The organism is Pseudoxanthomonas sp. SORGH_AS_0997, assembly GCF_031453535.1.
Lineage (GTDB): Bacteria > Pseudomonadota > Gammaproteobacteria > Xanthomonadales > Xanthomonadaceae > Pseudoxanthomonas_A > Pseudoxanthomonas_A winnipegensis.
In genome coordinates this window covers 1,425,410-1,540,752 of sequence record NZ_JAVIZI010000001.1, presented here as the reverse complement: position 1 = coordinate 1,540,752, position 115,343 = coordinate 1,425,410, and the positions used below count along the sequence as shown (strand labels likewise).

Below are 115,343 nucleotides of genomic sequence, written 5' to 3'. Positions count from 1 at the left end.
TCGGCCGCCGCCAGGCGCACCAGGTCCACCTGCAGCTCGTCCTCGAAGTAGGTGAGCTCGCGCTCGACCGCCGCCTTGAACGCGTCCGAGCCGACCATGCCCTCGCGCAGCATCACGTGCAGCAGCTTGTCGTCGGCCCGTAACTGCTCCATGAAAGTCTCCACCGACAGGCGGATCACGCTGCGGTCGGTCGAGGCCGCGCGCTGGCGGGCCTGGCCGATGATCTGGCGCAGCGAGCGGCCGGCCAGGTCGATCAGGGCCACGGCCAGCTCGTCCATGTCGCGGAACTGGCGATAGAAGCTGTTCGGCGCGATCCCGGCCTCGCGCGCGACCTCGCGCAGGCTCAGCGAGGACAGGCTGCGGTGCGGGCCGACCAGGCGCAGGGCGGCGGCCAGCAGGTCCTGGCGCGAGATGGCGGCGCGGCGGCCGCCGCTGGCGTCGTCTGAGCTGGGGTCGATGGCGGCGGACTCGGTAGCGGGCACTGCGGATCCTGGTCCGTGCGGGGCGCCGCCATCATAGCCCCTCACATGAATATACAAGTGTATAGACATCCGTTCTCACGCCTGTATAGTGCATGGTCATGAATGCGATCCGTCGTCCTCGTTCCAGCTCCCCGGTCCAGCGCGTCGCCCGTCGCCTGGTCGAGCCGGCGGTCTTCGACTTCTGGGCCAGCCGGGTCCACCCGCTGTGGAGCTGGGAGCGCCCGCTGGCGCGCCTGCGCGAGCGCCGCCAGGCCGCCGAAGGCGCGGTCACGCTGGTGCTGCAGACCAACCGCCATTTCGCCGGGTTGCGCGCCGGCCAGCACATCAACCTGGGCGTGGAGCTGGACGGCGCCCGGATCACCCGCAGCTACAGCCCCAGCAAGGTCGCCGGCAACCGGATCGAGATCACCGTGCGTGAGGTCGAAGGCGGGCGGGTCAGCCAGCACCTGTGCCGGCACGCGCGCATCGGCGAGGTGTTCACGCTGGGCGCGGCCTTCGGCACCATGACCCTGCCGGCCGCCGTGCACGGGCCCTGGCTGTTCCTGGCCGCCGGCAGCGGCATCACGCCGCTGATGGCGATGCTGCGCGAGCTGGACGCGGCCGGCATGCCGGTCGAGCTGGACCTGGTGTACTGGGCACGCACCCGCGCCGAGGTCTGCTTCGCCGACGAGCTTGCCGCGCTGGCCGCGCGCCATCGCGGTCTGCGCGTCCATCTGCGGCTGACCCGCCAGGCCGATGGCCCGGCGGCGCCGCGCATCGACGACACCGACCTGGCCGCGCTGGTGCCCGAGCTGGGCCATCGCCAGGTGTTCGCCTGCGGCCCGCACGGCTTCGTCCAGAGCGCGCGTGCGCAGCTGGAAGGGCGCGTGGTGCGGTTCGAGGCCGAGGCCTTCACCCCGCCGCGCGCGCTGCCGGGCGAGGGCGGCAGCGTTGCCCTCACCCTGTCACGCAGCGGGCGCACGCTGACCGTGCCGCGCGATGCGTCGCTGCTGGAGGCGCTGGAGGCGCAGGGCCTGCGCCCGGCCTCGGGCTGCCGCATGGGCATCTGCAACACCTGCGCCTGCACCCGGCGCGAGGGCATCACCCGCGACACCCAGACCAATGCGCGTTCGGGCGAGCCCGACGCCACCGTGCGCCTGTGCATCAGCGCCGCGGCCACCGACCTGACGCTGGACCTTTAGATGAGCAAGCACAACCGCCCCCTGTCCCAGGACGAGCTGCAGCGCTTCGGCGCCGAGCTGGACGCCCTGCGCGCCCGCACCGTGGCCACGCTCGGCGCACGCGATGCGCGCTACATCCGCCGCGCAGTCGCGGCGGTGCGCTGGAGCGGCGCGCTGGGCCGCATCGCGCTGTTCGCCGGCGCGGTGGGCGGGGCCTTCGTGCCGGCGCTGCTGTGGCCGCTGTGCGTGCTCGGCACCGCGCTGCTGGCGCTGTCCAAGATCCTGGAGAACATGACCGTCGGCCACAACGTGATCCACGGCCAGTACGACTGGATGGGCGATCCGCAGCTGCACAGCCGCAGCTACGAGTGGGACATCGTGGCCACCAGCGAGAACTGGAAGAAGACGCACAACTTCCGCCACCACACCTACACCAACGTGCGCGGGCTGGATGACGACATCGGCTACGGTCTGCTGCGCATCTTCCCCGAGCAGCGCTGGAAGCCGTTCTACCTGCTGCAGCCGCCGATCGCGGTGGTGTTCTGCCTGCTGTTCGAGTGGGGCGTGGCGATCCAGGACCTGCGTCTGGGCCGCTGGCTGGCCGGCAAGATGAGCTTCAGGCAGCTGCGCGCGCAGTTCGCGCCGGTCGGCCGCAAGATGGGCCGGCAGGTGCTGAAGGACTATGTGCTGTTCCCGGCGCTGGCCGGGCCGTGGTTCCTGCCGGTGCTACTGGGCAACCTGGCGGCGAACATGCTGCGCAGCATCTGGACCTATGTGGTGATCTTCTGCGGTCACTTCACCGCCGATGCGGAGACCTTCCCCAAGGATTGCGTGCGCAACGAGAGCCGTGGCCACTGGTATCTGCGCCAGCTGCGGGGGTCGTCCAACATCTCCGGCGGTGCGCTGGTGGACGTGCTCACCGGCGATCTGAGCCACCAGATCGAGCATCACTTCTTCCCCGACATCCCGGCCAACCGCTACAGCGAGATGGCGGCGGAGGTGCGCGAGATCTGTGCGCGCTACGGGCAGCACTACAACACCGGCTCGCTGTTCAAGCAGTTCAGCCAGGTGGCCTGGCGCATCGTGCGCCATGCGTTCCCGAGCCGGCCGCGCCGGGTGCGCGCGCTGGTCGAGGCGCCCGCGGCCGGCTGAACCGCGCCGCGGGTGCGGAGCGGGCTTCACCGCGCAGCCAGCGGCATCGCGCTAGCGTGGCCGCACACTCACACAAAGGAGTTCGGTCATGCTCAACCGGACCGTCATCCTGTCGATCGCGGCGCTGCCGATCCTGGCCGCCGCGCCGCTGGCGCAGGCGCAGCAGCTCAACCAGCCGCAGCCGGTGCAGATTCCCAATGCGCGCGATGCCTCCGGCACGTCTCCCCAGCGCAGCACCGGGGTGCGCTCGGACGCGGGCCAGCGTGCGACCACGCCGCCGGTCAGTCCCAAGGGGCCTGCTACGGATGCGCAGCGGCCCACGCAGCCCAGCAGCGTCACGCCCACCGCGCCGGCGACGCCCGCACGCGTGATCGATGCGCAGGGCCGGCTGGTGCCGGGCGCGGTGCAGGTTGGTAACAACCAGGTGCTGGACCCGAAGACCGGGCGGATCTATCCAGTGACGCCAGCGGGTGACGGGCTGCGTATTGCGACGCCACCCAAGCCTTGAGTGCTTTAGGGCTTTTAAGAGAAGCTACGTCAGAAAAGCCCGGTGCAAGCCGGGCTTTTTTTGCGCGTTGTGGCTCTTCGCCTGATCAGTGGCGAGAGGGGGAGGGCGCTGACTTCGGAGGGGCAGCGGTCCGGCGGGCGGCGCCCGCTTATCCCTCGATCAGGGCATCCTGCCCTGACTCGGGCGCTCGGCGTCCTGCCTCGCTGGGCGCGGACACCGCCCGCCGGCCCGCTGCCGTGGGCGTCATGGATGGGGCTTCGGTTCGAAAGAAATCCTGATCTATTCGCCGCAAAGCCTCGATTCTGCCGCGCGTGGTACAGAGCGGACAGAATGAATCGCGGCGGCGCGCTTGGTGCTCGCGGAGCGCCAACCGAATCCCACCTGTAGAGCGGAGCTTGCTCCGCTGCGTTTCGTTCGGTTTGTGGGGAAGGCCCAAGCGGAGTCCCCAAGAGGGGATTGCCACAAGCTCCGCTCTACAGGCAGGCCGCTGCGCGATTCGAGGAGGCAGTTGTTCCCACCTGGCCGTGAGGCGCGGTCAATCTTTTCCCATTCAAGCGTTGGCCATCGAGGGGGGAGCCGAGCCGAGGGGCCGCGCTCGGCGTGGTCGAGGCGGGTGGGCGAAATACGCTCACCGCCGCCCACTCATCCCGTCGACAGAGTCGCGTCACCGCCCTGCGGCGACGCGACTTACCTGCTGCGCCGGAAGCCCTCAATCCGCCTTCGCATCCAAACCGCGCTTCTCCAGCAACGGTTCGATCCGCGGCGCGTGTCCGGTGAAGTCGACGAACAGCTTCATCGCGTCCTGGCTGCCGCCCTGGGAGAGCAGGGTCTTGCGGAAGCGGTCGCCGTTGGCGCGGCTCAGGCCGCCGTGCTGCTTGAACCACTGCTGGGTGTTCGCATCCAGCACCTCGGACCAGATGTAGGCGTAGTAGCCGGCCGAATAGCCGCCCATGATGTGGCTGAAGTAGGGCGTGCGGTAGCGCGGCGGCACAGGCGCGTAGGCGATGCCATCGGCCGCCAGCGCCTTGGCTTCGAAGTCCACCACGCCGGACGCGGCCGGGACCTGGTCCTCGGTGATCTGGTGCCAGCGCTGGTCCAGCATCGCCGCGCCCAGGTATTCGGTGGTGGCGAAGCCCTGGTTGAACTTGGCCGCGGCCACGACCTTGTCGAGCAGGGCCTGCGGCATCGGCGCGCCGGTCTGGTGATGCTTGGCGTAATGGCGCAGGATCGCCGGATCGTCGGCCCACATCTCGTTGACCTGCGAGGGGAACTCGACGAAGTCGCGCGGCACGCTGGTGCCGGAGAAGTAGGGGTACTTCACGTCGGAGAACATGCCGTGCAGGGCATGGCCGAACTCGTGGAAGGCGGTGGTGACCTCGTCCCAGGTCAGCAGCGTCGGCTGGCCGGCCGGCGGCTTGGGGATGTTGAGGTGGTTGGCCACCACCGGCTTGTCGCCGGTCAGCGCGGACTGCGACACGTAGGAATTCATCCACGCGCCGCCGCGCTTGGACGCGCGCGCATAGGGGTCGAAGATGAAGATCGCCAGCTGCGAGCCGTCGGCATCGAACACGTCGTAGACGAAGGTGTCGGCGTGGTACTTGGGCAGGTCGTGGCGCTCCTTGAAGCTCAGGCCGAACTCCTGGTTGGCGGCGTAGAACACGCCGTTTTCCAGCACGTTGCGCATCTCCAGGTAGGGCTTGAGCTGGGACTCGTCGAAGTTGTACTTGGCCTGGCGCACCTTCTCGCTGTAGAAGGCCCAGTCCCAGGCGGCCAGTTCGAAGCCCGGCTTGCCGGCGGCCTTCTGCTCGGCGTCGATCATCGCCTGCAGGTCGGCGGCCTCGCGCTTGGCGTTGGCCACGGCAGCCGGGGCCAGCTTGCCCAGCATCGCGTTGACGGCCTCGGGCGTCTTGGCGGTCTGGTTCTCCAGCGAGTAGGCGGCGTAGTTGGGATAGCCGAGCATCTTCGCCTTCTGTGCGCGCAGGGTCATGATGCGCGAGACGATGGCGGTGTTGTCGTAGGCGTTGCCGCGGCTGCCGCGGTTCACCGAGGCCTTGAACAGCTGCTCGCGCGTGGCCCGGTCGGTCAGATGGGTCAGCGGCGGCTGGCCGGTGGTGTTGAGCAGGGTCAGCACGTACTTGCCGGGCAGCTTGCGCGTCTTGGCTTCGTCGGCCGCGGCGGCGATCTCCGCCGCGCTCAGGCCGTCGAGCTGCCTGGCATCGTCCAGCACCAGGGCCGAATCGTTGACCTCGGCCAGCACGTTCTGGCTGAACTTGGTCGACAGCGTGGCCAGCTCGGCGTTCATCGCCTTCAGGCGGGTCTTGTCCGCGTCGGAGAGCTTGGCGCCGGAGCGCACGAAGTCGCCGTAGACCTTCTCGACCAGGCGCAGGCTCTGCGGATCCAGGCCCAGGCCGGCGCGGCCGTCGTAGAGGGTCTGGATGCGCGCGAACAGCTTGCCGTTGAGATTGATCGCATCGCGGTGCGCGGCGAACTTGCCGGCGTAGTCGGCCTGCAGCTGCTTGCGCGTGTCGTTGGTGTCGGTGCCGACCAGGTTGAAGAACACCGAGGTCGCCCGATCCAGCAGCTGGCCGCTCTGCTCCAGCGCCACGAAGGTGTTGTCGAAGCTCGGCTTGGCCGGGTTGTCGGCGATCGCCGCGATCTCCTTGAGCTGCTGCGCCATGCCGGCATCGAAGGCCGGGGCGAAGTCGGCGTCGGTGATCTTGTCGAACTGCGGGTAGTGCAGCGGCAGCGGGCTTTGGACGAAGAACGGATTGCTGGCCTGGCTGGCGGCGGGCGTCGCGGAGGTCTGGGCGTAGGCGGGCATGGCGGTTCCAAGGGCGAGGGCGAGCGCCAGGGTCAGGCGGTGGGTCATGTGGCTCCGGATCGGGGTGGTGGACATCGACCCCCGAGGCTAACCGGGACCCGGCGCCGCAGCCCATGACCGAAGGCATGGACTGACGCAATCGTCACGCGTGACCGGCCACCCTCGATAGCCTAAAATTTGTGACGTAACTCACATAACATTAGGTGGGGCGCCGTCATGGCGCCTATGATCGGTCGGCCAGGGACAACGGAAGGTAGGCATGCGGGGTGTTTTCGAATTCGCGGCGCTGGACATCAATGGCCACGAGCAGCCGCTGGCCGACTGGGCCGGCTCGGTCCTGCTGATCGTCAATGTCGCCTCCCAGTGCGGGTTCACGCCGCAGTACGGCGGCCTTGAGCTGCTGTGGCAGCAGTATCGCGATCGCGGGCTGGTGGTGCTGGGCTTTCCCTGCGACCAGTTCGGTCACCAGGAGCCGGGCGACGAGGCGCAGATCCGCGCCTTCTGCAGCCTCAACTACGCGGTGACCTTCCCGATGTTCGCCAAGGTCGATGTCAACGGGCCGAACGCGCATCCGCTATGGCAGCGGCTCAAGCACGACCGGCCGGGGGTATTCGGCACCGAGCGCATCAAGTGGAACTTCACCAAGTTCCTGGTCGGCCGCAACGGCCAGGTCCTGCGCCGCTATGGATCGCGCAACGCGCCCGCGTCGTTGGCGCGGGACATCGAGGATGCGCTGGGCTGAGCGCGCGCAGCGACTCCTGCCTGCTAACCGTCTCTCAGATCAAGCCGCGGCCTACTTGTAGAGCGGAGCTTGCTCCGCTGCTCTTCGTTCGGTTCGTGGGGGAAGCCCCAGCGGAGCAAGCTCCGCTCTACAGGGAGCCGCCATCGGCCAGAGGGCCACAAAGGCGGCGTTCACGGCGAGGCTTGCCGACTACTTCTCGACGAAGGCGCGCTCGAACACGTAGTGGCCGGGGCTGCCGATGCGCGGGGAGGCCTCGAAGCCGCGGCTGTCCAGCAGCGTGCGCAGGTCGGCCAGCATCTGCGGGCTGCCGCAGATCATGAAGCGATCCCGCGCCGGGTCGATCGGCGGCAGGCCCAGCGTCTGGGCCATCTGCCCGCTGCCCAGCAGCTCGGTCAGCCGGCCCTGGTTGCGGAACGGCTCGCGCGTCACCGCCGGGTAGTACAGCAGCCGCTCGCGCAGCAGCTCGCCCAGCAACTCGTGCTGCGGCAGCTCGCGCTCGAAGTAGTCGCGGTAGGCCAGATCCTGCTCGTAGCGCACACCGTGGGTGAGGATCACCTTGTCGAAGCGCTCATAGGTCTCCGGGTCCTTGACGATGCTCAGCCACGGCGCCATGCCGGTGCCGGTGCCCAGCAGGTACAGGTGCCGGCCCGGGTGCAGGTCGGAGATCAGCAGGGTGCCGGTGGGCTTGCGCCCGATCAGGACGCTGTCGCCAGGCCGGATGTGCTGCAGGCGCGAGGTCAGCGGGCCGTTGGGCACCTTGATGCTGAAGAACTCCAGCTGCTCTTCCCAGTTGGCGCTGGCGATGGAGTAGGCGCGCAGGAGCGGGCGGGTTTCGCCCTCCAGGCCGATCATCACGAACTGGCCGTTCTCGAAACGGAAGGCCTCGCTGCGCGTGGTGGTGAAGCTGAAATAGTCGTCGGTCCAGTGACGGACCTCAAGCACCGTTTCGGCGCCATAAGCGGAAGACATGGGCGGATCGTGTTGGGCAGGGGAGAGGAACGCGTTCCAGTATAGCCGCGAAGATGAGATTGGTTCTCATATCCGCGCGCGTTGGCCGACGGGGCGCCAGGCGCGGACGCGCGAGCCCGCGCGTCCGCCGGCCGGATCAGCCCTGGCCGCCGCCCCGCGGACCGCGACCGCGCGGCGCGCCGCCGGAACGATTGCCGCCCGGGCCGCGGTTGCCACCCGGACGCGGGCCGTTGCCGCCGGGGCGGTTGCCGCCGGCCGGACGACCGCCGGGGCGGGCCTGGCCCTGGCGCTGGCCGTACGGGCTATAGCTGCCGGGCGTGGCGTGGTCGGACGGGAAGCTGGGCGCATTGCCCGGATGCCCGTACGGCTTGGCCTTGCGCTGCTGGCCCTGGCCGGCGCCCTGGCCGCGCGGACCGCGCTCGTCGCCGAAGCCGCCGCCATAGGGGCTGTTGCCGCCGCCACCACCCGGACCGCGGCGCTGGCCGCCGGCCGGCTTGCCGCCGAAGGGCTTCTTCGGGCCGGCGTTGCGGTGGCCGCTCGGGCCGGTGTCCACGCCGTCGGGCACGTACCAGCTGCGGAACGCGGCCGGGTTGCCTTCCGGCAGCGGCTTGGGACCTTTTTCCTTGCGCTGCTTGAACGGCTTCTGCGACTGCTTGGCCGCCGCTTCGCCGCTGACGGTCAGGCCGCCCTTGAAGCCGCCGCCCTTGCCGCGGCCACGGCCGCGATCCTCGCGCACGTTGTCGAAGCGGCGCAGCTCGCGACCTTCGTCGGCGGTGCTGTGGCCGTTGACGTAGGCGTTGCCGGCACCGCGCGCATTGATCTGCAGCGTGGCCTTGGCCGCCTTGCGCTGGCCGATCACCGGCTGCAGCGTCAGCGCGGCCGGGGCGCCGTCCTCCAGGCCCAGCTGCTTGCGCAGCGCCTGGACCTGGGCGTCGGGCAGCTCCTGCGACTGGCCGCGCAGCAGCGGCTGCGGCAGTTCGATGGCGCCGTAGCGGATGCGCTTGAGGCGGCTGACCTGGCAGCCCTGCGATTCCCACAGGCGGCGCACCTCGCGGTTGCGGCCCTCGCTCAGGGTCACGCGGTACCAGTCGTGCGAGTCGGTGCCGCCGATGCGTTCGATCTCGTCGAACTTGGCCGGGCCGTCCTCCAGCGCCACGCCGCGGCGCAGGCGATCGACCAGGTTGTCCGGCACGGTGTCCTGGCCTTCCGGGGCGCGCACGCGCACCACGTACTCGCGGCTGACCTCGAAGGAGGGGTGCATCATCGCGTTGGCCAGCTCGCCGTCGGTGGTCAGCAGCAGCAGGCCGGTGGTGTTGATGTCCAGGCGGCCGATGGCGATCCAGCGCGCGCCCTTGAGCGCGGGCAGGGCCTCGAACACGGTCGGCCGGCCTTCGGGATCCTCGCGCGTGGTCACCTCGCCCTCGGGCTTGTTATAGATCAGCACGCGGGTGGGCTCGGTCAGCGCGCTGGCCACGAAGCTGCGGCCGTCCAGCTCGACGCGGTCGCCGCTGCCGATGGACATGCCGATCTGCGCGGTCTGGCCGTTGACCTTGACCAGGCCATCGGCGATGCGCTGCTCCAGCGCGCGGCGCGAGCCCAGGCCGGCCTGGGCCAGCACCTTGTGCAGGCGCTCCTCCAGGCGGACTTCGGGGGCTGCGGCGGCGTCGCGCTTCAGCGAGAGCTTGCTGCGGGGGGTGTCACTCATGTTTGTGCTCCGACGAGACCGCATCGGCGTCGTCTTCTTGGTGGGTGGTGGAAGCCGGCGCGTCGGTCTGCGGCGCGTCGGTGGGTTCGGCCGCGTCCGCGATGGGCGCGTCGAGGTCGGGGGCGTCCTGCGTGGCCGGCGGCGGCAGGTCGCCGTCGGCGTCCGGCGCGTCCTGCGCCGGCGGGGAATCGGGGGAGGCCGGCTGTTCGCCGTCTTCGTCGGCGCTGGCGGCGTCATCGGCCGGCACGGGCTCCGCATCCGTATCCGCATCCGCGTCGGGCTGGCCCTCGGCGGCGGCGCGGGCCGGCAGCGGGGCGCCGGGCAGCGGCAGCTGCGGGTCGAGCTCGGCGATGTCCTTCAGCTCGGACAGCGGCGGCAGTTCGTCCAGGCGCTTGAGCCCGAAGTAGTCCAGGAAGCCCTTGGTGGTGCCGAACAGCGCCGGCCTGCCGGGCACGTCGCGGTGGCCGACCACGCGGATCCACTCGCGCTCTTCCAGCGCTTGGATGATGTTGCTGCTGACCGCCACGCCGCGCACCTGCTCGATCTCGCCGCGGGTGATCGGCTGGCGGTAGGCGATCAGCGCCAGGGTCTCCAGGGTGGCGCGGGTGTAGCGGGTCTTGCGCTCGGTCCACATGCGGCTGACCCAGGCGTGCACGTCCGGCTTGACCTGGTAGCGCCAGCCGCTGGCCACTTCGACCAGCTCCACGCCGCGCTCGGCGCAGGCCTGGGCGAGCTGTTCCAGCGCCAGGTCCAGGCTGCCTTCCGGCGCCGGGCGGTCCTCCGGGAACAGCTCGGCCAGCTGCGCCAGGCTCATCGGCTGGGCCGAGGCCAGCAGCGCGGCCTCCACGATGCGGTTGATCAGGCCCTGGTCCGCCTGGGCGACCGGGGCGGTCGCGGTGTCCGTATCGAAAGCGTCGTCGTCGTGCATGCGAGGGTCTTGGCCGCGCCGTCAGCGCGTGCGGGTCGTGGTGGCCGGCGCGCTCATGCGTCGTTGGCCGCGTCGGTGTCGTCGAACTCGCTGGAGAACTGCAGCGGCTCGTTGGTGTTGTTCAGCGCCAGGGACTTGATGTAGATCGGCGCCAGCGGGGCCTCCTGGACGATGTCCAGCAGCTGCTCCTTGGCCAGCTCCAGCATCGCCAGGAAGGTCACCAGCACGCCGAGCCGGCCCTCGGCCACGGTGAACATGGTCTCGAAGCGGTGGAACTTGCCGTCCTCCAGCCGCGAGAGCACCTCGCCCATGCGCTGGCGCACGCTCAGCGCCTCGCGCTTGATCGCATGGCCGGAGAACAGCTCGGCGCGCTTGAGCACATCGTGCAGCGCCAGCAGCATCTCCTTCAGGTCCACCTCCGGCGGCACCTTGATGGCGGTGCGGTCCGGCACATGGGCGTGGGCCACGGCTGTGTCGCGGTCCTGGCGGGGCAGGGCGTCGATGTCCTCGGCGGCCTGCTTGAAGCGCTCGTACTCCTGCAGGCGGCGCACCAGGTCGGCGCGCGGGTCGCCTTCCTCGCCGTCCTCGGCCTGGGGCCGCGGCAGCAGCATGCGCGACTTGATCTCGGCCAGGATCGCGGCCATCACCAGGTATTCGGCCGCCAGCTCGAAGCGCAGCTCCTGCATGACGTTGATGTAATCCACGTACTGGCGGGTGATCTCCAGCACCGGGATGTCCAGGATGTCCAGGTTCTGCCGGCGGATCAGGTACAGCAGCAGGTCCAGCGGGCCCTCGAAGGCATCGAGGATGACCTCCAGCGCGTCCGGCGGGATGTACAGATCCTGCGGGATCTGCAGCACCGGCTGGCCATGCACCATCGCCAGCGGCATCTCGTGCTGCTGCGGGCTTTGCGGCTTGTCGGTGGAAGCGGTCGCGTCGGGCGCGGATTGCGATGTCATCGAGGGTCGAAAGCGGGTCGCGTCAACACTGCGGTCCGGACCGGTTGGCGTGGGGGAACGCCGGGGCCGGCCCTGCGATTGCCAGGGGGCATGCGCTTCCCGCAAGGGGCGGCGCCGGGGTACTGCAGGTGGTCAAGCCTTGCGTGGGCGGTCGCGGTGCGCACGTCAGCCAATGCGGCGCTCGCCTGTGGGGAGGGCGGCGGGCAACGAAGGATCAGGTGGTCTGGCCTCAAGGACGCGCTTGGCAGCGTGTGGGTCGCGGGCAGGTCCGGGCGGGCCTGGGCGATGGCCGCTGCGGGTCGTGCCGTGCCAATCAGGTTCGCAGAGTACGGTTTGGCCGGCCGCCTGTCCAGCGCGGGCGCATCCGTACAATCGCAGGCCCATCCGAAGTCCAGCGGTCTTAATGCCATGTGGTACGCCATCGAAGGCCATGATGTCCCCGATTCCCTGCCGCTGCGCCAGCCGGCGCGCCCGGCGCACCTGGCGCGGCTGCAGGCGCTGCTCGATGCCGGCCGGCTGCTGGTGTGCGGGCCGTGCCCGGCGATCGATTCGCCCGATCCCGGGCCGGCCGGCTTCAGCGGCAGCATCGTGATCGCGCAGTTCGACTCGCTGGAGGACGCCCGCGCCTGGGCCGATGCCGACCCCTACGCGCTGGCCGGCGTCTATGCGCGGGTGGACGTGCGTCCGTTCCTGAAGGTGCTGCCGTGAGCGAGGCAACGCGGATCGAGCGCATCCGCCAGGCGCTGGACGCCGGCCTTGCGCCGACGGTGCTGGAGCTGGAGGACGAGAGCCACCGCCACGCCGGCCACGCCGGCGCGCGCGACGGCCGTGGGCACTTCAAGGTGCGCGTGGTCAGCGAGGCCTTCGCCGGCAAGCTGCCGCTGGCCCGGCACCGGCTGGTGTATGCCGCGCTGGGCCCGATGATGCAGACCGACATCCATGCCATGAGCATCGTCGCCCAGACCCCGGGCGAGGCCGCCAGCGCCTGAGCGGGCGCGGGTTGCCCAGGCGTGCGACGGCACCGATTTCGCGGGCTTTTGATCCGGCGCCGCCCTAGCATCGGCCCAAGGTAGGATGGACCGCGCGGAGTGGAAGCGCTTACATTCCGCGCCAGAACCAGTCAGCCAGACCGCGGAGGGCGGATGTCGCGCAACGGAACCATCACCATCCGGGATGTGGCGCGCGAGGCGCAGGTCTCGGTGGCGACCGTCTCGCGGGCGCTCAACGGCCACGACAACGTCGCCGAGGAGGTCCGCAAGCTGGTCCTGGAGACCGCCCGGCGCCTGCGCTACCAGCCGCATGCCGCCGCGCGCAGCCTGAGCAGCCGCAGCACCCAGACCATCGGCGTGGTCCTGCCGGACCTGTACGGCGAGTTCTTCTCGGAGCTGATCCGCGGCATCGACGGCGTGGCGCGCGAGCACCGCCGCCATCTGCTGGTGTCCAGCTACCACGGCGCCCAGGACGCCCAGGGCGCGGCGCTGCGCGCGATGCGCGGGCGCGTGGATGGGCTGCTGGTGCTCTCGCCCTATGCCGACCAGCCGGGCTTTCTCACCGACAACCTGCCCGATGGTCTGCCGGTGGTGCTGATCAACACGCACCTGCCGCACGGCGACTACCCGGTCCTGAACATCGACAACCACGGCGGCGCGGTGGCGATGATGCGCCACCTGGTGGCCATCGGCCGCAGGCGCATCGCCTTCATCGCCGGGCCGGCCTGCAACTTCGACGCGGCCGAGCGGCTGCGCGGCTATCGCGACGCGCTGGCCGAGCTGCTGCCCGGGGTGGCCGAGCAGGTGCTGCCGGGGCGGTTCGACGAGGCCTCGGGCATGGAGGCCGGCACCGCGCTGCTGGCGGCCGGGAGCCGGCCCGATGCGGTCTTCGCCGCCAACGACACCATGGCCCTGGGCTGCCTGTTCGCCTTCAACCAGGCCGGGGTGCGCGTGCCGCAGGACATCGCCCTGGCCGGGTTCGACGATGTGCCGGTGGCACGCTTCGTCCACCCGCCGCTGACCACCATGCGCATCAGCATCGCCGAGCTGGGCGCCAACGCGCTGCGGCGGCTGCTGCAGGACATCCAGGCCAAGGCGCCGCTGGCGCTGCCCGATCCCGCGCCGCTGGTGCCTGAACTGGTGGTGCGCGACTCGGCCCCGGCGGCCGCGGCGCTCTGACTCGGCAGGCCACGGCTGTTAACCTTGCACCACCCCCGCACCGCTTTCGTTTTGCGCCGGACTTCGTTTGCAGGTGTAAACGTTTACATGGATCTTGAGCCTTGAAGACGCGTCGACGCCTCACCTCGCTGCTGCCGCTGACGGCATCGGCCTTGGCCGTGCTGCTGGCGGCCTGCCAGCAGCAACCCGAACCCACGCCCGTCAAGCCGGTCAAGGTGACCGGGCGTCCGCCCGTCGAGCTTCCCGTGGAAGACAAGAAACCCGAATTGCCCGCGCTGTTCCGCGACATCGAGCGCCGGACCTTCCAGTTCTTCTGGGACACCACCAACGAAAGCAACGGCATGACGCCGGACCGCTATCCGTCGCGGCCGTTCGCCTCGGTGGCCTCGGTCGGGTTCGCGCTGACCGCCTATCCGATCGGCATCGAGAACGGCTGGGTCAGCCGCAGCCAGGCGGTGGACCGCACGCTGACCACGCTGAAGTTCCTCTACGAGCTCAAGCAGGGCAAGCAGCCCACCGGCACGGCCGGCTACAAGGGCTTCTACTACCACTTCCTGGACATGCAGACCGGCCAGCGCTTCTCCAGCTGGGTGGAGCTGTCCACAGTGGACACCTCGCTGCTGCTGATGGGCGTGCTGTTCGCCCAGTCCTATTACGACGGCGATGACCCGCGCGAGAAGCAGATCCGCGACCTGGCCGAGCAGATCTACCGGCGCGTGGACTGGACCTGGATCCAGCCGCGCTCGCCGCTGATCTCGATGGGCTGGTTCCCCGAGAGCGGCTTCATCAACCACGACTGGACCGGCTACAGCGAGGGGATGATGGTCTACATCCTGGCGCTGGGCTCGCCCACCCATGCGGTGGAGCCCGACGCCTGGCAGGTGTGGACGCGCACCTACAACGAGATCTGGGGCGTCTATCAGGGCCAGGAGTATCTGTCCTACGGCCCGCTGTTCACCCATCAGTACACGCATATCTGGGTCGACTTCCGCGGCATCCAGGACGACTACATGCGCGAGCACGGCATGGACTACTTCGAGAACAGCCGCCGCGCCGCCTATGCCCATCGCCAGTACGCGATCTCCAACCCGATGAAGTGGAAGGACTACGGCGAGAACGTGTGGGGCCTGACCGCCTCTGACGGTCCCCAGCAGACCCAGCAGGAGTACCGCGGCGAGATGCGCGAGTTCCGCCACTATTCCTCGCGCGGCGCCGGCCTGCGCGACAACTTCGACGACGGCACCATCGCCCCGACCGCGGCCATCGCCTCGCTGCCGTTCGCGCCGGAGATCGTGATCCCGGCCACCGAGGAGATGCACAAGCGCTTCGGCGACTACATCTATTCCAGCTACGGCTTCCTGGACGCGTTCAATCGCAGCTTCACCTACGACATCCCGATCAAGACCGGTCGCGTGGTGCCGGACAACGGCTGGGTCGGCAGCGACTACATCGGCATCGACCAGGGCCCCATCCTGACGATGATCGCCAACTATCGCGACGACTTCGTCTGGAACGTGATGAAGAAGAACCCGCACATCCGCAAGGGACTGGAGCGGGCGGGCTTCACCGGCGGCTGGCTGGCCGGCGAGGACAAAGGCAAGGACGACAAGGACAAGCGCGCGCAGGCCGAGGCGGCCAAGACCGCGCAGGCGCCGGGCCAGATGGACGCGGCCACCGCGCGCGCGCTGGGCACGGCCGAATCGCGCGTGCCCAATTCGCAGTCCGAGCCGCAGCAGCAACAGCAGCAGCGCCCGCAGCAGCCGGGTTGAGCCGCGCATGAGTCCATTCCGCTTTTCCCCGGTGCGCGGCGCGCTGGCGCTGGTGCTGCTGGCGGGCATCGCGGCCGTGCTGGCGGCCTGCGCGCCGCGCGATGCGCAGCAGCGCACGACGGTGCGCTTCTGGGCGATCGGCCGCGAGGGCGAGGTGCTCGGCACGCTGCTGCCCGAGTTCGAGGCCGCCCATCCCGACATCCGCGTGGATCTGCAGCAGATCCCCAGCACCGCCGCGCACGAGAAGCTGCTGACCGCCTTCGCCGCCGACACGCTGCCGGACGTGTGTCAGCTGGGCAACACCTGGATCGCCGAGTTCGCCACGCTCAAGGCGCTCACGCCGCTGGAGCCCTACGTGCGGCGCTCGACGGTGGTCAAGCAGGACGACTACTTCCCCGGCATCTGGCAGACCAACATCATCGACGGGCAGCTGGTGGGCATCCCGTGGTATGTGGACACGCGCCTGCTGTTCTATCGCAAGGACATCCTGCGCGAGGCGGGGGTGAAGCTGCCGATCACCACCTGGGCGCAGTGGGACAAGGCGATGGCGCAGATCAAGGCGTACGTCGGGCCGGACCGCTATGCCATCCTGATGCCGCTCAACGAGTTCGAGCAGCAGCTCTCGCTGGCCCTGCAGCAGAACGATCCGCTGCTGCGCGACCACGACAACCGCGGCAACTTCGAGAGCCCCGGCTTCCGCGCGGCGCTGGCCTTCTACGCCAACACCTTCGCCCAGGGCTGGGCGCCGAAGATGTCCGAGACCCAGGTCTCCAACGTCTGGGACGAGTTCTTCCGCGGCACCTATGCCTTCTACCTGTCCGGGCCCTGGAACATCCGCGAGTTCCGCATCCGTGCGCCCGAGGCGCTGAAGGACCAGTGGGGCACGATGGCGCTGCCGGGGCCGCACGGCCCGGGCGCGGGCATCGCCGGCGGTTCGAGCCTGGTGATCTTCCAGAGTTCGCGCCACAAGGAGGCGGCGTGGAAGCTGATCGAGTTCCTCTCGCGTCCGGACATCCAGCAACGCTTCCACGCGCTGATCGGCGACCTGCCGCCGCGCCGCTCCACCTGGCATACGCCGCAGCTGGAAGGCGATCCGCTGGCGCGCGCCTTCGCCGACCAGCTCGAGCGGGTCAAGCCCACGCCCAAGGTGCTGGAATGGGAGCGCATCGTGCAGGAGATGCGGCTGGTGACCGAGCGGGTGGTGCGCGGCGGCGAAAGCCAGGACGCGGCGGTGGCCGACCTGGACCAGCGCGTGGACAAGATCCTGGCCAAGCGCCGCTGGATCTATGAGCGCGACCATCCCGGCAGCGACGCCAAACAGACGGAGACCGCCCGATGAACCGTTCGCTCGCCGGATGGGTGTTCACCGCGCCGGCGCTGATCGTGCTGGGCGTGTTCTTCGGCCTGCCGGTGCTGGCCGCGCTGGCGCTGAGCGTCACCGACTTCGATCTCTACGCGCTGGCCGATCCGCACAACCTGCGCTTCATCGGGCTGGACAACTACATCGACCTGCTGCGCACGCCGATGTTCTGGAAGGCGCTGTGGAACACCAGTTACTTCGTGCTGGTGGGCGTGCCGCTGTCCATCGCCGCCTCGCTGGGCGCCGCGCTGCTGCTCAACGCGCCGGCCGCGCGCTTCCGCGCGCTGTTCCGCACCGCGCTGTTCGCGCCGGTGGTGACCACGCTGGTGGCGGTGGCAGTGATCTGGCGCTATCTGTTCAACACCCAGTACGGGCTGGTCAACTACGTGCTGGTGCACCTGGGCGTGCCGGCACCGGACTGGCTGGGCGACCCGCACTGGGCCATGCCGATGATCATGCTGTTCGCGGTGTGGAAGAACTTCGGCTACAACATGGTGATCTTCCTGGCCGGGCTGCAGGCGATCCCGCACGACCTCTACGAGGCCGCGCGCATCGACGGCGCCAACCGCTGGAAGCAGTTCTGGCACATCACCCTGCCGATGCTCGGCCCGGTGCTGCTGGTGGTCGGGGTGATCACCATCTCCGGCTACTTCCAGCTGTTCGCCGAGCCCTATGTGATGACCCGCGGCGATCCGCTGCAGAGCACGGTGAGCGTGCTGTACTTCATGTTCGAGGAAGGCTTCAAATGGTGGAACCTGGGCCGCGCCTCGGCGGTGGCCTTCCTGCTGTTCCTGATCATCCTGGCGGTGACCACCGTGATGCTGCGCCTGGGCCGCAGGAAGGGGTTGGTATGAGGGGCTCGCACATGCGCGCCCGGTGCGCGGGAGGCCCGGCATGAGCCGCGAAGTCGGCGGCTCGCGCTGGAACGCGATCCTGGTCAACGGCGGCCTGCTGGCGCTGGCCATCGTCAGCCTGGCGCCGCTGGCGTGGATGGTGTCGGTGTCGTTCATGCCGGCCGGCGAGGCCAGCCGCTTCCCGCCGCCGATGCTGCCCAGCGCCGCGACGCTGGCCAACTACCATCAGCTGTTCGAACGCACCGGCATGGCCGACAACTTCGTCAACAGCCTGATCGTGTCGCTGGCCATCACGCTTGGCTCGCTGCTGTTCAACACGCTGGCAGGTTATGCCTTCGCCAAGCTGCGCTTCGCCGGGCGCGAGCGGGTGTTCCAGGTGCTGCTGGCCGCGCTGGTGATCCCGGCGCAGGTGGCGATGCTGCCGCTGTTCCTGCTGATGAAGCAGCTGCATCTGGTCAACAGCTCCGGCGGTGTGATCGTGCCGGCGCTGGCTACCGTATTCGGCATCTTCCTGGTACGCCAGTACGCGCGCAGCATTCCCGACGAGCTGCTCGAGGCCGCGCGCATGGATGGTGCCGGCGAGCTGCGGATCTTCTTTCAGATCGTGCTGCCGATGCTCAAGCCGGTGCTGGTGACGCTGTCGATCTTCACCTTCATGGCGGCCTGGAACGACTTCATGTGGCCGTTGATCGTGCTGACCGACCAGGATCACTACACGCTGCCGGTGGCGCTGGCCTCGCTCTCGCGCGAGCACGTGATGGACGTGGAGCTGATGATGGCCGGTGCGGTGGTGACGGTGGTGCCGGTGCTGCTGCTGTTCCTGCTGTTGCAGCGGTACTACATTCAGGGGCTGCTGCTGGGGAGTGTTAAGGGCTGAACCTGGTCGCCCGCGGACCAGAGATTCGCGCTCAAGGGCTTATCCAGTGCAAGCAAAGGCTTTCGTGCGGCTGCGCCGCCCGACCTACTTTTCTTTGCTCGTGCAAAGAAAAGTAGGCAAAAGAAAGCACGCCCCCGGCGGCGCGCCTGCGCTTCGCGCAGGTCCGCTGCGGGCCGAGGGATTTTCCGAAGGGACATCCTGTCCCCTCGGAAAACGTCGCACATCCATGTGCGACGCCCTTGCGGGTCTTGTCCTCGGCCCTACGCCGCGCCTTAAGGGGTAAGTTGCAAGGCAGAGCAACAGCTAGAGCAGCTAGAGCAACAGCTAGAGCGACAGCTAGAGCGACAGCTAGAGCTAGAGCGACAGCCCAAGCCGCAGGTTATTTGGCAACCTTCTATGAACTTCTCGATGGCTACTGATATGTCCCGTTGCCGCCCGCTTGTCGCTTTCTTGATCGCGCTTGGCTTGCCTGCGTCTGCGCAAGCGCAGACGCGCGTGCTCGATGCGTTCGACGATCCTTCCACCTGGAAGGTGGTGACCTCCAACCAGGTCACCGCGAGCCTGCGCACGGTGGCGGGTGCCGATGGCGGCAAGGCGCTGTGCCTGGACTACGACTACCACGGCGTGTCCGGCTATGCAGGGCTGCAGCGCCAGGTGGTGCTGGACTATCCGGACAACTACCGCTTCGACTTCCAGCTGCGCGGGGCCTCGCCGGCCAACGATCTGCAGTTCAAGCTCACCGATGCCTCGGGCGACAACGTGTGGTGGGTCAATCGGCCGGCCTATGACTTCCCTGGCGAATGGACGCCGGTGACCTATCGCAAGCGCCAGATCGACAAGGCCTGGGGGCCGGACCCGGACAAGACGCTGCGCCATAGCGCCAAGCTGGAGTACACGATCTACAACAATGCCGGCGGCAAGGGCTCGGTGTGCTTCGATGCGCTCACCTTCACCGCGCTGCCGCCGCAGGACACCAGCCCGCTCACCGGCTCGGCCAGCGCCTCCACCGCCAACGGCGGCAGCAGCGCTGCGCTGGCGGTGGACGGCAATCCGGACACAGCCTGGTATGCGGACTTCGATGCGGCCACGCCGCCGCAGCTGACCCTGGACCTGCACAGCGTGCGCGAGTTCGGCGGGCTCAAGCTGGTATGGAAGCCGGGCGAGCAGGCCAGCGACTACCTGGTGCAGCTGTCCGACGACGGCGTGCAGTGGCGCGACGCGCGCGCAGTGGTCGATGGCGACGGAGGCACCGACTGGATCGCGCTGCCGGAAACCGAAGCGCGCTACGTGCGCGTGCTGCCCGCCGAAGGGCCGCACAACTCCTTCGGCCTGGCCGAACTGCAGGTGCTGCCGCTGGCGTTCTCGGCCACGCCCAACGAGGTGATCAAGACCATCGCGGCGGCCTCGTCCAAGGGCTGGTATCCGCGCGGCTTCAGCGGCCAGCAGCCGTACTGGACGATCATCGGCCTGGATGGCGGCACCGAGCAGGGCCTGATCGGCGAGGACGGCGCGGTGGAGGTCGCGCGCGGCGGCTTCAGCGTCGAGCCGTTCGTGGTGACCGACGGGCGGCTGGTCAGCTGGGCCGACGTCAAGGCCCAGCAAAGCCTGCAGGACGGCTATCTGCCGATCCCCAGCGTGGAGTGGCGCCATCCCGCGCTGGCGCTGACCACCACGGCCTTCGCCGACGGCATGCCGGCCGATTCGCAGCTGGTCGTGCGCTATACGCTGCGCAATCCGGACAGCCGCGCGCATGCGTATCGCTTGGCGCTGGCGCTGAGGCCGTTCCAGGTCAACCCGCCGACGCAGTTCCTGAGCGTGCAGGGCGGGGTGAGCCGGATCGAGTCGATCGCCTTCGACGGCCGCACCGCGCGCGTCAACGGGGCGCCGCGGGTGTACGCCTCGCAGGCGCCCGACGCCGCCTTCGCCACAAGCTTCGACGGCGGCATGGCGGTCTCGCATCTGCTGGATGACGCGGTGCCGGCGCAAGCCGAGGTGGTCGACGAGACCGGCCTGGCCTCCGGCGCCTACGTGTACGAGCTGACGCTGGAACCTGGCCAGTCGCGCCAGTTCGACCTGCGCGTTCCGATGACCGGCAAGCCGCGCTGCTCGAGCAGCGTAACCGCCGCCGACTGCGGCGCGCAGGCGCGTCAGGATGCGGTGGCGGCGCTGTGGCGCGACAAGCTGGACCGCGTGCGCTTCACCGTGCCGGCCGCCGGCCAGCCGCTGGTCGATACGCTGCGCACCGCCACCGCGCACATGCTGATCTCGCGCGTGGGGCCGCGCCTGCAGCCGGGCACGCGCTCGTACAACCGCAGCTGGATCCGCGATGGGGCGATGATCTCCGAAGGCCTGCTGCGCATGGGCCGCCCGCAGGTGGTGCGCGACTACATCGCCTGGTATGCGCCGTTCCAGTTCAAGGACGGCATGGTGCCGTGCTGCGTGGACCGCCGCGGCAGCGACCCGGTGCCGGAGAACGACAGCCATGGCGAGCTGATCTTCGCCATCGCCGACTACTGGCGCTATACCGGCGACACGGCCTTCGTGCAGCGCATGTGGCCGCACGTGGAGGGCGCCTATCGCTACATGGAACAGCTGCGCTTGTCCGAGCGCACCGAGCAGAACCGCGCCAGGGATCCGGCCTTCTACGGGATGATGCCGGTGTCGATCAGCCACGAGGGCTATTCGGCCAAGCCGGTGCATTCGTACTGGGACAACTTCTGGGCGCTGCGCGGCTACAAGGACGCGGTCGAACTGGCCCAGGTCCTGGGCAAGACCGAGGACGCCAGGCGCATGGCCGCCTCGCGCGATGAGTTCCGCGCCGATCTGATGGCCTCGCTGCAGGCGGCGGCGCGCGAGCGCGGCATCGATTTCCTGCCCGGCTCGGCCGAGCTGGGCGATTTCGATTCCACCTCGACCACCATCGCCCTGGCGCCGGGCGGCGAGCAGGGCCAGCTGCCGCAGCCGCTGCTGGACAACACCTTCCAGCGCTACTGGACCGAATTCGAGCAGCGGGCCGACGGGCAGCGTGCGTGGAAGGACTACACGCCCTACGAATGGCGCAACGTGGCCGCCTTCGTGCGGCTGGGCTGGCGCACGCGCGCCAACCGCGCGGTGGACTTCTTCTTCGCCCATCGCACCCCTCAGCCCTGGAACCAGTGGGCCGAGGTGGTCTCGCACACGCCGCGCGTGCCGTTCTTCCTCGGCGACCTGCCGCATGCCTGGGTGGCGTCGGACTTCGTGCGCACCGCGCTGGACATGTTCGCCTACACGCGCGAGCTGGACGACAGCCTGGTGCTGGCCGCGGGCATTCCGCCGGCGTGGCTGGACGGGCAGGGCATCGCCATCGCCGGCCTGCGCACGCCCGAGGGCCCGTTGAGCTACACGCTCAGGCGCGCCGATGGCCAGTTGCAGCTGGACGTGCCGGCCGGCCTGAAGCTGCCCAAGGGCGGCCTGGTCCTGCCCTGGCCGTACGCCGGCACGCCGGGCCAGGCGACCATCGACGGCAAACCGGCGCAGTGGCAGGACGGTGCGCTGCGCGTCACCAGACTGCCGGCGACGGTGCGGATCGCGGCGCCGTGAGCGAGGTCGTGAGTCGCCATCTGTAGAGCGGAGCTTGCTCCGCTGGGGCCTTTCCCACGAACCGAACGAAGAGCAGCGGAGCTTGCTCCGCTGAGGCCTTTCCCACGAACCGAACGAAGAGCAGCGGAGCAAGCTCCGCTCTACAAGAGGGAGCTGCCGTGACGGCTCACACCCGCCGGCAGAAAAGCGAGGCACGTTCACGGGCAGGCACGCCGGGATGCGGGACCATTCAGTGCTAGATGGACCAGTGGAGGTCGTGCCATGCGCGCATTCGGATTCCTGAGCTTCGGTCACTACGGGCATAGCCCGGGTTCGGTGGCCCGCACCTCGGCCGAGATGATCCGCCAGGCTGTGGAGATCGGCGTCGGCGCCGATGCCCTGGGCGTAAACGGCGCCTACTTCCGCGTGCATCACTTCGCGCGCCAGCAGGCCGCGCCGATGCCGCTGCTAGCGGCCATCGCCGCGCGCACACGGCGCATCGAGGTGGGCACCGGCGTGATCGACATGCGCTACGAGAATCCGCTGTACCTGGCCGAGGAGGCCGCCGCGCTGGATGCCATCGCGCAGGGCCGCATCGCGCTGGGCATCAGCCGCGGCTCGCCCGAGCCGGCGCTGCGCGGCTACGAGGCCTTCGGCTACACCGGCGCGGCCGATCCGCGCGGCGGCGACCTGGCCCGCGAGAAGTTCGCGCTGTTCCTGCGCGCCATCAAGGGCGAACCGATCGCGCCAGGCGACCCGCAGCTGGTCGGGCCCGGCCAGCGCCTGGCGATCGAGCCGCGCGCGCCCGACCTGGTCAAGCGCATCTGGTGGGGTTCGGGCACGCGCGAGACGGCCGAATGGGTCGGGCGCCAGGGCCTAAACCTGATGTCCTCCACGCTGCTCACCGAGGACGATGGCAAGCCCTTCCACGCCCTGCAGGCCGAGCAGATCGCGCGCTTCCGCCAGGCCTATCGCGAGGCCGGGCACAGCGGCGCGCCGCGCGTGTCGGTCAGCCGCAGCGTGTTCCCCATCGTCAACGAGCTGGACGCGCGCTACTTCGGCCAGCGCGGCGACGGGGCGAGCGATACGGTGGGCATCATCGACGGGTTCCGCTCGACCTTCGGCAAGACCTATGCGGATACGCCGGACAGGCTGATCGACCAGCTCAAGGCCGACAGCGCGGTGATGGCGGCCGACACGCTGATGCTGACCATCCCCAGCCAGCTGGGGCCGGACTACAACCTGCACGTGCTGGAGTCCTTCGCCAAGTATGTCGCGCCGGCCCTGGGCTGGAAGCCGAACACCGAAGGCCCGGTGGTCGGCGACGCGATCGAACCCGCCGCGGCGTAAGGCGCGCCTGGCGCGATGCCGCGGGCGCCGGGTTAGTCGGCCTGGCGTGTCGGCAGCTGCGGCAACAGCGCGCTCTCGCCGACGTACTGCTGCAGGATGCCGCGCATCTCCTCATCGCCGATGCGCTCCAGCGGGATCGCCTCGGGCGCGAAGAACACGCCATGGGTGGCGACGCCGGTGCCGAGTTCGCAGCGGTAGACGATGCGGCGCTCGCGGCCGTGGCCGCACACCGCATAGACGAAGCCGACCACCACCGGCAGCTCGGTCGCCTCGCGCAGGCGGCTGGCCAGCGTCGCGTCCTCACCCTGCGGAATGTCGAAGGCGGGCAGGCGCAGCTGGCCCTCGCTGTCCTCGAACAGCAGCACCTGGTCCTCCCGCGTGGCGATCGCCACCGCGCGCGCCTCGGGTGCCGCGCTGGCCGTGCGCGTGGCCTCCTCGGCCAGGCGCGGGGTGAAGTAGCTGCCGCGCACGTAGCCCAGCCCGTTGGCGGCGCTGTGCTCGAAGGCCTGCACGCGGCCGAGCAGGATCACGTGGTCGCCGGCCTCGACGACGCGTTCCAACGCGCAGTCGAACCACGCCGCCACCGTTTCGATCAGCGGCGCGCCATGCGGGCCGGCACGCCAGTCCAGGCCGGCGAAGCGGTCCTGCACGGGCTGGGCGAAGCGGTTGGAGATGTCCTTCTGGTGTTCGGCCAGCACGTTGACCGCGAAGCCCGGGCCCTGGGTGAAGGCCGCCAGATTGCGCGAACTGCGCGCCAGGCAGACCAGCAGCAGCGGCGGGTCCAGCGAGACGCTGGCGAAGGAATTGGCGGTGAAGCCGATCGGCCGCCCCTGCGCGTCCAGCGCCGTCACCACCGTCACACCGGTCATGAAGGCGCCGAAGGCGTCGCGCAGGGCGCGGGGATCGTGGGTCTGAAGCATGTCCGGGACTTGCGGCGACGGCGGGGGAGCGCAGCCTACCAACTCGCGCGGCGCGACGGGTCCGGTCGCATCGCACACCGCGTTGCGGCGTCGGCGTCTGCATGGTGGGAGCCGCCATGGCGGCGATGGGGCTGTACCAGGAAACCCCCACACGTCATTCCCGCGAACGCGGGAATCCAGTGGCCTTCGCGCGGAAGGCGAAGACACCGGGTTCCCGCGTTCGAAGAAACGGCGGTAGGCGAGCGGCCGGTGACGATCGCTAGTAGAGCCTCATCGCCGCCATGGCGGCTCCCACCGGAAGCGCCACTACCGCCCACGCTCAGCGCGAACTCACACGCCACACCGTATCGCCCACGTCGTCGGCGATCAGCAGGGCGCCGCTGGCGTCCTGCGCCAGGCCCACCGGCGCGCCGAACAGCTGCTTCTCGTCGTCTGAGTGGAAGCCGCTGACCACCGTCTGCGGCGGCCCCGCTGGCATGCCTTGCTGGAACGGCACGTACACCACCTCGTAGCCGCTCAGCGGCGAGCGGTCCCAGCTGCCGTGCTCGGCCACGAAGGCGCCGCCGTGGTACTTGGCCGGCAGCGCGTTGTCCTGCGAGAACCACAGGCCCAGCGCCGCCACATGCGAGCCCAGCGCGTAGTCCGGCTTGATCGCCTTGGCCACCAGGTCTTCGCGCTGCTGCTTGACGCGCGTGTCCACGTGCTGGCCGTAATAGCTGTAGGGCCAGCCGTAGAAGCCGCCTTCCTGCACCGAGGTCAGGTAGTCGGGCACCAGGTCGGCGCCGATCTCGTCGCGCTCGTTGGCGATGGCCCACAGCTTGCCGGTGGTCGGCTCCCACTGCAGCCCGGTGGGGTTGCGGATGCCCGAGGCGTAGATGCGGCTGCCGGCCGAGGCCACGTCCACTTCCAGCACCACCGCGCGGCGGTATTCCTGCTCCAGCCCGTTCTCGCCGATGTTGCTGTTGGAGCCCACGCCGACGTACAGCTTGCGGCCGTCGGGGCTGGCCAGCAGCGCCTTGGTCCAGTGGTGATTGATGGTGCCCGGCAGGTCGGTGAACTCCACGCCAGGCGCGGTGATGCGGGTCTGGCCGGCGACGTAGGGGAACTTCATGATCGCATCGGCATTGGCCACGTACAGGTCGCTGCCGATCAGCTGCACGCCGAAGGGCGAGTGCAGGTGTTCCAGGAACACGTGCTTCTCCCAGCGGCCGTCGGCGCCGGCGCGTAGGAGGGTGATGCGGTTGCCGCCCTTGCCGCTCTTGCCGGACTGGCCCTTGATCTTGTTGGCGATCAGCTGCTTGGGCGTGGTCACCGGCTCGGCGCCGGGGCCGTTGGCCTCGACCACCAGCACGTCGTGGTTGGGCAGCACGTAGAGCTGGCGCGGATGCATCAGGCCGTCGGCGATCTTCTCGATCTTCAGGCCGTCGGCGACCTTGGGCGTCTGGCCGTCCTTCCAGCCCACGCCGTCTGGCACCTGCATCGGTGGCACCAGGAAGTTGCGCGCGGCCGGCAGCGGCGGTGCGTCGCCGGACTGCTGGGCCGGATGCAGTTCGGCCTTGCCGCCGCAGGCGGCCAGCAGGACCGCGCAGGCCAGGCCCAGGGTGGTGCGGGTGAGGGAATCAATCATGGACATAGCCTCCAAGGCGGGCGTCGCGCACGGCGATCAGCACATTGCCGATGGCCAGCAGCAGCACGGTCAGGGCCGACAGCCACACGCCGGCGGGAATCACGGCATAGGCATCGCGGCTGTGCACGAAGGCGTTGAAGATCGCCGTGACGATGGCCAGCAGGTTGAGCCAGAAGGCCAGCCGGTCCGCGCCCAGCGCGGTGCGGCGCCCGGTGATCCACACCTGCGCCAGGTTGACCAGGCGCGGGATGATGGCGGCGACCAGGCCCAGCACGATCAGCCACGCCGCGCTCTTCATCCACAGGATCACCCCGGTGTTGGCGTAGGTGATGTCGAAGATCAGCGCGGCGACGAAGCAACCGAACGGGATCGGATTGAGCAGCCCGTAGAGCGCGGCGGCGACGGCCGAGCGTCGCGGTGCGATGTGCGATGTCATGGAGAAGTCTCGAAGCGAGGAAAGGCGTCCGGCGCAGCGATCGGCGCAGGACGCGGTTCACTGTCCTCGCCCGGATGTGGATGTGGTGTCGTGGTCGCTATCGAGCGAGGTTGCGTCGAGCGGCGCGTGGGTGCTGCTTACGCCACCGCTGCTTCGTCATTCCCGCGAAGGCGGGACTCCAGCGGCTTTCATGCGCAAGCGCCAACGTCCATGGGTTCCCGCTTTCGCGGGAACGACGGTTTGAGGGTGTTTGTTCGCGCCTGAGAACTTCGTATTGCCGGCATCAAGCGGCGAGGGGCGAAGCACTCGCATCCCCGTCATTCCCGCGAACGCGGGAATCCAGCGCCTTTCGACCGCAAGCGCAGGCGCCAGCAGCGCCTGCGCAGGCGACACTCAGCCGCCGCGCGCCTGTTTGACGATCTGCGCGGCGCGCGCGGCGGTCTCGCGCACGGAAGTCCAGTCGCCCGCGGTGATCCACTGCTTGGGCACCATCCACGAACCGCCGATGCACACCACATTGGGCTGGGCCAGGTATTCGGCGGCGGTGGCCTCGGTGATGCCGCCGGTGGGGCAGAGCTTGAGCTGCGGGATCGGTCCGTGCAGGCCCTTGATCATCGCCAGCCCGCCCACCGCAGTGGCGGGGAACAGCTTGCACACGTGAAAGCCGAGCTGCAGCAGGGTCAGCAGTTCGGTCGGCGTGGCCGCGCCGGGGATCACCGGGATGGGCGCGGCGGCCAGTGCCTCGGCCATGTGCGCCGGGGTGCCGGGGGTGACGATGAAGTCCGCGCCGGCGCCCACGCACTGACCGATCTGGTCGATGGTCAGCACCGTGCCCGCGCCGATGGCGAACTGCGGCAGCTCGCGCTTGAGCGTGGCCAGCGCTTCCATCGCCACCGGCGTGCGCAGGGTCAGCTCGATCACCGGCAGGCCGCCTTCCAGCAGCGCATGGGCCACGCCGCGGGCCTGGTCCAGCGTGTCCACCGCGACCACCGGCAGGATGCCGGCGCGGCGAAGCAGGTCTTCGGTCTGTTGCTGGCGCTTGGAGATGATCATGGTCGTGCCTTGCGTGCGTGGAAGGGATGGGGCAGGGCGCCGGTCAGGCGTCCTTGGCCTCGTGCGGGGCCGCGGCGGCCTGCGGGGTGTCGCCCAGTTCGTACTCGGCGTCGACCTCCCAGCCGTGCTCGGGCGTGGGCGGGCCGCAGGAAATGGACACCGCGCCCTGGTCGGCCGGCGTCACCTGGGCGCGGTTGAGCGCGAACAGGTTGCGGCCCAGGTCGTGCGAGGGCCTGGCGGTGTCGGGCGCCAGCGTGCGCAGCTGCCATTCCTCCGCGTCGACCTGCGCCTCCAGCACGCCGGCCTCGGCGTCGAGCAGGATCATGTCGCCCTCGCGCAGGCGCGCCAGCGGGCCGCCGGCGGCGGCCTCAGGGGTGATGTGGATCGCGGCCGGGATCTTGCCCGAGGCGCCGGACAGGCGGCCGTCGGTGACCAGCGCCACGCGCCGGCCCTGGTTCTGCAGCAGGCCCAGCAGCGGCGCCAGCGAATGCAGCTCGGGCATGCCGTTGGCGCGCGGGCCCTGGTAGCGCACCACCGCCACGAAGTCCTGCGGCAGGGCGCCGGCGGCGTGCAGCTTGTTGAGGCTGCGCGGGTCGTCCACGACCACGGCCGGGGCATGGATGCGGCGATACTCGGGCTTGACCGCCGAGGTCTTGATCAGCGAGCGCCCCAGGTTGCCGCGCAGCAGGCGCAGGCCGCCCTGGGCCTCGAACGGCGCCGACACCGGGCGCACCACCTTCTCGTCGGCGCTGGTGGCGATGCCGGGGCTGTAGGCCAGCTGGCCATCGGCCAGGCGCGGCTCATCGCAGTAGGCGCGCATGCCGCCGGCCACGATGGTCGGGATGTCGTGCATCAGGCCGGCGTCGAGCAGCTCGCGGAACACGAACTGGGTGCCGCCGGCGGCGGCGAAGCGGTTCACGTCGGCCTCGCCGTTGGGGTAGACGTGGGCCAGCAGCGGCACCACCTGCGAGATCTCGTCGATATCGTCCCAAGTCAGCACGATGCCGGCCGCGCGCGCCACCGCCACCCAGTGGATGGTGTGGTTGGTCGAGCCGCCGGTGGCCATCAGCGCGGCGATCGCGTTGACGATCGCGCGCTCGTCCACCAGATGGCCGATCGGGCGGTAGTCCTCGCCCAGGGCGGTGATGCGCAGCGCGCGCTCGGCCGCCGCGCGGGTCAGCACGTCGCGCAGCGGCAGGTCCGGGTTGACGAAGCTGGTGCCCGGCAGCTGCAGGCCCATGGCCTCCAGCAGGGTCTGGTTGGAGTTGGCCGTGCCGTAGAAGGTGCAGGTGCCGGCGCCGTGGTAGCTGGCCGATTCGGCCTCCAGCAGCTCCTCGCGGGTGGCCTCGCCGGCGGCGTAGCGCTCGCGCACGGCGGCCTTTTCCTTGTTGGGGATGCCCGGCGTCATCGGCCCGGCGGGCACGAACACCGCCGGCAGATGGCCGAAGGCCAGCGCGCCTATCAGCAGGCCCGGCACGATCTTGTCGCACACGCCCAGGTACAGCGCCGCGTCGAACATGTCGTGGCTCAGCGAGATCGCCGTGGCCTGGGCGATGACATCGCGCGAGAACAGCGACAGCTCCATGCCCGGCCGGCCCTGGGTGACGCCGTCGCACATCGCCGGCACGCCACCGGCGACCTGCGCGGTGGCGCCCAGCTCGCGCGCCAGCTGGCGGATCATCTCGGGGTAGTGCTCGAAGGGCTGATGCGCCGAGAGCATGTCGTTGTAGGCGGTGACGATGCCTAGGTTGGGCGTCACGTCCGCGCGCAGCCGGCCCTTGTCGGTCGGTCCGCACGCGGCGAAGGCGTGGGCCAGGTTGCCGCAGCTCAGGCGGGTGCGCTGCGGGCCGTCCTTGAGCACCGCGTCGATGCCTTCCAGGTAGGCCCGGCGCGGCTGCGCGCTGCGGCGGCGGATGCGGTCGGTAACGGCTTCGATGCGCGGATGCAGGGTCATGGCAGGCGGCTGTGACAGGCGGGAAAGAGGGCGCGTCGCGAACCGGGCTGAAGCAGACCACTGGCAATACCAGTGGGATCTGCAATTCCGCTGCGGTCGTCAGCAGGCCCCAAGTCTAGCGCGATCGCGTTTCGACCGGGCGCGCGGCGAAGATACCAATACGATTCCAGTCAGGCGACCGGCGGTTCCGGCGCGTGCTTGTAGGCGGGCCCGAACACCTCCACGGCCATGGCCGCCGCGCCCAGCAGGCCTGGTTGCTTGTGCAGGTTGGCCAGCACCGGGATCTTGCCCATCGCCGGCGAGAAGCGGCCCTTGTGCTCGAAGCGCTGGCGGAAGCCCGAGCGCTGCAGCTGCGGCAGCAGGCGCGGGACCAGGCCGCCGCACAGGAACACGCCGTCCCAGGCGCCCAGGGTCAGCACCAGGTCGCCGGCGATCGCGCCGAACACGGCGAAGAACACGTCCAGCGCATGCAGGCAGCGCGCATCGCCTTCGGCCGCGCGCGCGGTCACGTCCGAGGGCTGCATCGGACCGGGGTCCTCGCCGGCCATCTCGCTGAGCGCGCGATGGATGTTGACCAAGCCCGGGCCGCAGATCAGCCGCTCGTTGGACACCCGGCCGAACTGGCGCGAGAGCCGCTCCAGGATCTCGATCTCCTCCGGATTGCCCGGCGGGAAGCTGACATGGCCGCCCTCGGTCTCCAGCGCATAGCGCTTGCCGTCGCGCACCAGCAGGCCGCCGGCGCCCAGGCCCGTGCCCGGGCCGATCACCGCATAGGTCAGGTTGCGCGACAGCGGCACCGGCTTCCACGGCGTGCCGCCGACCTGGGCCACGTCGTCCGGGCCGAGCAGGGAGGAGGCCATGGCCTGGGCGGCGAAGTCGTTCATCAGCTTCACGCCCTCGAAGCCGAGCATCTTCTTCAGCCGCGGTACGCGGATCACCCAGGGGTGGTTGGTAACGCGGACCTCGTCGCCGTCGACCCGGCCGGCCGCGGCGAACACGCCGTTGCGCGCCGTGGTCCCGGTCTGGTCCATGTAGTGCTTGGCCGCATCGGCCAGCGAGGGGAAGTCGGCCACGACGTACTCGCGCGTGCTGTCCACCAGCAGCGGGTTGTCGGCACCGGTGTCGGCCAGCGCAAAGCGCACGTTGGTGCCGCCGATGTCGGCCAGCAGGACGCACTGCGCGGGGTCGGAAGAGCTCATGCGGGATTCCTGGAACGAGGAAGAAGGATCGGGCGCCGGCCGCGTCGACGGGCCGGGGCGCGAGGCGCGACGGATGGTAGCGCGTGGCCCCGTCCGGCCATGCGGCGCATACGAATGCGTGGGAGATTTCGACATCGCCCCCTCGGCAAGTCGATTGTGGGATTGGCGTGGTGAAAACGCTTACATGGCAGAATACCGCGTCGCGCCTGCGCTCGTCACCGGGTCGGGCGTAGCCTTCGCCGCAGCGCGCGCCCAGCGCGATGCCGTGTGCGGTGCAGCAACGAAACTGAAGGAGACACGATGGCGAGTGTGCAGTTGGATCAGGTCCGCAAGGTGTACGACAACGGCCAGGTGGCCGTGCACGGCGCCAGTTTCGAGGTCGCCGACGGCGAGCTGATGGTGCTGGTGGGGCCCTCGGGCTGCGGCAAGTCCACCCTGCTGCGCATGATCGCCGGGCTGGAGGAGATCAGCGGCGGCACGCTGAAGATCGGCCCGCGCGTGGTCAACGACGTGGCGCCCAAGGATCGCGACATCGCCATGGTGTTCCAGTCCTACGCGCTGTATCCGCACATGACGGTCGCGCAGAACCTGGCCTTCGGCCTGAAGCTGCGCAAGCACGACAAGGCCACCATCGCCGCGCGCATCCAGGCCGCGGCCGAAACGCTGGGGCTGACCTCGATGCTGGACAAGCTGCCCAAGGCCATGTCCGGCGGCCAGCGCCAGCGCGTGGCGCTGGGCCGTGCGCTGGTGCGCGAGCCGGCGGTGTTCCTGCTGGACGAGCCGCTGTCCAACCTGGACGCCAAGCTGCGCAACTCGGTGCGCAGCGAGATCGCCCGCCTGCACCGGCAGCTGGGCACGACCATGATCTACGTCACCCACGACCAGGTCGAGGCCATGACCCTGGGCCAGCGCATCGTGGTGCTTAAGGATGGGCAGATCCAGCAGATCGACACGCCGATGGCGCTGTACGACCGGCCGGCCAACCTGTTCGTGGCCGGTTTCCTGGGCAGCCCGGCGATGAACGTGCTGCGCGGCACCGCGCAGGCCGAGGGCCTGCGGCTGGACGACGGCACCGTGGTGCCCTGGAACGGCGCCGCCCCGGCACCGGCCACGCCCGGCCGGGCGCTGATCGTGGGCGTGCGCCCGGAGGACCTGCATCTGGTCCAGGCCGGCGCCCCGGGCAGCTTCGCGGCCACCGTGGAGAACATCGAGCCGGTCGGCAACGAGATCTTCGTCCACCTGCTGGCCGGCAAGCTGGCGCTGGTGGCCCGCGTGGCCCCGCGCGCGCTGCCCGCGCCGGGCGAGCCGATCGGCCTGCAGCTGGACCCCGCGCGCCTGCACTGCTTCGACCCGGCCGACGAGCGTCGCCTGGAAGCCTGAACCCGTCCGGCCGGCCCGGTAGGGCGCCGGTATACTCCGGTGTCCGCCGACGGTCCTGCCGCGCCGGGCCCCGCAGGCCCGCGCCAAGCGCCGCCGGACTCCATCACCCCGGCTGCGCGGCCTTCTCCCCCCTTGAGAGGGCCCGCGCGCCGCCAACGCGACGCGACGCATGCGCCTGTCCACGATCAAGCTGTCCGGCTTCAAATCCTTCGTCGATCCCACCACGCTGCACCTGCCGACCAACATGACCGGCGTGGTCGGCCCCAACGGGTGCGGCAAGTCCAACATCATCGACGCGGTGCGCTGGGTGATGGGCGAGAGCTCGGCCAGCCGCCTGCGCGGCGACTCGCTGACCGACGTGATCTTCTCCGGCTCGGCGGCGCGCAAGCCGGTGGCGCAGGCCACGGTCGAGCTGATCTTCGACAACGCCGACCACACCATCTCCGGCGAATTCGCCGCGTTCAACGAGATCTCGGTCAAGCGCACCGTCAGCCGCGACGGGCAGAGCAACTACTACCTCAATGGCACAAAGTGCCGCCGGCGCGACATCACCGACCTGTTCCTAGGCACAGGCTTGGGGCCGCGCAGCTACTCGATCATCGAGCAGGGCATGATCAGCCAGATCATCGAGGCCCGGCCCGAGGACCTGCGCGTCTACCTGGAGGAGGCCGCCGGCATCTCCAAGTACAAGGAGCGCCGCAAGGAGACCGAGACCCGCATCCGCCACACCCGCGAGAACCTCGAGCGCCTGTCCGACCTGCGCGAGGAAGTGGACAAGCAGCTCGAGCACCTCAAGCGCCAGGCGCGCCAGGCCGAGCAGTACCAGGCCTACCAGGAAGAGCGCCGGATCAAGGACGCGCAGTGGAAGGCGCTGGAGTACCGCGGCCTGGACGGCCAGCTGCGCGGCCTGCGCGAGGGCCTCTCGGTCGAGGAGACCCGCCTGCAGCAGCTGATCGCCGAGCAGCGCGAGGCCGAGGCCCAGATCGAGGGCGACCGCGTGCGCCGCGACGAGGCGGTCGAGGCGCTGGGTCGCGCCCAGGCCGACGTCTACCAGGTCGGCAGCACGCTGGCCCGCATCGAACAGCAGATCCAGCATCAGCGCGACCTGTCCACGCGCTTGGTCAAGGCCCAGGCCGAGGCCCAGGCGCAGCTGGCCGAGCTGGGCACGCACATCGAGAGCGACAGCGCGCGCCTGGACGTGCTGCGCGAGGCGGTGGAAGAGGCCGAGCCGCAGCTGGAGCAGCTGCGCGAGGACGACGTCATGCGCCAGGACGCCCTGCGCGAGGCCGAGGCGAAGCTGGCCGACTGGCAGCAGCGCTGGGAGGCCCACAACCGCGCCACCGCCGAGTCCTCGCGGGCCGGCGAGGTCGAGCGCACCCGCGTGGACTACCTGGATCGGCAGTCGCTGGAATCCGAGCGCCGGCGCGAGGCGCTGACCGCCGAGCGCGCCGGGCTGGACCTGGAGGCGCTGTCGGCCGCCTATGAGAGCCTGTTCGAGCAGTACGAGGTCAAGAAGGCCTCGCTGGACGAGCTCAACGAGACCGTCGAGCAGCACAAGCAGGCCGTCTCCGGCGTGGCCGAGCGCCAGCAGGCGCTGCAGGCGCAGCTGGCCCAGGTGCGCAAGGACGCCCAGGCCGCGCGCGGCCGGCTGTCCTCGCTGGAGACCCTGCAGCAGGCCGCGCTGGGCCAGGAGCAGGGCGCCGCGCTGGCCTGGCTGCGGGCGCGCGGACTGGATTCGGCCACCCGCGTGGGCGAGTCGCTCACCGTCGAGGCCGGCTGGGAGAACGCGGTCGAAGGCGCGCTGGGGCGGCTGATCGAAGGCGTGCTGGTGCAATCGCCCGAGTCGCTGGTCGAGGCGCTGGCCGATCTGGACGAGGGCCGCATCGCGCTGGTCTCGCCGCAGGAAGGCGAGGAGACCTTCGCGCCGACCTCGCTGGCGGCCAAGGTGCGCGGGCCCCTGGCCGTGCGCCGCCTGCTGGCCCGCCTGCACGCGGCCGAGGACCTCGCCCAGGCGCGTAGCCTGCTGCCGACCCTGCCGGCCGGCGATGCCATCGTCACCCGCGGCGGCGAACGCCTGGGCCAGGGCTGGGTGCACGTGCAGCGCTCCAGCGCGTCCAAGCAGGGCGCCCTGCTGCGCGAGCGCGAGATCCAGACCCTGCGCGAGCAGATCGACCAGCTGCAGGCGCAGGAGGCGCAGGCCGAGCAGGACCTGGCCGAGCTGCGCGAGGTCGCCCTGGCCGGCGAACAGGCGCGGGAGGAAGCCCAGCGCAGCCTCTACCAGGCTCACCGCGCCGTGTCCGAACTGGCCGGCCAGCTGCAGGGCCAGCAGGGCCGGCTGGACGCCGCGCGCACCCGCATCGAGCGCATCGATGGCGAGCTGGCGCAGCTGTCCGACGCGCTGGAGCAGGCCCGCGACCAGGCCGCCGAGGCCCGCGCCCGCCTGGAGGACGCGGTCACCCGCATGGCCGACCAGGAGGACGCGCGCCAGCAGCTGGACGCCGAGCGCCGCGCCCTGACCGCCGCGCGCGATGCCGCCCGCGAAGCGGCCCGCACCACGCGCGAGGCGACCCACGCGCTGGCCCTGACCCTGGAATCCCAGCGCACCCAGATCGCCTCGCTGACCCAGGCGCTGGAGCGCATGGGCGGCCAGCGCGGCCAGCTCGATTCGCGCCTGGGCGAGATCACCGCCCAGCTCAACGGCGGCGACGATCCAGTGTCCGAGCTGGAAGCCCAGCGCGAGAACGCCCTGCACGAGCGCGTGCGCGTCGAGCGCGTGCTGGCCGAGGCGCGCACCGCGCTGGATGGCATCGACAACGGCCTGCGCCAGTACGAGCAGACCCGGCAGAAGCGCGACGAGCAGGCCCTGGCCCAGCGCGAGGCCATCGCCCAGCGCCGCCTGGACCAGCAGGCGCTGGTGCTCAAGGCCGAGCAGCTGTCCACCGCGGTGGAGCAGGCCGGCTTCGTGCTGCAGGCGGTGATCGAGACGCTGCCCGAGATCGCCGACCCGGCCGAGTGGGAAGCGGCGGTGCAGCAACTGGACTACAAGATGCGCCGCCTGGAGCCGGTCAACCTGGCGGCCATCCACGAATACGGCGAGGCCAGCACCCGCAGCGAATACCTCGAATCGCAGAACGCCGACCTCACCGCCGCGCTGGAAACGCTGGAGGAGGCCATCCGCAAGATCGATCGCGAGACCCGCGGCCGCTTCAAGGAGACCTTCGATCGCGTCAACTCGGGCGTGCAGGCGCTGTACCCGCGCCTGTTCGGCGGCGGCCACGCCTATCTGGAGCTGACCGGCGACGACCTGCTCGACACCGGCGTGTCGATCATGGCGCGCCCGCCGGGCAAGCGCGTGTCCAGCATCTCGCTGCTGTCCGGCGGTGAGAAGGCGATGACCGCGGTGGCGCTGGTGTTCGCCATCTTCCAGCTCAATCCCGCGCCGTTCTGCCTGCTCGACGAGGTCGACGCGCCGCTGGACGAGGCCAACGTCGGCCGCCTGGCCAACATGGTCAAGGAGATGAGCGAGAAGGTGCAGTTCCTGTTCGTCAGCCACAACAAGGCGACGATGGAAGCGGCCGATCAGCTCTCCGGCGTGACCATGCGCGAGCCGGGCGTTTCGCGCTTGGTGTCGGTCGACCTGGCCGAAGCCTCGCGCCTGGCAGGCGCGGCCTGAAGGCAGGAGTGAGTGTGAAGGAGTGAGGAATGAGCAAGCAGGCGCGGTACTCGCGCTTTCACTCACTTCTCACTCCTCCGCGCTCGCTTCTGGCCCTGAAGCACCAGCCGTGGCACCATCCGGCCAGTTTTTGAGAAGGAGCCCCAGCCCATGTCGGACGTGATGATGCTGAGGATCGGCATTGCCGTGGTGGGCGTGATCCTCATCATCGCGATGGTGATCTTCGGCCGACCCAAGAAGGCGCCGCAGGGGCGCCGCGTGGAATCCGGCGAGCGTGGCGATGCGGCGCGGGTCGAGCCCAGCCTGGGCGGCGATCCGGCCGATCCGGACTACAGCGGCGAGGGCGTCAGTCAGCCCGACCTGGGCCTGGCCGATCCCGGCGCCGGCGACAGCGACCTGGGCAAGCGTCCGGGCTCGGACTTCGACAAGATCATCTCGCTGTACGTGGCGGCCAAGTCGGGCCAGATGCTGCGCGGCGAGGACATCGTGGTGGCCGCAGAGAAGACCGGCCTGACCTTCGGCCACATGAACGTGTTCCACCGCCTGATCGAGCATCACCCCGAGCGCGGTCCGGTGTTCAGCATGGCCAACATCATGCAGCCCGGCAGCTTCGACATGGCCGCCATCCGCGAGCTGGAAACCCCGGCCATCGCCTTCTTCCTGACCCTGCCGGCGCCGATGACTGCGCTGGACGCCTGGGAGATGATGCTGCCCAACGTGCAGCGCATGGCCGAACTGCTCGACGGCGTGGTCCTGGACGACAGTCGCAACGCGCTGGGCCGCCAGCGCATCCAGCACATCCGCGAGGAGCTGCGCGGCTATGACCGCCAGCACGAGGCCCCGCCGCTGAGCAAGGCGCCGCGCTGGTAATCCGCGGCTCGCGGCGTCGCCTCGGCGACGCCAGGCCGACGCGCTAGCGTCGCATCACTCCCGCCAGGAACCGCGTTGGCGCCTCACCGCGACGGCGCGGGCTGCGCGGTGCGCGGGCGCGACACGCGCCGGCGCCACGCCAGGTAGCGGGAGAAGCTCCACAGCACCGCGGCCAGGCAGAGCAGGGTGAGGAAGTAGCCGGCGGTGCCTAGGTCCAGTCTGCCCACCAGCAGCGCGGCGGCGTAGGTGAGCAGGATGCCGGCGGTGAAGACCTCCAGCGAATGGCGGCCCATCGAGGCGAACACTTCGTGCAGCGCCAGCGCCGGGCGCGGCATCCGCCGATCGCGCAGTGCGGCGGACAGCCAGAAGTAGGCGGCCAGCACCAGCGCCGCGTGCGGAATGCGCAGCAGGCCGAGCTGATGCTTGTCCCACCACCAGGCATCGCTCAGGCCCAGCTTGCGGTCGGCGACGAAGACCACCGTCGCCAGCGCCAGCGCGCCCAGGACCGCGACGGCCGCCGCGGGCCGCCGCATCCAGCGCTCCAGCCGGTCCAGGACGCCCAGCCGTCCGCACAGCAGGCCTCCCATGAAGCACAGCTGCCAGGCGAAGGGATTGAGCCCATAGCCCTCGCCGTGCAGGCCCAGCGCCGCGCGCGCGGCCGGCAGCTGGCACAGCAGGTACAGGCCCAGGGTCAGGCCGAAGGCCAGCGGCGCGGCGCGCTGGGCCAGCGGCACGAACACGATCGACACCAGCAGGTAGGCCACGTACAGCGACAGGATGTCCAGCAGCGGCGGGCTGTTGGCCAGCAGCAGGAAGGACAGGGCCGAGTCGTCCGGGCGCTGCACATGGTCGGCCAGGCCCAGCGCCTCCAGGCTGGAGGGCAGCATGATCGAGCAGATCGCCAGCAGCGCGACGAAGGCCAGCGCGTTGTACAGGTACAGGTGCCCTGCCCGGTGCGAGAGGCGCACGAAGCGCTGGGCGAAGGTCACGCCCGGGCGCGTGTGCAGGATCCCGATCAGCGCGCCGGAGACGAACAGGAACAGCTCGGCCGCCGAGGAATACCCCAGCATCGTCGGCGTGAACCATTCGCGGCCGTCGTAGCCCAGCTTGCGCGCGAAGCTGGAGGTGTGGTCGAAGGCGATCACCAGCAGGCAGAGGCCGCGGACGAAATCCAGCGCCTCGATCCGGTTGCCCGCGCGCGGCGGGGCGACCGGCGCGTTCAAGCCCAAGGCTCCGAACGGTGGGGCACGATGCATGTGCAGGGATCATGGCTCCCGCGGCCGAACGGCTGGGCGCAGGTGAGGAGCGAGGGGAACACAAACAGGGCCGACGGGCGGCCGTGTGCGGACGTGGGGGTTCGCATGGGCAAGGGCAGCGGCGGGGGAGATCCGACCCTAACGCCTGCCATGTTCAGTGTTTGTAAGTCGCCATGCCTGGCGTGCATCGACATCGCAGGCTGTGACATGCCGCTCGCGTAAGATTTGCCGATGAGCCCGGCCAAGACCCCCCAGGCGCGCGTGACCGAACTGCGCCAGCAGCTGGATGACGCCAGCTACCGCTACCACGTCCTCGATGAGCCCAACATCCCCGATGCGGAGTACGACCGCCTGCTGCGCGAGCTGGACGAGCTGGAGGCCGCCCACCCCGAGCTGGTGACGCCCGATTCGCCGACCCAGCGCGTCGGCGCGGTGGCCTCCGGACGCTTCGCCGAGGTGCGCCACGCGCTGCCGATGCTGTCGCTGGGCAACGCCTTCGACGACGCCGAGGTGGAGGATTTCGTGCGACGCATCGCCGAGCGGCTGGGCCGGCGCACGCTGAAGTTCTCGGCCGAGCCCAAGCTCGATGGCCTGGCGATCAGCCTGCGCTACGAGCAGGGCGTGTTCGTGCAGGGCGCCACGCGCGGCGACGGCACCACCGGTGAGGACGTCACGGCCAATCTGCGGACGGTGCGGGCCATTCCGCTGCGGTTGCGTGTGGCGGGAATGGGGAATGGGGAATCGGGAATCGGGAAAAGCAAGAGCGGAGCTGCTTCTGCCATTCCCCATTCTCCATTCCCCATTCCCCGCGTCCTTGAAGTCCGTGGCGAGGTATATATGCCGCGGGCGGCGTTCGAGGCCTATAACGAACAGGCGCGCCTGCATGGTGGCAAGGTGCTGGCCAATCCGCGCAATGGCGCGGCCGGTTCGCTGCGCCAGCTGGATGCGCGCATCACCGCGCAGCGGCCGCTGGCGTTCTATGCCTACGGCGTCGGCGAGGTCGAGGAGGGCGCGCTGCCGGACACGCACTCGGGCACGCTGCAGCGCCTGCGCGAATGGGGCTTCCCGGTCAGCGACCTGTCGCAGGTGGTCGAAGGCGCCGAGGGGCTGTTGCGCTACTACCGCGAGATCGGGCAAAAGCGCGATTCGCTGCCGTTCGACATCGACGGGGTGGTCTACAAGCTGGACGACGTGGCCGGCCAGCGCGAGATGGGCTTCGTCTCGCGCGCGCCGCGCTGGGCGCTTGCGCACAAGTATCCGGCGCAGGAACAGGCCACCACGGTGGAGGACATCGAGATCCAGATCGGTCGCACCGGGGCGGCCACGCCGGTCGCACGCCTGGCGCCGGTGCAGGTGGCCGGGGTCACCGTCACCAACGCCACCCTGCACAACGCCGACCAGATCGCGCGCCTGGACGTGCGCGTGGGCGATGCGGTGATCGTGCGCCGCGCCGGCGACGTGATCCCCGAGGTGGTCAGCGTGATCCTCGAGCGCCGTCCCGCCGGCACCGCGCCCTGGCGGATGCCGGCGCAGTGCCCGGTGTGCGGCTCGGACATCGTGCGCGAGGAGGGCGCGGCGGTGTGGCGCTGCTCGGGCGAGCTGAGCTGCCCGGCCCAGCGCAAGGAGGCCATCCGCCACTTCGTCTCGCGCCGGGCGATGGATGTGGACGGGCTGGGCGAGAAGTTCATCGAGGTGCTGGTCGATGCCGGCGTGGTCCAGGGCGTGGCCGACCTCTACACGCTTGACCTGGATCAGCTGCTGCAGCTGCGCCTGGTCACCGGTGCGGAGACGCCGGAGGGCTTCCTGCGCGAGGCGCGCGAGCATCTGGCGGCCGGCGCGTACGCGAAGCTGGAGGCCACGCTCGCCCGCGTGCGCGGTGACGGCGACGCAGTGCCGGAGACCTGGCAGGCCGACCTGCTGCGCGCCGGCCTGCCGGCCTTCGACTGGAACCGCAAGAAGATCGCGACCAAGTGGGCCGAGAATCTGGTCGCCGCGCTGGAGGCCAGCAAGCGCACGACCCTGGAGCGCTTCCTGTTCGCCCTGGGCATCGAGCATGTCGGCGAGAGCACGGCCAAGGCGCTGGCGGCGTGGTTCGGCGATCTGGAGCTGGTGCGTAGGCTGCCCTGGCCCGTGTTCAAGCGCGTGCCGGACATCGGCGGCGAGGTGGCGCGCGCGCTGGGGCGCTTCTTCGAACAGTCCGGCAACCAGCAGGCCATCGACGACCTGCTGGCGCGCGGGGTGGAGATCGTCGACATCCATCCGCCCAGCGCGCTGCTGCGCGAAGGCCTGGACTTGGCCACGCTGCTGGTCGACCTGGAGATCCCCAAGCTTACCCGGATCCGCGCCACCGCGCTGGCCGCCGCGATGCCGCAGGTCGCGCAGATCCTCGCGGCCGACCAGGACGCGCTGGTCGCCGCCGGCCTGCCCAAGGACACCGCCGCCGCCCTGGTCGAATGGCGCGACGCGGACGACCACGCCGACCTGCTGCAGGCCACCGGCAAGGCCCTGGCGCGCCTGGATGCGATCACGCCCCAGGCCAGCGCGATCCAGGCCGGGCCGCTGACCGGCCAGACCGTGGTGCTCACCGGCAGCCTGGAATCGATGACCCGCGACGAGGCCGGCGCCCGGCTGGAGGCGCTCGGCGCCAAGGTCGCCGGCAGCGTGTCGAAGAAGACCGCCTTCGTGGTCGCCGGCAGCGAGGCCGGTTCCAAGCTGACCAAGGCGCAGGACCTGGGCATCGAGGTCTGGGACGAGGCGCGGCTGATCGCCTTCCTGGACCAGCACGCGTGAGCTGGCAGCCCAGCGCCCGCCCGGAGGTGCTGCGCCTGCGCGCCCGGCTCAACGCCCAGGTGCGCGCGTTCTTTGTCCAGCGCGAGGTGCTGGAGGTCGAGACGCCGGTGCTGTCCCAGGCCGGCAACACCGAGCCCAACATCGACAGCTTCACGACCGCGTTCAGCGGCCATGTCAGCGCCGGCGCGCGCACGCGCTGGCTGCGCACCTCGCCCGAGTACCCGCTCAAGCGCCTGCTCGCCGCCGGCATCGGCGACTGCTACGAACTGGGCCGCGTGTTCCGCAACGGCGAGGCCGGCGGCCGTCACAATCCCGAGTTCACCATGCTCGAGTGGTATCGGGTGGGCTGGGACCACCGGCGCCTGGCGCAGGAGACGGTCGAGCTGGTGCGCCTGGCCCTGGCCCTGGTCGATCGCCAGGCGCGCGTGGACGAGCTGACCTACCGCGAGCTGTTCCTGCGCGGTCTGCGGCTGGACCCGTTCAGCGCCACGCTGGAACAGCTGCAGGCGCCGCTGGCGTCGGTGCGCATCGACGGCGAAGGGCTCACCCGCGACGACTGGCTGGACCTGCTGATCACCCACCACCTGCAGCCGGCGTTCGCGGCCGACTGCATCACCATCGTGCATGACTGGCCGGCCAGCCAGGCCGCCCTGGCCAGGCTGCGCCCGGGCGACCCGCCGGTGGCCGAGCGCTTCGAGCTGTACCTGGGCGCGGTCGAGCTGGCCAACGGCTACCACGAGCTGCGCGACGCGGCCGAGCAGGGCGCACGCTTTACCGGCGACCAGCGGCGCCGGGCCGAACGCGGTCTGGTGCAGCCGCCGCAGGATCGCCTCTTGCTAGAGGCCCTGCCCCTCATGCCACACTGCGCCGGCGTGGCGGTAGGCATCGACCGGTTGCTGATGGCGATGCTGGGGACGGCGAGCATCGCCGACGTGCTGGCCTTCGATTTCGCACGGGCCTGACACACCAAAGGCATACACGGATCGTAAACAGGTCACTATGCTGGCATGCAGTGCTCGCAGGGAGTTGAAGCTTGCGTATCGCTCAGGGGAATGTCGTGTCCATCCGTCGTGTGCTGCAGGCCGGGCTTCCGGGAACCGCCGCCTTGATGCTGTCCGCCTGCGGCAGCGTGGGCTGGATGTTCGGCGGCCACGACACGCCGCCGGGCGAGGTGCCGGTGGAGCACTTCAGCTGCGAGTCCAAGGACCAGAACCTGAAGTATTGCGACGTGGACACCTCGGCCGGCGTGCGCCTGACCCGGCAGGTGTCCAACATGCCGTGCATCAAGGGCCGTACCTGGGATTACGGCCGCTTCGGCGTCTGGGTCGACCATGGCTGCCGCGGCGAGTTCATCAGCGGCGCCGGCGATGACGACGGCGGCGAGTTCGACCTGCGCCACAAGGTGCTGCGCTGCGAATCGCAGGACCAGCAGCGCCGCCGCTGCGATGCGCAGGTGACCAGCCCGCCGGCCACGCTGCTGCGCCAGCTCTCCGACACCGCCTGCAAGGAAGGCAGCACCTGGGGCTGGGACGCGCAGGGCGTGTGGGTCGATGGCGGATGCCGGGGCCTGTTCCGGGTTCGATGAACCGCCACATCGGCGCGGGTAAAATGCGCCGATGAACGAGACCTTCGATTACGCCCGCTACGACCGCATCCGGCCCCTGCTGTGGACCGGCGATGCCCTGCAGCTGCTCGACCAGCGCAAGCTGCCCTTCGTCGTCGAACACCTGACCTGCAGCACCAGCGACGAGGTCGCCGCGGCGATCCACGCGCTGGCCGTGCGCGGCGCGCCGGCGATCGGCATCGCCGCAGCCTGGGGCACGGTGCTGGCCGGGCGCGCCATCGAGGCGTCCGACGGCGCCGAGGCCGCGCTGAAGCTCGAACCCGCCCTGCAGCGCCTCAACGCCGCCCGCCCCACCGCGGTCAATCTGGCCTGGGCGCTGGCGCGCATGCGCCGTGCGCTGCAGCCCGCCGGCGCCAACTGGCGCGAAGTGCTGGAGCGCGAGGCGCAGGCCATCGCCAGCGAGGACCTGGCCGCCAACCGCCACATGGGCGAGCTGGGCGCGGCACTGATCGGCGAAGGCAGCGGCGTGCTGACCCATTGCAACACCGGCTCGCTGGCCACCGCCGGCTTCGGCACCGCGCTGGGCGTGATCCGCGCCGGCGTGGCGCAGGGCCGCATCGGCAAAGTCTTCGCCGACGAGACCCGCCCCTGGCAGCAGGGCGCGCGCCTGACGGTGTGGGAGCTGCAGCAGGACGGCATCGACGCCACCCTGATCGCCGACTCGGCCGCCTCGCACCTGATGAAGACCGGCGCGGTGCAGTGGGTGGTGGTCGGCGCCGACCGCATCTGCGCCAACGGCGATACCGCCAACAAGATCGGCACCTATCAGCTGGCCATCGCCGCGCGCCACCATGGCCTGAAGTTCATGGTGGTCGCGCCGTCCTCCACCGTGGACATGGACACGCCCAGTGGCGAGCTGATCGAGATCGAGGAACGCGATCCGGGCGAGCTGCACGGCATCGGCGGCGTGCGCACCGTGGCCGAGGGCATCAAGGCCTGGAACCCCGTGTTCGACGTCACGCCGGGCAGCCTGATCGATGCCATCGTCACCGAGAAGGGCGTGGTCGAGCGGCCCACCACCGAGAAGATGCGCGCCGCCTTCGGCTGAAGAACGCGACGGGGGCTTGCGATGCGCCCCGCGCAAGGCCTTGGGCGCGGTCGCCGCAGGCCCGCGCGCAAGGCCAGCTTCCGCGCGCAAGTGATTGATTCTTGGCGCTTCCCGGTACGCATCGGGGGGCGTGCGCGTGTTACAATTTCAAGGTTGAAATCCCCTCCGAAACCAGCCTGCCGCGCCATTGGCGGCCTGGCCTGTTTCGGCCCGATGTACCGAACACAAGCACGGACCTCGAATGGCTGATCTCGCCAAGGAAATCATCCCCGTCAACCTCGAAGACGAGATGCGCAAGAGCTACCTCGATTACGCCATGAGCGTGATCGTGGGCCGCGCCCTCCCGGACGTCCGGGACGGCCTGAAGCCGGTGCATCGCCGCGTGTTGTACGCGATGAACGAACTGGGCGCGCACAGCAACAAGCCGTACTACAAGTCCGCGCGCATCGTCGGCGACGTGATCGGTAAGTACCACCCGCACGGCGACCAGTCGGTGTACGACACGCTGGTGCGCATGGCCCAGCCGTTCTCGCTGCGCTACCTGCTGGTGGACGGCCAGGGCAACTTCGGTTCGGTCGACGGCGACTCGGCCGCGGCGATGCGTTACACCGAGGCGCGCATGTCGCGCCTGACCCACGAGCTGATGGCTGACATCGACAAGGAAACCGTCGATTTCGTGCCCAACTACGACGAGAAGGAGCTGGAGCCGTCGGTGATGCCGACGCGCTTTCCGAATCTGCTGGTCAACGGCTCGGCCGGCATCGCGGTGGGCATGGCGACCAACATCCCGCCGCACAACCTGTCCGAGGTGGTCGACGGCCTGATCGCGCTGATCGACAACCCGCTGATCGACATCGATGCGCTGATGGACTACATCCCCGGGCCGGACTTCCCGACCGCGGGCATCATCAACGGCACCGCCGGCATCATCGCCGGCTACCGCACCGGCCGCGGCCGCGTGCGCATGCGCGCCAAGGCCGAGGTCGAGGTCGACGACCGCACCGGGCGCGAGGCGATCATCGTCACCGAGATCCCGTACCAGGTGAACAAGGCGCGGCTGATCGAGAAGATCGCCGAGCTGGTCAAGGAGAAGAAGCTCGAGGGCATCAGCGAGCTGCGCGACGAGTCCGACAAGGACGGCATGCGCATCTACATCGAGGTCAAGCGCGGCGAATCGGCCGAGGTGGTCCTCAACAACCTGTATTCGCAGACGCCGATGGAATCGGTGTTCGGCATCAACATGGTCGCCCTGGTCGACGGGCGCCCGCAGCTGCTGAACCTCAAGCAGATGCTGGAAGCCTTCGTGCGCCATCGCCGCGAGGTGGTGACCCGCCGCACGATCTTCGAGCTGCGCAAGGCCCGCGCCCGCGCCCACATCCTCGAAGGCCTGACCGTCGCGCTGGCCAACATCGATGAGATGATCGAGCTGATCAAGACCTCGGCCAACCCGAACGAGGCGCGCGAACGCATGCTCGCCAAGACCTGGGAGCCGGGCCTGGTGGGCTCGCTGCTGGCCGCCTCCGGCGCCGAGGCCTCGCGTCCGGAAGACCTGCCCAGGGGCGTGGGCTTCATCGACGGCCGCTACCAGCTGACCGAGGTCCAGGCCACGCAGATCCTGGAGATGCGCCTGCACCGCCTGACCGGGCTGGAGCAGGAAAAGCTCACCGAGGAATACCGCCAGCTGCTGGACACCATCGCCGGGCTGATCCGCATCCTGGAAAACCCGGACGTGCTCAAGGAAGTCATCCGCGAGGAGCTGCTGAACGTCAAGGCCGAGTTCGGCGATGCGCGCCGCAGCGAGATCCGCCAGAGCGAGGAAGACCTGGACATCCTGGATCTGATCGCTCCGGAAGACATGGTGGTCACCCTGAGCCACGCCGGCTATGCCAAGCGCCAGCCGGCCAGCAGCTACCGCGCGCAGAAGCGCGGCGGCCGCGGCCGCAACGCGGCCACGACCAAGGACGAGGATTTCATCGACCAGCTGTGGCTGGTCAACACCCACGACACGCTGTTGACCTTCACCAGCAAGGGCCGCGTGTTCTGGCTGGCCGTGCACCAGCTGCCCGAGGCCGGGCCGAACGCGCGCGGCCGCCCGATCATCAACTGGATCCCGCTGGAAGGCGACGAGAAGGTGCAGGCGGTGCTGCCGGTGCGCGAGTACGCGCAGGGCCGCTACGTGTTCTTCGCCACCCGCAACGGCACGGTCAAGAAGACGCCGCTGACCGAGTTCGCCTTCCGCCTGGCGCGCGGCAAGATCGCCATCAACCTGGACGAGGGCGATGCGCTGGTCGGCGTGGCGCTGACCGACGGCGAGCGCGACGTGCTGCTGTTCGCCTCCAACGGCAAGGCCGTGCGCTTCGGCGAGGAGGCGGTGCGCTCCATGGGCCGTACCGCTACCGGCGTGCGCGGCATCAGGCTGGCCAAGGGCGAGGACGTGGTCAGCCTGATCGTGGCCGAGCGCGCGGCCGGGGCCGGCGCCGAGTCGGAGGACGAGGCGGCCGACGAGGTGGCCGAGTCCAATGATGAGACCGTGCTGGAGACGATCCAGGACGAATCGGGCTGCTACATCCTCACCGCCACCGAGAACGGCTACGGCAAGCGCACCCCGCTGGCCGACTACCCGCGCAAGGGGCGCGGCACCCAGGGCGTGATCGGCATCCAGACCAACGAGCGCAACGGCAAGCTGGTCGGTGCGCTGCTGCTGGGCAATACCGACGAGGTGATGCTGATCTCCGACGGCGGCACGCTGGTGCGCACGCGCTCGACCGAGATCTCCTGCGTGGGCCGCAACACCCAGGGCGTGACCCTGATCCGCCTGTCCAAGGGCGAGAAGCTGCAGGCCATCGAGCGTCTGGACGCCTCGCTGGAGGAGGAAGAGGACGCGGTGGCGGCCGACGCCAGCGCAGAAGCGCCGCCGCCGTCGCCTGCGGGCTGAGCCGGCGCGGCTGGCCGGGCCGGTGACGAGGGTCGCCGGCTCGCTGGCCAGCCAGTGTGGACATCGTGAGCGGCCGCGCCTTGCACAGGCGCGGCCGTTTTCTTTTGCGCGGGCTGGCTTGATGTCTTTGGGAGCTGGCTCGTTCCGGGGCAATGACGATGATGCGGTTTCGGTAGAGCCTCATCGCCGCCGTGGCGGCTCCCACCTGCATCTTGGTCGCGGCATGTGTCCTCGGGCGGCGCGATGGGCATCCCGCAGCGCCATGGCCAAGCGCGCGCAGGACGCGCAGCACAAGCACCGCCGCCCTCGCTTCTGGCTCGGTGGGAGCAACTGTCTCTCAGATCAAGCCGCGCCCCCTTGTAGAGCGGAGCTTGCTCCGCTGGGGCTTGCCGATGATCCGGTCGAAACGCAGCGGAGCAAGCTCCGCTCTACAGGTGGGAGCCGCCATGGCGGCGATGAGGCTTTCCCGGTAGCCCCTTCCTTCCCATTGCCCAGAAAGCCCACGGCGGCCCCTCCAGCCTCCATCCGCGCCCTCTATACTCCCGCGCAAAACCGGCTGAAGGGACTGGTGTTGCATGGAGAGTATCCAGGGTCACGGCGCGCTGTCGCCGCAACGTGCCGCCGCGCAGGACGCGCCTTCCTCGATCCGGTCGCGACCGTCGCGCCGCCCCTGGCGAACGGTCCTGTTCGCGAGCGCTCTCGCGCTGCTCGCCCTGACCGGCTGCGATCGCAACAAGACCGGCGATCTGCCGGCGGTGTCCGGCGAAGCAGTGCAGGCGCAGAAGGCCAGGTCCGTCGCCGGCTTCGGGCTGGTCAACGCCTATCCCGACCAGCACGAGGGCCAGGTCGCCATCGCGCTGGAATTCAGCCAGCCACTGGTCGAGTCGCAGGACTTCGACAAGCTGATCCACGTCAGCGACGACAAGGGCGCGGTGGTCAGCGGCAGCTGGGTGCTGGATGAGCACGCCAGGATCCTGCGCTTCCCCTCGGTGGAGGCCGCGCGCGACTACACGGTCAAGATCGATGCGGGCCTGCTGGCCGCGGCCGGTGGCAGCCTGGGCAAGGCGGTCGAACAGGTCGTGCACACCGGGCAGATCGAGCCGGCGGTGGCCTTCGCCTCGCAGGGCAGCGTGCTGCCGGCCAAGGACACCCCGCGGCCTGCCGGTGGTGTCGATCAACGTGCCGGAAGTGGACGTGGAATTTCTGCGCGTGCGCGAATCGCAGTTGCCGCGCTTCTTCGCCCAGTACCAGCGCGGCGGCAGTCGCGGCGCCTGGTCGCTGGACGAGGACTACAGCCAGAACAAGCCGCTGGGCGAGCTGGCCGACTCGGTCTACCTCAACCGCTTCGTGCTGGGCGGCAAGCCCAACGAGCGCATGGTCAGCTATCTGCCGGTGCAGGACATCAAGCAGCTGCAGGAGCCGGGCCTGTACTTCGCGGTGATGAAGCGCGTGGGGCGCTACTCGGACCAGCTGCAGACCGCGTTCTTCAGCGTCAGCGACCTGGGGCTGCACGCGCGCGCCTACAAGGACACGCTGTTCGTCCACACCGCCTCGCTGGCCGACGGCAGCGCCACCGGCGGTGCGCAGCTGCGCGTGCTCGACGCCAAGGGCGAGACCGTGCTCAAGGGCGAGACCGACGGCAACGGCAACGCGCTGCTCAAGTACACGCTCAACGCCGGCCAGGTGCTGGTGGCCAGCCGCGGCAAGGACGTCACCCTGCTGCCGTTCAACCAGCCGGCGCTGGACCTGTCCGAATTCGCCGTGGCCGGGCGCGAGCAGGCCTGGTTCGACGTGTTCGCCTGGTCCGGCCGCGACCTGTATCGCCCCGGCGAGACGGTGCGCGTGTCGGCGCTGCTGCGCGACTTCGACGGCAAGCCGGTCAAGGCCGGGCAGCCGCTGTACCTGCGCCTGAAGCAGCCCGACGGCAAGATCTTCCGCGAGACCCGGCTGACCCCGGGCGAGCAGGGCTATTTCGCCTTCGAGCAGGCCATCCCGGTGGAGGCGCCGACCGGGCGCTGGCAGGTGGAGTTCCGCACCGATCCGGCCAGCGCGCAGGCGGTGCAGGGCATGACCCTGCGCATCGAGGAGTTCCTGCCCGAGCGCATGAAGCTGGACCTGTCCGCGCCGGAGATCCTCAAGCCCGGCCAGGGCCTGGCACTGAAGGCCGACGCGGCCTATCTGTACGGCGCGCCGGCCGACGGCAACCGCTTCACCGCCAAGCTGGCCGTGGCGGTGGAGCAGCATCCGCTGGACAAGCTGCCGGGCTGGTTCTTCGGCGATGCCACGGTGCAGCTGCCCAAGGAGGCCAAGGACGTGGTCGACGCCACGTTCGACGCCAAGGGCCACTACGAGGAGACCTTGTCGCTGCCCGACGAGGTCAAGCCGGTCACGCCGGTGGCGGCCATCGTCACCGGCAGCGTGTACGAAACCGGCGGACGCACGGTCAACCGCTCGCTCAAGCGCGTGCTGTGGCCGGCCGACGTGCTGGCCGGCGTGCGGCCGCTGTTCGACGACAAGGAAGGCTCGGCGGCCAACGGTACGGCGGGCTTCGAGATCGCCCGCTTCAACGCCGCCGGCGCGCGCCAGCCGGGCAAGGGCCTGAAGGTCACCCTGGTACGCGAGCGCCGCGACTACCACTGGACCCATGACGAGGACACCGGCTGGTCGTTCGACTACACCCAGCGTTTCGAGAACGTCGACACCAAGACCGTCGATGTCGGCGGCGACGCGGTGCGCGTGGACTTCCCGGTGGAGTGGGGCGGCTACCGGCTGGAAGTATTCGACCCGGCCACCGGGCTGACCACGCGCTATCCGTTCACCGCCGGCTGGAGCTGGAACGATGACAACCGCGGCCTGGACGCGCGCCCGGACAAGGTCAAGCTGTCGCTGGACAAGACCGGCTACCGCGCCGGCGACACGCTCAAGGTCACGCTCACCCCGCCGCACGACGGCAAGGGCGTGCTGATGGTCGAGTCCGACCACATGCTCTACGTCAAGAACATCGAGGCCAAGGCCGGCAGTGTGTTCGAGATCCCGGTCACCCAGGACTGGGAGCGCCACGACGTCTATGTGACCGCGCTGGTGTTCCGCGGCGGCAGCGCGCCGTCCAAGATCACCCCGGCGCGCGCGGTCGGCGTGGCGCACGTGCCGATGGACCGCAGCGCCCGGCGCGTGGCCGTGGGCCTGAAGGCGCCCGAGCAGATGAAGCCCGGCCAGGACCTGGCGGTGACGGTCAGCGTGCCGCAGCTGGCCGGCAAGGACGCGCATGTCACCGTCTCGGCGGTGGACGTGGGCATCCTCAACATCACCCGCTATCCGGTGCCCGACGCCACCGCGCACTTCTTCGCCCAGCGCCGCCTGGGCGTGGATAGCTACGACGTCTACGGCCGGGTCATCGAGAGCTACGAGGGCGACACGGCCAAGCTGCGCTTCGGCGGCGACATGGCGCTGGGCGCCTTGCCGCAGGCGCGGCGGCCGACCGCCAAGGTGCAGACCGTGGACCTGTTCGCCGGGCCGGTGAAGCTGGACGCCAAGGGCAATGCACGCGTGCTGCTCAAGGTGCCCGACTTCAACGGCACCCTGCGCGTGTCGGCGCTGGTCTACTCGGACGACCACTACGGCAGCCGCGACACCCAGACCCTGGTGCGCGCGCCGGTGGTGGCCGAGGCCAGCATGCCGCGCGTGCTGGCGCCGGGCGACCGCAGCATGGTCACCCTGGACGTGCAGAACTTCACCGGCAGGCCGGGCACCTTCCGCGTGCAGGTGGACGGCACCGGGCCGCTGGCCATCGGCGAGGGCAGCCGCAGCGTGTCGCTGGCCGACGGCGCCAAGACCACGCTGAGCTTCCCGCTGCAGGCGCGCGAGGGCTATACGACCGCGCAGGTGCGCGTGCGCGTGGACGGCGCGGCCGACGGCTTCAAGGTCGACCGCAGCTTCGACCTGCCGGTGCGCGCCGGCTGGCCCAGCGTGACCCGCACCGAGAGCCGGGTGATCGATCCGCTGGCGCCGGTGACGATGGGCGCCGGCTTCGCCGATGGGCTGATGCCCGATTCGGTGCGCGCGCGCATGGTGGTCAGCGCGCTGCCGCCGATTCCCTTCGCCGCGGCGCTGGAGGACCTGCTCAAGTATCCCTACGGCTGCATCGAGCAGACCACCAGCAAGGGCTACGCCGCCCTGGTGATGGACCAGGCCACCGCCGACCTGCTGGGCACCAAGGGGCTGGACCCGGCCAAGCGCCGCGAGCGCATGGAAGGCGCCTTCGCCCGCATCGCCTCGATGCAGGTGGCCAACGGCAACTTCTCGATGTGGGGCGACGATGGCGACGTGGTGCCGTACATCACCCCGTACGTGGCCGACTTCCTGCTCGACGCGCGCGAGGGCGGCTTCGCCGTGCCCGACACGGTGCTGCAGAAGGCCTTGAACCGTCTCAGCGAGGACCTGCTGTCCGGCGGCAACCAGTTCTACGGGTCCAACTTCCGCGAGCACCTGCGCTTCGCCAACCAGGCCTATGCCGGCTACGTGCTGGCGCGCGTGGGCCGTGCGCCGCTGGGCACGCTGCGGGCGCTGTACGACAACGACCGGGGCAAGTCGATGACCGGCCTGCCGCTGGTGCAGCTGGGGCTGGCGCTGTCGCTGCAGGGCGACACCAAGCGCGGCGCGCGCGCCATCGCGCTGGGCTTCGACAAGACCGGCGACCGGCCGGAGTGGCTGGGCGACTACGGCACCCGGCTGCGCGACGACGCGCTGATGCTGGCGCTGGTGCGCGAGCGCAAGCTGTCCAAACCCGAGTACGACGCGCGCGTGATCTCCCTGGGCCGCGAGCTGGACGAGCGCCGCAAGGCGCGCTGGTTCTACCTGAGCACGCAGGAGCAGGTCGCCATCGCGCGGCTGGGCAAGTCGCTGCTGGGCGATGCGCAGGCCAAGACGCTCGGCGGCACCTGGTCGGCCGACGGCGCCAGCGAGACGGTGCAGGGCCTGCGCCTGTTCGCGCGCAGCTTCGACATGGCCACCCTGGCCAAGGGCGTGAGCTTCAGCCCACAGGGCCAGCCGCCGCTGTACGCCAGCCTGGAGATCGCCGGCGTGCCGCGCACCGCGCCGGCCGAGGACCAGTCGAAGATCGGCGTCACCCGGCGCTACTACGCCACCGACGGCAGCGAGTGGAAGGGTGGCACGCTGAAGGAGGGCGAGGCGCTGATCGTGGGCCTGCGCATCACCGCCGACACCGAGGTGCCCGACGCGCTGCTCACCGACCTGCTGCCGGCGGGGCTGGAGATCGAGAACTTCAACCTGTCCGACGCCAAGCAGTGGGCCGACGTGGTGGTCGATGGCATCACCCTCACCGAGCGCGGCGAGGCGGCCGAGGTCAAGCACGAGGAGTTCCGCAACGACCGCTACGTGGCCGCCCTGCGCCTGGGTCGCGGCGGCAGCGGCGCCAAGGTGTTCTACCTCGTTCGTGCCGTCACGCCCGGCACTTACACCGTGCCGCCGCCGCTGGTGGAGGACATGTACCGCCCCGACATCCGCGGCGTCGGTATCTCCACTCCGAGCACGATCACGGTGGTGCAGCCGTGAGGCATGGCTGAGCACGTCCTGAGCCATCCCGAGCGCGCGGCCGCACCGATCCGAAGGGCGCGCGTCCCATGACCGCGCCGGGAGAGGGCGGTGGGAGCTTCATGGCGACGCTTGGTCGCGTGCTGCGTCGCGGACTTCCTTGGCTGCGCTGGACGGCCGTCGCTGTGCTGGTGGCGCTGCTGATCCTGGACTTCGCTTTCCCGCCGCCGCTGCCCAAGGCGCGCGATACCAGCACGCTGGTGGTGGCACGCGACGGCACGCCGCTGCGGGCGTTCGCCGATCGCGATGGGGTGTGGCGCTATCCGGCCTCGCCCGAGGGCGTCTCGCCGCTGTACCTGCAGGCGCTGCTGACCTATGAGGACCGCTGGTTCTGGCGGCATCCGGGCGTCAATCCGTGGGCACTGCTGCGCGCGGGCGGGCAGATGCTGCGGCGCGGGCAGATCGTCTCGGGCGGCTCGACGCTCACCATGCAGGTCGCGCGCATCCTCGACCCGCACACGCGCACACCCTGGGGCAAGGCCAAGCAGCTGCTGCGCGCCCTGCAGCTGGAGGCGCACCTGAGCAAGCGGCAGATCCTCGACCTGTACCTGGAGCGCGCCCCGTTCGGCGGCACCATCGAGGGCGTGGAGGCCGCCAGCTGGGCCTACCTGGGCAAGCCGGCCGCGCGGCTGTCGCATGCCGAGGCCGCGCTGCTGGCGGTGCTGCCGCAGTCGCCCAGCCGGCTGCGTCCGGACCGCCATCCGCAGGCCGCGCGGGCGGCGCGCGACAAGGTGCTGGCGCGCATGGTCGCCCTCGGCGTGTGGACCCAGGCGCAGGTGGACGATGCCCGCATCGAACCGGTGGTCGCACGCGCCCTGCAGCCGCCGCTGAGCGCGGCGCTGCTGGCCGAGCGCCTGCACCAGCAGCAGCCGCGCGCCGCGCGCATCGTCTCCACGCTGGACGCCGACCTGCAGCGCACGCTGGAACAGCGCGTCACCGCCTACTTCTCCAACCTGCCGGAGCGCACCTCGGCGGCGCTGCTGGTGGTGGACAACACGACGATGGAGGCGCGCGCCTATGTGGGCTCGGTCCAGTTCGGCGACGACAAGCGCCTGGGCCACGTGGACATGGTGCAGGCCTGGCGTTCGCCGGGCTCGACGCTCAAGCCCTTCCTGTACGGGCTGGCGCTGGACGATGGGCTGATCCACTCGGAGAGCCTGCTGATCGATGCGCCGCAGGGCTTCGGCGGCTACCGGCCAGGGAACTTCGATGCCGCCTTCAACGGGCCGGTCGGCGCGGCCGAGGCCCTGCGCCTGTCGCTCAACGTGCCGGCGGTGGACGTGCTGGATCACGTCGGCCCGACGCGCTTCGCCGCGCGGCTGGCCAACGGCGGCATCGCGCTGCGCTTCCCGCGCGGGGCGGTGCCCAACCTGGCGATGATCCTGGGCGGCACCGGCGCGCGCCTGGAGGACCTGGTCGGCGCGTTCGCCGCATTCAACCGCGACGGGCTGGCTGGGCGCGTGCGCTATCGCCCGGAAGACCCGGCGTCCGACCGTCGACTGCTCTCGCCGGGCGCGGCCTGGATCATCCGCCAGGTGCTGCAGGACAACCCACGGCCCGGCGAGAGCGTGGGCACCTTCGACACTGGTGGCCGCCCGCGCGTGGCCTGGAAGACCGGCACCAGCTACGGCTACCGCGACGCGTGGGCGATCGGCGGCACGCGCCGCTATACGGTCGGTGTGTGGGTCGGCCGGCCGGACGGCACGCCGCTGCCGGGCCAGTACGGGGCGGTGACCGCGCTGCCGCTGATGTTCGAGGTGATCGACAGCCTTCCGCGCAGCCGTGGCGATGCGGCGGCCGTGGCGCCGCCGGCCAATGTGGCCCAGGTCGAGGTGTGCTGGCCGCTTGGCCTGCCGCCCGACCCGCAGGCGCCGCAGCTGTGCCAGCGCCGGATGCAGGCCTGGACGCTGGACGGCAACGTGCCGCCGACCTTCGCCGAGCGCGACGCGCGGCTCTGGCGCGCCGGGCGGGAGAGTTTCCAGCGCGATGCCGCCAGCGGCCAGCGTCTGTCGGCCGAATGCACCCGGCCGCATGCGGCGCAGGAGGCGAGCATTGCGCGCTGGCCGGCGCTGGCCTCGCCCTGGCTGAGCGTGGCCGAACGCCGCGCCGCCCAGCTGCCGCCGCTGGCGCCGGACTGCGCGCCGGATGGACGCGAGGCCAGCGCCGCGCTGCGCATCGAGGGCCTCAACGACGGCGCCACGCTGGCGCGTGCGCCGGGCAGCGACAAGCCGGCCAGCGTGCGCCTGCGCGCCCTGGGCACCGAGACAGAGGTGCAGTGGCTGCTCGACGGGCGCTGGATCGGCCTGACCCGTGGCGCGCGCAGCTTCGAGCATGGCTTCGAGCAGCCGGGCGAGCACACGCTGACCGCGCTGGCCGACAGCGGCGCGTGGAGCACGCTGCGGTTCCGTGTGCTGCGGTAGGGAAGCAGGGGTCAGGGGGCAGGGGGCAGGGCCGGAGCTGGTCGTCCGGGCGCGCACTCCGGGATTTGCGGTATGTCCTAAAGCAAACGCCGGGCGATGCCCGGCGTCTGTGTGCGAAGTCAATTTGCTCGCAGGAGGTGCTTGCTGAAGCCAGAGCCGGCGATACGATTTGCCCCTGGCCCCTGGCCCCTGGCCCCTGGCCCCTGGCCCCTGGCCCCTGGCCCCTGGCCCCTGGCCCCTGGCCCCAGCCTTACTTCCCGATCCACCCTTCCAGCATGTCCGCGAACTCATCGGCATGCTCTTCTTCCTGCTCCAGGATGCGCTCGAGGATGCGCTTGGTGGTGGTGTCCTTGTCGCCGATGTAGTTGATCATCTGGCGGTAGCTGTCGATGGCGATGCGCTCGGCGATCAGGTTCTCCTTGACCATGTCGCGCAGGTCGCTGCCTTCCTTGTACTCGGCGTGCGAGCGCGCGGTCAGGGTGTCGGGGTTGAGGTCCGGCTCGCCGCCGAGCTGGACGATGCGCTCGGCCAGCATGCCGGCGTGGTCCTGCTCCTGCTTGGCGTGCTCCAGGAACTCGGCCTTGACCGCGTCGGCCAGCATGCCCTTGGCCATGAAGTAATGGCGGTAGTAGCGCAGCACGCACACGTATTCGGTGGCCAGCGCCTCGTTGAGCAGCTTGACGACCTCCTTGCGGTCGGCCGTATAGGAATCGGTGATCGCGCCGTCCTCGAGCTTCTTGCGCGCGTTGGCGCGCAGGGTCTCGCGATCGGCCAGGTCGGCGGCCGAGGTGTGGTTGAACTTGGTGGCTGATGTCTTGGACATTGGCTTGCCTCGCTTGATGGATGTGCGGTGGGAAGGATCAGTCGGGAAGGTGTTGCAGCACGTAGTCGGCGGAGGAGACCTCGAACGCGCCGGGCTCCTCGACCCAGAGTTGCTTGACCACGCCGTCCTCGGCGTAGAGCGCGTAGCGCCTGGAGCGCAGGCCCATGCCCTGCGCGCCCAGGTCCAGCTCCAGGCCCAGCGCGCGTGCGAAGTCGCCGCTGCCGTCGGCCAGCAGCTGCAGCCCTTCGGGCACGTGCAGCGATTCGCCCCAGGCCTTCATCACGAACGCGTCGTTGACCGACACGCAATACACCTCGATGCCGCGCTTGCGGAATGCGTCGAAGTGCTCGATGAAGCCAGGCAGATGGCGCGCCGAACAGGTCGGGGTGAAGGCGCCCGGGACCGCGAACAGCACGACCTTGTGCGCGCCGAACAGGGTCGGGGTGTCGACCTTCTCCACGCCCTGGCGGATGCGGGTCAGGATGACTTCGGGGATGGGATCGCCGATCTGGATCGTCATGGGAGCTTCGGAGGCGCGGGAGGGCGGCCGCGTGAACCGTACCCTAGGCAGGGCCGTGGGAAGGCGGCGTCAAAACCCTTGAAAAGCCGCGTGCGGCGCTTATCTGTTGGTCACGGAGGCCACGGGCCCCTGCCGCACGCACGTCGCGTCTGCGGCCATCCAATCGGAGACATTCATGATGAATTTCGTGCGCTATCAAGGCTGGCCCGTCCGCCCCGGCCAGCTCGAACTGGGACGCGTGTTGGACCGCTTCGCGCAGGCCGGCCAGGCCGCCACCGACAGCGTGGGCTGGACCCCGCGCGTGGACGTGAAGGAAGAGGCCAACCGCTTCGTGATCTTCGCCGACCTGCCGGGCGTGGACCTGGAGGCGATCGAGGTGCAGATGGACAAGAACGTCCTGAGCATCCGCGGCGAGCGTGCCGCGCCGCAGGCCGGCGAGGACGCCCGCTTCACCCGTCAGGAGCGTCGCCACGGCGCGTTCGCGCGCAGCTTCACCCTGCCGGAAACCGCCGACGCCGAAGGCATCGTCGCCACCGGTCGCAACGGCGTGCTGGAAGTGGTGATTCCCAAGCGGCCCGAGGCCGCGCCGCGTCGCATCCAGGTCGGGTCGATCCAGTAACCTGTACCCCGGCCCGCGTTCCGCGCGGGTCCCATGAACCGGTCGCGATGCGGTGTTTGCCGCATCGTGGCCAGGATCGGGCCCGCGGCTGCCAAGCCGCGGGCTTTCTTGCGGAGGTACGATGGAATTCAAGGACTACTACCAGACGCTTGGCGTGGAACCCACGGCCGGCGAGGCGGAGATCAAGACCGCCTACCGCCGCCTGGCGCGCAAGTACCACCCCGACGTCAGCAAGGAGGCCGATGCCGAGGAGCGCTTCAAGGCGGTCAACGAGGCTTACGAGGCCCTGCGCGATCCGGAGAAGCGCGCGGCCTACGATCAGCTGCGCGCGCGCGGCTATCGGCCCGGGCAGGAATATCAGCCGCAGGACTTCGGCGGCGGCTACGGCGGCCAGGGCTTCGACTTCGAGGAAGTCTTCGGCAGCGCCGGGGGCGGCGGTGCCGGCTTCAGCGATTTCTTCGAGAACCTGTTCGGCCAGCGCGCACGCGGCGGTCCGGGCTTCCGCAGCGGCCAGGCGCCGCGCGGCGATACCCGCGCCAAGCTGTCGGTGCCGCTCAAGGCGGTCTACGAGGGCAGCAGCATCCGCGTGACCGTCAACGGCAAGCAGCTGGACGTGCGCGTGCCCAAGGGCATCAAGCCCGGCCAGGCGATCCGCCTGAGCGGGCAGGGCAACGGCGGCGGCAACCTGCTGCTGGAGATCGAGTACGCGGCCGATCCGCAGTTCGAAGTGGACGGGCGCAACATCATCCACGTCCTGCAGGTCACGCCCTGGCAGGCGGCGCTGGGCGCCACGGTGAGCGTGCCGACGCTGGGCGGTTCGGTCGAGCTGAAGATCCCGCCGGACTCCGACGCCGGGCGCAAGCTGCGCCTGCGCGGCCGCGGCCTGCCTGGTCCGCCCGATGGCGACCAGATCGTGGAGCTGGAGATCACCGCGCCACGCGCGGTCACCGAGGCCCAGCGCAAGGCCTACGAGAAGCTGGCCAAGGCCTTCGCCGACAGCTGACCCACGCCCTCGTCGAGCCAGAATGCGAAACGGGCGCCTCAGGGCGCCCGTTTCGTGTTTCGCGATGGCCGGCCTGCCGGCTGGCGTCAGGCGGCCGAGGTCGGCGGCTGGCGCGCGGCGCTGAGGATGCGCTCGATGACCTCGGACAGTTCATCCTCGGAGAAGGGCTTGGTCAGATAGGCCTTGGCCCCCTGGCGCATGCCCCACATGCGGTCGGTGTCCTGGTCCTTGGTGGTCACCAGGATCACCGGGATGTGCTTGGTGGTGGGCTCGCGGCTGAGCTGGCGGGTGGCCTGGAAACCGTTGAGGTTGGGCATCACCACGTCCATCAGGACCATGTCGGGCAGCTCGCGCTTGGCCACCTCGACCCCTTGCACCCCATCCTCGGCGGTGATCCACGTGTGTCCCAGCTTTTCCACGATGCGCTGGATGCCCAGCAGCTGCGACGGTGAATCGTCGACGATGAGAATGCGCGCCATACCCTGTGTCCTGACCTGTCCCCTGCGCAGGATTGTAGAGGCCTTTGGTGGCGCTGCGTAGGCGGCGCGCACCGTCAATCCGCATGCCTTCTGCCGTCCATCCGCGGCCGCGATCCGCAGCGTGATCGCGCTCACGGAATCCTCGCTGGTGGGAGGCGATGCGACAGCGCCGCGCGGAGACGTAGATCGACAGGCCCGTGGCCTGACGCCTCCATTGCCTTGGCTCAGCGCAGCGCCCGCGGCGCTTTCCGTCGATCCGCGCCGCAACAGGCCCTGGGCGCCAATCCGATCAACGCGTCGCTACGCGCCTGTTGCTTACCGCAGCGCCTCGCGGCGTTTCTCGTCGATCCGCGCCGCAACGACCCTTGGGCGCCAGTCTGACGAACGCGTCGCTACGCGCCTGTTACTTACCGCAGCGCCTCGCGGCGTTTCTCGTCGATCCGCGCCGCAACAGCCCTTGTGCGCCAGTCTGATGAACGCGTCGCTACGCGCCTGTTACTTACCGCAGTGCCTCGCGGCGTTTCTCGTCGATCCGCGCCGCAACAGCCCTTGTGCTCCAGTCTGATGAACGCGTCGCTACGCGCCTGTTGCTTACCGCAGTGCCTCGCGGCGCTTCTCATCGATCCACTTGCTCGCCTGCGCCGGCGTGTAGTCGCGCATCCACCCCAACAGCGCATCAATCTCCTCGCCGTGCCACAGATCGGCGCGCTGGGCCGCGTGCAGGAAGCGCTGCTCGACCATGCGGTCGATCATCGCGATCAGCGGCTGGTAGAAGCCGTCGATGTCCAGAAACGCGCAGGGCTTGTTGCCGATGCCCAGCTGGCGCCAGGTCAGCATCTCGAAGATCTCCTCCATTGTGCCGAAGCCGCCGGGCAGGGTGATGAAGCCATCGGCCAGGTCGAACATGCGCGCCTTGCGCTCGTGCATGGAGCCGACGATCTCCAGCTGGGTCAGGCCGCGATGGGCCACTTCCCAGTCCACCAGCTGCTGCGGAATCACGCCGACCACCTCGCCGCCGGCCGCCAGCACCGCATCGGCCACCGCCCCCATCAGCCCGACCTTGCCGCCGCCGTAGACCAGACGCAGGCCTTCGGCCGCCAGCCGCTGGCCGAGTTCGGTGGCGCGCTGGACGTAAACGGGTTTGGCGCCGGCGTTGGAGCCGCAGTAGACGCAGATGCTTTTCATCGGGGATTCGGGATTAGGGATTGGGGATTTGTAAAAGCAGACGCCGGGCGTGTGCCCGGCGCGGTGGTGCGGGAGGAGATCCAGGAGCAGGGACGTGCTTTCGCCAATCCCCAATCCCGAATCCCCAATCCCGACTTCAGTTCGCCTTATGAATCGCCCGCTTGCCCACTGCCATGGCGGCGTCGTGCACCACCTCGGACAGCGAGGGGTGGGCGTGGCAGATGCGGGCCAGGTCGTCGGCCGAGCCGCTGAACTCCATGGTCAGCACGCCTTCGTGCACCAGTTCGGAGACGTTGACGCCGACCAGGTGCATGCCCAGGACGCGGTCGGTCTCGGCATGGGCCAGGACCTTGACGAAGCCGGCCGGCTCGGCCATCGCCACGGCGCGGCCGTTGGCGGCGAACGGGAAGCTGCCGGCCTTGTACGGCACGCCCTCGGCCTTGAGCTGCTGCTCGGTCTTGCCGACCCAGGCGATCTCCGGCTCGGTGTAGATGACCCACGGGATGGTGTCGAAGTTGACGTGGCCCGGCAGGCCGGCGATCAGTTCGGCCACCGCGATGCCTTCCTCGAAGCCCTTGTGCGCCAGCATCGGGCCGCGCACGCAGTCGCCGATGGCCCACACGCCGTCCACGCCGGTGTGGCAGTGTTCGTCGACCACGATCTGGCCGCGCTCGTTGAGCTGCACGCCGGTACCCTCGGCCAGCACGCCCTTGGTCGCGGCGCGACGGCCCACGGCCACCAGCAGCTTGTCCACGGTCAGGGTCTGCTCGCCGGAGGCGTCGGTGTAGGTGACCACCACCTCCTTCTTCTTGCCCTTGCCGGTGACCTCGGTCGCGCTGACCTTGGCGCCGAGCTTGATGTCCAGGCCCTGCTTCTTGAACTCCTTGGCGGCGGCCTTGGCCACTTCGGCATCGGCGGCGGCCAGGAAGTCCGGCAGCGCCTCCAGGATGGTGACCTCGGCGCCCAGGCGCTTCCACACGCTGCCCAGCTCCAGGCCGATCACGCCCGCGCCGATCACCGCCAGGCGCTTGGGCACCTCGGTGAAGTCCAGTGCGCCGACGTTGTCGACGATGTTCTCGCCGTCGAACTTGGCGAACGGCAGCTCGATCGAATCCGAACCCGGCGCCAGGATCACGTTGGTGCCCTGCAGCTCGACCTCGCTGCCGTCGTGCTGCTTGACCTTGACCAGGTTGCCCGGCTGCAGCTGGGCGAACCCGTAGTACGGGGTCACCTTGTTGGCCTTGAACAGCATGCCGATGCCGCCGGTGAACTGCTTCACGATCTTGTCCTTGCGGCCGACCATGGTGGCCACATCGATCTTGGCGTCCTTGAAGCTGATGCCGTGCTCGCCGAACAGGTGGCCCATGTTCCAGAACTGGCGCGAGGAGTCGAGCATCGCCTTGGAGGGGATGCAGCCCACGCGCAGACAGGTGCCGCCCAGGGCAGGCTTGCCGTCCTTGCCCAGCGCCGCATCGATGCAGGCGACCTTCATGCCCAGCTGGGCGGCGCGGATGGCCGCGTGATAGCCGGCCGGACCGGCACCGATGACGACGACGTCGTATTGCTGTGTTTCGCTCATTTCATTCGCTCACGGGATTCGGGATTCGGGATTGGAGATTCGGGATTCGTAAAAGCCGGAGGGGAGTAGGACGGGGACGCTGTTACGAATCCCCAATCCCGAATCCCCAATCCCGGCTCTCACAGACCGAACAACATCCGGCCCGGGTTCTCCAGCTGGTTCTTGATGTCCACCAGGAACTGCACCGAGTCCTTGCCGTCGATGATGCGGTGGTCGTAGGACAGGGCGATGTACATCATCGGCGCGATCACGACCTGGCCGTTCTCGGCGATCGGGCGCTCCTTGATGGCGTGCATGCCCAGGATGGCGCTCTGCGGCGGGTTGACGATCGGGGTGGACAGCAGCGAGCCGAAGGTGCCGCCGTTGGTGATGGTGAAGGTGCCGCCCTGCAGATCGTCCAGGCCCAGCTTGCCGGGCGCGCGCCTTGGCGGCGTAGTCGGCGATGCCCTGTTCGACCTCGGCGAAGGACTGGCGCTCGACGTTGCGCAGCACCGGGGTGACCAGGCCCTTGTCGGTGGACACGGCGATGGAGATGTCGCTGTAGCCGTGATAGACGATGTCCTCGCCGTCGATCGAGGCGTTGACCAGCGGGAAGCGCTGCAGCGCGTTGGCGGCGGCCTTGACGAAGAAGCTCATGAAGCCGAGCTTGATGCCGTGGGCCTTCTGGAACTCGTCCTGCAGTTCCTTGCGCGCCGCGCTGACCTTGGCCAGGTTGACCTCGTTGAACGTGGTCAGCATCGCGGTGGAGTTCTTCGAATCCATCAGGCGCTTGGCGATGGTCTTGCGGATGCGCGTCATCGGCACGCGCTCCTCCGGACGGGCGCCGGCGGCCTTGCCCACGCCGCCACCGGCGGCGAACTTGACGATGTCTTCCTTGGTCACCGCGCCGCGACGGCCGGTGCCTTCCACCTGGGCCGGATCCACGCCCTGCGTGATGGCGGTGAAGCGCGCGCCCGGGGGCAGGTTGTCGGTGCCGGCGGCGGCCTTGGGCGCCTCGGCCTTGGCCGGGGCGGGGGCCTGCGCCTTGGCCGGGGCCTCGGACTTGGCGGCCGGCTTGACCTCTTCCTCGGCCGGCTTGGCCGGGGCGGCCTGCGCGGCGGCGCCTTCCTCGATGATCGCCAGGACCTGCGAGGAGGTCACCGTGTCGCCCTCGGCGAACTTGATTTCCTTGAGCACGCCGTCCACCGGCGAGGGCACCTCCAGCACGACCTTGTCGGTCTCGAGGTCGACCAGATTCTCGTCGCGCTTGACGGCCTCACCGGCCTTCTTGTGCCAGCTGGCGATGGTGGCGTCGGAAACGGATTCGGGAAGGACCGGAACTTTGACTTCGGTGGCCATGCGGGAGCGTCCTAGGGATTTCTGGAGTGTTGATCGAAAGGGTGAAAGGCTTATTCGGCGACGAGGTCGTTGCCGAAGGTGTTGACCAGCGCGTCGGCGACCAGCTGCTGCTGCTCGGCCACGTGCTCGGCCATGTGGCCGGCGGCCGGGGAGGGCGAACGGGCGCGGCCGGCGTAGTGCAGCGACTGGCCCTGCGCCAGGCAGGCCTGCAGATGGTGCTTGATCTGATACCAGGCGCCCTGGTTCTGCGGCTCTTCCTGGCACCACACCACGTCGGTGGCGTTGGCGTACTTCTTCAGCTCGGCCGCCAGCAGCTCGCGCGGGAACGGATAGAGCTGCTCCACGCGCAGGATCGCCACGTCGTCCTGGCCGCGCTTGGTCGCATCCTCCAGCAGGTCGTAATAGACCTTGCCCGAGCAGGCCACCACGCGCTTGACCTTCTTCGCATCGGCCTTGGCGTCGGGGATCAGGTGCTGGAACTCGCCCTCGGCCAGCTCCTCGAGCGTGGACACGGCCAGCTTGTGGCGCAGCAGCGACTTGGGCGTCATCACGATCAGCGGCTTGCGCGTGGTCATGCGCATCTGCCGGCGGATCATGTGGAAGCACTGGGCCGGAGTGGTCGGCACGCACACCAGCATGTTCTCCAGCGCGCACAGCTGCAGGAAGCGCTCCAGGCGCGCCGAGCTGTGCTCGGGGCCCTGGCCTTCGTAGCCGTGCGGCAGGAACAGCGCCAGGCCGGTGATGCGGCCCCACTTGGCCTCGCCGGCGGCGATGAACTGGTCGATCACCACCTGCGCGCCGTTGGCGAAGTCGCCGAACTGGCCTTCCCAGATGCACAGCGCGTTGGGATCGGTGGTCGAGTAGCCGTACTCGAACGCCATCACCGCCTCCTCGCTGAGCAGCGAGTCGATCACGGTGGCGTCCTGCGGGTCGTCCACCAGCTGGCGCAGCGGCAGGTAGTAGCTGTCGGTCTTCTGGTCGTGCAGGATCGCGTGGCGATGGAAGAAGGTGCCGCGGCCCGAGTCCTGGCCGACCAGGCGCAGGGTGTTGCCCTCGGACAGCAGGGTGGCGTAGGCCAGGTTCTCGGCGAAGCCCCAGTCGCCCGGCAGCTCGCCCTCGGTCATCTTGGCGCGGTCCTCGTAGATCTTGGCCACGCGCGCGTGCAGGCTCACCCCTTCCGGGATGGTGTTGATGACCTTGGCCAGCTGCTTGAGCTTGTCCAGCTTGACCGTGGTGTCGACCGGATCGGACAGCTTGCCCGACAGGTACTTGGACCAGTCGATGGCCAGCGGATCGCGCTCGGGCTTGGCCAGCTCGGTGGTGTAGGCGCCCGAGTCCAGCTTGTCGCGGTAGGCGTCGACCATGGCCTTGGCGTCATCGGCGCCGATCACGCCGTCCTTCTCCAGCCGCTCGGCGTAGAGCTCGCGGGTGGTCTTGTGCTTGCGGATGACCTGGTACATCAGCGGCTGGGTCGCGGCCGGCTCGTCGGCCTCGTTATGGCCCCAGCGGCGGTAGCAGACCAGGTCGATGACCACGTCCTTCTTGAACGCCTGGCGGAACTCGTAGGCCAGGTTGGCCGCGAACACCACCGCATCCGGGTCGTCGCCGTTCACGTGCAGCACCGGGGCGCCGACCATCTTGGCCACGTCGGTGCAGTACAGGGTCGAGCGCGCGTCGTCGCGGGCGCTGGTGGTGAAGCCGACCTGGTTGTTGATGACGATGTGCACGGTGCCGCCGATGGCGAAGCCGCGCGCCTGCGACATCTGGAACAGCTCCATCACCACGCCCTGGCCGGCGAAGGCGGCGTCGCCGTGGATCAGCACCGGCAGCACGTGGCTGCGCTCGGTGTCGTGGTAACGCTCCTGGCGCGAACGCACCGAGCCTGCGACCACCGGGTCGACGATCTCCAGGTGCGAGGGGTTGAAGGCCAGCGCCAGATGCACCGGGCCGCCGGGCGTGGCCACGTCGGCCGAGAAGCCCATGTGGTACTTCACGTCACCGGTGTGGGCGCGGTCGTCGTGGGCGTGCTCGAACTTGCCTTCGAACTCGTCGAACAGCTTGCGCGGGTTCTTGCCCAGGGTGTTGACCAGCACGTTGAGGCGGCCGCGATGGGCCATGCCCACGGCGATGTCACGCATGCCGTCGCCGCCGCTGCGGCGCAGCACCACGTCCAGCATCGGGATCAGCGAGTCGCCGCCTTCCAGCGAGAAGCGCTTCTGGCCCACGTACTTGGTGTGCAGGTAGCGCTCCAGGCCCTCGGCCGCGGTCAGCCGCTCCAGCGTGCGCTTGCGGGTGTCCGCGTCCAGGCCGTACTGGCCGCCGGCGGTCTCCAGGCGCTCGTACAGCCAGCGGCGCTGCTCGAAGTCCGGGATGTGCATGAACTCGGCACCGATCGAGCCGGTGTAGGTCGCCTTCAGGCGCGCCACCAGGTCGCGCAGGACCATGCGCGGCTGGCCGCCCACGCCACCGGTACTGAACTCGCTGTCCAGATCGCGCTCGGACAGGTTGTGCCAGTCCAGGGTCAGGTCGGGCGGGTTGACCGGCTCGGTCAGGTTCAGCGGATCAAGGCGGGCGTTCAGATGGCCGCGCGAGCGGTAGGCGGTGATCAGGCGGCCGACGTGGCGCTCGCGCTCATCGGAGGGCGCCGCGCCGTTGGCGGCGTTGGCGGCCTGCTTGGCGGCCTGGGTGATGTGCGAGATGGCCGCCGAATGCGGCACATCGCCGGCCTCGCGGCCCTTGAAACCGTCGAAATAGGCGCGCCACTTGGGATCCACGCTGTCCGGCGAGACCAGGTACTGCTCATAGAGGTCTTCGACGTAGGCGGCGCTGCCGCCGTTGAGCTGGGAGGACTGCACGAACTGCTTGAGAAGATTGTCCACGATGGTGGCCTTGAGGCGTCGTTTTGTGGGTTGGAAAGGCGGGCGCGGCGGTCGCGTCGCCCGCTTTGGCAGGTCCGACGCGCACCAATGCGGCGCAACCATCAAAGTATAGGCGTGGGCCTGAATCTCACCGGCGTGTGTCCGGTGTCAGCGGCGCGGCGTGGCGACAATGACCCACTATGCGGGACATTGCCGCGGGCCCCGCGTTGCGGCCCTGCACAGGCGCTTCACAGGCCAAGCGCGCGCAGCTCGGTGCAGGGACGGGCGCGTTCCCAGTAGCGGGCGAAGGCCTCGCGCAGCTGGCGGCTGCGGCCGGGGGCGTCGGGCTCGAATTCGCCCTCGATGCGATGGCCGAGCGGGCGAAAGTAATGGCCGCCGGTGTCGTTGACCGCGAAGGCGGCGGCATAGACCCGGTCCACCGGCTCGGTCACCAGGCGCAGCTGGAAGCTGGTGGGCAGGCGCTGGGCCAGCGGGATCAGGGCCGAGCCGGCGTGCTGCGGCGTTTCCAGGTCCTGCATCAGGAGGCGGATCTCCACGCCACGCTGGCGTACCGCCAGCATGCGCAGGGCCTCCAGGACCGGCGGGGCGTCGAGCAGCCCGGGATCGAGCTCGCGGGTGTAGCAGCACAGCAGGCTGCGGGTGGTGGCGGCCAGGGCGAGCATGGCCTCGACCGCCTCGGACTGGCGCTCGACCAGCATGGCGCGCTCAGTCGCGCAGCTTCAGGCGCATGAACTGGTGCGGGATGCCGACGTCGTCGAAGGGCTCGCCGATGGAGACGAAGCCGTGCCGGGTGTAGAAGCCCTCGTTGGCGACCTGCGCGTACAGGGTCAGGTCCTTCCAGCCGTTGGCGCGGGCCTTGTCGATCATGGCCTTGAGCAGGGCCTCGCCGACGCCGCGGCCGCGCCAGGGCTTGAGCACCGCCAGGCGGCTGAAGCGGCCGTCCGGGGTCAGGCGCGCGGTGCCGATCGGCGCGCCGGTCGAGCTGATCGCCAGCAGGTGGTCGCCGGCCGGGTCCAGCGAGTCCCACTCGGTATCCGGCGGGATGTGCTGTTCGGCGACGAACACCTCCTCGCGCACCCAGCGCAGCGCCTCGCGGTCGGCGATGAACGAGGCCGGTCGCAGCGTGAAGTCAGTCGGTGTCGAAGTCGTGGTCATCCTCATCGCTTCCTGGCAGCAGGTAATGGCCGGAACTTACCAGAACCGATGTCGCCGCACGGCCGGCTTCGCCCAAGGTCTGATATGCCGCTTGGTCCAGGACCTCGGCGGCGGCCAGCAGGCGGGCATCGCGCAGCGGCATCGGCAGGGCCTGGCCGCTGGCGAACAGCACCGCGCCCTTGCGCGCCCGGCGCCAGGCCATGCGCGTCATCGGGTGGCGCTGCAGCACCGCGCCCTGGGCCAGGGCGGCCTCGACCTCGGCCCGGTCCGGGGCGTGCTCGGGCACAGCCGCGGTGCCGGCGCTGCGGTAGGTGGTGATGAAGCGGCCGAACCATTCCCCCAGCCGGTCCGGATCGTTCATGCGCAGCGCGTTGAGCGCCTCGACCACCCGGCCCATCGCCGCCGCATCGATCTCGAAGGGATCGACCGGGACGGTCAAATCGCGGTCCTGGTAGCGGATGCCCTCGTCGGCATCGGCCACCAGCGTGTCCAGGTAGTCGCCGATCAGCTCGGCGGCCGAGGGCGCGCGCATGCCGACCGAGAAGGTCAGGCACGCGTCCTCGGCCACGCCGTTGTGCGGCACGCCCGGCGGCAGGTAGAGCATGTCGCCCGGCGCCAGCACCCAGTCGTGGCTGGCGCTGAAGCGGCGCAGCAGCTTGAGGTCGACATCGTCGCGGAAGGCCAGCGGCGGATTGGGCGAGGCATCGATCTGCCAGCGGCGATGGCCATGGGCCTGCAGCAGGAACACGTCGTACTGGTCCACGTGCGCGCCGACCGAGCCGCCGGGCGCGGCGAAGCTGACCATGATGTCGTCGATGCGCCAGCGCGGCAGGAAGTCGAAGGCCTCCAGCAGCGCGGCGATGTCCGGATCCCACTTGTCCACGTCCTGCACCAGCAGAGTCCAGTCGTGGTCGGGCATGGCCGGGAACTCGGCCTCCTCGAACGGCCCGCTGCGCACGCTCCAGCCATCGCGGGCGCGGTCGTGCTGGATCAGGCGCGACAGCGCCGCCTCCTCGCAGGCCAGCCCGGCCAGATCCCCGGGCTCGATCGGCGAGACGAAGCCCGGGAAGGCGTTGCGCACCAGCAGCGGGCGCTTCTGCCAGTAGTCGCGCAGGAAGGCCTGTGGCGACATGCCCAGCAGCGAGCGGCCGCCGGCGTCGACTTCGATGGGCAGGGCGTGCGGGGCGCGTGCAGGCGGGGTGATGCGTTTGGACATGGTGGGGTCGGATCGGGTCAGGAAGTCGGAACGGCGGCGTCCAGCGTGCGCTGGCGCAGATAGAGATAGAGCGGCAGCCCGGAGGACACGCCGATGCAGCAGGTGGCCAGCGCCGCGAGCCAGGCGCGCCGGACCGGCAGGCGCCGGTGCTCCAGCTGCATCCAGACCAGCAGGACCACGGCGGCGCACAGCACGTCCAGCCCGACGAAGCCGCCCACGCGCGTGGAGAACAGCTCGCTTACCAGCGCCGGCAGGTCCAGGCCGTGCACATTCAGCCAGGGCCAGAACCACAGCAGCGGCACCGCGCTGCCGACCACGAACAGCGTCAGATACAGCGCGCGGGCGAACGGGGAAGCAGGCGAGGGCATGGCGGCGGGCCTGGGCGTGCCGACGGGCGGCGGAAGACGCGCATTGTCCCGCGATTGCCCGGCGCTTACAGCACCTTGTTGTCGCGGCCGCGGTCTTCCACCGCGGGCTTGCCGGACGGATTGAGGGTATTGCCATTGCCCAGGAAGCGGATCCTGCCGATCCGCGTGGCCAGCACGACGTTGTCGTCGCCCTCCAGCTGGACCAGGTCGACCTGGGTCAGGTTGAGGGTGTTGCGCTGGCCGGTCACGGTCGCCTGACCGAGCTTTTCGTTGAGCACGGTGATGTCGTGGCCTTCCACGCGCAGGGACTGGGCCTGGCTCAGGTTGAGCTCGACGTGCGAGCCGGTGATCACCACCGCGCCGCAGGCCCCGTCGATGACCATGCTGGCGCGGTCGCGGGTCAGCCGCAGGTCCTTGCCGCCGCACTGCGCGCCGCTGGCAGGATCGACCAGGGTCTGCGCTGCCGCGGCGAGCGAAGCGGTGGGCGAGGAGCTGGGCGAGGCGCCGCCGCAGGCCGTCAGTGCCAGAATTCCGGGCATCAGTCCAATCGTCACCATGGTCCGGATCGCGCGCATGATCCAACGCCTCCTCCTTTGCGGGAGGGCGGAGCCTAGCAAGCTCAGCGTGCGATCGCCGCGTAGCCCTGAGCGCTGAACTGGATCAGGCACCAGCCATGGCCGAACGGGTCGTGCAGGGTGGCGATGCGGCCCCAGTCGGCCTGCCGCACCTGGCCTTCGCGCACCAGGCCGGCCGCTTCGGCGCGGGCCAGGGCCTCGGCCAGATCGTCGACCACCACGTCCAGGTGCAGCGGCGTCCAGTGGCGCGCGTAGTCGCGCGGCCGGTCGGCCGCCGCGGGCGTGCCGGCCGAGGCCTGCAGCAGGTAGATCGGCACGGCCGCGCCGAGCAGTTCCAGCACGCCTTCGCCCAGGCGCCGTCCGGGTCTCAGGCCAAAGGCGGCGCTGTACAGCGCCTGCGCGCGGTCCAGGTCTGGCACGTCGATGTTGATCAGCAGCCGCATGGCGCTGGCGCCCGATCGCGGCGGTGGCTCGGCATCGGCCCCCGCGGCAGGGGTCAGATCTGGCGGGCCAGGGTCGCGGCCAGGCCGGTGTAGCGGCCCGGGGTCAGCGCGCGCAGCTGGTCCTTGTCCTGCGCCGGCAGGTCCAGGGTCTCGACGAAGGCGCGCATCGACTCGGCGGTGATGCCCTGGCCACGGGTCAGGGCCTTGAGCTGCTCGTACGGGTTGGGCAGGCCATGACGGCGCATGACGGTCTGCACGGCCTCGGCCAGCACTTCCCAGGCCGCGTCCAGGTCGGCCTCCAGGCGCTCGGGCGCCACGGTCAGCTTGCCCAGGCCCTTGGCCAGCGAGTCCAGCGCCACCTGGGTGTGGCCGAAGGCCGTGCCCAGCGCGCGCAGCACAGTCGAGTCGGTCAGGTCGCGCTGCCAGCGGCTGATCGGCAGCTTGGCGCTGAAGTGCTCGAACAGCGCATTGGCCACGCCGAAGTTGCCTTCGGCGTTCTCGAAGTCGATCGGGTTGACCTTGTGCGGCATGGTCGAGGAGCCGATCTCGCCTTCCTTGAGCTTCTGCCTGAAGTAGCCCAGCGAGATGTAGCCCCACACATCGCGCGAGAAGTCGATCAGGATGGTGTTGGCGCGGCGCGCGGCATCGCCCAGCTCGGCCACGTTGTCGTGCGGCTCGATCTGGGTGGTGTAGGGGTTGAACACCAGCCCCAGGCGCTCGACGAAGCCCTTGGCGAAGGCCGGCCAGTCAACCTCCGGGTAGCTGATGGCGTGGGCGTTGTAGTTGCCCACCGCGCCGTTGATCTTGGCGGTCAGCTCGACCGCGCCGAGCTGGCGGATCTGCCGCTCCAGGCGCGCCACGACGTTGGCGATCTCCTTGCCCAGCGTGGTCGGCGAGGCGGTCTGGCCGTGGGTGCGCGAGAGCATCGGCTGGTCGGCCTGGGCGTGGGCCAGCGCGCGCAGCGTGGCGGCGATGCCCTCCAGCGCCGGCAGCAGCACCTGCTGGCGGGCCTGGTGCAGCATCAGGCCGTAGGACAGGTTGTTGATGTCCTCGCTGGTGCAGGCGAAGTGCACGAATTCCAGCGCCGGACCCAGCTCGGCGTCGCCGGCCAACTGCTCCTTGATGAAGTACTCCACGGCCTTGACGTCGTGGTTGGTGGTGCGCTCGATCTCCTTGACCCGCTTGGCCTGCTCGACGCTGAAGTCCTCGGCCAGCGCGCGCAGCCGGGCGATGGCCTGGGCGGAGAAGGGCGCCAGTTCGACGATGCCCGGCTCGGCGGCCAGGGCCAGCAGCCATTCCACCTCGACCTTGATGCGGGCGCGGATCAGGCCGTACTCGGAGAAGATCGGGCGCAGGGCGTCGACCTTGGTGGCGTAGCGGCCGTCGAGCGGGGACAGGGCGAGCAGGGAGGCGTTGGTCATTGCGTCAGGCTGGCGAAGGAAGAAGCGGGGGGCGGACGCCGGCGCGCGGTGCGCGCAGGCCAGGCGTGGCGGGTGGGCCGCACAGTTTACCCGTCCCGTCCGGGTCACGCCCCGGGGCGTATCCTTCGCCGCGTCCAGCCAGCCGCTGCGGAACACGCGCGTGCCAGCCGTAGCCCTCGAAACAGAAGGAAACACGCTGATGTCGAACAAGGTCCGTCTAGAACACGACAGCATGGGCGAGCTGCAGGTGCCCGCCGAGGCCCTGTGGGGTGCGCAGACCCAGCGCGCCGTGCAGAACTTCCCCATCTCCGGCCGGCCGATGCCGCGCGGCTTCATCCGCGCCCTGGGGCTGATCAAGGCCGCCGCCGCGCAGGTCAACGCCGAGCTGGGCCTGCTGCCCAAGGCCACCGCCAAGGCGGTGCGCAAGGCCGCGCTGGAGGTGGCCGACGGCGCTTACGATGCGCACTTCCCGATCGACATCTACCAGACCGGTTCGGGCACCTCGTCCAACATGAACGCCAACGAGGTCATCGCCAACCTGGCCTCGCGCGCCGGCGGCAAGGGCGAGGGGGCGAAGAAGGCGGCGCAGGCCGTGCATCCCAACGACCACGTCAACCTGGGGCAGAGCTCCAACGACGTGGTGCCCACCGCGATCCGCGTCAGCGCGCAGCTGGCCGTGGTCGAGGACCTGCTGCCGGCGCTCAAGCACCTGCGCAAGACCATCACCGCGCGCGGCAACGCGGCCGGCGGCATCGTCAAGACCGGCCGCACCCATCTGATGGACGCCATGCCGCTGACCTTCGCCCAGGAGTTCGGCGCCTGGGCCGCGCAGCTGGCCTCGGCCGAGGACCGCATCGCCGATGCGCTGGGGCGCCTGCGCCGGCTGCCGCTGGGCGGCACCGCCATCGGCACCGGCATCAACGCCGATCCGCGCTTCGGCAAGCAGGTGGCCAAAGTGCTGAGCGAGCAGACCGGGGTCAAGTTCGAGAGCGCCGCCAACAAGTTCGAGGGCCTGGCCGCGCAGGACGACGCGGTCGAACTCTCCGGCCAGTTCAATGCGCTGGCCGTGGCGCTGATCAAGATCGCCAACGACCTGCGCTGGATGAACTCCGGCCCGCTGGCCGGCCTGGGCGAGATCGAACTGCCCGCCCTGCAGCCGGGCAGCTCGATCATGCCGGGCAAGGTCAATCCGGTGATCCCCGAGGCCACGGTGATGGTCTGCGCGCAGGTCATCGGCCACCACACCGCGATCACCGTGGCTGGGCAGACCGGCAACTTCCAGCTCAACGTCGCCCTGCCGCTGATCGCCGCCAACCTGCTCGAATCGGTGCAGCTGCTGAGCAACGTCTCGCGCCTGCTGGCCGACTCGGCCATCGCCGGGCTGACGGTGCGCGAGGACAACGTGCGCGCCGCGCTGGAGCGCAATCCGATCCTGGTCACCGCGCTCAATCCGGTGATCGGCTACGAGAAGGGCGCGGCCATCGCCAAGCAGGCCTACAAGCAGAACCGGCCGGTGATGGAGGTGGCCATCGAGGTCACCGGGATGAGCGAGGCGCAGCTCAAGCCGCTGCTCGATCCGGCGGCGCTGGCAAAGGGCGGCATCCACGGCAAGCCGGGCGGCGGCGGCGGCTGAGGTCGCGTCTTCTGTGCGCGATTCGCCCTGCGTCTCGCGCGCGATGAAAGAAGCCGGCGTATTCGCCGGCTTTTTTCTTGTTCTTCGCAGGATCGAGATCGCGTTGGATGCGCGTTGCGGCTTCGGACGGGCCGCGGTCCGGCGGGCGCTATCCGCTTTGCCCTCGATCGGGGCATTCAATCCGTTGCGAACGACAGGCCCGGCGACTTCGCGATGCAATCCAGGTCCAACGCCGCGCTGGGGTCGTGAAGAAACGCCAGGGTCAGCTGCCCGCCGCAGCGATTGAACATGGCGCCGTGCGCCTGGCCGGGGACCATGACGAATCGCGCGTTGGGCAAGGTCCGCAACAGACGCCGCCCCCAGGCCGGCGGCGTGACGGGATCGAATTCGCCGGCCAGGATGAGCGTTGGCACCTCGCTACGGACCGGCGCGTTGGCGGTAGCATCGGCAGCGGCGACATGCCAGGCCGCGCACGTTTCGGGCGTGGTGGTGCGGGCGTCGAAGCTGCCCAGACCCAGTGCGGGCGAGACTTGCGCGGCCATGCGCTGCGGCGACTCGAACGGCATTTCCTCGCTGCACCAGATCGACAGGCGCAGCCCCCAGTTGAAGCGCGAGGGCGTCTGGTCGCGCAACGCCAGCAGTGCCTGCGGATGGCCGTCCGCCGCTTCGGAGATCAGGCGCGGGAGCGTCGGAATCTTCGCAGGCTGCTGAAGCGCGCTGGCGAGTGCGTCCACCACCTCGCGCCCGCGCAGCGCCTGGCCGTCGGGTCCTGCGATGCCCTGACGATCGGCCTGCGCGACCAGCGATGCGAAACGCTCCCGCAGCCGCGGATAGCGCGTCGCGCAGGCCGGCTCGCTCGCGCAGCCATCGAAGACCAGATCGAGCGCGCGCTGCAGCGCGGCCGTCGCCATTTCGTCGTAGTGGATGTCGATCGGCAGCACCGAATCGAGGATCGCGCTGCGAACGCCTTGCGGATGGCGCGCCAGCACGGTCTGCACCAGGCGAGTGCCGGAGGAATAGCCGATCAGATTCCACTGCGCGATACCCAGCAGTCGACGCAGGTCCTCCAGGTCATCGGCGGTCTGCGCGTAGGTATAGCCGTCCAGATCGATGCCCGCCGCGGACAGGGCCGCACGGCAGCGCGCCGCGGCCGCGGTCTGCGCTGCCGAAGCCGCAGCGGAGGCGCGCAAGGTGTTCAGTTCCGGGCACGCCAGCGACGGCTCGGCGTACAGGTTGCCGCGGCCCTCGAGCAGGATCTGATCGCGCTCGGCGAGAAACGGATTGCCTTTCCCCGAGACCCGGCCTTCCACGCTGCTCAGGCCCGGTCCGCCCGGCAAGTAAACCACCGGATCCGGCGCGGGCGCGGCGGCGGTACTGCGGAAGATCATGACCGGCAGGCGGATCGGCCGGGTCTGGCGGGCCTGGCGGTTCTCAGGAACGATCAGCACGCCGCAGTCGATGCGCTCGTCCCTGGCGACCGTCGCCGGACAGGCGCCGGGTTCGAAACGCGGGGTCACCGAACGCGCGGCAGGCACCCCGGCGGCGGCGGACAGGGCGGCGCCCAGGCAGAGGGCCAGGACAGGAAAACGGCAAACCTTGAGCATCGCGCTCTCCTCGATCGGGAACGTGCGGTGGGCTTTACGTGTCGATTTCAACTGCTAGATGAGGCCGCCGAAGAACGGCGTGCCACGCACTGCGCTGCCCCTGCCGGCGTGCTGGCAGGTCTTGGATCGGGCGTCTGTCAGCGCCCCTGGAACCGCCGACTCAGCGGGCCTCGAGCCGGATGGTCTCCATGCTGGCCGAGTAGGCGCGCAGCTCGGGGAAATCCGTCAGCAGCTGCTGCTGCAGGGTACGCAGCTGCGCGTCGGGCGCGATGGTGACCGGCTTGCCGCCGCTGGCCTGCAGCTGGTCGAGCACCTGCTGACGACGCATCTGCAGCTGGCCGAAGTAGTGCTGCAGCTCGGCGGTCTTTTCCGACGATTGCGGCAGCACCACGTCGTCGATCTTCAGCGTCCCGCCCGGACCGATGCCCACCGGCGCGCCCGGCGACTGGCGCAGGATGACCTCCATCGTGGTCACCGAGGTGGCCGGCTTCATGCGCTCGGCGCGGGCCGAAGGCTGGCCGCCATTACCGCAGGCGGTCAGGACGAGCGCGGCCGCGGCCGCGAGCAGGGATGGGCGAAGGAATCTGGACATGAGGCGCATTGTAAGCACCGTGCCCCGTGACGCCCTTGCCCATCGCGGCCGCGTTGTCGTCAGAAGTCCCAGTCCTGCTTGTTCATGCAGTCCTTGACGTCGCTTTCGTCCATGGTCGCGTACGGCCGGAACTCCGGCTGGGCCGCGGCCCAGGCCTGCTGCGCCTGCAGCAGGGCCGGCATGCGCGCGCACAGCTGTTGGACGCGTGGCTTGATCTTCTCCTTGACGGTGGCCTCGGTCTGCTTGCTGATCTCATCGTCGGACTTTCCGGACAGCACGCCCTTGAGCGCGCTGGCGGCGGCGTCGATGCCGAGCTTGGCGCCTTCCAGGCCGATGGCGATACCGTCGCGGGCCACGCTCTGGATCTGCGTGCGATAGGCCCGGCCCAGCGCCTTCTGCTCGGCGTTCATCGGCACCGGCGTGCCCTCGATCAGCAGTTCGCCGTCCGGGGTCAGTTCGGCCTTGGGCAGGTGGCTGCCATCGTCCTTCAGCGAGAAGTTCTCGGTGGCCAGCTTCTCCTGGGCCTTGGCCAGCTCGCCCTTGCTGTCTTCCATCTCGGCCGAGGCCTTCTCCAGGCCCTTCTGGGCCTCGGCCAGGCCGTTCGTGGCCGGCTGGCAGGCGGCCAGGATCAGCACGCCGGTGCTCAGCATCACGCGCAACGGGGACATCTTCATGGCGGATGGTTCCTTGCAGGAAGTGGATGTGGAGTTCAGCGGTCCTTGGGGACGCTGACCGTGCCGCTGACGTGCCCGGTGTCGACATCGCCGCTGCCGACGCTGTGGACGGTGAAGTTGCCGCGCACGTCATCCACGCGCAGGTCGCCCGAGCCGATCGAGCCGACCTCGACGTTCCCGGACACGCCGCGCAGGCCGACGTCGCCCGAGCCGATCGACTTCACCGTCACCGCGCCGGTCTGGCGCAGGGTCAGGTCGCCCGAACCGACATCGCCGACCTCGACCGCGCCGCCGATGCGATCGCCCTCGACATCGCCCGAGCCGATCGAGAGCAGCCTGAGGCTGCCAGCGCCATGCAGCTTCAGATCGCCGGAGTTGACCTTGGCGGTGACCGGCCCGGCGATGTCGCGCAGCTCCACATCGCCCGAACCCACATCGGCGCTGGCCGCCCTGGCGCCGTCCAGCGTGGCATCGCCCGAACCGACGTCCAGCTGCACCAGCACATCGGCGGGCACGGTGCCGCTGATGTCCAGGTAGGTATAGCTCTCGCCCATGGAGAAGCGCAGCGGCCGGTCCTCGGCCAGGCTGGCCACCAGCTTGTCGCCCTGGCGCTGCTGGGTCAGGGTCAGGTCCTTGAGGCGGTCCTGGCTGGCCGCGCACGCGCGTCCGGAGAGCGCGCCGGAGGCGCCGGCCGACGCCTTGAGCTTGAGGTCGTTGGAGCCGACCTTGAACAACACCGACTTGGCCCCGGCCAGGTCCAGATCGAGCTTGCGCGGCTCGGAGAACTTGCAATGCGCCTCGTCGGCGGCATGGGCCAGCAGCGGGGTGGCGCCGGACACGGCCAGGGCGGTGAACAGCAGGCAGCGGGTGAGCGTTTGCATCGTCGAATCCTTGCGAGGAGAAGAAGGGGAAATCAGGCGTCGTCGCGGCGGCGGCGGATGACCACGGCCAGGGCGATCAGCGCGATGCCGACCGCGGCGCCGATCCACAGGTCCGCGCTGGCGTAGATGGACGGGTCGGTCAGGTTGTGCAGGCCCATGCGCAGGCTGTCGGTCGGATCGCCGGCAGCGTTGAGCGCGCTCTCGGCGGTCTCGTTGTGGGCCATGCGCGCCGGCTGCCACATGCCCGGGATCACGCTCAGCAGGCCGCGGTACATCACCGTGTACCAGACCGGACCCAGCGGCAGGCGCACGCCCGGCATCGCCGCCATGATGCTGACCACCAGGCACAGCAGCAGCGGCACCAGCACCGCCCACAGGAAGGGCACGCGCCGCGCCCAGGCCGAGCACAGCATCAGCCAGCCGATCGCCGGCAGCGACCACAGCATGTAGATGGGCAGGGTGGCCAGCACAGAGCCGATGATGCGGAACGGATGCGAGGCGGTGAAGATCGCGCCGGCGCCGGGCAGACCGGCCGCCGAGGAGGCCACGGCGATGATCACCCACAGCCCCAGCCCGACCAGCAGGCCGACCACCAGCGACACCACCTGCGTCAGCAGCAGCGCCCAGGTCAGCTTGGAGGCGACCGTCATCGTGTCCGACACCGGCAGCGACTTCCAGAACAGCACGCTGCGGTCGTGGCGGTCGTTGTACAGGCTGCCCAGGCAGTAGAAGAACACCACGAAGGCGACCACCACGCTGGCGATGGCGAAGCCGGACAGCAGCGCGATGTCGCCGGCGATGCCGTAGCCGGTGGCCAGCTTGCTGAAGTCGCTGCCGACGGTGTCGCCGCCCATGTGGCTGCGCATCTGGATCGCGCCGATCACCGCGCCCAGCGCGGCGAAGAACAGCACGATGCCGCCGGTGATCACCTGGGCCCAGAGGAAGCCGCCGCGGTTTTCCCAGTATTCGCGGCGCAGCAGCCAGGCGAACACGCCGGGCTTGGTCAATGTGCGGGCAGGGGCGTTCATGCGTAGGTTCCTTTCATGATGGCCACGAACAGATCGGCCAGGCCGGGGTTGCGGGTTTCGCCCAGCGCGTCGAGCTGGGCGCGCGGCACGCCGTCGAACAGCATCACCGTCTTGCCGAACGGCAGGGCGCGCTGGTCGATCGGGCGCAGGCTGCGGGCCTGCTCGACGCTGGCCTCGGAGACCAGCAGCTCGGTGTAGCGCGAGCCGACCTCGTCCATGGTCGCGGTCAGGGCGATGCGCCCGTCGCGGATGAACATCACGTCGGTGAGGATGTGCTCGATCTCCTCCACCTGGTGGGTGGTGACGATGATCGTCTTGTCCTCGTCGAAGTAGTCTTCCAGCAGGCGTTGGTAGAACTGCTTGCGATAGAGGATGTCCAGGCCCAGGGTCGGTTCGTCCAGCACCAGCAGCCGGGCGTCGATGGCCATCACCAGGGCCAGGTGCAGCTGCACGATCATGCCCTTGGACATCTCGCGCACCCGCAGGTTGGGCTTGAGCTGGGTGCCCTCGAGGAAGCGCAGGCACTTGGCCCGGTCGAAGCGCGGATGCACGCCGCCGACGAAGTCGATGGCCTCGGACACCTTCATCCAGCGCGGCAGCACGGCCACGTCGGCGATGAAGCAGACCTCGCGCATCAGCGCGTCGCGGCTATGGCGCGGGTCCATGCCCAGCACCTTCAGCTCGCCCTCGAACGGGGTCAGGCCCAGGATCGCCTTGAGCGCGGTGGTCTTGCCGGCGCCGTTGGGGCCGATCAGGCCGACGATGCGGCCGGATTCGATCAGGAAGCTGGCGCCGTCCAGCGCGGCCTTGTTGCGGTAGGTCTTGCGCAGGTCGCTGGCCTGCACGACCGGGGTGGTCACGGCATTCATGGATTGCCTCCCTTGGGCAATTCTTCGAAGGTCAGGCCCAGGCGGGCGATGCGTTCGGCCACGGCCGGCCATTCGTCCCTGAGAAAGCGCTCGCGCTCGGTGGCCAGCAGTTTCTTGGCCGCCTCCTCGGTGACGAACATACCCAGGCCGCGCCGCTTCTCGACCAGGGCCTCGTCGGCCAGTTCCTGGTAGGCACGCGAGACGGTGATGGGGTTGAGCTGGTATTCGGCGGCCACCTGGCGCACCGAAGGCAGGGCGTCGCCGGGCTTGAGTTCACCATCGAGCATCATGGCGATGACCTTTTCCTTGAGTTGGCGGTAGATGGGAGCGCCGTCGCTCCACTGGATGGGTGTCATGGTTCAGCTCCCGGGTCGCAGCAGTCGGGCAAAGGAGAAGTAAGGCATCGACAGCGAGTGCCGTCGTGCACGGGTGCCGTCCTGGGCGGGTGAGGCGGTGGCCGCGGCGGTGTCGTCCAGCACCTGCGGCAGGGTGGGGGCGGCCGCGGCGGTCGGCAGCGAAACGGCCGAAGCGGCACGCAGATGGCCGAACAGGCCGACGGTGCCCATGGCCAGCAGCAGAAGCGCGAAGGCCACGGTCGGGGAGGTCCTGAGACGCTTGTCCATCGCTTCCTCTGCTTTGGGTTAGTGGTGTTGTAGGTGACTATAACACCAAAGCGAGCGACGTCAAGCGCCGTCCCCTGTTTTTTTCCCCAACCAATGGCAGGGGTGGTGCCACGTGCTGCAAAGCGGCAGCGCCGCCGTGCATGCCACAATGTGCGTCTGTCGCGCCGGGAGCCCCGGCGCTTTTTGTCGCACGAGGGATGCACTGGATGAAATCGATTGGCACTTGGGTGGCGGGCCTCGGCCTGGCTTCGGCCCTGATCGCAGGCACTGCGATGGCGCAGGACAAGACCACGCTGGAGACCCAGCGTGACAAGGTGAGCTATGCCATCGGCATGGACATCGGCCGCTCGTTCGCGCCGATCGCCGACTACATCGACCCGGCCTCGCTGCAGCAGGCCCTGCAGGGCGCCATGAAGGGCGAGAAGCCCGCCCTGAGCGAAGCCGAGGCCCAGGCCACCGACACCGCGCTGCGCGCCAACATGGCCGCCAAGGCCGGCCAGACCCCGCCGGGCCAGCCGCCGGGCGCCCAGCCGCCGGCCGTGAACAAGCAGCACGTCGGTCAGCTGATCGGCAGCTACATGGTCGGCCCCAAGCTGGCCTCGCTGAAGGACGAGGTCGAACTGCCGGTGGTCATGCAGGCCGTGCGCACCGTGCTGGCCAAGGGCAACACCCTGCTCACCGAGGATCAGGCCAAGCAGACCGTGCAGGCCTACGCCAGCGAGCGCCAGGCCGGCCTGTCCCAGCGCAACCGTGACGAGGGCGCGGCGTTCCTGAGCAAGAACAAGGACGTCAAGGGCGTGGTCACCACCCCCTCCGGCCTGCAGTACATGGTGCTGCGCCAGGGCAGCGGCGAGCGTCCGACCGCCGCCAGCACCGTGCGGGTGAACTACGAAGGCAAGCTGCTGGACGGCACCGTGTTCGACAGCTCCTACCAGCGCGGCGAGCCGGCGACCTTCCCGCTGGCCAATGTGGTGCCGGGCTGGACCGAAGGCCTGCAGCTGATGCCGGTGGGCTCCAAGTACCGCTTCTGGATCCCGGCCAGCCTGGGCTACGGCGATGCCGGCGCGCCGGGCGGCGGCATCGGCCCGAACGCGACGCTGACCTTCGACGTGGAACTGCTCGGCATCGCCAAGTAATGTCCACGCCGTCCGCCCCCCTGCCGGACAGCCTGGAACGGCGCTTCGTCGAACTGGAGATGCGCCTGGCCTTCCAGGAGCACGCGCTGGCCGAGCTGAGCGAGGCCCTGGCCGACGCCAGGGCCGAGGGCAGCCGCAATGCCGAACTGGTCCGCCACCTGCTGGCGGACCTGAAGAAGGTCCGCTCCGAGCTGTATTCCGACCCGGGCGACGAACCGCCGCCCCCGCATTACTGATCCACCGAACTGATCCACCGATGACCGATTCGTTGCGAGACCAGCTGCTGGGCCTGGGCTTCAAGCCTTCGCCCAAGCCCGAGCGCCCGGCCGAGCGCAAGCCCGGCGGCAAGCCGTCGCAAGGACACAAGCCCCAGGGCGCGCGTCCGGGCGGCGGCAAGGGCGAGGGGCGACCGCACGCCGGCGGCAAGCCGGGCGGGCAGTCGCACCACCGCGGCCCGCAGCCGCAGGGCGGGCGCCCGGGCGGTCAGCCGCAGCGCTCGGGCAAGCCGCGCTCGCGCGAGGACATCGACCTGGCCAAGGCCTATGCGATCCGCGCGCAGAAGGAAAAGGACGAGCGCATCGAGGCCGAGCGCCTCAAGCAGGAAGAGGCCCGCCTGCGCCGCGAGGCGCGGGCCAAGGTCGATGCCATGCTGGTCGGCAGGACACTCAACGACCCGGCCGCCGAGGTCGTGCGCCACTTCCCCTACGGCGGCAAGATCAAACGCATCCACGTCACCGCCGACCAGCTCAAGGCGCTCAACGCCGGCGAGCTGGGCGTGGTGCAGCAGGCCGGGCGCTATCTGCTGGTCGAGGCCGCGCTGCTGGCGCAGATCGAGGAGGTCTTCCCCCAGGCGGTCGCGCTCAAGGTCGATCCCAACGCCCCGGCCGAGGACGATCCCTACGCCGACCCGAAGTACCAGGTCCCGGACGACCTGATCTGGTAGCACCCGCCTCCCGGTAGAGCGGAGCTCGCTCCGCTCAGGCCTTGCCGAAGATCTGTACGGAAAGCAGCGGAGCAAGCTCCGCTCTACTGTAGATCCTTGATCGCCAGGCCGCGCAGCTTGGGGGCCTTGAACGCGGTGATGCCGACCACGCATAGCGTCACGCAGCCGCCCAGCACCACCGCCGGCACCAGGCCGAGCAGACGCGCCATCACCCCGTCATAGAACGCGCCCAGCTCGTTGGACGAGCTGATGAAGATGCTGTTGATCGACGACACGCGGCCGCGCATCTCATCGGGCGTGGCCAGCTGCATGATCGTCCCGCGCAGCACCATCGACACGCCGTCGCACAGGCCATAGACGACCAGGATCGCGGCCGAGAGCCAGAAGTGCCGCGACAGCCCGAAGGCGATCGTGCACAGGCCGAAGGCGGCCACCGCGATCATCAGGATGCGGCCGGCGTTCTTGTCGATGGGGTGACGCGCGACCCACAGGCCGGCGGCGACCGCGCCCAGCGACGGGCAGGCGCGCAGGATCCCCAGGCCTTCCGGACCGTAGTGCAGGATGTCGTGGATGAAGGCCGGCAGCATCGAGACCGCGCCGCCCAGCAGCACCGAGAACATGTCCAGCGCCATCGCGCCGAGCATGATCTGGTTGGAGAACACGAAGCGCATGCCCTCGGCGATGCTGCTGAACACCGGCGCGCGCGGCCCGGTGGCGACCGGCTCTTCGACCTTCAGCGGCACCAGCACGCCGATGGCGACCGCCGCCAGCACCGCGGCGACGGAATAGGCCAGCGTGGTGCCGCCCCAGGCCACCAGGCCGCCGCCCAGCGCCGGACCGAGCACCAGCCCGGTCTGGAAGAACACGTTGGCGATGCTGGTGCCGCGCGCGTACTGCCGGCGCTGCAGCACCCGCGCGAACAGCGCGTTGTACACCGGGGTCAGGAAGCAGCGGACCATGCCGGTCAGGCACACCGCCGCGTACATCGGCCACACGCCCTGGGCCGGCAGCCAGCCGCGGGTGACGCACAGCAGGATCAGCGGGGTGAGCAGCAGGCCGAAGGAGGCGGCCATGCCCAGCTTGCGCCGCGGTAGGTGGTCCACCAGGTAGCCGGCGAACGGCGCGGTGCACACGAACGGCAGCACCTCGGCCAGGCCGATCAGGCCCAGCGCCAGCGGATTGCCGGTGATCTGGTAGATGTGCCAGCCGACCGCGACCGAGACGACCTGGTAGGAGAGGATGGCGCCGATGCGGTAGGCCAGGGTGCGGATGAAGCCCGGCTGGGCCAGCACTTCGCGGACGCTGACGTCCGCTTCCGGGGCCGGCGGCGGCACGCTCACGCGGCCTGCGCCTTGGCGGTGTCCTGGATGAAGGCCAGCAGCGCGGCCAGGCCGTTGCTGCGGGTCGGCGAGAGATGCTTGGCCAGGCCGATGTCGGCGATGTAGCCGGGCTCGGTGGCCAGGATCTCGGCGGCCGGGCGGCCGGAGTACACGCGCAGTGCCAGGTAGATCAGGCCCGAGACGATGGCCGAGTCGCTGGCCGCCTGGAAGTCCAGCCGCTGCGCGCTGCCCTGCGGCACGATCCACACCATCGACTGGCAGCCGAGCAGGCGGTGTTCATCGGTCTTCCATGCATCGGGGAAGGGCGGCAGCTTGCGGCCCAGGTCGATCAGGTACTGGTAGCGCTCGGCCCAGTCGGAGAAGAACGCGAACTCCTCCTTGATCGCCGCCTGCGCTTGCACGGCGGTGGGTTCGAGCGGGAATACGGTGTCGGTCATCGGTCTTCCATAGTGCAGGGATCAGCCCCTCTCACTCGGGGGAGGGGCGGGGTGAGGGCCGGGCGGAGCAGGGAGGTTCGGCACCGCGCGGACTTCGCTCCGACCTTTCGCCGCGGGCCCGCAGCTTCGATGTTCGCGCCTTGCGTTGGACGCTCGGCGCCGACGGGAGCAGGCGACCGCCAAATCAGCCGCGCTTCCAGCGCACGCCCTGCGGGGTGTCTTCCAGCACGATGTTCTCGCTGGCGAGCTGGTCGCGGATCGCATCGGCGCGGGCGAAATCGCGTGCCTGCTTGGCCGCCGCGCGCGCGTCGATCAGCGCCTGGATGCGGGCATCGTCGTCGTCGCTGGTCCCACGGCTGAACCAGTCGGCCGGCGCCTGCTGCAGCAGCCCAAGCGCCAGGCCGGCGCCGAGCAGCTGGGCCTTCAGCGCCGCCTTGTCTTCGCCGCGCTCGGCCTTGCGCGCCTCGGCGGCGATGCGCGCCAGCTCGGCCAGCGCCAGCGGCGTGTTGAGGTCGTCGTCCAGCGCCGCCTCGATGCTGTCGGGAATCCGGGCGCTCGCCTCGACCTCGCCCAGATCGCGCAGCGTGCCGTACAGGCGATCCAGCGTGCGCACCGACTGCTCGATCAGCGCGTCCGACCAGTCCAGCGGCTGGCGGTAGTGCGCCGAGAGCAGGGCGTAGCGCAGCGCCTCGGGCGGGTGCTGCAGCAGCAGGTCGTGCACGCGCTCGATGTTGCCCAGCGACTTGCTCATCTTGGCGCCGCCGAAGTTGAGCATGCCGTTGTGCAGCCAGAAGCGCGCGAAGGTCGCCCCGCCGTGCGCGCACTCGCTCTGCGCGACCTCGTTCTCGTGGTGGGGAAACTGCAGGTCCACGCCGCCGGCGTGGATGTCGATGGTGGTGCCCAGGTGGGCGGCGGCCATGGCCGAGCACTCGATGTGCCAGCCCGGCCGGCCGCGGCCCCAGGGCGAGTCCCAGCCGGGCAGCTCGTCGCTGGAAGGCTTCCACAGCACGAAGTCGCCGGCGTCGCGCTTGTACGGCGCCACGTCCACGCGCGCGCCGGCCAGCAGTTCGTCCGGGTCGCGGCGCGAGAGCTGGCCGTAGCGGGCGAACGAGCCGACCGAGAACAGCACGTGCCCGTCGGCGGCGTAGGCGTGGCCGCCGGCAATGAGCTGCTCGATCATGGCGACGATCTGCGGGATGTGCGCGGTGGCCTCCGGCTCGATGTCCGGCGGCACCACGCCCAGGGCCGCCATGTCGGCCCGGTAGGCCGCGGCGAACTTGTCGGTGATGGCACTGATCGGCACGCCCTGTTCGGCCGCGGCGGCGTTGATCTTGTCGTCCACGTCGGTGATGTTGCGCGCGTAGCGCAGGCCGCCATAGCGGCGGCGCAGCAGCTGCGCCAGCACGCCGAACACCACCGGGCCGCGCGCGTTGCCGATGTGCACGTAGTTGTAGACGGTGGGGCCGCACACGTACATGGTCGGGCTGGCTGGATCCAGCGGCGCGAACGGCTGCACGCTGCGCGTGAGGGTGTTGAACAACTGCAGGGGCATGGAGGCGGGGGCGCGGAAGCAGGTCAGCGATTCTACCCCGGACCGCAGGCGACAGCCCGGATTCAGCGTGGGTGTGGGACCGCTGCCTACACTGTGGAGTCGTTGCTCGCTCATCTCCCCCGCGCTGCATGCCTCCAGCTTCCCGTGCCCTCCTGATCGCGTGCCTGTCCGTATGCCTCCCGGTGGCCGCGCAGCAGGTCGCCGTCGTGCCGGTGGAAAACGTGCGCATCGACTACGCCCAGGTCCTGTCGGTCGAGCCGGTCTACCAGACCCTGCGCGCCACCCGCAGCGAGCCGCAGTGCGACCCGCCGGCGGCCGGTGAGGCCGACGACGCGCCCAAGGCGGAGGGGCGCATCGCGCGCCTGGTCGACTCGGTCAAGGGGGTCTTCAGCAGCGACGAGAAGAACGCCAAGCCCGAGGATGCCCCGGCCAAGCCGCCGACCACCGGGCAGAACTGCCGCATGGTCACCGTCGAGCGCGAGTTCCGCCGGCCGATCGCCTACGACGTGGACTACGTCTACAAGGGCACCAAGTACCGCTCGCGCCTGCCCGAGGATCCGGGCAACCGGCTGCGCATCCGCGTCTCGGTCACGCCGTATGCGCCGGGCCAGCAGCGCGCCGGCAATCCTTGAGTGCCGCGGCGGCCTTGCGCCGCAGCATGGCGCGTGCGAGGATGCGCGCCCGATGAAGACCTCTTCGCACCTGTACGCAAGCGCCGCCCGGATGGCCTCGGGCATGACTTCGCGTGCTCGCCGACCGGAATCCGCACACTAGCTGGGTCCCCGGAGGTCTTGTCCTGCACACCGGAAAAACCCAGCCCACAGGCTGGGTTTTTTCGTTTTTCCATGACGCCAAGGTTTCAACCGCAACCGCGCGCCCCGCGCCCCGACCTCTCGCAAAGGATGATCCGATGCCGCTGAAGCACTTCTTGAACACGCAGGACTGGAGCCGTCCGGAGCTGGACGCCCTGCTGACCCAGGCCGCGCTGTTCAAACGCAACAAGCTGGGCAACGAGCTGAAGGGCAAGTCGGTGGCGCTGGTGTTCTTCAACCCGTCCATGCGCACGCGCACCAGCTTCGAGCTGGGCACATTCCAGCTGGGCGGCCATGCCGTCGTGCTGCAGCCGGGCAAGGACGCGTGGCCGATCGAGTTCGACTTCGGCAAGGTGATGGACGGCGAGGCCGAGGAGCACATCGCCGAGGTGGCCCAGGTGCTGGGGCGCTACGCCGACCTGGTGGCCGTGCGCGCGTTCCCGAAGTTCGTCGACTGGGCCACCGACCGCGAGGACCGGGTGCTGAAGAGCTTCGCCAAGTACAGCCCGGTGCCGGTGATCAACATGGAGACCATCACCCATCCATGCCAGGAGCTGGCGCACATCATGGCGCTGCAGGAGCACTTCGGCACCAGCGACCTGCGCGGCAAGAAGTACGTGCTGACCTGGACCTACCACCCCAAGCCGCTCAACACCGCGGTGGCCAACTCGGCCCTGACCATCGCCACGCGCATGGGCATGGACGTGACCCTGCTGTGCCCGACGCCCGAGTACGTGCTGGACCGGCGCTACATGGGTTGGGCCGAGGCCAACGTCGCCGAAAGCGGCGGCTCGCTGCAGGTCAGCCACGACATCGAAAGCGCCTATGCCGGCGCCGATGTGGTCTACGCCAAGAGCTGGGGCGCGCTGCCGTACTTCGGCAACTGGGGCCCGGAGAAGCCGATCCGCGATGCGTACAAGCACTTCATCGTGGACGAGGCCAAGATGGCCCTGACCAACAATGGCGTGTTCTCGCACTGCCTGCCGCTGCGCCGCAACGTCAAGGCCACCGACGCGGTCATGGACTCGCCCCAGTGCATCGCCATCAACGAGGCCGAGAACCGGCTGCATGTGCAGAAGGCGATCATGGCCGCCCTGGTGGGCCAGGGCAGCCGGGATTCGTGATTCGGGATTGGGGATTCGCACAGCCGCACCCCGCTTCCGCTCCTACTTAGTCAACCGCAGAGAGACACCCCCATGTCGCAGCAAACCGCTCACACGAATCCCGACTCCCCAATCCCCAATCCCGGCACCAAGGACATCGTCCTCGCCTTCTCCGGCGGCCTGGACACCAGCTTCTGCATTCCCTATCTGCAGGAGAAGGGCTATGCCGTGCACACCGTGTTCGCCGATACCGGCGGCGTGGATGCGCAGGAGCGCGATTTCATCGAGAAGCGCGCCGCCGAGCTGGGCGCGGCCAGCCACGTCACCGTCGATGGCGGCCCGGCGATCTGGAACGGCTTCGTCAAGCCCTTCGTCTGGGCCGGCGAGGGCTACCAGGGCCAGTACCCGCTGCTGGTCTCCGACCGCTACCTGATCGTCGATGCCGCGCTCAAGCGCGCCGCCGAGCTGGGCACCAAGGCGATCGCGCACGGCTGCACCGGCATGGGCAACGATCAGGTGCGCTTCGACCTGGCGGTCAAGGCGCTGGGCGATTACGAGATCGTCGCCCCGATCCGCGAGATCCAGAAGGAGCACACCCAGACCCGCGCCTACGAGCAGAAGTATCTGGAGGAGCGCGGCTTCGGCGTGCGCGCCAAGCAGCAGGCCTACACCATCAACGAGAACCTGCTCGGCCTGACCATGTCCGGCGGCGAGATCGATCGCTGGGAAGCCCCGGGCGAGGGCGCGCGCGGCTGGTGCGCGCCGCGCGCCGAGTGGCCGCAGGCGCCGCTTTCGGTGACCCTGACCTTCGTCGAGGGCGAGGCCGTCGCGCTGGATGGCGAAAAGCTGGCCGGCGAGAAGATCCTGGCCAAGCTCAACAAGCTCTTCGCCCCCTACGGCGTGGGCCGCGGCGTGTACACCGGCGACACCGTGATCGGCCTGAAGGGCCGCATCGTGTTCGAGGCGCCGGGCCTGGTGTCGCTGCTGGCCGCGCATCGCGCGCTGGAGGATGCCGTGCTGACCAAGCAGCAGAACCGCTTCAAGCCGGAAGTGGCGCGCAAGTGGGTCGAGCTGGTGTACGAAGGCTTCTACCACGACCCGCTCAAGACCGACATCGAGGCCTTCCTGAAGTCCTCGCAGGCCAAGGTCAACGGCGAGGTGGTGCTGCGTACCGACGGCGGCCGGGTCGAGGCCGTGGCGGTCAAGTCCCCGCACATCCTCAACGCCAAGGGCGCGACCTATGCGCAGTCGGCCGACTGGGGCGTGGAGGAGGCCGAAGGCTTCATCAAGCTGTTCGGCATGAGCTCCACGCTCTACGCGCAGGTCAACCACTGAGTCGCACCACGGGTGGCCGGGCTTCGGTCCGGTCATCCGTGGAGGATCGTCCGCATTCCACCTGGACCCTACCGCCATGTCCGCCGTGATCGATCCGGTCGCGCGGCAGTTCGAAGCCTACAACCGCCGCGACCTGACCGCCTTCCTTGCCTGCTTCGCCGAGGACTTCACGTCCTACCGGATGCCGGCCGTGTCGCCCGCGCTGCGGGGCAAGGACGCGCTCGCCGCGTTCTATGCCGAACATCGCTTCAACAACCCGGCCTTGCGGGCGGAGCTGGTGTCGCGAACGGTGCTGGGCCGGATGGTGTTCGACCACGAGCGGATCCACGGACTCGCTGCGCAGGCGCAGGAGACCATGGCGGTGTTCGAGGTCGAGGACAGCCTGATCCGTACGGCCTGGTTCTACGCCGCGTGAGCGGCGCCGGCCTGATCCCCACGCGTGTGGCAGCCGAGTCCATGCGCCCGATGCGTTCCATGAAGGATCCCGACACCATGCAGTCCCCATTGCGCATCAGCACCGACAAGCAGGAACTGGACGTGGCGCTGATCCACCGCTTCCTCTCGTCCGAGGCCTACTGGAGCCGGGACATCCCGCGCGACACCGTGCAGCGCGCCATCGACGGGTCGCTGTGCTTCGGCGGCTATGTGGACGGGGCAGGGCAGGTGGCCTTCGCGCGGGTCATCACCGACGGCGCCACCTTCGCCTACCTGGCCGATGTGTTCGTGCTGGAAGACCAGCGCGGCAAGGGCTACAGCAAGCAGCTGATGCAGGCCGTCATGGCCCATCCGCGGCTGCAGGATCTGCGCCGCTTCATGCTGGCCACCTGGGATGCGCACGGCCTGTACGCGCAGTTCGGCTTCCAGCCGGCCGCCCGGCCGGACCGGCTGATGGAGAAGCTGGACATGGAGGTCTACAGCCGCAATGCCGCGCAGCTCGCCGCACCCTCACCTTGAGCGCGAAGGGCAGGGCCGCGCGGCCCCGCTCACTCCTCACTTCTCGTCCCATCACTTACTGCCCGCCCCATGACGACCCTGCTCGAAACCACGCTGACGCACCTGGAGGAGCTGGTGTCCTTCGACACCCGCAACCCGCCGCGCGCGCTGACCACCGGCGGCATCTTCGACTACCTGCGCCAGCAGCTGCCGGGCTTCAAGGTCGAGGTGATCGATCACGGCGCCGGCGCGATCAGCTTCTACGCCGTGCGCGGGACGCCGAAGTACCTGTTCAACGTGCATCTGGACACGGTGCCGGATTCGCCGCACTGGAGCGCCGATCCGCACGTGATGCGGCGCCAGTCCGATCGCGTGATCGGTCTGGGCGTGTGCGACATCAAGGGCGCGGCGGCCGCGCTGGTCGCCGCGGCCAATGCCGGCGACGGCGACGCGGCCTTCCTGTTCTCCTCCGACGAGGAGGCCAACGACCCGCGCTGCATCGCCGCATTCCTGGCCCGCCAGCTGCCCTACGAGGCGGTCCTGGTCGCCGAGCCGACCATGGGCGAAGCGGTGCTGGCCCATCGCGGCATCAGCTCGGTGCTGATGAAGTTCAGCGGCCGCGCCGGCCATGCCTCGGGCAAGCAGGATCCCTCGGCCAGCGCGCTGCACCAGGCCATGCGCTGGGGCGGCAGGGCGCTGGACCATGTCGAGTCGCTGGCCCACGCCCGCTTCGGGGGGCTGACCGGCCTGCGCTTCAACATCGGCCGGGTCGAGGGCGGCATCAAGGCCAACATGATCGCGCCGAGCGCCGAGCTGCGCTTCGGCTTCCGGCCGCTGCCCTCGATGGACATCGACGACCTGCTGGCCACCTTCGCCGGCTTCGCCGAGCCGGCCGCGGCGCACTTCGAGGAGACCTTCCGCGGCCCGAGCCTGCCTTCCGGGGATATCGCCCGCGCGGAGGAACGTCGCCTGGCCGCACGCGATGTCGCCGACGAACTCGGCCTGCCGATCGGCAACGCGGTGGACTTCTGGACCGAGGCCTCGCTGTTCTCCGCCGGCGGCTACACCGCGCTGGTCTTCGGGCCGGGCGACATCGCCCAGGCGCACACCGCCGACGAGTTCGTGACGCTGGAGCAGCTCGAGCGCTACGTGCAATCCGTCGATCGCATCATCAACGGCCGCTGAAGCCGCGTCTTCCCCCTCCTTCCCAGACTTGCGCACACCGTGAACATCCCCGTCGCCAACGCCCAGACCCGCCAGACCATCGTGCGCCTGCTCTCCAGCATGGCCAGCGCGAAGGAGATCAGCCAGTACCTCAAGCGTTTCTCGCAGCTGGACGCCAAGCGCTTCGCGGTGGTGAAGGTCGGCGGCGCCGTCCTGCGCGACGAGCTGGACGACCTGACCTCCTCGCTGACCTTCCTGCAGGAGGTCGGCCTGACCCCGATCGTGCTGCACGGCGCCGGCCCGCAGCTGGACGCCGAGCTGGCCGCCGCCGGCATCGAGAAGCACACCATCAACGGCCTGCGCGTGACCTCGCCGCAAGGCCTGGCGATCGTGCGCCGCGTGTTCCAGGCTTCCAACCTCAAGCTGGTCGAGGCGCTGCAGGCCGCCGGCGCGCGGGCGACCTCCATCACCGGCGGCGTGTTCGAGGCCGATTACCTGGATCAGGCCACCTACGGGCTGGTGGGCGAGGTCAAGGCGGTGAACCTGGCGCCGATCGAGGCCAGTCTGCAGGCCGGCTCGATCCCGGTGATCACCAGCCTGGGCGAGACCCCGTCGGGCCAGATCCTCAACATCAACGCCGACTTCGCCGCCAACGAGCTGGTGCGCGAGCTGCAGCCCTACAAGATCATCTTCCTCACCGGCACCGGCGGGCTGCTGGACGAGCAGGGCAAGGTGATCGATTCGATCAACCTGTCCACCGAGTACGATCACTTGATCCAGCAGCCGTGGATCCACGGCGGCATGAAGGTCAAGATCGAGCAGATCAAGGACCTGCTGGACAAGCTGCCGCTGGAATCGTCGGTATCGATCACCCGGCCGGCGGACCTGGCCAAGGAGCTGTTCACGCACAAGGGCTCGGGCACCCTGGTGCGCCGCGGCGAGCGCGTGCTCAAGGCCACCGGCTGGGACGAACTGGACCTGCCGCGGCTGACCGCGCTGATCGAGTCCAGCTTCGGCCGCAAGCTGGTGCCGGACTACTACCGGAACACGCCGCTGCTGCGCGCCTATGTCAGCGAGAACTACCGCACCGCCATCCTGCTCACCGAGGGCGAGGGCATGGTCTACCTGGACAAGTTCGCCGTGTCCGACGATGCGCAGGGCGAGGGCCTGGGCCGCGCGGTGTGGAACGTGATGCGCGAGGAGACCCCGCAGCTGTTCTGGCGCTCGCGCCACAACAACCAGGTCAACATCTTCTACTACGCCGAGTCCGACGGCTGCTTCAAGCAGGAGAAGTGGAAGGTGTTCTGGTACGGCATGGAGGACTTCGCCCAGATCCAGCGCTGCGTGGCCCACTGCGCCACGCGCCGGCCGACACTGGAGGGCTGAGGACGATGCAGACCGCAGCCAACCCCTGGCGGACCGTGCCGACCCTGCGCGGCGAACACGTCGCGCTGGAGCCGCTGTCGGGCGCGCATGCCGAGGGCCTGCGCGCGATCGTGGCCGACGGCGTGCTGCCGGCGCTGTGGTACACCGGCGTGCCCAAGGTCGAGGCGGTGGACGGCTATATCGCCGACGCGCTGGAGCAGCAGGCGCGCGGGGCGATGCTGTGCTTCGCCGTGCTGGACGCCCAGGGCAAGGTCGCCGGCAGCACGCGCTTCTACGATCTGGAGCCGGGCGTGCCGCGGCTGAGCATCGGCTACACCTGGTACGCGCCGCGCGCGCAGCGCACCGGCCTGAACACGCAGGCCAAGCAGCTGCTGCTGGGGCATGCGTTCGATGTGCTGGGCTGTGCCTCGGTGGTGTTCGAGACCAGCTGGTTCAACCATGCCTCGCGCGCGGCCATCGCGCGGCTGGGTGCGCGTCAGGACGGCGTGCTGCGCAACCACAAGCGCCATGCCGACGGCACGCTGCGCGATACGGTGATCTTCTCCATCCTCGACCGCGAATGGCCCGCGGTCAGGGCTCATCTGCAGTTCCAGCTGGACAAACACGCATGACTTCCCCTGTTTTCACCGTCGGCATCGTCGGCGCCCGCGGCCACACCGGCACCGAGCTGATCAAGCTGATCGCCGCCCATCCGCAGCTGCGCCTGACCTTCGTGTCCTCGCGCGAGCTGGACGGCCAGCCGGTGCGCGAGCACAACGCCGCCTACGCCGGTGAGCTGCGCTTCGAGAACCTGGACGCCGACGCGGTCGCCGCCAAGGGCGCCGACGCGGTGATCCTGGCGCTGCCCAACGGCAAGGCGCAGGCCTATGCCGACGCGCTCGCCGCCGCGCGCCCCGAGACGGTGCTGGTCGACCTGTCGGCCGACTACCGCTTCGAGCCGAGCTGGTACTACGGCCTGCCCGAGCTGACCCGCGCGGCGCCTACGCCGGGCAGAAGCACATCAGCAATCCGGGCTGCTACGCCACGGCGATGCAGCTGGCGATCGCGCCGCTGCTGGACCAGCTGGCCGGCCCGCCGCAGTGCTTCGGCGTGTCCGGCTATTCCGGCGCCGGCACCACGCCGTCGGACAAGAACAACCCGGCGCTGCTGGCCGACAACCTGATGCCGTACTCGCTGACCGACCACATGCACGAGCGCGAGGTGTCCGCGCATCTGCGCGTGCCGGTGGAGTTCATGCCGCATGTGGCACCGCACTTCCGCGGCATCACCATGACGGTCAACCTGTGGCTGCAGCAGCCGATGACACGCGAGGCGGTCAAGGCCCGCTACCAGGCGCGCTACGCCGGCGAACCGCTGATCGAAGTGGTCGACGACGCGCCCTGGGTCAGCCGCATCGCGGGCCGGCATGGCGTGCAGATCGGCGGCTTCACCCTGGCGCCGGGCGGCAAGCGCGTGGTGGTGGTGTCCACCCTGGACAACCTGCTCAAGGGCGCGGCCACCCAGGCGATGCAGAACCTCAACCTGGCGCTCGGCCTGCCCGAACTCACCGCGATCCCGCACTGAGACCGCATTGTTTGTAGAGCGGAGCTTGCTCCGCTGCTTATCCCGGTGAAGCCCCAGCGGAGCGAGCTCCGCTCTACAAGGGGCCAAGCGCTAAAACCCAATCAAGGTCGGCTTGACCGCCGCCTTCGCAGGAGCAAGACCGATGACAGACCTGTTGTGGCAGAAACCCGGCGTTGCCGTCGATGCCAAGATCCAGACCTTCCTGGCCGGCGACGACGTCATCCTGGACCGCGAATTCTTTCTTCACGACATCGCCGCCAGCACCGCGCATGCCGAGGGCCTGCAGCACATCGGCATCCTGTCCGAAGACGAGCTGGCCGGCCTGAGGCGCGAGCTGGCCGTCCTGGCCGACGACTTCCGCAGCGGCGCCTTCGTGCTGGACGCGCAGTACGAGGACGGGCACTCGGCCATCGAGGCGCGCCTGACCGAGCGCCTGGGCGATGCCGGCCGCCGCATCCACACCGGCCGCAGCCGCAACGACCAGATCCTGGTCGCCACGCGCCTGTGGCTGAAGGACAGGCTCGGCGCGCTGGCGCAGCTGAGCCGGCAGGTCGCTGGCGTCGCCCTGGAGCGCGCGCAGGCCGAGCAGGGGCTGCCGATTCCCGGCTATACCCACATCCAGCGCGCCGTGGTGTCCTCGGCCGGCATGTGGTGGGCGGGCTGGGCCGAGGCCTTCATCGACGATGCGGTGCGCGCGGCCGATACGCTGAAGCTGATCGACGCCAACCCGCTGGGCACCGCCGCCGGCTACGGCGTCAACCTGCCGCTGGATCGCGCGCACACCACCGCCGCGCTGGGCTTCGCCCGTCTGCAGGTCTCGCCGATCTACGCGCAGCTCTCGCGCGGCAAGTTCGAGCTGGCCGCGCTGGAGGCCTTGGGCAGCGCCACGCTGGACCTGCGCCGCATCGCCTGGGACCTGTCGCTGTTCACCAGCGGCGAGTTCGGCTTCGTCGCGCTGCCGGCGCAGTACACCACCGGCAGCTCGATCATGCCCAACAAGCGCAACCCGGACGTGATCGAGCTGATGCGCGCCACCCACGCCAGCGTCGCCGCGGCCCGCACCGAGATCGAGCAGCTGCTGTCGCTGCCGTCGGGCTACCACCGCGATCTGCAGGCCTCCAAGGGCGCGATCTTCCACGGCTTCGGCCGCGGCCTGGCCGCCCTGGAGCTGCTGCCGGCGCTGCTGGCCAATCTGGAATGGCGCGAGGACCGCATCCGCGCCGCGATCGATTCGGGCATGTACGCCACCGACGTGGCGGTGGAAGCCGCCGTGGCCGGCGTGCCGTTCCGCGAGGCCTACAAGGCCGCCGCGGCCAGCGCCGACACGGCCGGGCAGGGCCGCACGCCCGAAGGCAGCCTGGCCGCGCGCGTCTCGCCCGGCGCGGCGGCGGACCTGCAGCTGGAGGTGCTGCGCCAGCGCTGGGAGGCGTTGCGCGTTTGAAGGGCCGCCGCCTTTCCTGAAGAGGAGGGCGGCGTGAGTGCTCGCGATACGATCCGGCGATTGGATCGCGTTCCGATCACGAAGGGCGTCATCCCCGCGCAGGCGGGCATCCAGTGGCTTGCGCAGCGCACCCATCGCGCTCGGCCACGCAACGACAAGCAGGAGATGCATCGATGAAGCTGTATCTGGTGATGGCCATCCGCAAGGCCGACTTTCCCGCCGACGTGGTCGGCCCGCACAAGGACTGGCTGATCAATCTCAAGGTCGAAGGCCAGCTGCATATGGCCGGCGGCTTTACCGACGGCAGCGGCGGCGCCTACATCCTGAAGAACCTCGACAGCCTGGAGCAGGCCAAGGCCCTGGTCGCGACCGATCCGCTGGCGCTGCGCAACGCGTCCGAGCTGACCGTGTACGAGTGGAATACGCCCTAGCGCTTCGTATGGATCCTGGGATGCGAGCAGCCACCAAGACCCGTCATTCCCGCGCAAGCGGGAATCCAAAGACGTTGGCCCCCGCTCGCGAAGCCCATGGATTCCCGCCTTCGCGGGAATGACGATAGGGCGGGTGCCGCCGGCTTCGCACTCATCGCACGATCTACCACGCGCTCCAGCCCCCTTCATCCCCGAACCCCCCATGAACGACGCCGCTACGACCACCGCCACCGCGTTCACCGAGCAGCTGCTGCCGCCGTGGCGGCGCGCGGTGCTCAAGGTGGGCAGCAGCCTGCTGGCTGCCGACGGGGGTGGCCTGTCGCCGAAGTTCGCGCTGGGGCTGGCGCAGTTCGTCTCGGCCAATGTGCTCGCCGGGCGCGAGGTGGTGATCGTGTCCTCCGGCGCGGTTGCCGCCGGGCGCGCGATCGTGCCGAAGGCGGCCGAGGCCGGGGCCGGCATCGCCGCGCGCCAGGCGCTGGCCGCGCTCGGCCAGGCGCAGCTGATCGGGCTGTGGCAGCGTTTCTTCGAGCGGCCGGTGGCGCAGGTGCTGCTGACCCATGACGACCTGCGCAACCGCCGCCGCTACCTCAATGCCCGCGCCACGCTGCTGGAGCTGCTGGCGCTGGGCACGCTGCCGGTGGTCAACGAGAACGACACCGTCTCCATCGACGAGCTCAAGCTCGGCGACAACGACAACCTGGCCGCGGTGGTGGCCGCGCTGGTCGACGCCGACGCCTTGTTCATCGCCACCGACATCGACGGCCTGTACACCGCCGACCCGCGCAGCAACCCGGCCGCACGCCCGCTGGACGAAGTGACCGCGCTGACGCCGGAGGTGTTCGCCATGGCCGGCGGTAGCGGCAGCAGCGTCGGCACCGGCGGCATGCGCACCAAGCTGGAAGCGGCGGCCAAGGCCGGCGCGGCGGGCGTGGAGACCTACCTGTTCAACGGCCGCAGCGCCGAGGTCGTGCGCGGGCTGGCGCAGGACCGCCTGCGCGGCACGCGCCTGCATGCGGCGCAGACGCGCATCGCCGCGCGCAAGGGCTGGCTGCGGCACGCCCCGGTCGAACCCGGCGCGATCCTGGTCGATGCCGGCGCGGCCGGCGCCCTGGTCGAACGCGGCGCCTCGCTGCTGCCCGGCGGCGTGATCGGCGCCGAGGGCGACTTCCGCCGCGGCGACATGGTCGAGGTGCAGCTGCGCGGCGAGGACGGCCGGCGCCGGCTGGCGCGCGGCATCGCCCAGTACTCGGCCGCCGACATCCGCCGCATCGCCCGCCGGCACTCGCGCGACATCGAGGCCGTGCTGGGGTATAGCTATGGCGAGAACGTGATCCACCGCGACGACCTGGTGCTGCTGTGACCCCTGTTTGTTGTCTCTTCCGCTCGCATCGTGGCCTCCCTGTAGAGCGGAGCTTGCTCCGCTGCTCTTCGTTCGGTTCGTGGGGAATGCCCCAGCGGAGCAAGCTCCGCTCTACAGGTGTAGGCGCCCGTCCAGTTGTGGCTTCCACCAAAACCTTCTTCATTCGAGTTGAGTCCCTGCCATGACCGACGACATCAAGACCCAGGCGCTGGCCTGCCGCGACGCCGCCCAGGTGCTGGCGCAGCTGTCCAGCGCGGACAAGGCCGCGCTGCTGGAGGCCATGGCCCAGGGCCTGCTGGACCACGCGCCGGAGATCCTGGAGGCCAACGCCAAGGACCTCGACGCGGCGCGCGCCAAGGGCGTCGGCAGCGCCATGCTCGACCGGCTCACGCTCAACCCCGAGCGCATCGCCGGCATCGCCGCCGCGGTGCGCGAGGTGGCCGCGCTGCCCGATCCGGTCGGCCAGGTCACCCGCACCGACACGCGTCCCAACGGCATCCGCGTCAGCAAGGTGCGCGTGCCGCTGGGCGTGATCGCGATGATCTACGAGGCCCGCCCCAACGTCACCGCCGACGCGGCCGCGCTGTGCATCAAGGCCGGCAACGGCGTGATCCTGCGCGGCGGCTCGGAGGCCATCCACTCCAACACCGCCATCGCCACCGTGCTGCAGGCCGCGCTGGAGGCCGCGCACGTGCCGGCCGCCGCGCTGACCCTGGTCACCGACCTGCGCCGCGAGACCATGCTGGCGCTGCTGCAGCTGAGCGACATCGTCGACCTGGCCATCCCGCGCGGCGGCGAGGGCCTGATCCGCTTCGTCGCCGAGCACGCGCGCGTGCCGGTGATCAAGCACTACAAGGGCGTGTGCCATCTGTTCGTGGACGACAGCGCCGACCTGGACCTGGCGCTGAAGCTGCTGGTGGACGGCAAGGTCTCGCGCCCCAGCGCCTGCAATGCGCTGGAGACCCTGCTTGTCCACCGCGACATCGCCGACGCCTTCCTGCCCGCGGCGGCCAAGGCGCTGCTTGCGCGCGGGGTGGAGCTGCGCGGCGACGAGGCCACGCGCATCCTGGTTGCCGAGGCCAAGCCGGCCTCGGACGAGGACTATGCCGCCGAATTCCTCGACCTGGTGCTGGCCGTGCGCGTGGTCGACGGGCTGGAGCCGGCCATCGCCCATATCCGCCACTACGGCTCGGACCACACCGAGGTCATCGCCACCGGCGATGAGGCGCATGCGACCGCCTTCGTGGCGTCGCTGCGCGCGGCGGTGGTGATGGTCAACGCGTCATCGCGCTTCTCCGATGGTGGCGAGCTGGGCCTGGGCGCCGAGATCGGCATCTCGACCACGCGCCTGCATTCCTACGGCCCGATGGGACTGGAGGCGCTGACGGTGGAGCGCTTCGTGGTGCAGGGCGAAGGGCAGACGCGGGTCCCGATCGCGATCGATTGAGGTCGTCGGGCATCCACACACGACCCACCCGACGCGGTGGCCATCAGCGCCCAGGCCGGCAGCTGAGTGGGGCCTGGTGGGAGCAACTGTCTCCCAGATTGAGTCGCAGCTTCCGTGTAGAGCGGAGCTTGCTCCGCTGCGTTTCGGCCGGATCATCGGCAAGCCCCAGCGGAGCAAGCTCCGCTCTACAGGGAGATGCCCATGCGGCCTTCAAAGCAGGCAAGCACGCCAGCCATCGACGCGACTCGGTGCCTCACCGAGGTCGGGCAAACGCTGAGGCGCAGCGGAAACTAAAGCGCAAAGCCAAGCGCACGGCGTGGGCTCTATGCCATCAGTCACGGTGCCTTGTGGGTCAGCGCGCCCATAGACTGTCCGTTCAGTCACCCCGCCTGGAGCCCCACGATGCGCATCGCCGCGTTGCGTCCGACCCTGCTGTCCCTGCTCATGGCCGCCGCGCTGCCCGCGCTGGCCCAGACCTCGCCCATGACGCCGGACATCACCGGCAAGCCCTTCGTCGCACCGGACGCGGCCAACGACTACATCAAGCGCGTCGTGGAAATCCCCATGCGCGACGGGGTCAAGCTGCACACCGTCATCGTCATCCCCAAGGGCGCGCACAACGCGCCGATGCTGCTGACGCGCACGCCGTACAACGCCGATGGCCGCACCTCGCGCCTGGATTCGCCGCATATGCGCGATCTGCTGGGGCAGGGCGATGAGGTGTTCGTCGATGCCGGCTACATCCGCGTGATCCAGGACGTGCGCGGCAAGTACGGCTCGGAAGGCGACTACGTGATGACCCGGCCGCTGCGCGGTCCACTCAACGACACCGCCGTGGATCACGCCACCGACGCCTGGGACACCATCGACTGGCTGGTCAAGAACGTGCACGAGTCCAACGGCAAGGTCGGCATGCTCGGCTCGTCCTACGAGGGCTTCACCGTGGTCATGGCGCTGACCAACCCGCATCCGGCGCTGAAGGTGGCCAACCCGATGAGCCCGATGGTCGATGGCTGGATGGGCGACGACTGGTTCAGCTATGGCGCGTTCCGCCAGGTCAACTTCGACTACTTCACCGGCCAGCTGAGCAAGCGTGGCAAGGGCAGCGCGATCGCGCGCGAAGGCTTCGACGACTACAGCAACTTCCTGCGCGCCGGCTCGGCCGGCGACTACGCCAAGGCCGCCGGCCTGGACCAGCTGCCGTGGTGGCACAAGCTGACCGAGCACCCGGCCTACGACGCCTTCTGGCAGGAGCAGGCGCTGGACAAGGTCATGGCCAGGACCCCGATCAAGGTGCCGACCATGTGGCTGCAGGGCCTGTGGGACCAGGAGGACATGTGGGGCGCCAACCACAGCTATGAGGCGATGGAGGCGCGCGACACCGGCAACGACAAGAACTACCTGGTCATGGGCCCGTGGCGCCACAGCCAGGTCAACTACGATGGCAGCAGCCTGGGCGCGCTGCAGTGGGATGGCGACACCGCGCTGCAGTTCCGCCGCGACGTGCTGCTGCCGTTCTTCAACCAGTACCTCAAGGACGGCGCGCCCAAGGCCGACACCCCGCCGGTGCTGATCTACGACACCGGCGCCAACCACTGGGACCGCTACAAGGCCTGGCCGCAGGTGTGCGACCAGGGCTGCAAGGCCAAGCCCAAGGCGCTGTACCTGCTGGCCGGCGGCAAGCTGGGCTTCCAGGCGCCGGCCGCGGACGGCGCGCAGTACGACGAGTACGTATCCGACCCGGCCAAGCCGGTGCCGTTCGTGCCGCGCCCGGTGGATTTCTCCGATCGCCAGATGTGGACCACCTGGCTGGTGCAGGACCAGCGCTTCGTCGATGGCCGCCCGGACGTGCTGACCTATGTCTCCGAACCGCTGACCGAGCCGCTGACCATCGCCGGCCGCCCGCAGGTCAACCTGCAGGCCTCCACCAGCGGCAGCGACAGCGACTGGGTGGTCAAGCTGATCGACGTGCAGCCCGATGAGGTGGCCTCCAACCCGAAGATGGGCGGCTACGAGCTGCCGGTGGGCCTGACCATCTTCCGCGGCCGCTATCGCGAGAGCTTCGAGCATCCCAAGGCGATCACGCCCAACCAGGCGCTGGCCTACGACTTCGACCTGCCCAACGCCAACCACACCTTCGGCAAGGGCCACCGGATCATGGTGCAGGTGCAGTCCACGCTGTTCCCGCTGTACGACCGCAACCCGCAGACCTTCGTGGACAACATCTTCTTCGCCAAGCCGGGCGACTACCAGAAGGCCACCCAGCGCGTGTGGCACACGCCGCAGCAGCCGAGCTTCATCAGCCTGCCGGTGAAGTAGGGCGCACGAAAAACCCGCAGGCGGCGAGCGCCTGCGGGTCTTGGTTGAAGCGCTGACGCCGGCGCCTGCCTTACTGCGGTGAGAACTCTACCGGCACACGCACCAGCTGGGCCACGGCCTTGCCATCGCGCATGGCCGGGCTGAAGCGCCAGTCGCTGGCGGCCTTCAGCGCAGCGCGGTCCAGGTCGCGGTTACCGCTGCGCTGGGCGATGGTGATCTGCGAGGGCTCGCCACGCGCGTCGACCTGCACGTTGAGCAGCACCGTGCCGCCCTCACCGGCGCGCAGCGCCGACGGCGGATACTTCGGCTGTGCATTGCTGGCCAGCAGGGCCGGGGCGCGATCCGGCGCGACCTTCTTGGCCGGCGCGGTGCGGGTGGACTCGCTGCGCTTGGCGACCACCGGCTTATTCGCACGATCGGCCGCCGCGGAGTCGGCGGTCGGCTGTGTGGCAGGCACCGTGCCGTCTGTCGGCGGGGCCATCTCGGCGCGGCGATCGCCGCTCAGCCACCAGGCGCCCGCGGCCAGCACGACCAGCAGCAGCAACCACAGCAGCGGGCGCGCCCCAGGGCGCTGCCCATCCGGCCGCGCGTCGGCGTGTGCGTCGCGCTGGGCCTGGGCATTGAATTCGGTCTGGGTCTGCGACATGTCAGGACTCCTTGCTAGGCGCCGTTGGCGGCGCGTAGGGGAGTGTCTGCAGCCATTCGTTGCTCACACGTGAGAGGCCGGTAAAGGCCGGCCATGCTGCACCTGCACGGTTCAGCGATGCGAAACGCGTGTGGTGGGCGCTCAGCGCTCCAGGTTGAACTCCACGGGAATGTCCACCGCGCCCGCCACCGGCTGGCCATCGTCGATGGCCGGCTGGAACTTCCACTTGCGCACCGCCTCCATCGCCGCGCGGTCCAGATCGCGCGAGCCGCTGCGCCGGATCAGCGCCACGCCGCCGGGATTGCCCTGCGCATCGACCTGGATGCGCACCATCACCGTGCCGGTCTCGCCCTTGCGCAGCGCGGACGGCGGATAGGTGGGCGGCGGGCTCTGGCCATCGATCGGCAGGGGCGTGGCGCGGTTCTGCGGCGGCGCGGGGGCGGCCGGCGCGGAGGCGACGGGCGGGGCGGTCTCGCCGCTGGAACGCTCGGGGGCGTTCTCCACGACCGGCGCGGGGAACGCGCTGGCGCCGCTGGTGCCCGCGTCGGCCTGCGCCTGCGCGTCGGCCGAGGGCGCCTGCATGCCGCTGGCGCCCTGGTTGGCGGCCGCCGGCTCGGGCAGCGGCGCGGTGGCCGCCTCGGTGCCGCTCTGGTCGGCGGGCTGGACCGAATAGAAGCTCTCATCGCCCCGGTTGGACAGCCACACGATGCCGAACAGCAGCAGCCCGGCCACGAACGCCCCCAGGGCGATCCACAGCGCCTTGTGCGGCAGGCGGAAGGTGAAGGCACGATCGCGGGAGGTGGACATGGTGCGGGCAGGGCGTGAGGAGCAGGCCGCGATTCTTGCACAGGCCGGCCGCGCGCTCCCGACTGCACGCTGGCTGGCGGCGGGCGTGGCGGTGTGGAAAAGGCGATAATCCACGCCTTTCCCGCTCATAGCCGCACGACCGCCACGATGCTCGATCCCGCACTGCTCCGCACCCAGCCCGCCGAACTCGCCCAACGCCTGCGCCTCACGCGCGGCTTCGAGCTGGACGTGTCCGCGCTGGAATCCCTGGAGGCGCGCCGCAAGCAGCTGCAGGTGCGCACGCAGGAGCTGCAGAACCTGCGCAACACCCGCTCCAAGGCGATCGGCCAGGCCAAGGCCAAGGGCGAGGACGTCGCGCCGCTGATGGCCGAGGTCGCCGGCTTCGGCGAAGAGCTCAAGGCCTCCGAGGTCGAACTGGACCAGCTGCGCGCGCAGATCGAGGCCATCGCCCTGGGCATTCCCAACCTGCCGCAGGCCAGCGTGCCGCCGGGCAGCGACGAGTCGGGCAATGTCGAGCAGCATCGCTGGGGCACGCCGCGCGCGTTCGACTTCGCGGTCAAGGACCATGTGGAGCTGGGCGCGCGCAACGGCTGGCTCGACGGCGACACCGCGGCCAAGCTCTCCGGCGCGCGCTTCACCGTGCTGCGTGGGCCGATCGCGCGCCTGCACCGGGCGCTGGCGCAGTTCATGCTGGACCTGCACACCGGCGCGCACGGCTACCAGGAGACCAATGTCCCGGTGATCGTCAACGCCGAGAGCCTGATCGGCACCGGTCAGCTGCCCAAGTTCGAGGAAGACATGTTCGCCACCCAGCTGGGCGAGCACCGTCGCTACCTGATCTCCACCGCCGAGATCTCGCTGACCAACATCGTGCGCGACAGCATCGTCGAGGACGCCGCGCTGCCGATGCGCATGACCGCCCATTCGCTGTGCTTCCGCTCCGAGGCCGGCAGCGGCGGGCGCGACGTGCGCGGCATGATCCGCCAGCATCAGTTCGAGAAGGTCGAGCTGGTCGCCATCGCACGCCCGCAGGACAGCGAGGAGGAACACGAGCGCATGACCCGCTGCGCCGAGGTGGTGCTGGAGAGTCTGGGCCTGCCGTACCGGCGCATGCTGCTGTGCTCGGGCGACATGGGCTTCTCGGCGTCCAAGACCTACGACCTGGAAGTCTGGCTGCCCTCGCAGGACACCTACCGCGAGATCTCCTCGGTCTCCAACTGCGAGGCCTTCCAGGCGCGCCGCATGCAGGCGCGCTGGCGCAACCCGGCCACCGGCAAGCCGGAGAGCGTGCACACGCTCAACGGCTCGGGCGTGGCCATCGGCCGCTGCCTGATCGCGGTGATGGAGAACTACCAGAACGCCGACGGCAGCATCGACGTGCCGCAGGCCCTGCGCCCGTACATGGGCGGCCTGGAACGCATCGCCTGAGCCCACGGCGGCGGCCATGTCCGCGTGCGCGCCGCCATATGCGGCCGCGCGCCAAGCTGTGTCAGCGCCGCCACGTGTGAACCCCCGGCAAGCGCCCGCCGCGCGCGGGCTTGCCTGACATTTCCGACAGGATTATCAAGCGCGGGCGTCCTCGGCCGCGCTCAATCCGAGCGCCTCGCCGCCGGCGCCTTCGTCCTCAATCGGAAGGTCATTGTCATGAACACCAAGCAGCTGCTGCAGATCGCGACCCTCGGCGCCGCCCTGGCGCTGGGCACCACCGCCTTCGCCAAGACCCACACCGGCACCGCGCAGACCCATCACTGCAAGCTCGCCGACGGCAGCACCGACACCAGCAAGACCCACAAGCAGTGCACCGCGGCCAAGGGCACCTGGGCCAAGGACGCCGCCGCGCCCGCCGCCGCCCCGGCGCCCGCGCCCGCCAGCACCAGCAACTGACGCCAGCCGAAGGCCACGCGTCGCGCCTGGCGGGCGCGTGGCCCTGGGGCAGGGGCCGATTGGCCCACCGACGGGGCGGAGAATCCCACCCCATTTGGTCCGTTTTCGTTGCATGGGCAAACATACGGGTGTTAAATACCCTGAATCGTTCCAGATTCGGGATGGCGCCATGCAGGACCTCAACGACCTCTACTACTTCGCCATGGTCGTCGACCATGGCGGTTTCGCCGCCGCCGAGCGCGCGCTCGGTATCCCCAAGTCGCGTCTGAGCCGGCGCATCAGCCAGCTGGAGACCGACATGGGCGTGCGCCTGCTGCAGCGCTCCACGCGCCGCTTCGCGGTCACCGACGTGGGCATGAGCGTGCATCGCCACGCGCAGACCATGCTGGCCGAGGCCCAGGCCGCCCGCGAGGTGGTCGACCGCCTCTCGGCCGAGCCGCGCGGCGTGGTCCGCGTCAGCGTGCCGGTGGCGGTGGCGCAGATGCAGCTGCCCAAGATCCTGCCGGCCTTCCTGGACAAGTACCCCAAGGTGCGCCTGCAGCTGCACGTCAACAACCGCCGCGTGGACATCATCAACGAGGGCTACGACGTGGCCCTGCGCGTGCGCGCCAAGCTCGACGACGACGGCAGCCTGGTGATGCGCAGCTTCGGCCAGATCCAGGAACTGCTGGTGGCCAGCCCCAAGTACCTGCAGCGCGCAGGCCGTCCGCAGGCGCCGGAAGACCTGGCCCAGCACGTGACCATGTCGATGAGCGAGGACGAGGCGCGCCAGCGCTGGGAGCTGCACGGCCCCAACGGCGAGGTGCGCAAGATCGAGCTGCAGCCGCGCCTGGCCGGCTTCGACTTCCCGCTGCTCAAGGCGCTGGCCAAGGACGGCTACGGCATCACCATGCTGCCCGAGACCGTCTGCGCCGACGCGGTGCGCAGCGGCGAGCTGGAAGTGGTGCTGCCGGAATGGTCGCTGCCGCAGGGCATCTGCCACGCCGTGTTCGCCTCGCGCCGTGGCCTGCTGCCGGCCGTGCGCGTGTTCATCGACTACCTGGCCGAGCACCTGCCGCAGCAGATCGAGGAATCGCGCCTGGACTGCGGCGGCAAGTGCACCGAGCGCCTGGTCGAACTGGGCCTGCGCAAGGCCTCCTGACCCGCACGCCGCGCGCGGCTACACCTGCGCCCGCGCCCCATGCGAGAATGCGACGCCCGGCCACCACGCCGGGCGTTCTGCTGTCGGGCCAGGCCCCGACACGCACCCGGAGAGATGGCCGAGCGGTTTAAGGCACCGGTCTTGAAAACCGGCGAAGGGTCAAACCTTCCGTGGGTTCGAATCCCACTCTCTCCGCCATATGTCTATAAAAATTAATTACTTATAGATAATTTTCGCTGCTTCCCCACATCCGGACCAACAGGCCTTTTCGGGTACAGTTTCGCCGCGATGAATGCTGTTTTACTATGGGATAGCCCCGCGAAAGCGGGAAGACCAGAGGAGTTCGTTATGAATAACCAACTGATCTTCCCAACCTCGGCCAACCCATTTGCTACGTGGCTTGGACAGCTGACCTAACGGGGAGAACTACGGGTGCAGCCGGGAAGTTCCTGCAATTTGTTTTGTAGGGGAGCCGCGTGGTAGCAGCGTGGTAGGCCTAGAGTAAAGCTCTACGCTCATAACCGGTGTCTGGTGGGCCAGCATCTGGAGTGTGGTCGTGCCCATAGGTCGGTGACCGATGGATAACACTTCTGCAACCAGACCCGAGAGGCCAGACGCGCATCCACCTACGCCTATTCCTGGGGAGGAAAAATGGGCCCGATTACCATAAGTGACAGCCTCATCATTTTGGCGACATTCTTTGGTCCGATTGCGGCTGTTCAAGCGCAGAAGTGGGTGGAACGTTCGCGAGAAAAAAGTAATAGGCGCGAACACGTGTTTCATACATTGATGGCAACACGTGGAACGATGCTATCGCCCGATCATCTACGAGCGCTGAACTCAATTTCGCTCGTGTACCAGGGTGACGATAACGCATCCACCGGAGTCCGAAACGCTTGGAAGTCATATCTGCACAATCTATCCGCTGACTTGAGTCAGGCCAACGAGCAACAGCAGACCGTTCATTTCGCAAAGCGAGCAGAACTCTTCGTTGACCTGTTGGCTGCCATGGCAGATGAGAGAAAATTCGTTTACGACCGCGTGTCTCTGATGACAGACGCCTATCATCCTCATGGGGTTGGGATGGCGGAAGTTGAAGCGAACGCCATTCGCAGGCACACGCTCGCACTTCTAGAAGGTGATATTGCGCTAAAGGTTCGAGTAGAAGATTAGTCTGCGCAGACTCGTAGCTTTTTCCTTCCTGGCGTTGACTCATACGCAATCATGCGGGCTCCTCATTGACGCGCCATAGTGATGTGAATAATTTGCTTCCCCCGGCATTGATCCCTCAACTCCGGAGTAGCAACCATGACTGCAGGAAGTTCGCCCGCGGCGCGCAGCCCGCACCGTTGAAGCCCGCGCCATAGCAAAAAGCGGGGTCAGAGTGTATTTCCTAGAGGCAGTGCTAACGAATGCTCGGGGCGGGACTGCACTCTGACTACGGTTTCGTAACCACATCCCCATCTCGGCAAGGCTGGCGCAGCTGCGTATTGCAGCCGCGTATTGTTGAAAAGAAGAAGAGCGGCGCCGGTAAATCCGCGGCCGGCTGGCGGCGACTGTATTGATGAGCTGTGATATGCGACGGCGCTGTGTGCCTCAACGAACAGGAATGTTGGCGAAATTGCTTCGTTCGCGCTCCGCGCGCCCGACGGCCATGGCGCGTCGCACGGCCGGCCTGGCCATCACGGTGTCGAACCAGATTTTCAGACGGGGGAAGTGCGGGAGCTCCTGACCCTGCTTGGCGTGCGGCACGATCCAGCCCACGCACGCCATGTCGGCGATCGAGTATTCGCCGGCGAGGTAGTCGCGATCCGCCAGGCGGCGCTCGAGCACGCCGTAAAGGCGTGCGACCTCGCGGGTGTAGCGTGCGATCGCGTAATCGATGGCTTCGGGTGCGTACTGTCGGAAGTGATGGGCCTGGCCGGCCATCGGGCCGAGCCCGCCGACCTGCCAGAACAGCCACTGGTCGACCTCCACACGCTGCCGCTCGTCATCTGGATAGAAGCGTCGGAACTTGCGGCCCAGGTACTGCAGGATGGCGCCGGACTCGAAGATCGAGAGCGGTGCTCCGTCGGTCCCTTGGGGATCGACCAGCGCCGGAATGCGGTTGTTGGGCGAGATCCGCAGGAACGCGGGCGCGAACTGCTCGCCCTTGGTGATGTCGACGAAGTTCACCCGATAGGGGACGCCAAGCTCCTCCAGCATGAGGGTGATCTTCCAGCCGTTGGGCGTCGGCCAGTAGTGCAGTTCAAGCGCATCGCTCATCCGCGCGCTCCACGCCGTCACGCATAAGGAAACGCGGTGAAGGCATCGGTGGCCTCCGCGTGGGCGGAAAGGCGTGAGAGCGCGGGATGGGCCTTCGCGTCGATGATCCCGGGCAGCATCTCGCGCGAGAAGCGGAAGGCGACGGCGCTGGTGACATCCGCCTGGAGCGGCCGGCCATCGAACAGCCAGGGATCGGCGCGATCCACTTCGGCTTCGAGCAGGCGATAGGCGGCCACCAGCTGACCCTGGACGCGATCGACCCAGGGTTGATGCTGCTTCTCGGCCGGACGCAGGTTGCGCTCGTAGACGATCTGCACGGTTTTCTCGCAGGCCGCGAGCGCCAGGCCGATGACGCGCTGCGAGCGGACGTAGGCGTCCATTGCATTCGGGATGAGCCGCAGCTCGGGGGCTGCCAGCCGCTCGCCGAGATCGAGGATCAGTCCGGAGTCGATCAGGACGGTTCCGTCGCCGGTGACCAGCGTCGGCGCTTTCACGATCGGATTGATCGCGGCAAAGGCATCGAAGGTCGAGAACACCGACAGCGGCTGATGGTCGAAGTGCAGTCCCTGGAGAGAGAAGGAGATCGCAACGCGGCGCACGTAGGGAGAATCCAGCAATCCGATCAGCTGCATGGGGCGTGTTCCTTTTCCGGTTGGCGTCGTGGGGTGTGACCTCTTCGATCGGCAAGGTAGCGAGCGGGCAGCCGCGTTGTAAGTGGCCGGATTCGCCACTATCGTAAGGATCATGCCAAACGACGCCGGGCCGCTTGTCGTCATCCCTGTCTACGACGCGCTGTGCACATTCGAGTTCGGCTGCGCCTTCGAGGTGTTCGGTCTGTCGCGCCCGGAGATGGGGGCGGGCTGGTATCGCTGCCGCACCGCGGCGGTGGAGCCGTCACCGATCCGCGGCGCGGGTGGCCTGCGGCTCGAGGCAGACGGCGGATTGGAGCTGCTCGAGGCCGCCGATACGATCGTGATCCCGGGTTGGCGAGGAGCGGATGCGGCCGCGCCTCCCGCGTTTCTGGAGGGGCTGCGCCGGGCGAGCGCGGCGGGCACCCGGATCGTCTCGATCTGCGGCGCGGCCTTCGTGCTGGCGCAGGCGGGCCTGCTCGCGGGCAGGCGGGCGACGACGCATTGGCATCACCTCGCCACGCTGGCATCGCGCTATCCGGAGCTCGTGGTCGAGCCGGATGCGCTTTACGTCGATGAGGGCGACATCCTCACCTCGGCCGGAAGCGCCGCCGGCCTGGACCTGTGCATCCACATCGTGCGCAAGGATTTTGGTGCCAAGGCCGCCAACAGCGTCGCGCGCCGCCTGGTCGTCGCCGCGCACAGGGACGGTGGCCAGGCGCAATTCATCGAGCGGCCGCTTCCGCCGCCCTCGGGCGCAAGGCTGTCGGAGCTGCTCGAAACGATCCAGCGTCGGCTCGACGAGAAATGGACGGTCGAGCGCATGGCGGCCGAAGCGCTCGTCAGCAGCCGCACCCTGCAACGCCATCTGCGTGAGGCGACCGGGCTTGCCCCGGGGGAGTGGCTCCAGCGCCAGCGCCTGCACTACGCCCGCGATCTGCTGGAGGAGACGAGCCTGTCGGTCGAGGAGATCGCCATGCGTGCCGGTTTCGGGACGGCCACCAATTTCCGCCAGCACTTCCGTGTCGCCACCGGCCTGCCGCCGGCCACCTATCGAAGCCGCTTCCATCGCGATGCGGAGGCACGCGCTCGATAGGTCGGGACGTGGCCGCAGAAACAAAAAAGCCCTTGGCGGCCAAGGGCTTTGTCCTCGAATGAACAGGCTCGCGAGCCTGATCCGACCCGCCGCGCGCGGTGTGCGGCGGGTCGGTCCGCAGCGTTACGGAGTCTGCGTCGGCGGCGTTGGAGCCTCCGGCGGCGGCGGTGCCATCTCGGGCGGCGGCGGGGGCGGCTGTCGGTCGCCGTGCGCGTGCGGCGGGGGCGGCGGCGGGCCGTCGGGGCGGGGGTGTGGGGCGCAGGCGGCCAGCGCGAGACACGCGGCGGCCATGAACACGGACGAGCGAACAAGGCGCATATCGGTTCCTTGGGTGGTCGGGCGCATCGACCCTATCGGCGGCGTCGTGTACGCGGGGTCAGCACGGTTTGCCGGGCTGTGTCAGCCCACATGCCGCCTGGCTTTCAGGAAAGTGCCTCCGTGCCGCGCGATGGACCGATCGCCTGGCGAACCTGGGCCGGGGTCCTGCCGCAGACGCGCTTGATCGCGTAGATGAAGCCGGCATAGCTGCTGAAGCCTGCCGCGTCCGCCACCTGCACCAGCGTCGCGTCGCTGTCGTGCAGCAGGGCAAGCGCGCATTGCGCCCGGGCGCGCAGCACGTACTGCCAGATCGAGCAGCCGAGCGCGGCGCGGAAGGCGCGGTTGAGGTAGTAGGGGCTGGTCGCGGCCGCATCGGCGATCTGCGCGATGTCCAGTTCCTCGCCCAGGTGCGCGTGGATGAAGGCCAGGGCGGTGCGCACGCGCCAGGGCTCGCCGCCACGGCTGGCGTGCGCAGGGCGCGCGGCCCGGGGCACCAGCTGGGCGGCCACGGCGAGGAAGATGGCGTCGCCGATCAGCGTGCCGTGCGGCTGGCCGGCCGAGGCGTCGGCCAGCAGGGCGCGCAGCAGCCGCGCCATGCCGGGCGCGCGATAGTGCAAGCGGCTGCGGATCGCCTGGCGGACGCCTTCGGGCGCCACGCCCAGCGCGCCGGCCATGGCGCCGTCGGTGAAGTAGAGGCAGGCCGATTCCATCGGCGCATCCCAGCGCGCCGATCCGGTCACGCCGGCCTGGATCATGGTCAGCGTCTCGGGCGGGGCGCGCCCGTGTTCATGGCCGCTGTCCACCTTCAGGACCACGCGCGGCCGCGTCGGGCCCAGCGGCAGGGCGAGGTGATGGAAGGCCCAGCCCGGCTCCTCCAGCTCGATCGCGGGGATCAGCGAGTGCTCCATGGCGCAGGACGACCACTGGCCGCGTGCGCGCAGCAGGTCGGGGCGGTCGTCGGGGAGCTTGCGCAGCAGCGTCACGGGCGGGTCGGACGTCATGGCGGTCCCTTGGCAGGCCAGGAGGGCACGAATTCGCAATACGCCGGATCCTCGGCGCTCCAGGATGCGTTTTCAAGCGGTATCCCACACCACACGGAGGCACCATGGTCCCCTTGCTGCTTGCGCTCGCGCTGTCGTCCGCGCCCACGTGCGTGGCCGGCGTCGAGCCGGTCATCGACATCCACATCCACAGCTACGAGCGCGATGGGCGCTTCGAGGCGCGCGTGCCCAACCTAGGCGATGGCCAGCCCATGCGGGTGTTCAACGGTGCGGACCACGCCCGGGCCACCGCCGCCGCCCTGCGCGAGGCCGGGGTGGTGCGGGCGATCGTGGGCGGCGCCAGCACGGCGACGGACGATCGCATCATCGCCCTCGATCCGGCGCGCCTGCGCGGCGGGTTCGAGATCGACGACATCCCCGATGCCGCCATGCTCGACCAGATCCGGGCGCGGCATGCGGCGGGCAAGCTGGCGATGATCGGCGAGGTCGAATACCAGTACCGCGGCATCGCCCATGACGACCCGCGCCTGGAGCCGCTGTGGGCCCTGGCCGAAGCGCTGGACGTCCCGATCGCGGTGCACTCGGGCGCCGGGCCGGCGGGCATCGTCTACCGCGGCCAGCCGCTGCACCGCGAGCGCCTGGGCAACCCGTCCTCGTTCGAGGAGGTGCTGGTGCGTCACCCGCGCATGAAGCTGATCATCATGCATGCCGGCTGGCCCTTTCTCGACGACACGGTGGCGCTGCTGCATGCCTATCCGCAGGTCTACGTCGACCTGGGCGCGATCGATTGGGCCGAGCCGCGTCCTTTTATGGATCATTATCTGCAGCAGCTCATGATCTACGGCTTCGGCAAGCGCATCCTGTTCGGCTCGGACCAGATGGTGTGGCCCGAGGCCACGGCGCAGGCGATCGCGCGGTTCCGCACGGCGCCTTACCTCTCCGAGGCGCAACGCCGCGACATCCTCTTCAACAACGCCGTGCGGCTGTTCGGCTGGACGGATCTGGCCGATTGCGGCAAGGCAGGCGGGTGAGTTGCGCCTGCCGGCGCTGCGAACGGGCCACGCAGCGCACTGCAACGAACGCGTCGGCATGACAGACCGCACAGCTTGGCGTTAACAAAGATTGACGCCGGCGCGTGCCTGCGGTGCTACTGCGCTAACGGCACGGCGAGGAGGGTGGAAGGCCCGACTCACCGGAGATCCGAAGATGAAAGCGTTGACCTACCATGGTTCCAAGGACGTGCGCGTCGAGACCGTTCCCGATCCGCAGCTGGTGGAGGCCGACGACATCCTCCTGCGTGTGACGGCGACCGCGATCTGCGGATCGGACCTGCACCTGTTCCACGGCAAGATCCCGGAGACCCGACACGGCGACATCTTCGGCCACGAGTTCATGGGCGTGGTGGAAGACGCGGGCCCGGCGGTGACCGAGGTGAGCGTGGGAGATCGGGTGGTCATCCCGTTCGTGATCGCCTGCGGCAAGTGCTTCTTCTGCGAGAACGAACTGTTCGCCGCCTGCGAGACGACCAACCCCGACGAGGGCGCCAGCGTGCGCAAGCGCTCGAAGATGACGCCGCCGGCGGCCCTGTTCGGCTACTCGCATCTCTACGGGGGCGTTCCGGGTGGGCAGGCCGAATATGTGCGCGTACCCAAGGCGAACGTGGGGCCGTTCGCGGTGCCCGGCAGTCTGGCCGATGAGAAGGTGCTGTTCCTGTCAGACATCCTGCCGACGGGCTATCAGGCCGTGCTCAACGCCAGGGTCGAACCGGGCTCCACGGTCGCCATCTTCGGCGCGGGTCCCGTGGGCCTGATGGCCGCGGCGTGCGCGCGCATGCTGGGCGCCGAGCGGATCTTCATGGTGGATTCGGAGCAGTACCGGCTGAACTTCGCGGTGAGCGCCTATGGCGTGATCCCGATCGATTTCAGCGAGGGCGATGCGTCGGAGCGGATCCTGGAACTGACCAACGGAAGAGGCGTCTCCGCGTCCATCGATGCGGTCGGCTTCGAGGCCAAGGGCAGCACCACCGAGACCGTGCTGAGCACGCTGAAGATCGAGACCAGCTCCGGCGAGGTGATCCGCCAGTGCATCTCGGCTACGCAGCGCGGTGGTGTGGTGAGCGTGCCCGGTGTGTATGCGGGCTTCATCCATGGCTTCCTGATCGGCGACGCCTTCGACAAGGGGCTCTCCTTCGCCATGGGCCAGACCCATGTGCACAAGTATCTGCCGGAGCTGCTGGGCTTCATCGAGGATGGCGATCTGGACCCGGACATCATCATCTCCCATCGCATGAAGCTGGCCGATGCGGCGCAGGGCTACAAGATCTTCGATGAGAAGCGGGAAGACTGCCGCAAGGTCGTGATGACGCCGTAGCAGGGGAGCAGAACGCGCCGCTCGCGAGCGGTGCGTCTGCGAAAGCAGGCGGCAAGCATCGCGCGAGATGCGGTAGTGCGCTGATCGGATCACTCAAGGAAGCAAGGTGGCACCTTGCTTCCTTCTTCTTTGCGCGAACCGGATCGCGCCGCCCTAGCGCGCCAGCCAGCCGAACATGCGCCGCGCCAGCCCTGTCCACGGTGGACCGATCCGCTGGAACACATTGACCGGCCCGACCTTGAACACCGCGCGCGCATGGCTGAAGCGCTTGAAGCCTTCCTGCCCGTGATAGGCGCCCATGCCGCTGGGGCCGATGCCGCCGAAGGGCAGGCTGTCCTGGGCGATATGCAGCAGCGTGCCGTTGAGCGTGACGCCGCCGGAGGTCACGCCGTCCAGCACGCGTCGCTGCACCGCGCGCTCGCCGCTGAAGCAGTACAGCGCAAGCGGGCGCTCGCGCGCGGCGGCGAAGGCGATGGCCTCGTCCAGATCGTCGTAGCCGATCAGCGGCAGCACCGGGCCGAAGATCTCCTCGCGCATCAGCAGGCTGTCCTGCGGCGGGTCGAGCACCAGCGTGGGGGCGATCTTCTCCGTCGCGCCGCCCGCATCGAGTGCCTGCACGCGCGCGCCGGCCGCGCGCGCCTGGTCCAGCGCCGACGCCAGTCGCTGCCGATGGCGTGGCGTGATCACCGCCGAATAGTCCGCATTGCCCGCCACCGTCGGATAGCGCCGCCGCGCCGCGTCCAGCACGGCGGCGGCGAAGTCGTCCAGCTTTGGGCGCGGCACCAGCACGTAGTCCGGCGCGATGCAGGTCTGCCCGGCGTTGAGGAACTTGCCGAAGGCGATCGCATCGGCGGCCTTGGCCAGCGGATAGTCCGCCGCGACGAAGGCCGGCGACTTGCCGCCCAGCTCCAGCGTCACCGGGGTGAGATGGTCGGCGGCGGCGCGCATCACCTCGCGCCCGACCGCGGTCGAGCCGGTGAACAGCAGATGGTCGAAGGGCAGGGACGAGAACGCCCTGGCCGTGTCCACGCTGCCGGTCGCCACGGTCACCAGGTCGGGCGCGAAGTAGCGCGCGACCAGCTGCGCCAGCAGTTCGGAAAATCGCGGGGTCAGCTCGGATGGCTTGAGCATCGCCCGGTTGCCGGCGGCCAGCGCATCGGTCAGCGGGCCAATCGACAGCAGCAGCGGATAGTTCCAGGGCGCGATGATGCCGATCACGCCCAGCGGCTCGTAGCGCAGCCAGGCGCTGGCCGGCTGGAACACCACGTCCACCGGCCGGCGCACCTGGCGCATCCAGCGCTGCACATGGCGCTGGGCGTGGCGGATGCCGCGCAGCGCCGGCAGCACTTCCAGCATGCGCGTCTCGTCGTGCGAGCGTCCGCCGAAATCCGCGTCGATGGCCTGCACGATCTGCTCGACGTTCTCGCGCACCAGCCGTGCCAGCGTTTCCAGCCATGCGCGCCGCGTCCGCGCATCCGCCGCGGGCGTGGCGCGCGAGGCCCGGTGCAGCGGTGCGAACAGCGCCTGCAAGTCATCGTGGTTCATGCGGCGCTCCTGCCGAGGATGAGGTCGGCGGCCTTCTCGCCGATCATGGCCGACGGCGCCTGGGTATTGCCGCTGATCAGCGTCGGCATGATCGAGGCATCGGCCACGCGCAGGCCCTGCAGGCCGTGCACGCTCAGGTCCGGGGCGACCACCGCGCCGACGCCGCGGCCCATGCGGCAGGTGCCGACCGGATGGTAGATGGTGTCGGCCTGATCGCGGATCAGGCGCAGCAGCTCCGCATCGTCCGGGCGCGGGCTGGCGTAGAGCAGCTTGCCGCCGTAGCGCGCCAGCGGCGCTGCATCGAGGATGCGGTGCACGGCGCGTGCGCCCTTGAGCGTCAGCGCCAGATCGTCCGGCGCGGAGAGGAAGTTCGGATCGATCAGCGGCGCCTGCGCCGGGTCGGAGGAGGCCAGCCGGATCCAGCCCCGGCTCTGCGGGCGCAGCGCACACACGTGCAGGGTCACGCCGCGCACCAGATGCGTGTGCCGCGCGTGGTCGTCGACCAGCGCCGCGCAGAAGTGGAACTGCAGATCGGGCCGGTCCACTTCCGGCGCGCTGCGGACGAAACCGCCGGCCTCGGCCAGGTTGCTGGTGAGCATGCCGTGGCCGCGCCGCCATGCCGGGAACGCCGCCGCGCCGCGCAGCAGCGTGTCCGGGCCGAAGCCGAGCAGGCCCGGGCCCTTCATGCGCTTGAGGCCCACATAGTCCAGGTGATCCTGCAGGTTGGCGCCCACGCCGGGTGCGTCGTGGACCACACCGATGCCGTGTTCGGCCAGGTGCGCACCCGGTCCAATGCCGGAGAGCATCAGCAGCTGCGGCGAGCCGATCGCCCCGGCCGAGAGGATCACCTCGCGGTGGGCGCGGATCGTCTCGCGTCCGTGCCGGGTCACCACCTCCACGCCGGTGGCGCGGCGGCCTTCGCAGATGATCCGCTCGGCGCGGGTGTCGCTGAGGATGCGCAGGTGCGGCCAGCGCGCGGCGTCGGCCAGGTAGGCCGAGCCGGCGTCCAGCCGCGCGCCGTTGCGCTGGAAGACCTGGTACAGGCCGATGCCTTCCTGGCTGGGGCCGTTGAAATCCGGGTTGGCCGCATAGCCCGACTGCAGCGCCGCCTCGATGAAGGCCTGCGAGACCGGGCTGGGCGAGGCCAGGTCGGACACCACCAGCGGCCCGCGGTCGCCATGCAGCGCATCGGCGCCGCGCTGGTTGGCCTCCGATCGCCGGAACAGCGGCAGCACGTCCTGCCAGCCCCAGCCCGGGCAGCCGGCGGCGGCCCAGCCGTCGTAGTCCTGCGGCTGGCCGCGCATGTAGATCATCGCGTTGATCAGGCTCGAACCGCCCACGCCACGCCCGCGCGGCACGTAGCCGCGGCGCCCGCCCAGCCCGGCCTGGGGCACGGTCTGGAAGGCGTAGTTGCGCGCCGACTTGAACGGCACCAGCGCGGCGATGCCGGCCGGGATGCGCGAGAGCAGGGACGGGCCGGGCGGGCCGGCTTCGATCAGCGCGACGCTGGGCCTTTCCGCCGCGGCCGCCAGGCGCGCGGCCAGGGCGCAGCCGGCCGGTCCCGCCCCGACGATGACGTAGTCTGCTTCGCGCATGGTGTGGTCCTCCCGGCGCGGAGCATGGACATACTTGAGGAAGTCGTCAAATTTGTTGCGCTGCGGCCAGACTGCCGATGCCGCCCATCACCAGGCGCGTCATCAGCCCGGCCACCTCGTCGATGTCGATGCGCTCGCGGCCCTCGAGCAGCAGCAGCGTCTCGATGCCGTTGGACACGATCAGGCTGGCGACCAGCGAGACCTGCCACGGCGCGAGCGCCAGCCCCGGCATGCCGCGTACCACGTCGCGCCTGATATCGCCGAGCAGCGAATCGATGCCGTCCAGGTCGTACAGCCGGGTGCGGATGTGGTGCTGGTTGCGCGCGATGAAGGGCAGGGCCGCTTCGATGCCCAGGATCAGCACCAGCAGGTCGCGGTAGGACAGCTGCAGCATGGTCTCCAGGTCGTCGGCGCGGGCGCGCGCCTGCGCGGTGACCGCGCGCACCTGCGCCAGCAGGTCGCCCAGCAGTTCGTCGAACACCGCCTGCTTGGTGCGGTAGTCGTTGTAGAAGCTGCCGGTCGACGCGCCGCTGGCGGCGACGATGCCCGAGATCGTCGCCGCATCCAGCCCCTGCTGGGCGAACACCGACCACGCGGCCTGCTTGATGCGCTGGCGCCGCTGTTCGGAGGTCGCTTCGCGGCGTTTGGACGGCTTGTAGCGGCGCGGGGTGGTCATGGGCTTCGGTGCATCGATCGGGCGCGCAGGGGTGGGCAGGGCGGCCCGGTCAGGATGGCCAGCCGCTCGTTGAACCCGCAGGCAGGCGCGCAGCGCTTCATGGTGCGATCGCTTCCTTGAGCAGCCGCTCGACCCAGTCGGCGAACACCTGCACCCGCCGCGACAGGTGCTGGCGATGCGGATACAGCAGGGTCATCGGCAGCGGCGCGGCGCGATGCCCGGGCATCACCTCCACCAGCGTGCCGGCGCGCAGCGCGTCGCGCACGTCGTAGGCCGGGATCTGGATCAGCCCCAGGCCGGCCAGACAGCAGGCGATGCAGGCCTCGGCGTTGTTGACCGTGACCCGGCCGGGCATGTGCAAGGTCTTCGGCGTGTCGCCTTCCATCCACTCCCAGGGTTCGACCCGGGCGCTGGACGGCGAGGCGTAGTGGATCGCCCAGTGGCTGGCCAGGTCTTCGGGCGCCTGCGGCGTGCCGTGCCGGGCCAGATAGGCGGGGCTGGCGACGTTGATCAGCGGCAGCGTGCCGAGCGTGCGGGCGATCAGCCCCGAATCGCTCAGCGGCCCGACCCGGACCACGCAGTCCACGCGCTCCTCGACCAGGTCGACCGCGCGGTCGGTGACGCCCAGGCTGATGTCGATCTCCGGATATTCGTCGAGGAAGCCGCCCAGCGCCGGGGCGATGATCAGCCGCCCGATGCGCCCGGGCACGTCCACGCGCAGCTTGCCCGAGGGCTTGGTCTTGCCCTGGCGGAACAGCGCCTCGGTCTCCTCGACGTCGGCGATCACCCGCAGGCAGCGCTCGTAGAAGGCCGCACCGTCCTGGGTCGGGGCGACCTTGCGCGTGGTCCGGTGCAGCAGGCGCACGCCGATGCGCCCTTCCAGCTCGGCCACGGCGGCCGAGACCGAGGAGCGCGGCATGCCGAGCGTGTCGGCCGCGCGGGTGAAGCTGGCCACCTCCACCACCCGGACGAAGATGCGGAACAGGTCGATCCGGTCCACGGCG

General features: G+C 69.6%; 94 protein-coding genes, 1 tRNA gene and 3 pseudogenes (1 of these 98 cut by a window edge). 51 read left to right on the top strand and 47 right to left on the bottom strand.

Translation table 11 applies throughout. The features are described 5' to 3' along the window. On the bottom strand, window positions 1-458 hold the 5' portion of the coding sequence (gene fabR, locus QE438_RS06930; RefSeq protein WP_130518736.1) for an HTH-type transcriptional repressor FabR. The gene continues 190 nt to the left of window position 1, outside the view; the window shows 458 of its 648 coding nt (coding positions 1-458); it begins with the start codon at window positions 456-458; its stop codon lies beyond the left edge, outside the window. A 122-nt stretch (window positions 459-580) separates the two neighbouring features. Here fabR and QE438_RS06925 point away from each other — a divergent pair, with 122 nt between their 5' ends. From QE438_RS06925 to QE438_RS06915, 3 genes are all read left to right on the top strand, one after another. Further along, window positions 581-1,663 carry a ferredoxin reductase gene (locus tag QE438_RS06925; protein ID WP_307183985.1) on the top strand — a complete coding sequence of 361 codons (1,083 nt, stop codon included), beginning with the start codon at window positions 581-583 and terminating at the stop codon, window positions 1,661-1,663. Further along, on the top strand, window positions 1,664-2,794 hold the full coding sequence (locus tag QE438_RS06920; protein ID WP_130517801.1) for an acyl-CoA desaturase: 1,131 nt from the start codon (window positions 1,664-1,666) through the stop codon (window positions 2,792-2,794). A gap of 88 nt (window positions 2,795-2,882) precedes the next feature. Next, on the top strand, window positions 2,883-3,302 hold the full coding sequence (locus QE438_RS06915; RefSeq protein ID WP_131659723.1) for a hypothetical protein: 420 nt from the start codon (window positions 2,883-2,885) through the stop codon (window positions 3,300-3,302). 709 nt (window positions 3,303-4,011) lie between these two features. Here QE438_RS06915 and QE438_RS06910 read toward each other — a convergent pair. Beyond that, the gene (locus QE438_RS06910) at window positions 4,012-6,171 is read right to left on the bottom strand and encodes a M3 family metallopeptidase (protein ID WP_306991538.1); all 2,160 of its coding nucleotides are present in this window, start codon (window positions 6,169-6,171) and stop codon (window positions 4,012-4,014) included. Window positions 6,172-6,382: 211 nt separating this feature from the next. Between QE438_RS06910 and QE438_RS06905 the strand changes: the two genes are divergently transcribed. Beyond that, window positions 6,383-6,865, top strand: a complete 483-nt coding sequence (locus tag QE438_RS06905) for a glutathione peroxidase (protein WP_306991541.1) — start codon at window positions 6,383-6,385, stop codon at window positions 6,863-6,865. Window positions 6,866-7,054: 189 nt separating this feature from the next. On the opposite strand, the gene QE438_RS06900 is transcribed toward QE438_RS06905, so the two are convergent. From QE438_RS06900 to QE438_RS06885, 4 genes are all read right to left on the bottom strand, one after another. Beyond that, complete coding sequence (locus QE438_RS06900; RefSeq protein WP_130517810.1) at window positions 7,055-7,834, bottom strand: ferredoxin--NADP reductase; 780 nt, start codon at window positions 7,832-7,834, stop codon at window positions 7,055-7,057. Window positions 7,835-7,970: 136 nt separating this feature from the next. Beyond that, a complete protein-coding gene (locus tag QE438_RS06895; RefSeq protein WP_130532156.1) occupies window positions 7,971-9,539 on the bottom strand; it encodes a pseudouridine synthase in 1,569 nt (522 codons plus the stop codon). Beyond that, on the bottom strand, window positions 9,532-10,467 hold the full coding sequence (scpB, locus tag QE438_RS06890) for an SMC-Scp complex subunit ScpB (RefSeq protein WP_306991549.1): 936 nt from the start codon (window positions 10,465-10,467) through the stop codon (window positions 9,532-9,534). The genes QE438_RS06895 and scpB overlap by 8 nt, the downstream gene beginning before the upstream one ends. Before the next feature lie 53 nt (window positions 10,468-10,520). Then, a complete protein-coding gene (locus QE438_RS06885) occupies window positions 10,521-11,426 on the bottom strand; it encodes a ScpA family protein (RefSeq protein WP_130517815.1) in 906 nt (301 codons plus the stop codon). 408 nt (window positions 11,427-11,834) lie between these two features. On the opposite strand from QE438_RS06885, the gene QE438_RS06880 reads away from it, so the two are divergent. The 9 genes from QE438_RS06880 (at window position 11,835) to QE438_RS06840 (ending at window position 23,362) form a co-directional block, all read left to right on the top strand. Continuing rightward, complete coding sequence (locus QE438_RS06880; protein ID WP_130517817.1) at window positions 11,835-12,134, top strand: YciI family protein; 300 nt, start codon at window positions 11,835-11,837, stop codon at window positions 12,132-12,134. Next, entirely contained in the window at window positions 12,131-12,415 is a 285-nt protein-coding gene (locus QE438_RS06875) for a BolA family protein (protein WP_130517819.1), read from the top strand. Before QE438_RS06880 ends, QE438_RS06875 begins: the two co-directional genes overlap by 4 nt. A 153-nt stretch (window positions 12,416-12,568) precedes the next feature. Then, window positions 12,569-13,594, top strand: coding sequence for a LacI family DNA-binding transcriptional regulator (locus QE438_RS06870; RefSeq protein WP_306991552.1), 1,026 nt, complete (start codon window positions 12,569-12,571; stop codon window positions 13,592-13,594). A 101-nt stretch (window positions 13,595-13,695) separates the two neighbouring features. Then, complete coding sequence (locus tag QE438_RS06865) at window positions 13,696-15,363, top strand: glucoamylase family protein (protein ID WP_130517823.1); 1,668 nt, start codon at window positions 13,696-13,698, stop codon at window positions 15,361-15,363. Window positions 15,364-15,370: 7 nt separating this feature from the next. Further along, window positions 15,371-16,702 (top strand): sugar ABC transporter substrate-binding protein, encoded by a 1,332-nt coding sequence (locus QE438_RS06860; RefSeq protein WP_306991554.1) that lies wholly within the window; start codon window positions 15,371-15,373, stop codon window positions 16,700-16,702. Continuing rightward, entirely contained in the window at window positions 16,699-17,577 is an 879-nt protein-coding gene (locus tag QE438_RS06855) for a sugar ABC transporter permease (protein ID WP_306991555.1), read from the top strand. The genes QE438_RS06860 and QE438_RS06855 overlap by 4 nt, the downstream gene beginning before the upstream one ends. A 40-nt stretch (window positions 17,578-17,617) precedes the next feature. After that, entirely contained in the window at window positions 17,618-18,454 is an 837-nt protein-coding gene (locus QE438_RS06850) for a carbohydrate ABC transporter permease (protein ID WP_306991556.1), read from the top strand. Window positions 18,455-18,874: 420 nt separating this feature from the next. Next, window positions 18,875-22,033: a discoidin domain-containing protein gene (locus QE438_RS06845; protein WP_307183986.1), complete on the top strand. Its 3,159-nt coding sequence runs from the start codon at window positions 18,875-18,877 to the stop codon at window positions 22,031-22,033. A gap of 261 nt (window positions 22,034-22,294) precedes the next feature. Beyond that, on the top strand, window positions 22,295-23,362 hold the full coding sequence (locus tag QE438_RS06840) for an LLM class flavin-dependent oxidoreductase (RefSeq protein WP_306991559.1): 1,068 nt from the start codon (window positions 22,295-22,297) through the stop codon (window positions 23,360-23,362). 32 nt (window positions 23,363-23,394) lie between these two features. Here the strand turns inward: QE438_RS06840 and QE438_RS06835 are convergent, their stop codons facing one another. The 6 genes from QE438_RS06835 to glk form a co-directional block, all read right to left on the bottom strand. After that, window positions 23,395-24,282 (bottom strand): flavin reductase family protein, encoded by an 888-nt coding sequence (locus QE438_RS06835; RefSeq protein WP_306991561.1) that lies wholly within the window; start codon window positions 24,280-24,282, stop codon window positions 23,395-23,397. Between the two features lie 319 nt (window positions 24,283-24,601). Continuing rightward, the gene (locus QE438_RS06830) at window positions 24,602-25,909 is read right to left on the bottom strand and encodes a sorbosone dehydrogenase family protein (protein WP_306991563.1); all 1,308 of its coding nucleotides are present in this window, start codon (window positions 25,907-25,909) and stop codon (window positions 24,602-24,604) included. Further along, on the bottom strand, window positions 25,902-26,345 hold the full coding sequence (locus QE438_RS06825) for a DUF2231 domain-containing protein (RefSeq protein WP_306991565.1): 444 nt from the start codon (window positions 26,343-26,345) through the stop codon (window positions 25,902-25,904). Before QE438_RS06825 ends, QE438_RS06830 begins: the two co-directional genes overlap by 8 nt. 393 nt (window positions 26,346-26,738) lie before the next feature. Then, window positions 26,739-27,398 (bottom strand): bifunctional 4-hydroxy-2-oxoglutarate aldolase/2-dehydro-3-deoxy-phosphogluconate aldolase, encoded by a 660-nt coding sequence (gene eda, locus QE438_RS06820; protein ID WP_131659709.1) that lies wholly within the window; start codon window positions 27,396-27,398, stop codon window positions 26,739-26,741. A 43-nt stretch (window positions 27,399-27,441) separates the two neighbouring features. After that, complete coding sequence (gene edd, locus QE438_RS06815; RefSeq protein WP_306991567.1) at window positions 27,442-29,352, bottom strand: phosphogluconate dehydratase; 1,911 nt, start codon at window positions 29,350-29,352, stop codon at window positions 27,442-27,444. 170 nt (window positions 29,353-29,522) lie between these two features. Next, window positions 29,523-30,551 carry a glucokinase gene (gene glk, locus QE438_RS06810; protein ID WP_130517843.1) on the bottom strand — a complete coding sequence of 343 codons (1,029 nt, stop codon included), beginning with the start codon at window positions 30,549-30,551 and terminating at the stop codon, window positions 29,523-29,525. A gap of 300 nt (window positions 30,552-30,851) precedes the next feature. On the opposite strand from glk, the gene ugpC reads away from it, so the two are divergent. The 3 genes from ugpC to zipA all read left to right on the top strand — a co-directional run bounded on the left by ugpC (window position 30,852) and on the right by zipA (window position 36,474). Beyond that, window positions 30,852-31,931: a sn-glycerol-3-phosphate ABC transporter ATP-binding protein UgpC gene (ugpC, locus tag QE438_RS06805; protein WP_306991568.1), complete on the top strand. Its 1,080-nt coding sequence runs from the start codon at window positions 30,852-30,854 to the stop codon at window positions 31,929-31,931. A gap of 169 nt (window positions 31,932-32,100) precedes the next feature. After that, window positions 32,101-35,604 carry a chromosome segregation protein SMC gene (gene smc / locus QE438_RS06800; RefSeq protein ID WP_306991569.1) on the top strand — a complete coding sequence of 1,168 codons (3,504 nt, stop codon included), beginning with the start codon at window positions 32,101-32,103 and terminating at the stop codon, window positions 35,602-35,604. A 150-nt stretch (window positions 35,605-35,754) separates the two neighbouring features. After that, window positions 35,755-36,474, top strand: a complete 720-nt coding sequence (zipA, locus tag QE438_RS06795; protein WP_130517849.1) for a cell division protein ZipA — start codon at window positions 35,755-35,757, stop codon at window positions 36,472-36,474. An 83-nt stretch (window positions 36,475-36,557) separates the two neighbouring features. Here zipA and opgC read toward each other — a convergent pair whose 3' ends face one another. Then, window positions 36,558-37,697, bottom strand: a complete 1,140-nt coding sequence (opgC, locus tag QE438_RS06790) for an OpgC domain-containing protein (RefSeq protein ID WP_306991571.1) — start codon at window positions 37,695-37,697, stop codon at window positions 36,558-36,560. 264 nt (window positions 37,698-37,961) lie between these two features. On the opposite strand from opgC, the gene ligA reads away from it, so the two are divergent. The 7 genes and pseudogenes from ligA to pbpC all read left to right on the top strand — a co-directional run bounded on the left by ligA (window position 37,962) and on the right by pbpC (window position 54,157). Then, window positions 37,962-40,520 (top strand): NAD-dependent DNA ligase LigA, encoded by a 2,559-nt coding sequence (ligA, locus tag QE438_RS06785; RefSeq protein WP_306991573.1) that lies wholly within the window; start codon window positions 37,962-37,964, stop codon window positions 40,518-40,520. Beyond that, window positions 40,517-41,482 carry an EF-P lysine aminoacylase EpmA gene (gene epmA / locus QE438_RS06780; protein ID WP_306991575.1) on the top strand — a complete coding sequence of 322 codons (966 nt, stop codon included), beginning with the start codon at window positions 40,517-40,519 and terminating at the stop codon, window positions 41,480-41,482. Before ligA ends, epmA begins: the two co-directional genes overlap by 4 nt. Window positions 41,483-41,577: 95 nt before the next feature. Then, window positions 41,578-42,105, top strand: coding sequence for a DUF3011 domain-containing protein (locus QE438_RS06775; RefSeq protein ID WP_130522793.1), 528 nt, complete (start codon window positions 41,578-41,580; stop codon window positions 42,103-42,105). 31 nt (window positions 42,106-42,136) lie between these two features. Then, on the top strand, window positions 42,137-43,192 hold the full coding sequence (gene mtnA / locus QE438_RS06770; protein WP_306991582.1) for an S-methyl-5-thioribose-1-phosphate isomerase: 1,056 nt from the start codon (window positions 42,137-42,139) through the stop codon (window positions 43,190-43,192). A gap of 241 nt (window positions 43,193-43,433) precedes the next feature. After that, window positions 43,434-46,127, top strand: a complete 2,694-nt coding sequence (gene gyrA / locus QE438_RS06765; RefSeq protein ID WP_130533288.1) for a DNA gyrase subunit A — start codon at window positions 43,434-43,436, stop codon at window positions 46,125-46,127. A 575-nt stretch (window positions 46,128-46,702) separates the two neighbouring features. After that, window positions 46,703-51,698 (top strand): annotated as a pseudogene (locus tag QE438_RS06760) (alpha-2-macroglobulin). A 101-nt stretch (window positions 51,699-51,799) separates the two neighbouring features. Further along, window positions 51,800-54,157: a penicillin-binding protein 1C gene (gene pbpC, locus QE438_RS06755; RefSeq protein WP_306996105.1), complete on the top strand. Its 2,358-nt coding sequence runs from the start codon at window positions 51,800-51,802 to the stop codon at window positions 54,155-54,157. 250 nt (window positions 54,158-54,407) lie between these two features. On the opposite strand, the gene QE438_RS06750 is transcribed toward pbpC, so the two are convergent. Continuing rightward, complete coding sequence (locus QE438_RS06750) at window positions 54,408-54,980, bottom strand: ferritin-like domain-containing protein (protein ID WP_130517870.1); 573 nt, start codon at window positions 54,978-54,980, stop codon at window positions 54,408-54,410. A gap of 37 nt (window positions 54,981-55,017) precedes the next feature. Next, a complete protein-coding gene (locus QE438_RS06745; RefSeq protein WP_130517873.1) occupies window positions 55,018-55,500 on the bottom strand; it encodes a peroxiredoxin in 483 nt (160 codons plus the stop codon). 178 nt (window positions 55,501-55,678) lie between these two features. Between QE438_RS06745 and QE438_RS06740 the strand changes: the two genes are divergently transcribed. Together QE438_RS06740 and QE438_RS06735 are read left to right on the top strand one after the other, a co-directional pair. Continuing rightward, window positions 55,679-56,119, top strand: coding sequence for an Hsp20/alpha crystallin family protein (locus QE438_RS06740; protein WP_306996108.1), 441 nt, complete (start codon window positions 55,679-55,681; stop codon window positions 56,117-56,119). Between the two features lie 121 nt (window positions 56,120-56,240). Next, window positions 56,241-57,122: a DnaJ C-terminal domain-containing protein gene (locus tag QE438_RS06735; protein WP_130517876.1), complete on the top strand. Its 882-nt coding sequence runs from the start codon at window positions 56,241-56,243 to the stop codon at window positions 57,120-57,122. 86 nt (window positions 57,123-57,208) lie between these two features. Here QE438_RS06735 and pilH read toward each other — a convergent pair whose 3' ends face one another. From pilH to purB, 12 genes and pseudogenes are all read right to left on the bottom strand, one after another. Next, a complete protein-coding gene (gene pilH / locus QE438_RS06730; RefSeq protein WP_130522786.1) occupies window positions 57,209-57,601 on the bottom strand; it encodes a twitching motility response regulator PilH in 393 nt (130 codons plus the stop codon). Window positions 57,602-58,192: 591 nt separating this feature from the next. Next, window positions 58,193-58,786: a TIGR00730 family Rossman fold protein gene (locus QE438_RS06725; RefSeq protein WP_130522782.1), complete on the bottom strand. Its 594-nt coding sequence runs from the start codon at window positions 58,784-58,786 to the stop codon at window positions 58,193-58,195. A gap of 136 nt (window positions 58,787-58,922) precedes the next feature. Continuing rightward, the gene (lpdA, locus tag QE438_RS06720; RefSeq protein WP_130532136.1) at window positions 58,923-60,365 is read right to left on the bottom strand and encodes a dihydrolipoyl dehydrogenase; all 1,443 of its coding nucleotides are present in this window, start codon (window positions 60,363-60,365) and stop codon (window positions 58,923-58,925) included. Window positions 60,366-60,484: 119 nt separating this feature from the next. Further along, window positions 60,485-61,703, bottom strand: a pseudogene (gene sucB / locus QE438_RS06715) (dihydrolipoyllysine-residue succinyltransferase). Between the two features lie 50 nt (window positions 61,704-61,753). Beyond that, window positions 61,754-64,582 carry a 2-oxoglutarate dehydrogenase E1 component gene (locus tag QE438_RS06710; RefSeq protein WP_306991588.1) on the bottom strand — a complete coding sequence of 943 codons (2,829 nt, stop codon included), beginning with the start codon at window positions 64,580-64,582 and terminating at the stop codon, window positions 61,754-61,756. A 227-nt stretch (window positions 64,583-64,809) separates the two neighbouring features. Then, window positions 64,810-65,280: a hypothetical protein gene (locus QE438_RS06705; RefSeq protein ID WP_306991590.1), complete on the bottom strand. Its 471-nt coding sequence runs from the start codon at window positions 65,278-65,280 to the stop codon at window positions 64,810-64,812. Window positions 65,281-65,287: 7 nt separating this feature from the next. Next, a complete protein-coding gene (locus QE438_RS06700) occupies window positions 65,288-65,737 on the bottom strand; it encodes a GNAT family N-acetyltransferase (protein WP_165394515.1) in 450 nt (149 codons plus the stop codon). Further along, window positions 65,712-66,869 (bottom strand): cupin domain-containing protein, encoded by a 1,158-nt coding sequence (locus tag QE438_RS06695; protein WP_306996110.1) that lies wholly within the window; start codon window positions 66,867-66,869, stop codon window positions 65,712-65,714. The genes QE438_RS06700 and QE438_RS06695 overlap by 26 nt, the downstream gene beginning before the upstream one ends. Window positions 66,870-66,970: 101 nt before the next feature. Continuing rightward, on the bottom strand, window positions 66,971-67,321 hold the full coding sequence (locus QE438_RS06690; RefSeq protein WP_306991592.1) for a DUF2834 domain-containing protein: 351 nt from the start codon (window positions 67,319-67,321) through the stop codon (window positions 66,971-66,973). Between the two features lie 65 nt (window positions 67,322-67,386). Beyond that, window positions 67,387-67,860 carry a DUF3060 domain-containing protein gene (locus QE438_RS06685; RefSeq protein WP_306991595.1) on the bottom strand — a complete coding sequence of 158 codons (474 nt, stop codon included), beginning with the start codon at window positions 67,858-67,860 and terminating at the stop codon, window positions 67,387-67,389. A gap of 80 nt (window positions 67,861-67,940) precedes the next feature. Next, window positions 67,941-68,339, bottom strand: a complete 399-nt coding sequence (locus QE438_RS06680) for a VOC family protein (RefSeq protein WP_306991597.1) — start codon at window positions 68,337-68,339, stop codon at window positions 67,941-67,943. A gap of 53 nt (window positions 68,340-68,392) precedes the next feature. After that, window positions 68,393-69,760 (bottom strand): adenylosuccinate lyase, encoded by a 1,368-nt coding sequence (purB, locus tag QE438_RS06675; RefSeq protein WP_306991599.1) that lies wholly within the window; start codon window positions 69,758-69,760, stop codon window positions 68,393-68,395. 199 nt (window positions 69,761-69,959) lie between these two features. Here purB and QE438_RS06670 point away from each other — a divergent pair, with 199 nt between their 5' ends. Then, the gene (locus QE438_RS06670) at window positions 69,960-71,393 is read left to right on the top strand and encodes a class II fumarate hydratase (protein ID WP_306991601.1); all 1,434 of its coding nucleotides are present in this window, start codon (window positions 69,960-69,962) and stop codon (window positions 71,391-71,393) included. Between the two features lie 176 nt (window positions 71,394-71,569). Here the strand turns inward: QE438_RS06670 and QE438_RS06665 are convergent, their stop codons facing one another. From QE438_RS06665 to QE438_RS06630, 8 genes are all read right to left on the bottom strand, one after another. Then, window positions 71,570-73,048 carry an alpha/beta hydrolase gene (locus tag QE438_RS06665; protein ID WP_307183988.1) on the bottom strand — a complete coding sequence of 493 codons (1,479 nt, stop codon included), beginning with the start codon at window positions 73,046-73,048 and terminating at the stop codon, window positions 71,570-71,572. 109 nt (window positions 73,049-73,157) lie between these two features. After that, window positions 73,158-73,589, bottom strand: coding sequence for a hypothetical protein (locus tag QE438_RS06660; protein WP_130522772.1), 432 nt, complete (start codon window positions 73,587-73,589; stop codon window positions 73,158-73,160). Between the two features lie 59 nt (window positions 73,590-73,648). Further along, window positions 73,649-74,263, bottom strand: a complete 615-nt coding sequence (locus QE438_RS06655) for a hypothetical protein (protein WP_306991606.1) — start codon at window positions 74,261-74,263, stop codon at window positions 73,649-73,651. Between the two features lie 35 nt (window positions 74,264-74,298). Continuing rightward, window positions 74,299-75,144: a hypothetical protein gene (locus QE438_RS06650; protein ID WP_306991608.1), complete on the bottom strand. Its 846-nt coding sequence runs from the start codon at window positions 75,142-75,144 to the stop codon at window positions 74,299-74,301. A gap of 32 nt (window positions 75,145-75,176) precedes the next feature. After that, window positions 75,177-76,172 carry an ABC transporter permease gene (locus QE438_RS06645; protein ID WP_130517907.1) on the bottom strand — a complete coding sequence of 332 codons (996 nt, stop codon included), beginning with the start codon at window positions 76,170-76,172 and terminating at the stop codon, window positions 75,177-75,179. Continuing rightward, entirely contained in the window at window positions 76,169-77,041 is an 873-nt protein-coding gene (locus tag QE438_RS06640) for an ABC transporter ATP-binding protein (protein WP_130522771.1), read from the bottom strand. The genes QE438_RS06645 and QE438_RS06640 overlap by 4 nt, the downstream gene beginning before the upstream one ends. After that, window positions 77,038-77,397 (bottom strand): GntR family transcriptional regulator, encoded by a 360-nt coding sequence (locus QE438_RS06635; protein WP_131659686.1) that lies wholly within the window; start codon window positions 77,395-77,397, stop codon window positions 77,038-77,040. The genes QE438_RS06640 and QE438_RS06635 overlap by 4 nt, the downstream gene beginning before the upstream one ends. Window positions 77,398-77,400: 3 nt before the next feature. After that, on the bottom strand, window positions 77,401-77,664 hold the full coding sequence (locus tag QE438_RS06630; protein WP_165421920.1) for a hypothetical protein: 264 nt from the start codon (window positions 77,662-77,664) through the stop codon (window positions 77,401-77,403). A 206-nt stretch (window positions 77,665-77,870) separates the two neighbouring features. Between QE438_RS06630 and QE438_RS06625 the strand changes: the two genes are divergently transcribed. The 3 genes from QE438_RS06625 to QE438_RS06615 are packed head-to-tail and all read left to right on the top strand — an operon-like array spanning window position 77,871 to window position 79,743. Further along, window positions 77,871-78,800 (top strand): FKBP-type peptidyl-prolyl cis-trans isomerase, encoded by a 930-nt coding sequence (locus QE438_RS06625; RefSeq protein WP_307183989.1) that lies wholly within the window; start codon window positions 77,871-77,873, stop codon window positions 78,798-78,800. Continuing rightward, a complete protein-coding gene (locus QE438_RS06620; RefSeq protein ID WP_306991611.1) occupies window positions 78,800-79,036 on the top strand; it encodes a SlyX family protein in 237 nt (78 codons plus the stop codon). Before QE438_RS06625 ends, QE438_RS06620 begins: the two co-directional genes overlap by 1 nt. A gap of 20 nt (window positions 79,037-79,056) precedes the next feature. Next, complete coding sequence (locus tag QE438_RS06615; RefSeq protein WP_306991613.1) at window positions 79,057-79,743, top strand: DUF2058 family protein; 687 nt, start codon at window positions 79,057-79,059, stop codon at window positions 79,741-79,743. Window positions 79,744-79,826: 83 nt separating this feature from the next. Here the strand turns inward: QE438_RS06615 and QE438_RS06610 are convergent, their stop codons facing one another. The 3 genes from QE438_RS06610 to cysS form a co-directional block, all read right to left on the bottom strand. Then, window positions 79,827-81,083 carry an MFS transporter gene (locus QE438_RS06610; protein WP_130517921.1) on the bottom strand — a complete coding sequence of 419 codons (1,257 nt, stop codon included), beginning with the start codon at window positions 81,081-81,083 and terminating at the stop codon, window positions 79,827-79,829. Continuing rightward, window positions 81,080-81,520, bottom strand: coding sequence for a SufE family protein (locus QE438_RS06605; RefSeq protein WP_130517923.1), 441 nt, complete (start codon window positions 81,518-81,520; stop codon window positions 81,080-81,082). Before QE438_RS06605 ends, QE438_RS06610 begins: the two co-directional genes overlap by 4 nt. Window positions 81,521-81,704: 184 nt before the next feature. Next, window positions 81,705-83,072 (bottom strand): cysteine--tRNA ligase, encoded by a 1,368-nt coding sequence (gene cysS / locus QE438_RS06600; protein ID WP_306991615.1) that lies wholly within the window; start codon window positions 83,070-83,072, stop codon window positions 81,705-81,707. 128 nt (window positions 83,073-83,200) lie between these two features. Between cysS and QE438_RS06595 the strand changes: the two genes are divergently transcribed. The 14 genes and pseudogenes from QE438_RS06595 (at window position 83,201) to QE438_RS06530 (ending at window position 98,366) form a co-directional block, all read left to right on the top strand. After that, entirely contained in the window at window positions 83,201-83,704 is a 504-nt protein-coding gene (locus QE438_RS06595; RefSeq protein WP_306991617.1) for a hypothetical protein, read from the top strand. A 278-nt stretch (window positions 83,705-83,982) separates the two neighbouring features. Continuing rightward, the gene (locus tag QE438_RS06590; RefSeq protein ID WP_130517927.1) at window positions 83,983-85,008 is read left to right on the top strand and encodes an N-acetylornithine carbamoyltransferase; all 1,026 of its coding nucleotides are present in this window, start codon (window positions 83,983-83,985) and stop codon (window positions 85,006-85,008) included. 72 nt (window positions 85,009-85,080) lie between these two features. Beyond that, complete coding sequence (locus tag QE438_RS06585; protein ID WP_306991619.1) at window positions 85,081-86,322, top strand: argininosuccinate synthase; 1,242 nt, start codon at window positions 85,081-85,083, stop codon at window positions 86,320-86,322. Between the two features lie 76 nt (window positions 86,323-86,398). Beyond that, window positions 86,399-86,737, top strand: coding sequence for a nuclear transport factor 2 family protein (locus QE438_RS06580; protein WP_306991621.1), 339 nt, complete (start codon window positions 86,399-86,401; stop codon window positions 86,735-86,737). Window positions 86,738-86,814: 77 nt separating this feature from the next. Beyond that, complete coding sequence (locus tag QE438_RS06575; RefSeq protein ID WP_306996113.1) at window positions 86,815-87,276, top strand: GNAT family N-acetyltransferase; 462 nt, start codon at window positions 86,815-86,817, stop codon at window positions 87,274-87,276. Between the two features lie 69 nt (window positions 87,277-87,345). Continuing rightward, window positions 87,346-88,440 carry an acetylornithine deacetylase gene (locus tag QE438_RS06570; protein ID WP_306991624.1) on the top strand — a complete coding sequence of 365 codons (1,095 nt, stop codon included), beginning with the start codon at window positions 87,346-87,348 and terminating at the stop codon, window positions 88,438-88,440. A gap of 99 nt (window positions 88,441-88,539) precedes the next feature. Then, window positions 88,540-89,805 carry an acetylglutamate kinase gene (locus QE438_RS06565; RefSeq protein ID WP_307184146.1) on the top strand — a complete coding sequence of 422 codons (1,266 nt, stop codon included), beginning with the start codon at window positions 88,540-88,542 and terminating at the stop codon, window positions 89,803-89,805. A gap of 5 nt (window positions 89,806-89,810) precedes the next feature. Further along, window positions 89,811-90,416, top strand: a complete 606-nt coding sequence (locus QE438_RS06560) for a GNAT family protein (protein ID WP_306991626.1) — start codon at window positions 89,811-89,813, stop codon at window positions 90,414-90,416. Beyond that, window positions 90,413-91,368: pseudogene (argC, locus tag QE438_RS06555) on the top strand (N-acetyl-gamma-glutamyl-phosphate reductase). The gene QE438_RS06560 and the pseudogene argC overlap by 4 nt, the downstream one beginning before the upstream one ends. A 142-nt stretch (window positions 91,369-91,510) precedes the next feature. Next, window positions 91,511-92,809, top strand: coding sequence for an argininosuccinate lyase (gene argH / locus QE438_RS06550; RefSeq protein ID WP_306991630.1), 1,299 nt, complete (start codon window positions 91,511-91,513; stop codon window positions 92,807-92,809). A gap of 173 nt (window positions 92,810-92,982) precedes the next feature. Then, window positions 92,983-93,240: a YciI family protein gene (locus QE438_RS06545; RefSeq protein ID WP_130517942.1), complete on the top strand. Its 258-nt coding sequence runs from the start codon at window positions 92,983-92,985 to the stop codon at window positions 93,238-93,240. A gap of 202 nt (window positions 93,241-93,442) precedes the next feature. Next, on the top strand, window positions 93,443-94,600 hold the full coding sequence (proB, locus tag QE438_RS06540; RefSeq protein WP_306991632.1) for a glutamate 5-kinase: 1,158 nt from the start codon (window positions 93,443-93,445) through the stop codon (window positions 94,598-94,600). Between the two features lie 181 nt (window positions 94,601-94,781). Next, on the top strand, window positions 94,782-96,047 hold the full coding sequence (locus QE438_RS06535; protein WP_306991634.1) for a glutamate-5-semialdehyde dehydrogenase: 1,266 nt from the start codon (window positions 94,782-94,784) through the stop codon (window positions 96,045-96,047). A 402-nt stretch (window positions 96,048-96,449) separates the two neighbouring features. After that, complete coding sequence (locus QE438_RS06530; RefSeq protein WP_306991636.1) at window positions 96,450-98,366, top strand: CocE/NonD family hydrolase; 1,917 nt, start codon at window positions 96,450-96,452, stop codon at window positions 98,364-98,366. A 70-nt stretch (window positions 98,367-98,436) separates the two neighbouring features. Here the strand turns inward: QE438_RS06530 and QE438_RS06525 are convergent, their stop codons facing one another. Then, on the bottom strand, window positions 98,437-99,012 hold the full coding sequence (locus QE438_RS06525) for an energy transducer TonB (RefSeq protein WP_306991639.1): 576 nt from the start codon (window positions 99,010-99,012) through the stop codon (window positions 98,437-98,439). Window positions 99,013-99,153: 141 nt separating this feature from the next. Next, complete coding sequence (locus QE438_RS06520; RefSeq protein WP_306991641.1) at window positions 99,154-99,819, bottom strand: energy transducer TonB; 666 nt, start codon at window positions 99,817-99,819, stop codon at window positions 99,154-99,156. A gap of 147 nt (window positions 99,820-99,966) precedes the next feature. Between QE438_RS06520 and serS the strand changes: the two genes are divergently transcribed. The 5 genes from serS (at window position 99,967) to QE438_RS06495 (ending at window position 104,017) form a co-directional block, all read left to right on the top strand. Next, window positions 99,967-101,247, top strand: coding sequence for a serine--tRNA ligase (gene serS, locus QE438_RS06515; protein WP_307183990.1), 1,281 nt, complete (start codon window positions 99,967-99,969; stop codon window positions 101,245-101,247). Window positions 101,248-101,463: 216 nt separating this feature from the next. Next, window positions 101,464-101,703, top strand: a complete 240-nt coding sequence (locus QE438_RS06510; protein WP_130533239.1) for a hypothetical protein — start codon at window positions 101,464-101,466, stop codon at window positions 101,701-101,703. A 154-nt stretch (window positions 101,704-101,857) separates the two neighbouring features. Continuing rightward, a complete protein-coding gene (locus QE438_RS06505) occupies window positions 101,858-102,844 on the top strand; it encodes a LysR substrate-binding domain-containing protein (RefSeq protein WP_130518750.1) in 987 nt (328 codons plus the stop codon). Window positions 102,845-102,952: 108 nt separating this feature from the next. Further along, a tRNA-Ser gene (locus QE438_RS06500) sits at window positions 102,953-103,042 on the top strand. A 453-nt stretch (window positions 103,043-103,495) separates the two neighbouring features. Next, the gene (locus QE438_RS06495; RefSeq protein WP_306991644.1) at window positions 103,496-104,017 is read left to right on the top strand and encodes a DUF6680 family protein; all 522 of its coding nucleotides are present in this window, start codon (window positions 103,496-103,498) and stop codon (window positions 104,015-104,017) included. A 423-nt stretch (window positions 104,018-104,440) separates the two neighbouring features. On the opposite strand, the gene QE438_RS06490 is transcribed toward QE438_RS06495, so the two are convergent. Together QE438_RS06490 and QE438_RS06485 are read right to left on the bottom strand one after the other, a co-directional pair. Further along, a complete protein-coding gene (locus tag QE438_RS06490) occupies window positions 104,441-105,109 on the bottom strand; it encodes a glutathione S-transferase N-terminal domain-containing protein (protein ID WP_306991646.1) in 669 nt (222 codons plus the stop codon). Between the two features lie 17 nt (window positions 105,110-105,126). Continuing rightward, window positions 105,127-105,741 (bottom strand): glutathione S-transferase, encoded by a 615-nt coding sequence (locus QE438_RS06485; protein WP_306991648.1) that lies wholly within the window; start codon window positions 105,739-105,741, stop codon window positions 105,127-105,129. Window positions 105,742-105,853: 112 nt separating this feature from the next. Here QE438_RS06485 and ftrA point away from each other — a divergent pair, with 112 nt between their 5' ends. Next, window positions 105,854-106,834, top strand: coding sequence for a transcriptional regulator FtrA (gene ftrA / locus QE438_RS06480; protein WP_306991650.1), 981 nt, complete (start codon window positions 105,854-105,856; stop codon window positions 106,832-106,834). 422 nt (window positions 106,835-107,256) lie between these two features. On the opposite strand, the gene QE438_RS06475 is transcribed toward ftrA, so the two are convergent. Continuing rightward, complete coding sequence (locus QE438_RS06475; protein WP_306991652.1) at window positions 107,257-108,153, bottom strand: AraC family transcriptional regulator; 897 nt, start codon at window positions 108,151-108,153, stop codon at window positions 107,257-107,259. Window positions 108,154-108,257: 104 nt separating this feature from the next. Between QE438_RS06475 and QE438_RS06470 the strand changes: the two genes are divergently transcribed. Together QE438_RS06470 and QE438_RS06465 are read left to right on the top strand one after the other, a co-directional pair. Further along, window positions 108,258-109,184 carry an amidohydrolase family protein gene (locus QE438_RS06470; RefSeq protein ID WP_306991655.1) on the top strand — a complete coding sequence of 309 codons (927 nt, stop codon included), beginning with the start codon at window positions 108,258-108,260 and terminating at the stop codon, window positions 109,182-109,184. A 175-nt stretch (window positions 109,185-109,359) separates the two neighbouring features. Beyond that, on the top strand, window positions 109,360-110,523 hold the full coding sequence (locus tag QE438_RS06465) for a zinc-dependent alcohol dehydrogenase (protein WP_306991657.1): 1,164 nt from the start codon (window positions 109,360-109,362) through the stop codon (window positions 110,521-110,523). Between the two features lie 153 nt (window positions 110,524-110,676). Here QE438_RS06465 and QE438_RS06460 read toward each other — a convergent pair whose 3' ends face one another. From QE438_RS06460 to QE438_RS06445, 4 genes are all read right to left on the bottom strand, one after another. Beyond that, window positions 110,677-112,068: a coniferyl aldehyde dehydrogenase gene (locus QE438_RS06460; RefSeq protein ID WP_306991659.1), complete on the bottom strand. Its 1,392-nt coding sequence runs from the start codon at window positions 112,066-112,068 to the stop codon at window positions 110,677-110,679. Continuing rightward, window positions 112,065-113,663 (bottom strand): GMC family oxidoreductase N-terminal domain-containing protein, encoded by a 1,599-nt coding sequence (locus QE438_RS06455; protein WP_306991661.1) that lies wholly within the window; start codon window positions 113,661-113,663, stop codon window positions 112,065-112,067. The genes QE438_RS06460 and QE438_RS06455 overlap by 4 nt, the downstream gene beginning before the upstream one ends. A 46-nt stretch (window positions 113,664-113,709) precedes the next feature. After that, window positions 113,710-114,339: a helix-turn-helix domain-containing protein gene (locus QE438_RS06450; RefSeq protein ID WP_306991663.1), complete on the bottom strand. Its 630-nt coding sequence runs from the start codon at window positions 114,337-114,339 to the stop codon at window positions 113,710-113,712. Between the two features lie 97 nt (window positions 114,340-114,436). Further along, window positions 114,437-115,339, bottom strand: coding sequence for a LysR family transcriptional regulator (locus QE438_RS06445; protein WP_306991664.1), 903 nt, complete (start codon window positions 115,337-115,339; stop codon window positions 114,437-114,439). Between the last annotated feature and the right edge of the window lie 4 nt (window positions 115,340-115,343).

Coding starts and splice junctions, on each gene's coding strand:
- QE438_RS06925 (WP_307183985.1), top strand. CDS start 581: ATGAATGCGATCCGTCGTCCTCGTTCCAGCTCCCCGGTCCAGCGCGTC.
- QE438_RS06920 (WP_130517801.1), top strand. CDS start 1,664: ATGAGCAAGCACAACCGCCCCCTGTCCCAGGACGAGCTGCAGCGCTTC.
- QE438_RS06915 (WP_131659723.1), top strand. CDS start 2,883: ATGCTCAACCGGACCGTCATCCTGTCGATCGCGGCGCTGCCGATCCTG.
- QE438_RS06910 (WP_306991538.1), bottom strand. CDS start 6,171: ATGACCCACCGCCTGACCCTGGCGCTCGCCCTCGCCCTTGGAACCGCC.
- QE438_RS06905 (WP_306991541.1), top strand. CDS start 6,383: ATGCGGGGTGTTTTCGAATTCGCGGCGCTGGACATCAATGGCCACGAG.
- QE438_RS06900 (WP_130517810.1), bottom strand. CDS start 7,834: ATGTCTTCCGCTTATGGCGCCGAAACGGTGCTTGAGGTCCGTCACTGG.
- QE438_RS06895 (WP_130532156.1), bottom strand. CDS start 9,539: ATGAGTGACACCCCCCGCAGCAAGCTCTCGCTGAAGCGCGACGCCGCC.
- scpB (WP_306991549.1), bottom strand. CDS start 10,467: ATGCACGACGACGACGCTTTCGATACGGACACCGCGACCGCCCCGGTC.
- QE438_RS06885 (WP_130517815.1), bottom strand. CDS start 11,426: ATGACATCGCAATCCGCGCCCGACGCGACCGCTTCCACCGACAAGCCG.
- QE438_RS06880 (WP_130517817.1), top strand. CDS start 11,835: ATGTGGTACGCCATCGAAGGCCATGATGTCCCCGATTCCCTGCCGCTG.
- QE438_RS06870 (WP_306991552.1), top strand. CDS start 12,569: ATGTCGCGCAACGGAACCATCACCATCCGGGATGTGGCGCGCGAGGCG.
- QE438_RS06860 (WP_306991554.1), top strand. CDS start 15,371: ATGAGTCCATTCCGCTTTTCCCCGGTGCGCGGCGCGCTGGCGCTGGTG.
- QE438_RS06855 (WP_306991555.1), top strand. CDS start 16,699: ATGAACCGTTCGCTCGCCGGATGGGTGTTCACCGCGCCGGCGCTGATC.
- QE438_RS06850 (WP_306991556.1), top strand. CDS start 17,618: ATGAGCCGCGAAGTCGGCGGCTCGCGCTGGAACGCGATCCTGGTCAAC.
- QE438_RS06845 (WP_307183986.1), top strand. CDS start 18,875: ATGTCCCGTTGCCGCCCGCTTGTCGCTTTCTTGATCGCGCTTGGCTTG.
- QE438_RS06840 (WP_306991559.1), top strand. CDS start 22,295: ATGCGCGCATTCGGATTCCTGAGCTTCGGTCACTACGGGCATAGCCCG.
- QE438_RS06835 (WP_306991561.1), bottom strand. CDS start 24,282: ATGCTTCAGACCCACGATCCCCGCGCCCTGCGCGACGCCTTCGGCGCC.
- QE438_RS06830 (WP_306991563.1), bottom strand. CDS start 25,909: ATGATTGATTCCCTCACCCGCACCACCCTGGGCCTGGCCTGCGCGGTC.
- QE438_RS06825 (WP_306991565.1), bottom strand. CDS start 26,345: ATGACATCGCACATCGCACCGCGACGCTCGGCCGTCGCCGCCGCGCTC.
- eda (WP_131659709.1), bottom strand. CDS start 27,398: ATGATCATCTCCAAGCGCCAGCAACAGACCGAAGACCTGCTTCGCCGC.
- edd (WP_306991567.1), bottom strand. CDS start 29,352: ATGACCCTGCATCCGCGCATCGAAGCCGTTACCGACCGCATCCGCCGC.
- glk (WP_130517843.1), bottom strand. CDS start 30,551: ATGAGCTCTTCCGACCCCGCGCAGTGCGTCCTGCTGGCCGACATCGGC.
- ugpC (WP_306991568.1), top strand. CDS start 30,852: ATGGCGAGTGTGCAGTTGGATCAGGTCCGCAAGGTGTACGACAACGGC.
- smc (WP_306991569.1), top strand. CDS start 32,101: ATGCGCCTGTCCACGATCAAGCTGTCCGGCTTCAAATCCTTCGTCGAT.
- zipA (WP_130517849.1), top strand. CDS start 35,755: ATGTCGGACGTGATGATGCTGAGGATCGGCATTGCCGTGGTGGGCGTG.
- ligA (WP_306991573.1), top strand. CDS start 37,962: ATGAGCCCGGCCAAGACCCCCCAGGCGCGCGTGACCGAACTGCGCCAG.
- mtnA (WP_306991582.1), top strand. CDS start 42,137: ATGAACGAGACCTTCGATTACGCCCGCTACGACCGCATCCGGCCCCTG.
- gyrA (WP_130533288.1), top strand. CDS start 43,434: ATGGCTGATCTCGCCAAGGAAATCATCCCCGTCAACCTCGAAGACGAG.
- pbpC (WP_306996105.1), top strand. CDS start 51,800: ATGGCGACGCTTGGTCGCGTGCTGCGTCGCGGACTTCCTTGGCTGCGC.
- QE438_RS06750 (WP_130517870.1), bottom strand. CDS start 54,980: ATGTCCAAGACATCAGCCACCAAGTTCAACCACACCTCGGCCGCCGAC.
- QE438_RS06745 (WP_130517873.1), bottom strand. CDS start 55,500: ATGACGATCCAGATCGGCGATCCCATCCCCGAAGTCATCCTGACCCGC.
- QE438_RS06740 (WP_306996108.1), top strand. CDS start 55,679: ATGAATTTCGTGCGCTATCAAGGCTGGCCCGTCCGCCCCGGCCAGCTC.
- QE438_RS06735 (WP_130517876.1), top strand. CDS start 56,241: ATGGAATTCAAGGACTACTACCAGACGCTTGGCGTGGAACCCACGGCC.
- pilH (WP_130522786.1), bottom strand. CDS start 57,601: ATGGCGCGCATTCTCATCGTCGACGATTCACCGTCGCAGCTGCTGGGC.
- QE438_RS06725 (WP_130522782.1), bottom strand. CDS start 58,786: ATGAAAAGCATCTGCGTCTACTGCGGCTCCAACGCCGGCGCCAAACCC.
- lpdA (WP_130532136.1), bottom strand. CDS start 60,365: ATGAGCGAAACACAGCAATACGACGTCGTCGTCATCGGTGCCGGTCCG.
- QE438_RS06705 (WP_306991590.1), bottom strand. CDS start 65,280: ATGCTGGTCGAGCGCCAGTCCGAGGCGGTCGAGGCCATGCTCGCCCTG.
- QE438_RS06700 (WP_165394515.1), bottom strand. CDS start 65,737: ATGACCACGACTTCGACACCGACTGACTTCACGCTGCGACCGGCCTCG.
- QE438_RS06695 (WP_306996110.1), bottom strand. CDS start 66,869: ATGTCGCCACAGGCCTTCCTGCGCGACTACTGGCAGAAGCGCCCGCTG.
- QE438_RS06690 (WP_306991592.1), bottom strand. CDS start 67,321: ATGCCCTCGCCTGCTTCCCCGTTCGCCCGCGCGCTGTATCTGACGCTG.
- QE438_RS06685 (WP_306991595.1), bottom strand. CDS start 67,860: ATGCCCGGAATTCTGGCACTGACGGCCTGCGGCGGCGCCTCGCCCAGC.
- QE438_RS06680 (WP_306991597.1), bottom strand. CDS start 68,339: ATGCGGCTGCTGATCAACATCGACGTGCCAGACCTGGACCGCGCGCAG.
- purB (WP_306991599.1), bottom strand. CDS start 69,760: ATGACCAACGCCTCCCTGCTCGCCCTGTCCCCGCTCGACGGCCGCTAC.
- QE438_RS06670 (WP_306991601.1), top strand. CDS start 69,960: ATGTCGAACAAGGTCCGTCTAGAACACGACAGCATGGGCGAGCTGCAG.
- QE438_RS06660 (WP_130522772.1), bottom strand. CDS start 73,589: ATGTCCAGATTCCTTCGCCCATCCCTGCTCGCGGCCGCGGCCGCGCTC.
- QE438_RS06655 (WP_306991606.1), bottom strand. CDS start 74,263: ATGAAGATGTCCCCGTTGCGCGTGATGCTGAGCACCGGCGTGCTGATC.
- QE438_RS06650 (WP_306991608.1), bottom strand. CDS start 75,144: ATGCAAACGCTCACCCGCTGCCTGCTGTTCACCGCCCTGGCCGTGTCC.
- QE438_RS06645 (WP_130517907.1), bottom strand. CDS start 76,172: ATGAACGCCCCTGCCCGCACATTGACCAAGCCCGGCGTGTTCGCCTGG.
- QE438_RS06640 (WP_130522771.1), bottom strand. CDS start 77,041: ATGAATGCCGTGACCACCCCGGTCGTGCAGGCCAGCGACCTGCGCAAG.
- QE438_RS06635 (WP_131659686.1), bottom strand. CDS start 77,397: ATGACACCCATCCAGTGGAGCGACGGCGCTCCCATCTACCGCCAACTC.
- QE438_RS06630 (WP_165421920.1), bottom strand. CDS start 77,664: ATGGACAAGCGTCTCAGGACCTCCCCGACCGTGGCCTTCGCGCTTCTG.
- QE438_RS06625 (WP_307183989.1), top strand. CDS start 77,871: ATGAAATCGATTGGCACTTGGGTGGCGGGCCTCGGCCTGGCTTCGGCC.
- QE438_RS06620 (WP_306991611.1), top strand. CDS start 78,800: ATGTCCACGCCGTCCGCCCCCCTGCCGGACAGCCTGGAACGGCGCTTC.
- QE438_RS06615 (WP_306991613.1), top strand. CDS start 79,057: ATGACCGATTCGTTGCGAGACCAGCTGCTGGGCCTGGGCTTCAAGCCT.
- QE438_RS06605 (WP_130517923.1), bottom strand. CDS start 81,520: ATGACCGACACCGTATTCCCGCTCGAACCCACCGCCGTGCAAGCGCAG.
- cysS (WP_306991615.1), bottom strand. CDS start 83,072: ATGCCCCTGCAGTTGTTCAACACCCTCACGCGCAGCGTGCAGCCGTTC.
- QE438_RS06595 (WP_306991617.1), top strand. CDS start 83,201: ATGCCTCCAGCTTCCCGTGCCCTCCTGATCGCGTGCCTGTCCGTATGC.
- QE438_RS06590 (WP_130517927.1), top strand. CDS start 83,983: ATGCCGCTGAAGCACTTCTTGAACACGCAGGACTGGAGCCGTCCGGAG.
- QE438_RS06585 (WP_306991619.1), top strand. CDS start 85,081: ATGTCGCAGCAAACCGCTCACACGAATCCCGACTCCCCAATCCCCAAT.
- QE438_RS06580 (WP_306991621.1), top strand. CDS start 86,399: ATGTCCGCCGTGATCGATCCGGTCGCGCGGCAGTTCGAAGCCTACAAC.
- QE438_RS06575 (WP_306996113.1), top strand. CDS start 86,815: ATGCAGTCCCCATTGCGCATCAGCACCGACAAGCAGGAACTGGACGTG.
- QE438_RS06570 (WP_306991624.1), top strand. CDS start 87,346: ATGACGACCCTGCTCGAAACCACGCTGACGCACCTGGAGGAGCTGGTG.
- QE438_RS06565 (WP_307184146.1), top strand. CDS start 88,540: ATGGCCAGCGCGAAGGAGATCAGCCAGTACCTCAAGCGTTTCTCGCAG.
- QE438_RS06560 (WP_306991626.1), top strand. CDS start 89,811: ATGCAGACCGCAGCCAACCCCTGGCGGACCGTGCCGACCCTGCGCGGC.
- argH (WP_306991630.1), top strand. CDS start 91,511: ATGACAGACCTGTTGTGGCAGAAACCCGGCGTTGCCGTCGATGCCAAG.
- QE438_RS06545 (WP_130517942.1), top strand. CDS start 92,983: ATGAAGCTGTATCTGGTGATGGCCATCCGCAAGGCCGACTTTCCCGCC.
- proB (WP_306991632.1), top strand. CDS start 93,443: ATGAACGACGCCGCTACGACCACCGCCACCGCGTTCACCGAGCAGCTG.
- QE438_RS06535 (WP_306991634.1), top strand. CDS start 94,782: ATGACCGACGACATCAAGACCCAGGCGCTGGCCTGCCGCGACGCCGCC.
- QE438_RS06530 (WP_306991636.1), top strand. CDS start 96,450: ATGCGCATCGCCGCGTTGCGTCCGACCCTGCTGTCCCTGCTCATGGCC.
- QE438_RS06525 (WP_306991639.1), bottom strand. CDS start 99,012: ATGTCGCAGACCCAGACCGAATTCAATGCCCAGGCCCAGCGCGACGCA.
- QE438_RS06520 (WP_306991641.1), bottom strand. CDS start 99,819: ATGTCCACCTCCCGCGATCGTGCCTTCACCTTCCGCCTGCCGCACAAG.
- serS (WP_307183990.1), top strand. CDS start 99,967: ATGCTCGATCCCGCACTGCTCCGCACCCAGCCCGCCGAACTCGCCCAA.
- QE438_RS06510 (WP_130533239.1), top strand. CDS start 101,464: ATGAACACCAAGCAGCTGCTGCAGATCGCGACCCTCGGCGCCGCCCTG.
- QE438_RS06495 (WP_306991644.1), top strand. CDS start 103,496: ATGGGCCCGATTACCATAAGTGACAGCCTCATCATTTTGGCGACATTC.
- QE438_RS06490 (WP_306991646.1), bottom strand. CDS start 105,109: ATGAGCGATGCGCTTGAACTGCACTACTGGCCGACGCCCAACGGCTGG.
- QE438_RS06485 (WP_306991648.1), bottom strand. CDS start 105,741: ATGCAGCTGATCGGATTGCTGGATTCTCCCTACGTGCGCCGCGTTGCG.
- ftrA (WP_306991650.1), top strand. CDS start 105,854: ATGCCAAACGACGCCGGGCCGCTTGTCGTCATCCCTGTCTACGACGCG.
- QE438_RS06475 (WP_306991652.1), bottom strand. CDS start 108,153: ATGACGTCCGACCCGCCCGTGACGCTGCTGCGCAAGCTCCCCGACGAC.
- QE438_RS06470 (WP_306991655.1), top strand. CDS start 108,258: ATGGTCCCCTTGCTGCTTGCGCTCGCGCTGTCGTCCGCGCCCACGTGC.
- QE438_RS06465 (WP_306991657.1), top strand. CDS start 109,360: ATGAAAGCGTTGACCTACCATGGTTCCAAGGACGTGCGCGTCGAGACC.
- QE438_RS06460 (WP_306991659.1), bottom strand. CDS start 112,068: ATGAACCACGATGACTTGCAGGCGCTGTTCGCACCGCTGCACCGGGCC.
- QE438_RS06455 (WP_306991661.1), bottom strand. CDS start 113,663: ATGCGCGAAGCAGACTACGTCATCGTCGGGGCGGGACCGGCCGGCTGC.
- QE438_RS06450 (WP_306991663.1), bottom strand. CDS start 114,339: ATGACCACCCCGCGCCGCTACAAGCCGTCCAAACGCCGCGAAGCGACC.